At 73.0% G+C, this 110,872-nt stretch carries 108 protein-coding genes, 2 tRNA genes and 1 pseudogene (1 of these 111 cut by a window edge); 45 read left to right on the plus strand and 66 right to left on the minus strand.

Features of this window, described 5'->3' with window-relative positions; all coding sequences use genetic code 11:
- Positions 1-194: 194 nt before the first annotated feature.
- The gene (locus tag EKO23_RS00005; protein ID WP_134712809.1) at positions 195-866 is read right to left on the minus strand and encodes a response regulator; all 672 of its coding nucleotides are present in this window, start codon (positions 864-866) and stop codon (positions 195-197) included.
- Positions 863-2,506 carry a sensor histidine kinase gene (locus EKO23_RS00010; RefSeq protein WP_134712810.1) on the minus strand — a complete coding sequence of 548 codons (1,644 nt, stop codon included), beginning with the start codon at positions 2,504-2,506 and terminating at the stop codon, positions 863-865. The genes EKO23_RS00005 and EKO23_RS00010 overlap by 4 nt, the downstream gene beginning before the upstream one ends.
- 94 nt (positions 2,507-2,600) lie before the next feature.
- Here EKO23_RS00010 and EKO23_RS00015 point away from each other — a divergent pair, with 94 nt between their 5' ends.
- The 5 genes from EKO23_RS00015 to EKO23_RS00035 all read left to right on the plus strand — a co-directional run bounded on the left by EKO23_RS00015 (position 2,601) and on the right by EKO23_RS00035 (position 7,092).
- A complete protein-coding gene (locus EKO23_RS00015; protein WP_134712811.1) occupies positions 2,601-3,620 on the plus strand; it encodes a Bug family tripartite tricarboxylate transporter substrate binding protein in 1,020 nt (339 codons plus the stop codon).
- Complete coding sequence (locus EKO23_RS00020) at positions 3,617-4,141, plus strand: tripartite tricarboxylate transporter TctB family protein (protein WP_134712812.1); 525 nt, start codon at positions 3,617-3,619, stop codon at positions 4,139-4,141. Before EKO23_RS00015 ends, EKO23_RS00020 begins: the two co-directional genes overlap by 4 nt.
- Positions 4,141-5,679 carry a tripartite tricarboxylate transporter permease gene (locus tag EKO23_RS00025; RefSeq protein WP_134712813.1) on the plus strand — a complete coding sequence of 513 codons (1,539 nt, stop codon included), beginning with the start codon at positions 4,141-4,143 and terminating at the stop codon, positions 5,677-5,679. Before EKO23_RS00020 ends, EKO23_RS00025 begins: the two co-directional genes overlap by 1 nt.
- Entirely contained in the window at positions 5,676-6,065 is a 390-nt protein-coding gene (locus EKO23_RS00030; RefSeq protein WP_134712815.1) for a universal stress protein, read from the plus strand. Before EKO23_RS00025 ends, EKO23_RS00030 begins: the two co-directional genes overlap by 4 nt.
- 283 nt (positions 6,066-6,348) lie before the next feature.
- A complete protein-coding gene (locus EKO23_RS00035) occupies positions 6,349-7,092 on the plus strand; it encodes a DUF4386 domain-containing protein (protein ID WP_134712817.1) in 744 nt (247 codons plus the stop codon).
- Positions 7,093-7,270: 178 nt separating this feature from the next.
- On the opposite strand, the gene EKO23_RS00040 is transcribed toward EKO23_RS00035, so the two are convergent.
- The 5 genes from EKO23_RS00040 to EKO23_RS00060 form a co-directional block, all read right to left on the minus strand.
- Positions 7,271-7,346, minus strand: a tRNA-Glu gene (locus EKO23_RS00040).
- Positions 7,347-7,428: 82 nt separating this feature from the next.
- A tRNA-Gln gene (locus EKO23_RS00045) sits at positions 7,429-7,500 on the minus strand.
- Between the two features lie 55 nt (positions 7,501-7,555).
- Positions 7,556-8,680: a CPBP family intramembrane glutamic endopeptidase gene (locus tag EKO23_RS00050; protein ID WP_134712819.1), complete on the minus strand. Its 1,125-nt coding sequence runs from the start codon at positions 8,678-8,680 to the stop codon at positions 7,556-7,558.
- Positions 8,677-10,185 (minus strand): glutamate--tRNA ligase, encoded by a 1,509-nt coding sequence (gene gltX, locus EKO23_RS00055; RefSeq protein ID WP_246050821.1) that lies wholly within the window; start codon positions 10,183-10,185, stop codon positions 8,677-8,679. Before gltX ends, EKO23_RS00050 begins: the two co-directional genes overlap by 4 nt.
- A complete protein-coding gene (locus tag EKO23_RS00060; protein ID WP_134712821.1) occupies positions 10,178-10,990 on the minus strand; it encodes a fumarylacetoacetate hydrolase family protein in 813 nt (270 codons plus the stop codon). The genes gltX and EKO23_RS00060 overlap by 8 nt, the downstream gene beginning before the upstream one ends.
- Before the next feature lie 57 nt (positions 10,991-11,047).
- Here EKO23_RS00060 and EKO23_RS26625 point away from each other — a divergent pair.
- A pseudogene (locus EKO23_RS26625) lies at positions 11,048-11,983 on the plus strand (hypothetical protein); the annotation flags it as partial.
- Between the two features lie 15 nt (positions 11,984-11,998).
- On the opposite strand, the gene EKO23_RS26630 reads toward EKO23_RS26625, so the two are convergent.
- Complete coding sequence (locus EKO23_RS26630) at positions 11,999-12,577, minus strand: TetR/AcrR family transcriptional regulator (protein ID WP_425464378.1); 579 nt, start codon at positions 12,575-12,577, stop codon at positions 11,999-12,001.
- Between the two features lie 76 nt (positions 12,578-12,653).
- Between EKO23_RS26630 and EKO23_RS00075 the strand changes: the two genes are divergently transcribed.
- The 4 genes from EKO23_RS00075 (at position 12,654) to EKO23_RS24965 (ending at position 14,914) form a co-directional block, all read left to right on the plus strand.
- Positions 12,654-13,340 (plus strand): SDR family NAD(P)-dependent oxidoreductase, encoded by a 687-nt coding sequence (locus EKO23_RS00075; RefSeq protein ID WP_134712823.1) that lies wholly within the window; start codon positions 12,654-12,656, stop codon positions 13,338-13,340.
- A gap of 35 nt (positions 13,341-13,375) precedes the next feature.
- Positions 13,376-13,954, plus strand: a complete 579-nt coding sequence (locus EKO23_RS00080; RefSeq protein ID WP_134712825.1) for a pentapeptide repeat-containing protein — start codon at positions 13,376-13,378, stop codon at positions 13,952-13,954.
- A complete protein-coding gene (locus tag EKO23_RS00085; RefSeq protein ID WP_134712828.1) occupies positions 13,951-14,658 on the plus strand; it encodes a M23 family metallopeptidase in 708 nt (235 codons plus the stop codon). Before EKO23_RS00080 ends, EKO23_RS00085 begins: the two co-directional genes overlap by 4 nt.
- Positions 14,659-14,740: 82 nt before the next feature.
- Positions 14,741-14,914: a hypothetical protein gene (locus EKO23_RS24965; RefSeq protein WP_167880256.1), complete on the plus strand. Its 174-nt coding sequence runs from the start codon at positions 14,741-14,743 to the stop codon at positions 14,912-14,914.
- Between the two features lie 5 nt (positions 14,915-14,919).
- Here EKO23_RS24965 and EKO23_RS00090 read toward each other — a convergent pair whose 3' ends face one another.
- Positions 14,920-15,189 (minus strand): DUF2087 domain-containing protein, encoded by a 270-nt coding sequence (locus tag EKO23_RS00090; protein WP_134712830.1) that lies wholly within the window; start codon positions 15,187-15,189, stop codon positions 14,920-14,922.
- 50 nt (positions 15,190-15,239) lie between these two features.
- Here EKO23_RS00090 and EKO23_RS00095 point away from each other — a divergent pair, with 50 nt between their 5' ends.
- Entirely contained in the window at positions 15,240-15,758 is a 519-nt protein-coding gene (locus EKO23_RS00095; protein ID WP_175582639.1) for a 2'-5' RNA ligase family protein, read from the plus strand.
- An 11-nt stretch (positions 15,759-15,769) separates the two neighbouring features.
- On the opposite strand, the gene EKO23_RS00100 is transcribed toward EKO23_RS00095, so the two are convergent.
- Positions 15,770-16,105, minus strand: a complete 336-nt coding sequence (locus EKO23_RS00100) for a hypothetical protein (RefSeq protein ID WP_134712832.1) — start codon at positions 16,103-16,105, stop codon at positions 15,770-15,772.
- A 19-nt stretch (positions 16,106-16,124) separates the two neighbouring features.
- Positions 16,125-16,466 carry a DUF2200 domain-containing protein gene (locus EKO23_RS00105; RefSeq protein ID WP_134712834.1) on the minus strand — a complete coding sequence of 114 codons (342 nt, stop codon included), beginning with the start codon at positions 16,464-16,466 and terminating at the stop codon, positions 16,125-16,127.
- Positions 16,467-16,519: 53 nt separating this feature from the next.
- On the opposite strand from EKO23_RS00105, the gene EKO23_RS00110 reads away from it, so the two are divergent.
- Positions 16,520-17,119 carry a DUF1684 domain-containing protein gene (locus EKO23_RS00110; RefSeq protein ID WP_134712836.1) on the plus strand — a complete coding sequence of 200 codons (600 nt, stop codon included), beginning with the start codon at positions 16,520-16,522 and terminating at the stop codon, positions 17,117-17,119.
- Between the two features lie 5 nt (positions 17,120-17,124).
- On the opposite strand, the gene EKO23_RS00115 is transcribed toward EKO23_RS00110, so the two are convergent.
- Together EKO23_RS00115 and EKO23_RS00120 are read right to left on the minus strand one after the other, a co-directional pair.
- Positions 17,125-17,703: a DinB family protein gene (locus EKO23_RS00115; protein WP_134712838.1), complete on the minus strand. Its 579-nt coding sequence runs from the start codon at positions 17,701-17,703 to the stop codon at positions 17,125-17,127.
- Between the two features lie 13 nt (positions 17,704-17,716).
- Positions 17,717-18,751: a saccharopine dehydrogenase family protein gene (locus EKO23_RS00120; protein ID WP_134712840.1), complete on the minus strand. Its 1,035-nt coding sequence runs from the start codon at positions 18,749-18,751 to the stop codon at positions 17,717-17,719.
- A gap of 71 nt (positions 18,752-18,822) precedes the next feature.
- On the opposite strand from EKO23_RS00120, the gene EKO23_RS00125 reads away from it, so the two are divergent.
- Entirely contained in the window at positions 18,823-19,767 is a 945-nt protein-coding gene (locus EKO23_RS00125; RefSeq protein WP_134712842.1) for a GlxA family transcriptional regulator, read from the plus strand.
- Positions 19,768-19,807: 40 nt separating this feature from the next.
- Positions 19,808-20,422, plus strand: a complete 615-nt coding sequence (locus EKO23_RS00130; RefSeq protein ID WP_134712844.1) for a VOC family protein — start codon at positions 19,808-19,810, stop codon at positions 20,420-20,422.
- A 21-nt stretch (positions 20,423-20,443) separates the two neighbouring features.
- Here the strand turns inward: EKO23_RS00130 and EKO23_RS00135 are convergent, their stop codons facing one another.
- The 4 genes from EKO23_RS00135 to EKO23_RS00150 are packed head-to-tail and all read right to left on the minus strand — an operon-like array spanning position 20,444 to position 23,010.
- Complete coding sequence (locus tag EKO23_RS00135; protein ID WP_134712846.1) at positions 20,444-20,980, minus strand: GNAT family N-acetyltransferase; 537 nt, start codon at positions 20,978-20,980, stop codon at positions 20,444-20,446.
- Positions 20,977-21,171 (minus strand): biotin synthase auxiliary protein BsaP, encoded by a 195-nt coding sequence (gene bsaP, locus EKO23_RS00140; protein WP_134712848.1) that lies wholly within the window; start codon positions 21,169-21,171, stop codon positions 20,977-20,979. The genes EKO23_RS00135 and bsaP overlap by 4 nt, the downstream gene beginning before the upstream one ends.
- 26 nt (positions 21,172-21,197) lie before the next feature.
- Complete coding sequence (gene bioB / locus EKO23_RS00145; protein WP_134712849.1) at positions 21,198-22,193, minus strand: biotin synthase BioB; 996 nt, start codon at positions 22,191-22,193, stop codon at positions 21,198-21,200.
- A complete protein-coding gene (locus EKO23_RS00150) occupies positions 22,186-23,010 on the minus strand; it encodes an arylamine N-acetyltransferase family protein (RefSeq protein ID WP_134712852.1) in 825 nt (274 codons plus the stop codon). Before EKO23_RS00150 ends, bioB begins: the two co-directional genes overlap by 8 nt.
- A gap of 46 nt (positions 23,011-23,056) precedes the next feature.
- Here EKO23_RS00150 and EKO23_RS00155 point away from each other — a divergent pair, with 46 nt between their 5' ends.
- From EKO23_RS00155 to EKO23_RS00170, 4 genes are all read left to right on the plus strand, one after another.
- The gene (locus EKO23_RS00155; protein WP_175582640.1) at positions 23,057-24,391 is read left to right on the plus strand and encodes an adenosylmethionine--8-amino-7-oxononanoate transaminase; all 1,335 of its coding nucleotides are present in this window, start codon (positions 23,057-23,059) and stop codon (positions 24,389-24,391) included.
- Positions 24,388-25,527, plus strand: a complete 1,140-nt coding sequence (locus EKO23_RS00160; RefSeq protein WP_134712854.1) for an 8-amino-7-oxononanoate synthase — start codon at positions 24,388-24,390, stop codon at positions 25,525-25,527. Before EKO23_RS00155 ends, EKO23_RS00160 begins: the two co-directional genes overlap by 4 nt.
- Positions 25,524-26,216 (plus strand): dethiobiotin synthase, encoded by a 693-nt coding sequence (gene bioD / locus EKO23_RS00165; RefSeq protein WP_134712856.1) that lies wholly within the window; start codon positions 25,524-25,526, stop codon positions 26,214-26,216. The genes EKO23_RS00160 and bioD overlap by 4 nt, the downstream gene beginning before the upstream one ends.
- Before the next feature lie 96 nt (positions 26,217-26,312).
- A complete protein-coding gene (locus EKO23_RS00170) occupies positions 26,313-29,411 on the plus strand; it encodes a M14 family metallopeptidase (RefSeq protein WP_134712858.1) in 3,099 nt (1,032 codons plus the stop codon).
- Positions 29,412-29,509: 98 nt separating this feature from the next.
- On the opposite strand, the gene EKO23_RS00175 is transcribed toward EKO23_RS00170, so the two are convergent.
- A complete protein-coding gene (locus EKO23_RS00175; protein WP_134712860.1) occupies positions 29,510-30,058 on the minus strand; it encodes an NADPH-dependent FMN reductase in 549 nt (182 codons plus the stop codon).
- Positions 30,059-30,149: 91 nt separating this feature from the next.
- Between EKO23_RS00175 and EKO23_RS00180 the strand changes: the two genes are divergently transcribed.
- The gene (locus EKO23_RS00180) at positions 30,150-30,767 is read left to right on the plus strand and encodes a TetR/AcrR family transcriptional regulator (RefSeq protein WP_134712862.1); all 618 of its coding nucleotides are present in this window, start codon (positions 30,150-30,152) and stop codon (positions 30,765-30,767) included.
- Positions 30,768-30,782: 15 nt separating this feature from the next.
- On the opposite strand, the gene cimA is transcribed toward EKO23_RS00180, so the two are convergent.
- Positions 30,783-32,363, minus strand: coding sequence for a citramalate synthase (gene cimA / locus EKO23_RS00185; RefSeq protein WP_134712864.1), 1,581 nt, complete (start codon positions 32,361-32,363; stop codon positions 30,783-30,785).
- 261 nt (positions 32,364-32,624) lie between these two features.
- Here cimA and EKO23_RS00190 point away from each other — a divergent pair, with 261 nt between their 5' ends.
- Complete coding sequence (locus EKO23_RS00190; RefSeq protein WP_134712866.1) at positions 32,625-33,269, plus strand: MerR family transcriptional regulator; 645 nt, start codon at positions 32,625-32,627, stop codon at positions 33,267-33,269.
- Positions 33,270-33,376: 107 nt separating this feature from the next.
- On the opposite strand, the gene EKO23_RS00195 is transcribed toward EKO23_RS00190, so the two are convergent.
- From EKO23_RS00195 to EKO23_RS26370, 4 genes are all read right to left on the minus strand, one after another.
- Positions 33,377-35,089 (minus strand): serine/threonine-protein kinase, encoded by a 1,713-nt coding sequence (locus tag EKO23_RS00195; protein WP_134712868.1) that lies wholly within the window; start codon positions 35,087-35,089, stop codon positions 33,377-33,379.
- 117 nt (positions 35,090-35,206) lie between these two features.
- Positions 35,207-36,286 carry a branched-chain amino acid aminotransferase gene (locus tag EKO23_RS00200; protein ID WP_134712870.1) on the minus strand — a complete coding sequence of 360 codons (1,080 nt, stop codon included), beginning with the start codon at positions 36,284-36,286 and terminating at the stop codon, positions 35,207-35,209.
- Between the two features lie 86 nt (positions 36,287-36,372).
- Positions 36,373-37,440: a 3-isopropylmalate dehydrogenase gene (locus EKO23_RS00205; protein ID WP_134712872.1), complete on the minus strand. Its 1,068-nt coding sequence runs from the start codon at positions 37,438-37,440 to the stop codon at positions 36,373-36,375.
- Between the two features lie 9 nt (positions 37,441-37,449).
- A complete protein-coding gene (locus tag EKO23_RS26370; RefSeq protein WP_281280824.1) occupies positions 37,450-37,575 on the minus strand; it encodes a hypothetical protein in 126 nt (41 codons plus the stop codon).
- 418 nt (positions 37,576-37,993) lie between these two features.
- Here EKO23_RS26370 and EKO23_RS00210 point away from each other — a divergent pair, with 418 nt between their 5' ends.
- Positions 37,994-38,563 (plus strand): O-methyltransferase, encoded by a 570-nt coding sequence (locus tag EKO23_RS00210; protein ID WP_134712874.1) that lies wholly within the window; start codon positions 37,994-37,996, stop codon positions 38,561-38,563.
- A 113-nt stretch (positions 38,564-38,676) separates the two neighbouring features.
- Here EKO23_RS00210 and EKO23_RS00215 read toward each other — a convergent pair whose 3' ends face one another.
- Positions 38,677-39,336, minus strand: a complete 660-nt coding sequence (locus EKO23_RS00215; RefSeq protein WP_134712876.1) for a response regulator transcription factor — start codon at positions 39,334-39,336, stop codon at positions 38,677-38,679.
- On the minus strand, positions 39,333-40,226 hold the full coding sequence (locus tag EKO23_RS00220) for a sensor histidine kinase (protein ID WP_167880258.1): 894 nt from the start codon (positions 40,224-40,226) through the stop codon (positions 39,333-39,335). Before EKO23_RS00220 ends, EKO23_RS00215 begins: the two co-directional genes overlap by 4 nt.
- Before the next feature lie 343 nt (positions 40,227-40,569).
- On the opposite strand from EKO23_RS00220, the gene EKO23_RS00225 reads away from it, so the two are divergent.
- Positions 40,570-41,181, plus strand: coding sequence for a CDP-alcohol phosphatidyltransferase family protein (locus tag EKO23_RS00225; RefSeq protein ID WP_134712880.1), 612 nt, complete (start codon positions 40,570-40,572; stop codon positions 41,179-41,181).
- Positions 41,178-41,645 carry an SNARE-associated domain-containing protein gene (locus EKO23_RS00230; protein WP_134712882.1) on the plus strand — a complete coding sequence of 156 codons (468 nt, stop codon included), beginning with the start codon at positions 41,178-41,180 and terminating at the stop codon, positions 41,643-41,645. Before EKO23_RS00225 ends, EKO23_RS00230 begins: the two co-directional genes overlap by 4 nt.
- A 102-nt stretch (positions 41,646-41,747) precedes the next feature.
- Here the strand turns inward: EKO23_RS00230 and yczE are convergent, their stop codons facing one another.
- Positions 41,748-42,434, minus strand: coding sequence for a membrane protein YczE (gene yczE / locus EKO23_RS00235; RefSeq protein WP_167880259.1), 687 nt, complete (start codon positions 42,432-42,434; stop codon positions 41,748-41,750).
- 62 nt (positions 42,435-42,496) lie between these two features.
- On the opposite strand from yczE, the gene yczR reads away from it, so the two are divergent.
- The gene (gene yczR / locus EKO23_RS00240) at positions 42,497-43,921 is read left to right on the plus strand and encodes a MocR-like transcription factor YczR (RefSeq protein WP_134712884.1); all 1,425 of its coding nucleotides are present in this window, start codon (positions 42,497-42,499) and stop codon (positions 43,919-43,921) included.
- Between the two features lie 82 nt (positions 43,922-44,003).
- Here yczR and EKO23_RS00245 read toward each other — a convergent pair whose 3' ends face one another.
- Positions 44,004-44,519 (minus strand): hypothetical protein, encoded by a 516-nt coding sequence (locus EKO23_RS00245; protein WP_134712886.1) that lies wholly within the window; start codon positions 44,517-44,519, stop codon positions 44,004-44,006.
- Positions 44,520-44,559: 40 nt separating this feature from the next.
- On the minus strand, positions 44,560-45,018 hold the full coding sequence (locus EKO23_RS00250) for a hypothetical protein (protein WP_134712889.1): 459 nt from the start codon (positions 45,016-45,018) through the stop codon (positions 44,560-44,562).
- A gap of 160 nt (positions 45,019-45,178) precedes the next feature.
- Between EKO23_RS00250 and EKO23_RS00255 the strand changes: the two genes are divergently transcribed.
- Positions 45,179-47,221, plus strand: coding sequence for a sensor histidine kinase (locus EKO23_RS00255; protein WP_167880260.1), 2,043 nt, complete (start codon positions 45,179-45,181; stop codon positions 47,219-47,221).
- The gene (locus EKO23_RS00260) at positions 47,218-47,871 is read left to right on the plus strand and encodes a response regulator transcription factor (RefSeq protein ID WP_134712893.1); all 654 of its coding nucleotides are present in this window, start codon (positions 47,218-47,220) and stop codon (positions 47,869-47,871) included. Before EKO23_RS00255 ends, EKO23_RS00260 begins: the two co-directional genes overlap by 4 nt.
- 147 nt (positions 47,872-48,018) lie before the next feature.
- Here EKO23_RS00260 and serA read toward each other — a convergent pair whose 3' ends face one another.
- The gene (gene serA / locus EKO23_RS00265; RefSeq protein WP_134712895.1) at positions 48,019-49,605 is read right to left on the minus strand and encodes a phosphoglycerate dehydrogenase; all 1,587 of its coding nucleotides are present in this window, start codon (positions 49,603-49,605) and stop codon (positions 48,019-48,021) included.
- Between the two features lie 244 nt (positions 49,606-49,849).
- Between serA and EKO23_RS00270 the strand changes: the two genes are divergently transcribed.
- Positions 49,850-51,517, plus strand: a complete 1,668-nt coding sequence (locus EKO23_RS00270) for an ABC-F family ATP-binding cassette domain-containing protein (protein ID WP_134712897.1) — start codon at positions 49,850-49,852, stop codon at positions 51,515-51,517.
- Here the strand turns inward: EKO23_RS00270 and EKO23_RS00275 are convergent.
- Positions 51,492-51,878, minus strand: a complete 387-nt coding sequence (locus EKO23_RS00275; protein WP_134712899.1) for a VOC family protein — start codon at positions 51,876-51,878, stop codon at positions 51,492-51,494. The genes EKO23_RS00270 and EKO23_RS00275 overlap by 26 nt on opposite strands.
- Before the next feature lie 218 nt (positions 51,879-52,096).
- Here EKO23_RS00275 and EKO23_RS00280 point away from each other — a divergent pair, with 218 nt between their 5' ends.
- Positions 52,097-52,528: a hypothetical protein gene (locus EKO23_RS00280; protein WP_134712901.1), complete on the plus strand. Its 432-nt coding sequence runs from the start codon at positions 52,097-52,099 to the stop codon at positions 52,526-52,528.
- A gap of 130 nt (positions 52,529-52,658) precedes the next feature.
- A complete protein-coding gene (locus tag EKO23_RS00285; protein ID WP_134712903.1) occupies positions 52,659-52,919 on the plus strand; it encodes a hypothetical protein in 261 nt (86 codons plus the stop codon).
- 33 nt (positions 52,920-52,952) lie between these two features.
- Here EKO23_RS00285 and EKO23_RS00290 read toward each other — a convergent pair whose 3' ends face one another.
- Positions 52,953-53,657 carry a DsbA family oxidoreductase gene (locus EKO23_RS00290; RefSeq protein ID WP_134712905.1) on the minus strand — a complete coding sequence of 235 codons (705 nt, stop codon included), beginning with the start codon at positions 53,655-53,657 and terminating at the stop codon, positions 52,953-52,955.
- Between the two features lie 36 nt (positions 53,658-53,693).
- On the opposite strand from EKO23_RS00290, the gene EKO23_RS00295 reads away from it, so the two are divergent.
- The 3 genes from EKO23_RS00295 to EKO23_RS00305 all read left to right on the plus strand — a co-directional run bounded on the left by EKO23_RS00295 (position 53,694) and on the right by EKO23_RS00305 (position 56,019).
- Positions 53,694-54,224, plus strand: coding sequence for a GNAT family N-acetyltransferase (locus EKO23_RS00295; protein WP_217702387.1), 531 nt, complete (start codon positions 53,694-53,696; stop codon positions 54,222-54,224).
- Positions 54,225-54,313: 89 nt separating this feature from the next.
- Positions 54,314-55,213 carry an ABC transporter ATP-binding protein gene (locus EKO23_RS00300; RefSeq protein ID WP_134712907.1) on the plus strand — a complete coding sequence of 300 codons (900 nt, stop codon included), beginning with the start codon at positions 54,314-54,316 and terminating at the stop codon, positions 55,211-55,213.
- Positions 55,210-56,019, plus strand: a complete 810-nt coding sequence (locus tag EKO23_RS00305) for an ABC-2 transporter permease (protein WP_134712909.1) — start codon at positions 55,210-55,212, stop codon at positions 56,017-56,019. Before EKO23_RS00300 ends, EKO23_RS00305 begins: the two co-directional genes overlap by 4 nt.
- A 120-nt stretch (positions 56,020-56,139) precedes the next feature.
- On the opposite strand, the gene ilvC is transcribed toward EKO23_RS00305, so the two are convergent.
- The 8 genes from ilvC to EKO23_RS00345 all read right to left on the minus strand — a co-directional run bounded on the left by ilvC (position 56,140) and on the right by EKO23_RS00345 (position 64,124).
- Positions 56,140-57,168 (minus strand): ketol-acid reductoisomerase, encoded by a 1,029-nt coding sequence (ilvC, locus tag EKO23_RS00310; RefSeq protein ID WP_281280826.1) that lies wholly within the window; start codon positions 57,166-57,168, stop codon positions 56,140-56,142.
- Positions 57,169-57,302: 134 nt separating this feature from the next.
- Positions 57,303-57,845, minus strand: a complete 543-nt coding sequence (ilvN, locus tag EKO23_RS00315) for an acetolactate synthase small subunit (protein WP_134712911.1) — start codon at positions 57,843-57,845, stop codon at positions 57,303-57,305.
- Positions 57,846-57,923: 78 nt separating this feature from the next.
- Positions 57,924-59,705 carry an acetolactate synthase large subunit gene (locus EKO23_RS00320; RefSeq protein ID WP_134712913.1) on the minus strand — a complete coding sequence of 594 codons (1,782 nt, stop codon included), beginning with the start codon at positions 59,703-59,705 and terminating at the stop codon, positions 57,924-57,926.
- A gap of 254 nt (positions 59,706-59,959) precedes the next feature.
- Positions 59,960-60,613: a 4a-hydroxytetrahydrobiopterin dehydratase gene (locus EKO23_RS00325; RefSeq protein WP_134712915.1), complete on the minus strand. Its 654-nt coding sequence runs from the start codon at positions 60,611-60,613 to the stop codon at positions 59,960-59,962.
- A gap of 73 nt (positions 60,614-60,686) precedes the next feature.
- Positions 60,687-61,400, minus strand: coding sequence for a GNAT family N-acetyltransferase (locus EKO23_RS00330; RefSeq protein ID WP_134712916.1), 714 nt, complete (start codon positions 61,398-61,400; stop codon positions 60,687-60,689).
- The gene (locus tag EKO23_RS00335) at positions 61,397-62,410 is read right to left on the minus strand and encodes a S66 family peptidase (RefSeq protein WP_134712918.1); all 1,014 of its coding nucleotides are present in this window, start codon (positions 62,408-62,410) and stop codon (positions 61,397-61,399) included. Before EKO23_RS00335 ends, EKO23_RS00330 begins: the two co-directional genes overlap by 4 nt.
- Before the next feature lie 54 nt (positions 62,411-62,464).
- On the minus strand, positions 62,465-62,881 hold the full coding sequence (locus tag EKO23_RS00340; RefSeq protein ID WP_134712920.1) for a VOC family protein: 417 nt from the start codon (positions 62,879-62,881) through the stop codon (positions 62,465-62,467).
- A gap of 1 nt (position 62,882) precedes the next feature.
- Positions 62,883-64,124, minus strand: coding sequence for a kynureninase (locus EKO23_RS00345; protein ID WP_246050822.1), 1,242 nt, complete (start codon positions 64,122-64,124; stop codon positions 62,883-62,885).
- A gap of 206 nt (positions 64,125-64,330) precedes the next feature.
- Here EKO23_RS00345 and EKO23_RS00350 point away from each other — a divergent pair, with 206 nt between their 5' ends.
- Complete coding sequence (locus tag EKO23_RS00350; RefSeq protein WP_134712924.1) at positions 64,331-64,948, plus strand: ABC transporter substrate-binding protein; 618 nt, start codon at positions 64,331-64,333, stop codon at positions 64,946-64,948.
- 123 nt (positions 64,949-65,071) lie between these two features.
- On the opposite strand, the gene ilvD is transcribed toward EKO23_RS00350, so the two are convergent.
- From ilvD to EKO23_RS00365, 4 genes are all read right to left on the minus strand, one after another.
- On the minus strand, positions 65,072-66,754 hold the full coding sequence (gene ilvD / locus EKO23_RS00355) for a dihydroxy-acid dehydratase (RefSeq protein WP_134712926.1): 1,683 nt from the start codon (positions 66,752-66,754) through the stop codon (positions 65,072-65,074).
- An 87-nt stretch (positions 66,755-66,841) separates the two neighbouring features.
- Positions 66,842-68,302, minus strand: a complete 1,461-nt coding sequence (locus EKO23_RS00360; RefSeq protein WP_246050823.1) for an alkaline phosphatase D family protein — start codon at positions 68,300-68,302, stop codon at positions 66,842-66,844.
- Entirely contained in the window at positions 68,299-68,475 is a 177-nt protein-coding gene (locus EKO23_RS25995; protein ID WP_246050824.1) for a twin-arginine translocation signal domain-containing protein, read from the minus strand. The genes EKO23_RS00360 and EKO23_RS25995 overlap by 4 nt, the downstream gene beginning before the upstream one ends.
- A 131-nt stretch (positions 68,476-68,606) precedes the next feature.
- Positions 68,607-68,831, minus strand: coding sequence for a hypothetical protein (locus tag EKO23_RS00365; protein ID WP_134712928.1), 225 nt, complete (start codon positions 68,829-68,831; stop codon positions 68,607-68,609).
- A 199-nt stretch (positions 68,832-69,030) separates the two neighbouring features.
- Here EKO23_RS00365 and EKO23_RS00370 point away from each other — a divergent pair, with 199 nt between their 5' ends.
- Positions 69,031-69,411: a hypothetical protein gene (locus EKO23_RS00370; protein WP_134712930.1), complete on the plus strand. Its 381-nt coding sequence runs from the start codon at positions 69,031-69,033 to the stop codon at positions 69,409-69,411.
- Here EKO23_RS00370 and EKO23_RS00375 read toward each other — a convergent pair.
- The 3 genes from EKO23_RS00375 to EKO23_RS00385 all read right to left on the minus strand — a co-directional run bounded on the left by EKO23_RS00375 (position 69,408) and on the right by EKO23_RS00385 (position 75,531).
- Entirely contained in the window at positions 69,408-73,832 is a 4,425-nt protein-coding gene (locus EKO23_RS00375) for an nSTAND1 domain-containing NTPase (RefSeq protein WP_134712932.1), read from the minus strand. The two genes, EKO23_RS00370 and EKO23_RS00375, sit on opposite strands and share 4 nt — an antisense overlap.
- A 52-nt stretch (positions 73,833-73,884) precedes the next feature.
- Positions 73,885-74,346: an SRPBCC family protein gene (locus tag EKO23_RS00380; protein ID WP_134712934.1), complete on the minus strand. Its 462-nt coding sequence runs from the start codon at positions 74,344-74,346 to the stop codon at positions 73,885-73,887.
- 93 nt (positions 74,347-74,439) lie between these two features.
- Positions 74,440-75,531: a WD40/YVTN/BNR-like repeat-containing protein gene (locus tag EKO23_RS00385; RefSeq protein ID WP_134712936.1), complete on the minus strand. Its 1,092-nt coding sequence runs from the start codon at positions 75,529-75,531 to the stop codon at positions 74,440-74,442.
- A 159-nt stretch (positions 75,532-75,690) separates the two neighbouring features.
- Between EKO23_RS00385 and EKO23_RS00390 the strand changes: the two genes are divergently transcribed.
- The 4 genes from EKO23_RS00390 to EKO23_RS00405 all read left to right on the plus strand — a co-directional run bounded on the left by EKO23_RS00390 (position 75,691) and on the right by EKO23_RS00405 (position 79,075).
- Complete coding sequence (locus tag EKO23_RS00390; protein ID WP_246050825.1) at positions 75,691-76,536, plus strand: EamA family transporter; 846 nt, start codon at positions 75,691-75,693, stop codon at positions 76,534-76,536.
- Between the two features lie 105 nt (positions 76,537-76,641).
- Positions 76,642-76,857: a hypothetical protein gene (locus tag EKO23_RS00395; RefSeq protein ID WP_134712940.1), complete on the plus strand. Its 216-nt coding sequence runs from the start codon at positions 76,642-76,644 to the stop codon at positions 76,855-76,857.
- 96 nt (positions 76,858-76,953) lie between these two features.
- Positions 76,954-77,910 (plus strand): alpha/beta fold hydrolase, encoded by a 957-nt coding sequence (locus EKO23_RS00400; protein ID WP_134712942.1) that lies wholly within the window; start codon positions 76,954-76,956, stop codon positions 77,908-77,910.
- A gap of 25 nt (positions 77,911-77,935) precedes the next feature.
- Positions 77,936-79,075, plus strand: coding sequence for a PQQ-dependent sugar dehydrogenase (locus tag EKO23_RS00405; protein ID WP_134712944.1), 1,140 nt, complete (start codon positions 77,936-77,938; stop codon positions 79,073-79,075).
- A 4-nt stretch (positions 79,076-79,079) separates the two neighbouring features.
- On the opposite strand, the gene EKO23_RS00410 is transcribed toward EKO23_RS00405, so the two are convergent.
- From EKO23_RS00410 to EKO23_RS00430, 5 genes are all read right to left on the minus strand, one after another.
- A complete protein-coding gene (locus tag EKO23_RS00410; protein WP_217702388.1) occupies positions 79,080-79,625 on the minus strand; it encodes a hypothetical protein in 546 nt (181 codons plus the stop codon).
- Between the two features lie 263 nt (positions 79,626-79,888).
- On the minus strand, positions 79,889-81,394 hold the full coding sequence (gene gatB, locus EKO23_RS00415) for an Asp-tRNA(Asn)/Glu-tRNA(Gln) amidotransferase subunit GatB (protein ID WP_134712946.1): 1,506 nt from the start codon (positions 81,392-81,394) through the stop codon (positions 79,889-79,891).
- The gene (gene gatA / locus EKO23_RS00420) at positions 81,391-82,959 is read right to left on the minus strand and encodes an Asp-tRNA(Asn)/Glu-tRNA(Gln) amidotransferase subunit GatA (protein ID WP_134712948.1); all 1,569 of its coding nucleotides are present in this window, start codon (positions 82,957-82,959) and stop codon (positions 81,391-81,393) included. Before gatA ends, gatB begins: the two co-directional genes overlap by 4 nt.
- Complete coding sequence (gatC, locus tag EKO23_RS00425; RefSeq protein WP_134712950.1) at positions 82,956-83,267, minus strand: Asp-tRNA(Asn)/Glu-tRNA(Gln) amidotransferase subunit GatC; 312 nt, start codon at positions 83,265-83,267, stop codon at positions 82,956-82,958. Before gatC ends, gatA begins: the two co-directional genes overlap by 4 nt.
- An 86-nt stretch (positions 83,268-83,353) precedes the next feature.
- A complete protein-coding gene (locus EKO23_RS00430) occupies positions 83,354-83,884 on the minus strand; it encodes a hypothetical protein (protein ID WP_134712952.1) in 531 nt (176 codons plus the stop codon).
- A 218-nt stretch (positions 83,885-84,102) separates the two neighbouring features.
- On the opposite strand from EKO23_RS00430, the gene EKO23_RS00435 reads away from it, so the two are divergent.
- Genes EKO23_RS00435 through EKO23_RS00445 form a run of 3 tightly spaced genes read left to right on the plus strand, consistent with a single transcriptional unit; the run spans position 84,103 to position 87,422 of the window.
- Complete coding sequence (locus EKO23_RS00435; protein WP_134712954.1) at positions 84,103-85,440, plus strand: PP2C family protein-serine/threonine phosphatase; 1,338 nt, start codon at positions 84,103-84,105, stop codon at positions 85,438-85,440.
- The gene (locus tag EKO23_RS00440) at positions 85,437-86,459 is read left to right on the plus strand and encodes a cobalamin B12-binding domain-containing protein (RefSeq protein ID WP_134712956.1); all 1,023 of its coding nucleotides are present in this window, start codon (positions 85,437-85,439) and stop codon (positions 86,457-86,459) included. The genes EKO23_RS00435 and EKO23_RS00440 overlap by 4 nt, the downstream gene beginning before the upstream one ends.
- A gap of 39 nt (positions 86,460-86,498) precedes the next feature.
- On the plus strand, positions 86,499-87,422 hold the full coding sequence (locus EKO23_RS00445; RefSeq protein WP_134712958.1) for an SGNH/GDSL hydrolase family protein: 924 nt from the start codon (positions 86,499-86,501) through the stop codon (positions 87,420-87,422).
- 175 nt (positions 87,423-87,597) lie between these two features.
- Here the strand turns inward: EKO23_RS00445 and EKO23_RS00450 are convergent, their stop codons facing one another.
- The 3 genes from EKO23_RS00450 to ligA are packed head-to-tail and all read right to left on the minus strand — an operon-like array spanning position 87,598 to position 92,618.
- A complete protein-coding gene (locus EKO23_RS00450) occupies positions 87,598-89,895 on the minus strand; it encodes a glycosyltransferase family 2 protein (RefSeq protein ID WP_134712960.1) in 2,298 nt (765 codons plus the stop codon).
- 3 nt (positions 89,896-89,898) lie between these two features.
- Positions 89,899-90,453: a hypothetical protein gene (locus EKO23_RS00455; protein ID WP_134712962.1), complete on the minus strand. Its 555-nt coding sequence runs from the start codon at positions 90,451-90,453 to the stop codon at positions 89,899-89,901.
- Between the two features lie 38 nt (positions 90,454-90,491).
- The gene (ligA, locus tag EKO23_RS00460; protein WP_134712963.1) at positions 90,492-92,618 is read right to left on the minus strand and encodes an NAD-dependent DNA ligase LigA; all 2,127 of its coding nucleotides are present in this window, start codon (positions 92,616-92,618) and stop codon (positions 90,492-90,494) included.
- Between the two features lie 133 nt (positions 92,619-92,751).
- Between ligA and EKO23_RS00465 the strand changes: the two genes are divergently transcribed.
- The 3 genes from EKO23_RS00465 (at position 92,752) to EKO23_RS00475 (ending at position 95,784) form a co-directional block, all read left to right on the plus strand.
- Positions 92,752-93,387 carry an alpha/beta hydrolase gene (locus tag EKO23_RS00465; RefSeq protein WP_217702389.1) on the plus strand — a complete coding sequence of 212 codons (636 nt, stop codon included), beginning with the start codon at positions 92,752-92,754 and terminating at the stop codon, positions 93,385-93,387.
- Between the two features lie 138 nt (positions 93,388-93,525).
- Positions 93,526-94,143, plus strand: coding sequence for a TetR/AcrR family transcriptional regulator (locus tag EKO23_RS00470; protein WP_134712965.1), 618 nt, complete (start codon positions 93,526-93,528; stop codon positions 94,141-94,143).
- A 39-nt stretch (positions 94,144-94,182) separates the two neighbouring features.
- Positions 94,183-95,784: an MFS transporter gene (locus tag EKO23_RS00475; RefSeq protein WP_134712967.1), complete on the plus strand. Its 1,602-nt coding sequence runs from the start codon at positions 94,183-94,185 to the stop codon at positions 95,782-95,784.
- A gap of 173 nt (positions 95,785-95,957) precedes the next feature.
- Here the strand turns inward: EKO23_RS00475 and EKO23_RS00480 are convergent, their stop codons facing one another.
- The 9 genes from EKO23_RS00480 to rplU form a co-directional block, all read right to left on the minus strand.
- Positions 95,958-97,121, minus strand: a complete 1,164-nt coding sequence (locus tag EKO23_RS00480) for a hypothetical protein (RefSeq protein ID WP_134712969.1) — start codon at positions 97,119-97,121, stop codon at positions 95,958-95,960.
- An 89-nt stretch (positions 97,122-97,210) separates the two neighbouring features.
- Positions 97,211-98,221 carry a uroporphyrinogen decarboxylase/cobalamine-independent methonine synthase family protein gene (locus tag EKO23_RS00485; protein ID WP_246050826.1) on the minus strand — a complete coding sequence of 337 codons (1,011 nt, stop codon included), beginning with the start codon at positions 98,219-98,221 and terminating at the stop codon, positions 97,211-97,213.
- The gene (mnmA, locus tag EKO23_RS00490; protein ID WP_134712971.1) at positions 98,218-99,324 is read right to left on the minus strand and encodes a tRNA 2-thiouridine(34) synthase MnmA; all 1,107 of its coding nucleotides are present in this window, start codon (positions 99,322-99,324) and stop codon (positions 98,218-98,220) included. Before mnmA ends, EKO23_RS00485 begins: the two co-directional genes overlap by 4 nt.
- Positions 99,324-100,523, minus strand: a complete 1,200-nt coding sequence (locus EKO23_RS00495) for a cysteine desulfurase family protein (protein ID WP_134712973.1) — start codon at positions 100,521-100,523, stop codon at positions 99,324-99,326. Before EKO23_RS00495 ends, mnmA begins: the two co-directional genes overlap by 1 nt.
- A gap of 60 nt (positions 100,524-100,583) precedes the next feature.
- Positions 100,584-101,210: a nucleotidyltransferase domain-containing protein gene (locus EKO23_RS00500; protein WP_134712975.1), complete on the minus strand. Its 627-nt coding sequence runs from the start codon at positions 101,208-101,210 to the stop codon at positions 100,584-100,586.
- Positions 101,211-101,220: 10 nt separating this feature from the next.
- Positions 101,221-102,342 (minus strand): glutamate 5-kinase, encoded by a 1,122-nt coding sequence (proB, locus tag EKO23_RS00505; protein ID WP_134712977.1) that lies wholly within the window; start codon positions 102,340-102,342, stop codon positions 101,221-101,223.
- Positions 102,339-103,910: a GTPase ObgE gene (obgE, locus tag EKO23_RS00510; RefSeq protein ID WP_134712979.1), complete on the minus strand. Its 1,572-nt coding sequence runs from the start codon at positions 103,908-103,910 to the stop codon at positions 102,339-102,341. The genes proB and obgE overlap by 4 nt, the downstream gene beginning before the upstream one ends.
- A 97-nt stretch (positions 103,911-104,007) precedes the next feature.
- Positions 104,008-104,262 (minus strand): 50S ribosomal protein L27, encoded by a 255-nt coding sequence (gene rpmA, locus EKO23_RS00515; RefSeq protein ID WP_134712981.1) that lies wholly within the window; start codon positions 104,260-104,262, stop codon positions 104,008-104,010.
- A 37-nt stretch (positions 104,263-104,299) separates the two neighbouring features.
- On the minus strand, positions 104,300-104,608 hold the full coding sequence (gene rplU, locus EKO23_RS00520) for a 50S ribosomal protein L21 (protein ID WP_134712983.1): 309 nt from the start codon (positions 104,606-104,608) through the stop codon (positions 104,300-104,302).
- 203 nt (positions 104,609-104,811) lie between these two features.
- On the opposite strand from rplU, the gene EKO23_RS00525 reads away from it, so the two are divergent.
- Entirely contained in the window at positions 104,812-105,537 is a 726-nt protein-coding gene (locus EKO23_RS00525) for a tyrosine-protein phosphatase (protein ID WP_134712985.1), read from the plus strand.
- A gap of 318 nt (positions 105,538-105,855) precedes the next feature.
- Here the strand turns inward: EKO23_RS00525 and EKO23_RS00530 are convergent, their stop codons facing one another.
- The 3 genes from EKO23_RS00530 to EKO23_RS00540 form a co-directional block, all read right to left on the minus strand.
- On the minus strand, positions 105,856-109,428 hold the full coding sequence (locus EKO23_RS00530) for an Rne/Rng family ribonuclease (RefSeq protein ID WP_134712987.1): 3,573 nt from the start codon (positions 109,426-109,428) through the stop codon (positions 105,856-105,858).
- Positions 109,429-109,781: 353 nt separating this feature from the next.
- Entirely contained in the window at positions 109,782-110,492 is a 711-nt protein-coding gene (locus EKO23_RS00535; protein ID WP_134712989.1) for a TIGR03936 family radical SAM-associated protein, read from the minus strand.
- A gap of 18 nt (positions 110,493-110,510) precedes the next feature.
- Positions 110,511-110,872, minus strand: the 3' end of a protein-coding gene (locus EKO23_RS00540; RefSeq protein ID WP_134712991.1) for a winged helix DNA-binding domain-containing protein. 838 nt of this gene lie beyond the right edge of the window; 362 of the gene's 1,200 nt are visible here — the last part of the coding sequence; its start codon lies beyond the right edge, outside the window — the gene reads right to left on this strand; its stop codon occupies positions 110,511-110,513.

A 110,872-nucleotide genomic window follows, 5' to 3' on the forward strand; every position in this document is an offset into this window, starting at 1 on the left:
AGGGCTTGACGATCCATAGGAGCGTCCCGCCGAAGTGCCCCCTCTTGATGGCCGAGGTGCCCCTTCTTGATGCCCGAGTGCCGGGCTTGCGGACGGCCCTCAAGTTCAGGCACCTCGAAGCACAGTTCCGGGCACCTCGAAGCGCAATTCCGGGAACCTCGAAGCGCAATTCCGGGCACCTCGGCGGGGCGGGGTCAGCGGAGGCGGTAGCGGCGCTCCGGGCGGCCGGCGCCGCCGTACTTGAGGCGGACCTCGACCTGACCGTGGTTGACGAAGTGCTCGAGGTAGCGGCGGGCGGAGACGCGCGAGATGCCGACCACCTCGCAGCACTCGGCGGCGGAGAGCTCCTCGGCACCGCCGAGGGCGGCCAGCACCGCGTCGGCGGTCTCGGGGCTGAGGCCCTTGGGCAGTACGGCGGGGCGCGTGGTCACCACCGGCGCGAAGACCGCGTCGATGTCGTCCTGTGCGGCGGGTTCGCCCTCGGCCAGCGCCCGGTGGGCGGCGCGGAAGGCCTCGAGGCGGGCGCGGAGGTCGTCGTACTCGAACGGCTTGACCAGGTAATGGGCGGCGCCCCCGGCCGCGGCCGCGCGCACGGTCTCGGCCTCCCGGGCCGCGGTCACCATCACCACGCCGGTGTCGTCGCCGTCGGCACGCAGCTCACGGAGCACCTCGATGCCGGTCCGGTCGGGCAGGTGTACGTCGAGCAGCACCAGGTCGGGACGCAGCCGGCGGATCTCCGCCAGTGCGGCCTCGCCGGTGGCCGCGACCCCGACCACGCGGAAGCCGGGGGTGCGGTCCACGAACTTCGTGTGGATGCCCGCGACCATGAAGTCGTCGTCGACCACGAGGACGGTCAGGTCGGTCATCGGACGGGTCCCCGGTTGGTCGGCTGGTCGGTCGGCTGGGCAGGGGTGCGGTCGGTCGCGGTGCGCGGCAGGCGCGCGGTGAAGACCGCACCGCGGTCATTGTGCACCGACACCGCGCCGCCCCGGCGCTCGCACACCACCTGGACCAGCGCCAGCCCGACCCCGCGCCCGCTCGCGTCGCTCGGCTTGGTGGAGTAGCCGCGGCGGAAGAGGTCCGCCGCGTTCTCCGGGGGTACGCCGGCACCGGAGTCCGCGACCTGCACCAGCACCAGGTCGTCCCCGTCGTCCCGCAGCCGCACCGACACGGTGGCGCCACCGGCCGCGACCGTGGCATCGACCGCGTTGTCGACCAGGTTGCCGAGCACGGTGCCGACGTCGGCGGCGAGGTCCGGGTCCAGCCGGGGCAGGCAGGTGTCCTCGGCGAGCTCGATCCCGATCCCCCGCTCGGCGGCAAGACTCACCTTCGCGATCAGCAGCGCCGCGACCGCCGGGTCGTCGACCCGGGAGGTGACCGCCTCGGTGATCTCGGCCCGCCGGCGGGTGACGGCACCGATCCACGCCGACAGCTCGTCGTACTCCCCGAGCTGGATCAGCCCGGAGATCGTGTGCAGCTGGTTGTTGAACTCGTGGGTCTGGGCGCGCAGCGTCTCGGTCACGCTCTCGCGGGCGCTCAGCTCGGACTGCATCGCGAGCAGGTCGGTGCGGTCGCGCAGCGTGGTCACCGTGCCGACCACGCGACCCGCGTCGCGCACCCGGTTGCGGTTCAGCACCAGCACCCGGCCACCGACCACCAGCACCTCATCGCGTACGTCGTCGCCCGCGGCCAGGGCGTCCGCCACCCGCGGCTCGAGCCCGAGGTCGGAGACCCGCCGCCCGGCACCGTCGACGTCGAGCCCGAGCAGCTCGCGGGCGCTGTCGCTCATCACCGTGACCGTCCCGTCGGGGGCCACCGCGACCACCCCCTCGCGGATCGCGTGCAGCACCGCCTCGCGCTGGTCGGCGAGGGCACTGATCTCCTCCGGCTCGAGGCCGCGGGTACGCCGTTTGATCAGCCGGGCCAGCAGCCACGAGCCGGCCACGCCGAGCGCGAGCCCGAAGCCCAGGAACGTGACGAGATCGGGGAGCACCCCCCGCGCCCGGGCCCCGAGCGTCGGGTAGCTCTCCGCCACCATGGCGATCCCGATCAGCTGCCCCCGGTCGCCGATCACCGGCACCTGCGCGGCGATCGACCGCTCCCCGCGGTCGTCGACGTCCCCGGTCCACGCCCGCAGGTCCTGCACGGTGCTGTCGCCGAGGTCGATGCTCTCGCCGTTCGCGGTCGGGTCGACGGACGCGACGATGGTGCCGTCGGGGCGGGCGAGGTAGACGGCGCTGGCACCGTAGATCGTAAGCGTCCGGGCGGCGTACGACGCGAGCGACTGCGGCGGGGCGGGCTCGGCGAGGCCGGTGCGCACGCCCCCGGTGCCGGCCAGGTTCTCGGCCGCAGCCCGGAGCCGCGCGCCGCGGGTGTCATGGAAGTCGGCGTCGGCCTGCCGCACCGAGACCACGCTCGACACGGCCAGCACCGCCAGCAGCACCGTCACCTGGAGGACCAGGAACTGGCCGGCCAGCGAGATGCCCCGGCGCCGCGGTGACCACAAGTTCCACAACCTCCATTGCTTTCCCAAGCGTGACGGCCGCCACACGGCCGACCAGCATCAGCATGTCGCATCCCCGCACGAAGCAGGAGCAGAGATGACCTCCCGCCCACGCCGCACCAGGAACCGCCGGCCCGGCACGGCCCGCTGGTCCTTGGTGCTGGCCCTCGTCCTCACCGCCTGGCTGTCCGCCGGCTGCGGCGTCACCCGCGGTGACGAGGGCAACGACATGACGATGATGATCCCGAACAGCCCCGGCGGCGGCTACGACCAGACCGGCCGGGCCGCGGTGTCGGTGCTGGAGCGGGACAAGATCCTGGACGGGTCGTTCGAGGTCACCAACGTCATCGGCGCCGGCGGCTCGGTCGCGATGACCCGGCTGATGAACGCCGAGGGCGACAACCACATGATGATGACCGCCGGCCTCGGCGTGGTCGGCTCGCTCTACTCGTTCGGCGTCGACTACAAGCTGCAGGACGCCACCCCGCTCGCCCAGCTGATCGAGGACCAGGAGGGCGTGCTGGTGCCGGCGGACTCGCCCTACAAGACGATCGACGACTTCCTCGCCGCGTGGAAGAAGGACCCGGGCGGCATCGCCGTCGGTGGCGGCTCGTCGCCCGGCGGCCCCGACCACCTCTTCCCGATGCAGCTCGCGAGCGCGGTCGGCATCGACCCGCGGAAGGTCCGCTACGTGTCCTACGACGGCGGCGGCCCGCTCACCAGCGCCCTGCTCGGCCACAAGATCAAGGTCGGCTTCTCCGGCGTCGGCGAGTTCGAGGGTCAGATCGAGGCCGGCGAGCTGCGGCTGCTGGCGGTCTCCGGCGACGAGCGGCTGACCAACGACGGGGTCGAGGACGCGCCCACCCTGCAGGAGTCCGGCGTGGACCTGACCTTCACGAACTGGCGCGGCGTGCTGGCGCCGCCCGGGATCTCCGAGGAGCGCCGGCAGCAGCTGATCGGGCTGCTCGAGGAGATGCACGACAGCCCCGAGTGGCAGCAGGCCCTCGAGGACAACGGCTGGATCGACGCGTTCAAGACCGGTGACGAGTTCACCGCGTTCCTGGAGGAGCAGGACGCCCGCGTCGCGGACACCCTGAAGGAGCTGGAGCTGCTGTGAGCACCATCGACACCACCCCCTCCGTCCCGGACACCGGGCCGCCGCGGCAGGACCGCGCGCAGTACGGCCTGGCCGCGCTGCTCGCGGTGGTCGGCGCGTTCACCGTGTACGACGCGAGCACGCTCGAGGTCGGGTTCGCCGACCCGGTCGGCCCTCGCCTCTTCCCGTACGTCGTCGGCGCGGCGCTGCTGGTCCTCGCCGTGCTGCTGGTGGTCGCGACCGCCCGCGGCGACGTCGCCGAGCCCGAGGGCGGCGAGGACGTCGACCTCAGCGCCAAGCCGGACTGGGTCACCGTCACCAAGCTGGTCGGCGTGATCGTGTTCGTGATCGCGACCGTGAGCTGGCTCGGCTGGGCGATCAGCGGCGCGGCCCTGTTCGCGGCCTCCGCCTGGTGCCTGGGCAGCCGGACGCCGTGGCGCGACGGCCTCGTCGGCCTCGTCCTCGCGGTCGCCAGCTGGTACGCCTTCTACGTCGGCCTCGGCATCCCGCTGACGCCCGGAGTCCTGGACGGGGTGCTCTGATGGACAGCCTCGGTCTGCTCTGGGACGGCTTCCAGGCCGCCTTCACCCCCATGAACCTGATGTACGCCGCGATCGGGGTGCTGCTCGGCACCTTCGTCGGCGTGCTCCCCGGCATCGGCCCGGCAATGGCGATCGCGCTGCTGCTGCCCGTGACCTACGGCCTCGAGCCGGTCCCGGCGTTCATCATGTTCGCCGGCATCTACTACGGCGGCATGTACGGCGGCTCCACGACGTCGATCCTGCTCAACACGCCCGGCGAGTCGGCGTCGGTGATGACCGCGCTCGAGGGCAACAAGATGGCGCGAGCCGGCCGGGCCGCGCAGGCCCTGGCCACCGCCGCGATCGGCTCGTTCGTCGCGGGCACCATCGGCACCATCCTGGTCGCGTTGTTCGCCCCGGCCCTGGCCGACGTGGCCGTCGACATCGGCGCCCCGTCGTACTTCGCGATCATGGTGCTGGCCCTCGTGATGACCGCGGCGGTGCTCGGCTCGTCACGGCTGCGCGGCTTCATCGCGCTGTTCCTCGGCCTCACCATCGGCCTGGTCGGCCTCGACCTCAACACCGGCCAGCCGCGGCTCAGCTTCGGCGTCCCCCAGCTCGCGGACCGACTGGACATCGTGGTCGTCGCGGTCGGCATCTTCGCCCTCGGCGAGGCCCTCTGGGTGGCCGCGCACCTGCGCCGGCGGCCCCTGGACGTGATCCCGGTCGGGCGCCCGTGGATGGGCCGCAGCGACTGGCGGCGCTCGTGGGGCCCGTGGCTGCGCGGCACGGCGTACGGCTTCCCGTTCGGGGCGATCCCCGCCGGCGGTGCCGAGATCCCGACGTTCCTGTCCTACGTGACCGAACGGAAGCTGGCGAGGACCGACGAGTTCGGCAAGGGCGCGATCGAGGGCGTGGCCGGTCCGGAGGCCGCGAACAACGCGTCCGCCGCGGGCATGTTCGTGCCGATGCTGGCGCTCGGGCTCCCGGTCACCGCGACCGCGTCCGTGATGCTGGCCGCCATGCAGGGCTACGGCATCCAGCCCGGTCCGCAGCTGATGACCGACCAGTCCGACCTGGTGTGGACGCTGCTGGCCAGCCTGCTGATCGGCAACGCGCTGCTGCTGGTGCTGAACCTCCCGCTGGCCCCGCTGTGGGCGAAGCTGCTGCGCATCCCGCGCCCGCAGCTGTACGCCGGGATCCTGTTCTTCGCCTGCCTCGGTGCCTACACCAGCAACCTCGACCCGTTCGACATCGCCCTGCTTCTGGTCTTCGGCCTGCTCGGCGTGATGATGCGTCGCTTCGGGCTGCCGGTGCTGCCGCTGATCCTCGGCGTGATCCTCGGCCCGATCATGGAGACCAAGCTGCGCGAGGCGCTGACCATCTCCGGCGGCGACCTCTCCACGCTGTGGAGCGAGCCGCTGGCGGTCGTGGTGTACATCGTGATCGCCTTGCTGCTGGTCGTGCCGCCGCTGCTGCGCCGGACCCGTCCCGGGCTCGACGAGCGGATGCACGAGGTGATCGACGAGCGCGACGACAAGGAGCTGGTGGAGCGATGAGCGGGATCGTGGTGGCCTGGGCCCCCAACGAGTACGGCGCGGCCGCGCTCGAGGCGGGCCTGGTCGAGGCCCGACGGCGCGGGACGTCGGTGGTGCTGGTCAACGGCACCCGCGGCGACCGGCTGGTCGACGACCGGTTCGCCTCCGACGGGCAGATCGGCTCGCTGGAACGGCAGCTGGTCGAGGCAGGCGTCGAGCACGAGGTGCGGCAGACGATGGGCGAGGACATCGCCGACCAAGTGCTGTCCGTGGCCGAGGAGATCGGCGCCGAGCTGGTCGTGATCGGGCTGCGCCGACGCTCGCCGGTCGGGAAGCTGATCATGGGCAGCACCTCGCAGCGGGTGCTGCTCGGCGCCCACTGCCCGGTGCTCGCCGTCAAGCCGTAGCCACCGCCGGTCGAGGGAGGTCGCTCTGCGACCGTCTCGAAGCCGAGGGCCCCGCTGGCTCCTTGGTTTCGAGACGCTCGCTGGCGCTCGCTCCTCAACCAGCGGAGCTGGCGCTCGCTCCTCAACCAGCGGAGCTGGCGCTCGCTCCTCAACCAGCGGAGCTGGCGCTCGCCCCTCGACCGGCGGAGCAAGAGGACGTGTGGCGTCCTCGTGGTGGCCTTTCGCCTCTGACCTCACCTCGGCATCCGTAGCACGATGCGGATCGAGTGGAGGTGCGTGGACCATGTCATCCGTCAAGTCGCATCCACCTCGGGTCCAGGGAGATTCCCCGTCCACCAGCCGCGTCCGTGAGCACCGGGCAGCGGCCACCACGGCAGGGATCCTCTACATCGTCGGGACGGTGGCCGGCGTCCTCAGCAAGGTCGTCCTGGCGTTCCCCGTGCAGAACGCGGACGACCCGCTCGGCTACGCCGCGGACCACTCCGGTGCGGTCGCGACAGGGGCACTGCTCGTGCTGGTCATGGGTCTGTCGCTCGCGTTCGTCCCGGTGGTGCTCTTCCCGGTGCTGCGCCGGGTCGACGAGGTGCTGGCGACGGGCTACCTGATCATCCGGGGAGCGGTCGAGACGACCACCTACGTCGTCGTCGCCATCGCCTGGCTGCTGCTCGTGCCCCTGGCCGAGACCATGGCGGCCGGATCGGGCACGGCCTCACCGGAGGGCGTGCGCCTGGGCACCCTCGTCGTCGACTCCGAGGGCGCCAGCGTCGTCATGTCCCTGGTGTTCTGCCTGGGCAGCGCCCTCTTCTACGTCCTGCTCTTCCGCTCGCGCATCGTCCCCCGCTGGATCACGGTGTGGGGGTTCGCGGGGATCCCGCTGTACGTCGCCGCCTACCTGCTCGCGATGTACGGAACCGTGGGCATCGACTCGGCCGCGGTGAACCTGCTCTGCCTGCCCCTGGCCGTGCAGGAGATGGTGCTCGCGGTCTGGATGATCGCCCGGGGCTTCCGCCCGTCTGCCGTTGGTTGACGTCGCCCGCTGGTTGAGTAGCCGCTCGCCCGCTGGTTGAGGAGGTCGTTCTGCGACCGTCTCGAAACCGAGGCCCCGTCGGCTCCTTGGTTTCGAGACGCTCGCTGGCGCTCGCTCCTCAACCAGCGGAGAGCGAAATGCACGAAGGGCCCGGTCTGACGACCGGGCCCTTCGTGGTTGGTACCCCCGACCGGATTCGAACCGGCGCTACCGCCTTGAGAGGGCGGCGTGCTAGGCCACTACACAACGGGGGCTTCTGCTGCTTGCACAGCGGGCGAAACTCTAGCCAACGCTGGAGATTCGCAGCAAATCGCGGGCGGTGTGACCGCGATCTCGCTGGGATACAAGGACTCGAACCTTGACTAACTGAACCAGAATCAGTCGTGCTGCCAATTACACCATATCCCATTGGATTGGTCCGGAATCCCGCCGTCGAGGCGGCCCGCCGGACCGAGGGGAAACCTTACACGCGCCCCCGGGAGGCCGCCAAAACGACCGGATCCGCGGTCCTGGAGAGCCCCATCATGCGTGCCGTGGCGAGGGTCAGGCCGAGGAAGACGAGGCTCTGCGTGAGGGTCACCGGGATGCTCCACCAGCTCCCGCCGGAGGGCGTCAGCGCCTCCCCCATGTCGCCGAACGCGAGCGCGAGGCCGAAGGCCAGCCAGTTGTTGAGCACGTGCATCGCGATGCCCGCCTCGAGGCCCCCGGTGCGCACGACCAGGATCCCGGCGACCACGCCGAACGCGAACCGGTCGAAGAACACCGGGGCGCTCTGGGCACCGTGGGCGAGCGCGAACAGCAGCGCCGGCCCCAGCACCGCGACGTACGTCGGGAAGAAGCCGCCGAAGGCCTGCGTGAGGTAGCCGCGGAAGGCGTACTCCTCCCCCGCGGCCTGCAGCGGCGTCAGGAACAGCACGACCAGCGCGAACTGCTTCGCGGTGTCGTCGAAGGCGTTCGGCGTCATCGAGACCTCGCCCCCGGCGGCGGTGGTGGTCGGCAGCAACGCGCTGACCAGCATCGTCGCGATCAGCGCCACGAACGACAGCCCGAGGCAGGCGAGGAAGAACCTCCAGCGCATCCGTGGGAACACCGAGGTCACCCAGCGCGGCTTGAGCCCGTGCAGCGTCCGGGTGATGAACCAGACGATCGGGATCAACGCCGCCAGCGCGAGGTTGATGAACGCCAGCCCGGTCGGGGTCGGGTCGCCGAGGTCGAGCAGCCGCATCAGCTCGTCGACCGGGTGCGGCTCGCCGCGAGCCACGAGGACCGCCAGCAGGGCGACCTGCAGCACCGCGGGAACCGCGAGGATCGTGAGCAGGCCGAGGGAGACGATGCCGACCAGCGGCCGCCACCAGCCGGGGTGCCCCGCGCGGTGCAGCTGGTGGTACTCCAGCGGCGGCAGGTCGCCGTCCGGCCCGGTGCCCCCCGGCTGCACGGGGTACGCCGGGTAGGACTGCCCGCGAGGAGGGCCATAGGACTGGCCGTACGACTGCCCGTACGGCGCGGGCTGCCCGTACGGCGCGGGGCCGCCCGTCGGCTGCCCGGGAGGCGGGCTGGCGGGCTGCTGCGGCGCGGGAGGCTCGGTCATGGTCGCAGCGCGCTGATGTGGCGGGCCAGGGAGATGTCACGGCCGAGCAGCTCGAGGGACTCGAACAGCGGCGGCGAGATGCGGCGGCCGGTCACGGCGACCCGGACCGGACCGAACGCGTTGCGCGGCTTGAGGCCGAGCTCCTCGACCAGCTTGGCGCGCAGCGCCTCCTCGATGGTCGCGGTGGTCCAGTGGTCCTCGGACACCGCCGACAGCGCGTCGTACGACGCCTGCACGACCTGGCGGCCGGACTCGTCGAGCACCTTCGCGACGTCCTCGGGGTCGCGCTCGAAGTCGTCCTCGGCGACGAACAGGAACCGCAGCATCTCCACGGACTCGGAGAGCGTGTTGATCCGCTCGGCCACCAGCGGCATCGCCGCGTCGAGACGCGCGCGCTCCCTGTCGGTCGGCGGCTCGTCGGTGAGCCCGGCGCGGAACAGGAACGGGATGACCCGCTCGGTCATCTCCCCGACGGAGAGCCGGCGCATGTGCGCGGCGTTGATCGCCTCGCACTTCTTGAGGTCGAAGCGGGCCGGGTTGGGGTTGACCCGGCGGATGTCGAACGCCTCGGCCATCTCGGTCATGGTGAAGACGTCGCGATCCTCGGCGATGCCCCAGCCGAGCAGGGCGAGGTAGTTGAGGATGCCCTCGGGGAGGAAGCCGCGCTCGACGTACTCGGCGAGGCCGGAGCCCTTGTCCCGCTTGGAGAGTCGCTTGTTGCCGTCGCCCATCACGATCGGCAGGTGGCCGAAGCGCGGCTCGCCGGTGCCGATGCCGAGGTCCTTCAGCGCGCGGTAGAGCGCGATCTGACGGGGCGTCGAGGAGAGCAGGTCCTCGCCCCGCAGGACGTGCGTGATCTCCATGAGGGCGTCGTCGACCGGGTTGACCAGCGTGTAGAGCGGGTCACCGTTCGCGCGCAGCAGCGCGAAGTCGGGGACGTTGTCGGGCTGGAAGGTGATCTCGCCGCGGACCAGGTCGGTGAACGTGATCGGCTCGTCGGGCATGCGCAGCCGCAGCACCGACTCACGGCCGACGAAGTCCTGGAGCTGCTGGTTGGTCAGCTCACGACAGTGGCCGTCGTACCCCTGCACCTTGGAGCCGCTGGCCTTGCGACGGGCCTCGACCTCGTCGGGCGTGCAGTAGCAGTCGTACGCCGAGCCGGCATCGCGCAGCCGCTTGGCGATGTCGGCGTAGATCGGGAACCGGTCGGACTGGCGGTACGGACCGAACTCGCCGCCCGCCTCCGGGCCCTCGTCCCAGTCGATGCCGAGCCAGCGCAGCGACCCGAGGATCGAGTCGTAGCCCTCCTCGGTGTTGCGGGCGAGGTCGGTGTCCTCGATCCGCAGCACGAGGGTGCCGCCGAAGTGGCGCGCGAACGCCCAGTTGAACAGGGCGCTGCGCACGTTGCCGACGTGCAGGAAGCCGGTCGGGCTCGGTGGGAACCGGACCCGCACCTTCTCGGGCGCCAGGTCGCCGAGGACCTCGTCGATTGCTGCGTCAGTCACGCTTGCTCACCTTGTTCGTCAGAGTGCCGAGGCCGTCGATCGAGATCTCCACCTCGTCGCCGACCTCCATCGGGCCGACACCCTCCGGGGTGCCGGTGAGGATGACGTCGCCGGGCAGCAGCGTCATCACGGAGGAGACGTGCGCGACCAGCGTCGGCACGTCGAAGATCATGTCCTTCGTCGACCCGTCCTGGACGAGGTCGCCGTTGAGGTGCGTCTGCACGCGCACCCCGTCGTTGAAGTGCTGCGGGTCGAGGTCGGTCTCGATCCACGGACCGAGCGGGCAGAAGGAGTCGAAGCCCTTGGCCCGGGTGAACTGCACGTCGCTCCTCTGCAGGTCGCGCGCGGTCACGTCGTTCGCGATCGTGTAGCCCTGGATCACGTCGGTCGCCTGCTCCGGCGGCACGTCACGGCAGATCCGTCCGATCACCACCGCCAGCTCGCCCTCGTAGTGGAGGTTCTCCGTCTGGCGGGGGTAGAAGATCGGGTCGCCCGGGCCGACCACGCTGGTGTTCGGCTTGAGGAACATCAGCGGCTCGTCGGGCACGTCGTTGCCCATCTCTGCCGCGTGCTTCGCGTAGTTGCGGCCGATCCCGACCACCTTGCTGCGCGGCAGCACCGGCGCGAGCAGGCGCACGTCCTCGACCCGGTGCTCCTCGTCGAGCAGCTTGATGCCGACGTAGAGCGGGTCCCCGGCCAGGGCCACGACCCGCGCGTCCTCGGTCGGCTGGCCGAACTCGTCGAGCTCGCCGGTCAGGACGCCGTACTGGGGCTCGTCACCGGTGGTGAATCGACAGATACGCACGTGCGCGAGCCTATCCGCCGGGCGGAGGCGCTCCCCAATCCCCCGTACCATGCTGCGGTGACCCCCACCCTGCTCGACGAGGCGACCTGGCGCGCCCGCGCGGCCGCGCACGCGGCGCGGGTCGACGGGATCGTCGCGCCGCACCTCGCCCGGCGCGAGGCCGGGGTCAGGCACCCGGTGCACGACTTCCTGTTCACCTACTACTCCCAGCGGCCGGCGCAGCTGCGGCGCTGGCACCCCGGGTACGGCGTGGCGCTGGCCGGGGCGGCGGAGTACGCCGACCTCAAGGGGTACGGGTCCGACCCCGCCCCGCTGGTTGAGGAGGTCGCGCACAACTCCCCGCTGGTTGAGGAGGTCGCTCTTCGACCGTCTCGAAACCAAGGGGCGATCACCGTCGCCGTCACCGCCGACCACGTCGTCTCCCAGCGCCCGCTGCTCGAGGCACTGCACCGGCTTCTCACCGCGACCGCGTCGCGCGCCCCGACGTACGGCTGCTTCGGGCTGCACGAGTGGGCGATGGTCTACCGCGCGGACGAGACGCGGCACGACTGGCCGCTGCGCCTGGGGCGAGAGGGCACCGACGCGGTCGTCGAGTCGCACCGGATCGGGTGCTCGCACTTCGACGCGTTCCGCTTCTTCACCCCCGAGGCGCGCCCGCTCAACACCCTGGGTCCCGGCCGCGACGACCGCCCGGCGTACGAGCAGCCGGGCTGCCTGCACGCCGGGATGGACCTCTACAAGCACGCGTTCCGGCTCACCCCGATGGTCTCCTCGGACCTGGTCGCCGACTGCTTCGAGCTGGCCCGCGACATCCGGGTGCTCGACATGCGCGCCGCGCCGTACGACCTCGCCGACCTCGGCTTCGACCCGGTGCGGATCGAGACCGCGCAGGGGAAGCAGGAGTACGCCGCGGCGCAGCGGCGGTTCGCCGAGCGCGGGGCACCGCTGCGGGAACGGCTGGTCGAGGAGTGTGGGCGCCTCCTCGCGACGTCCTGCGAAGCCGTCGCCTCAGGCGCGGTACGCCGCCAGCGCGGCGTCCACCGACGCCGCCGCGTCCGCCTCGGTGGTGGGCAGGTGCCCCACGAGCAGGCGGTACCACTGCAGCCCGAGCAGCAGGTCCACGACCAGGTCGGGATCGGTGTCCGCGCAGAGCTCGCCACGCCCGACCCCGCGTCGTACCGCCTCCAGCATCGGACCGCGCCAGTGCTCGTGCAGGGTGCGGTACTGCTCACCGAACGCCGCGGCGACCTGGGCGTGCGCCATGAGCGACCGGTTGGCGAGCGCCAGCCCCCGGCCCCGGTCGGCGTTCATCGCGGCCACGGGCACCACGATCGCGAGCAGGTCGTCGTGCACCGAGCCCGTGTCGGGTGGCGCGATCCGCTCGTCGCTGGCGTCGAGGTAGGCATCGACGACGATCCGGCCGAGGTCGCCGTCGTACCACCGGTAGATGGTCTGCTTGCCGACCCCAGCCCGGGCGGCGATCTTCTCGACGGTCAGCCCGGACCAGCCGGCCTCCTCCAGCAGGGCGACGGTCGCGTCGAGGATCGCGCGCCGGCTGGCGGCACTGCGGGGGCGTCCGGTCGGCATGGCGGCGACGCTACCACTTGCGAGACGTATCGTCTCGTATTAGATTCGAGACACCACGTCTCGTAAAGGAGGTCCCATGACCGACACCGCCCTCGTCACCGGAGCCGGCCGCGGGATCGGCCGCGAGGTCGCCCGCCAGCTCGCCGCCGCCGGCCTGCACATCGTCGCCACCGCGCGCACCGCCGCCGTGGCGGAGGCGGTAGCGCTCGAGGTCCGCGGCACGCCCCTGGTGCTCGACGTGGCCGACCCGGCCTCGATCGTGTCGGCCGCGGAGAGCGTTCGGGAGCTCGACGTCCTCGTCAGCAACGCCGCCGCCTACCCTGACTGGCAGGCCACTGCGCTCACCGTCGACCTCGACGACGTCGAGCTCGCGTGGCGCACCAACGTGCTCGGTCCGTGGCGGCTGGCCCGGGCCTTCGCACCGGCCCTGGCTCGCTCGGCGAACGCGCGGATCGTGAACGTCACCAGCGGGTCGGGGTCGCACGGCGACCCGCAGTTCGGCCTGGGTGCCGGGGCCGGCATGGCGCCGTACGCCGTCACGAAGGCGGCCGCCAACGCCCTGACCCGCAAGCTGGCGGCGGCCCTGCCGGGCGCCCGCGTGAACGCCGTCGACCCGGGCCTGACCGCCACCGCGCCCGGCATGGAGGCGATGGGCGCGCGACCGGTCGCCGAGGGTGCGGCCTCGGTGGTGTGGGCGGCGATGCTCGGTCCGGACGGTCCGACCGGCGGCTTCTTCCGGGACGGCCGCCCGCACCCGTGGTGAGCCGGCACGTCGGTCCCGCGGGCTAGGTTCGTCGGGTGCAGGAGATCCGGGGCGAGGACTGGTACGCCGACGAGCTGGGCGCCGCGCGCTGGTCCGACACGACGTTCGTCGACGTGGACCTGAGCGAGGCCAGCACCGCGGGCGCGGTGTTCGAGCGGTGCTCGTTCCAGCGCTGCCGGTTCAACGCGAGCGTGCACACCTCGAGCGCGTTCGTGGCCTGCGACTTCGCGCTCTGCACCTTCTTCGACGCCACCCTCGACGGCTGCAAGCTCAACGGCAGCGTCTTCGAGCGGTGCACGCTGCGGCCGATGAGGGTCACGGGCGGGCAGTGGCGGGGCGTGACCGTCCGCGGGGCGAACCTCACCAGGCTGGACCTCGCGGGGCTCGACCTGCGCGAGGCCGACCTCTCGCTGAGCGACCTCACCGACGCCGTCCTGGCCGGGGCCCGGCTCGACCTGGCCACCCTGCGCGAGACCGACCTGACCGGTGCCGACCTGCGCGGTGCGTCGCTCGGTGGCGTCGACCTCACCGCCGCGACCCTGCGCGGCACCCGCCTCGACGTCGCCGGCGCGGTGCAGCTCGCCGAGCAGCACGGGGCGGTGGTCGAGCCGTGACCCGGCTCGCGGTGCTCCTGGTCGTCGCCGTCCTCGCGGCCCCCGCGTGCGCCCCCGAGGACGCCCGCCCGGCCGACCCGTCGCCGCAGGTGGCACCGGACCCGGCCGAGGCGTCGTCCGCCGGATCGCCCGCGGCCACGCCGACGCCCACCACGCCGGGGACCCCCTCCGCCACCCCGTCCGCGGTCCCGTCGGCGGCCGCGACCCGCACACCGCGTCCGGGCCGCCCCGCCGACCCGCGCTGGCGGTTCTTCACCGACGACCGCACGCAGTACGCCTCTCCCTGGTTCCCGGGCCGGCACCCAGTGATGATCCCGTTCGGCTGCACCCCCGCGCCGTACTACTCCCCCGACCCGTCGTGCCCCGACGGCCGGGGCTTCCACCACGGCATCGACGTCGCCATCTCGTGCGGCACGCCGCTACGGGCCGGGCGCCCCGCGACCGTGCTCGACCACGGCGCCCTCGGGCCGGCGTACGGCGACAACCCGGTGCTGCTCCGCGCGGCCGGCTTCGACGTGGTCGTCGGCCACACGGAACGCGTCTTCGTGGCACCCGGGGACAGCATCCCGGAGGGCGAGGTGTTCGCCCGGGTCTCCGACCGCGGGGCACCCGACGGCTGCCACCTGCACTTCGAGGTACGCCGCCCCGGCGGCGAGGTCACCGACGCCGTCGACCCCGCGCCGCTGCTGGACCTGAGGCCCTGAACCCCGGACCGGGCCCCAGGTCCCGGGGCGGAGGGTCCACGGACCCGCGCTGGACCAGTGCCGGCGGGCCTACCCTGAGGACATGAACACCATCCACCTCAGCGACGAGGAGCTGGACATCGCCCGGCACGGGATGACCGCCTACCTCCGCAGCTTCGGCCACGACGAGGCCGACACGGTCCACCTCATCCAGGCAGTGCTCGCGCGCCTGGCCGCCGCGCAGGCCGAGCCCGACGAGCCCGCCCCGATCGGCTGAGCCGCTCAGACCTCGACCGTCCCGCCGCTGCGCCAGTAGACGTTGCCCTCCCGGGCGAGGAACTGCTCGTCCACGAGGTAGCGGCGCAGCGCGGCGTAGTCGGGGTGGAAGCGCTGCAGCGCGTCGCTCACCTCGGCCTCGGAGTAGGTCCGGCCGGGTTCGAAGCACTGCGCGAGGTGGTCGAGCACGACCAGCCGCTTGGCCCGTCGCGCCGGGATGGTGTGCAGCCCGTCGTCGCCGAGGAAGTTCGCCAGGATCCGAGACCGGTCGTCCACGGGACCCACCCTAGGCCGACTCGTCACTCGTGCCTGCCACCCTGTCAGCCATGGGTCACAGCGTGCTGCAGGTGCCGGTTCCTCCGCTGGAGCGGTTCGTGCGAGAGCGGACCGCCTTCCACGACGCGTCGTACGTCAGCGACGACCCGGCCTTCGTGCACGCGCACGTCACCGCGCTGGGGCCCTTCCTCGACGAGGTCGGCGCGCAGGACGCGACCCTGGTGGGCGCGATCGCGGCGTCCGTGGCGCCGTTCGACTTCGTGCTCGACCGGATCGACACCTTCCCCAACGGGATCATCCACCTGGTGCCCGACCCGGACGGCCCGTTCCGCGACCTCACCCGCCGGCTGTGGGAGGCCTTCCCGCGGTGCCCGCCGTACGCCGGTCAGTTCGCCGACGTACGCCCGCACCTCACCCTGGATGCGCGCACCGACGAGGTGACCGAGGAGTCCACGCGTACGACGCTCGGCGGCCTGGTGCCGGCCCGGTGCCGCGCCGAGAGGCTGGACCTGACCTGGTGGGAGTCCGACGGGTGCCGGTTGCTGCGGTCCTGGCCGCTGGGCGGCTGACCGCCCCGGGGTCAGCGGAGCGCGCGGTGCACCGCGACGGCGGCCAGCGCCGTCAGCACAGCGGCAGCGACCGCTCCCGGCGGCACCCGTCCGCGGGTACGGCGGCCCCGGACCGCCCGGTTCGCCTGGCTGGACAGCACGGACCCGTCGCTCTGGTGGGAGAGCGCGGACCCCGTGCTCTGGTAGGAGAACAGGGACGCCGCGGACATCGCCGACCCGATCGAGCCGGCCGAGGCGAACGAGCCGACGCTCCCCACCGACGCGAAGGACGCGGCGCTGCCGACCGAGAGCACCGAGTCCTGGGAGCAGATCGAGAGGATCGAGTTCTCCGACCAGAGCGACCACACGCCCAGCAGCGTAGTCCCGCTATCCCCGCAGGACCTTGTCCATCGCCTTGCCCCGGGCCAGCTCGTCGACCAGCTTGTCCAGGTAGCGGATCTTCTGCATCAGCGGGTCCTCGACGTCCTCGACACGGACCCCGCACACCACTCCCGTGATCAGCGACGCGGCGGGGTTGAGGTCGGCCTGGGCGAAGAAGTCCTCGAACGTCGTGCCCTCGTCGAGGTGACGCCGGAGAGCGGGCTCGTCGAAGCCGGTGAGCCACTCGATGACCTCGTCCAGCTCGGTCTGCGTGCGGCCCTTCTTCTCCACCTTGGTGACGTAGTGCGGGTACACCGCGCCGACGGCGGTCGTGAAGATCCTGCTCATGCGGCGAGGGTAGTCCCGTGCGGACCTCACCGGCCGGTGCGTAGGTTCGGCCCATGGACGCCTACGACGTGCTCGACTGGCGACGCCGGGTCTTCGCGCTGTACGCCGCCGTGCGCTGCGAGCCCGAGCCGGCGGCGGCACACGACCTGTGGCGGCGTGGTCGTGACGAGCTGTTCGCCGGGCACCCGGCCAGCCCGCTGCTCCCCGACCAGCGAGTCGGGTTCGACGGGCTGACCGTGGCGCCGTACGACCCGGCCTGGCGGTTCGAGGTGGAGGTACGCCCCGCCGCCGCGACGCCCTGGGAGGTGCAGACGGGCTCGGACGGGGTGGTGCGGTTCGAGCGCCTCGGCGTGGCGTCCCTGCCCGGCGTCGGCGACCTCGACGTGTGGCGCCTGACGTCGTACGGCGGCGGGGTGTTCGTGCCGCTCCGCGACGGTTCCTGCGGGAACCCGGGCGGTGGGTACGGCGGCGGCCGCTACCTGCTCGACACCGTCAAGGGAGCCGACCTCGGCGGCGACCGAGGCCGCCTCGTCCTCGACCTCAACTTCGCCTACGCCCCCTCCTGCGCCTACGACCCGGCGTGGGCCTGCCCGCTGGCGCCGGCCGGCAACACCGTCGGCGTCGAGGTGCCGGTCGGCGAGCTCCAGCCCTGACCCCGTCAGACCCGTACGGCGCGGGCCGCCTGCTCGACCTTCGCGCGATGCGCGGCCCGGTCGGCGTCCTCCTCGGACGACGCCGGGGTCGGGTCCGAGCCGAGCGCGCCGTCGAGCCCCTCGCGGAGGATGTCGGCGTGGCCGAGGTGCCGGTTGGTCTCGGTCACCACGTGGACCATCACGTTGAACAGCTTCACGTGCGGACGGGGCCACCACGGGACGTGGCCCGGTGCGTCGACGGCCAGCGCGGCGATCGTGGCGTCGGCGTGGTCGCACGCCCGCCGGTAGCCGTCGACGACGTCGGCTCGGGACTCGTGCTCGGTGACCCACAGGTGGTCGCGGTTGTCGAAGCACGGGTCGTCGAAGGTCGGGATCGGCTCGGGGTACGGACGGTCGAAGATCGTCCCGAAGTAGCGCGCCTCCGACAGGGTCAGGTGCTTCACCAGGCCGAGCAGGTTGGTCCCGGTCGGGGTGAGCGGGCGCCGGACGTCGTACTCCGACAGGCCGTCGAGCTTGCCCAGCAGGTCGGCGCGGGCCCAGCGCAGGTTGTCGTGGAGGTAGTCCTTCGCGAACTCGTCGATCATGCCGACGACCCTGTCACACCGTCACGCTGCGGAGCCCGTCGACCTCGAGCGCGCCCGCGCGGGCCAGCGAGGTGAGCACGTCGGCGGCGTCGAACGCCTGACCCGGTGCCAGCGCGCCGGGGCCAAAGTGACGCCCGTCGAGGAGCCGGACCACGCCCTCGGCGACGATCGGGGCGGTGACGGCGTAGATGTCGCGGCCGGCAACACTGAGGCGCCGGGCGTCCGGGCCGCGCCGTACGACGACGTCCACGACGAAGCGCTGGGCCGATCGCCCGTGCTCGTCGACCGCGGACGGGGCGGGCGTCGCGGTGTCGCGGAGGTCGTCGAGCGCCGAGGTGTTGAGGAAGGAGCGGAGGTCCCCGACGTCGAGATGGCGGTGGATGGTGACGACCTCGGAGAACGGCAGCTGTACGACGGGCTGGTCGCCGAAGGGCTCCGGGTAGGACCAGGTGCCGGTCGGCGCCGGGGCCGTCAGCGGAGCCAGCGCACCGTCCCGGATCACCTCGCGGACGGCGGTGTTGCGGGCGCCGGTCACCCGGGTGCCCTCGGTCGGCCACCAGCGGTCGAGGCCGATCGCGACCTCGACCTCGTCCGCGCGGGTGTCCCCGGCGAGCGCCGCGGTGACCTGCAGGTCGGCGAGGCCTCCGTAGAACGCCATCGCAGGGACGACCGCGACGCCGGCGGCCCGCGCCGGGGCGTCGAGCGCGCGGTAGAGCTCCTTCACGACCGGCTGCTCGGCGGTCACGTCGAGGTAGTGGGCGCCGGCGTCGACCGCCGCCCGGGCGAGCGGGCCGGCGGTGTCGAGGAAGGGTCCCGCTCCGTTGACCACCGCATCGACGCCGGCCACGGCCCGCCGCAGCATGCCGGGGTCGTCGACGGGAGCCGCATGCCGCTCGAGGCCCGCGTGCCGCGGGGGCACGGCGGCGAGCCGCTCGGCGCTGCGACCGGCCAGCACCGGCGTGAGCCCGCGCCGCAGCAGCTCGTCGACGACGAAGCGCCCGGTGTGACCGGTGGCGCCGTAGACCAGGACCCGTCCGGAGGTGCTCATGACGACCATCCTCGGGTGTCGCGCGACGCACGACGAGTGTCCGAAACGACGTCAGGCGTACAGTTTCGGACATGCCGCGCATCGCCCTCGCCCTGCCCCGCTCGTCGATGCTGTACGAGGCAGCGATCGCCGCGGAGATCTTCGGCGTCGACCGGTCGGACCTCGCCTCGGGCCGCGGGTGGTACGACCTCGTGGTCTGCACGGCCGACGGCTCTCCGCATGCCTGGCTGCCGCACCTGCCGTCCGCGTCGTACGCCGAGATCGCCGAGGTCGACTCCGTGGTCGTCCCGTCCACCGACGACCCCGACGCCGCGCCGGACCCCGAGCTGGTCGAGGCGCTGAGGACGGCGCACGGGCGCGGTGTCCGGATCGCGTCCCTGTGCACCGGCGCCTTCGTGCTCGCGGCCGCCGGCCTGCTCGACGGTCGCGTCGCAACCACGCACTGGATGCACGCCGACGACCTGGCCCGCCGCTACCCGCGGGTCGACGTCCGGTCCGATGTGCTCTACGTCGACGAGGGCGACGTGCTCACGTCGGCGGGCAAGACGGCGGCGCTCGACCTCTGCATCCACCTCGTGCGCCGTGACCTCGGCGCCGCGGCCGCCACCGGCATCGCGCGGCGCCTGGTCGTGCCGGCCCACCGCAGCGGCGGGCAGGCCCAATTCATCGCCGCGCCGGCCGGACCGCGCACCCCCGACGGGCTGGCCCCCACGCTGGCCTGGGCGCGGTCCCGCCTCTACCAGCCGCTGACGGTGCGCGACCTCGCCGGCCACGCCGGCCTCAGCACCCGGCAGCTCGCGCGCCGCATGCGGGCCGAGCTCGGCCTCGCGCCACTCGACTGGCTGCACCAGCAGCGGATCGCCCGGGCCCAGGAGCTGCTCGAGCGCACCGACGCCTCCGTCGAGCAGGTCGCGGCCAGCTGCGGGATGGGGACCGCCGCCACCCTGCGCCGGCACTTCCACCGCGCCGTGGGCGTGACCCCGACGGCGTACCGGACGACCTTCCGGCTCGCGTGAGGGGACCGATCGCGGATCGGGGCGGGCTACCGTCGGGGACATGCTGATCGACCACCTCGTCTACGCGGTCCCGGACCTCGAAGTCGCGGTGGACGATCTGGAGCGACGCTCGGGCGTCCGCCCCGCAGGGGGTGGACGCCACCCCGTGATGGGCACGCGCAACAGACTGCTCGGGCTCGGCCCTCACACCTACCTCGAAGTCATCGCACCCGACCCGGAGCAGCCTGACCCCGAAGGTGCGCGACCGTACGGGCTCGATGACCTCACCTGTCCGGCCCTGGTCGGCTGGGCCCTCGCGTGCGACGACATCCAGCGCGCGCGCAGCATGGCGCTCGCCCGGGGCTACGACCTCGGTGACCTCTACGAAGCTCACCGGGTCACACCGGACGGCACGACGTTGCGGTGGCGCGTCACCTCGAACGAGTCACCCGCTGGCGAGATCCCGTTCCTGATCAGCTGGGGCGACACCCCACACCCGACAGCATCCGCACCGGCGGGCCTGGCCCTGACGTCCTTCCGCGTCGAGCACCCGGACCCCGACAGCCTCGTGACACCTTTCGCAGCGGTGGACGCGGCGGTCGAGGTCCGCCTCGCCCGGCAGCCCGCTCTCGTCGCGCGGATCGACAGTCCCCGCGGCTCGATCGAGCTGCGCTGAGGCGGCAGGCGCCGGCGCCGGTCAGCCGGCGAGCATCTCCGTGGTGATCGCCCACCGCTCGTGGTCCCGCCAGGCGCCGTCGATGAAGAGGAACGCCGGCGAGAAGCCCTCCAGGCGGAAGCCGAGGCTGCGGACCAGCCCGATCGAGCGGGCGTTGTCGGGCTGGATGTTGGCCTCGAGCCGGTGCAGGGCCAAGCCGTCCGGGTCGAAGGCGTGCCGGACCACCAGGTCGAGGCCCTCGCGCATGAGGCCGCGCCCGGCCGACGGAGCGAACGCGTTGTAGCCGAGCGCCGCGCACTGGAAGAGGCCGCGGACGATGTTGCTGACGTTGACGACGCCCGCGATCGCGCCGTCCTCGAGCTCGCAGATCACGAACCCGGCCCACAGCCGGCGGTCGCGGGCGGCGTGCGCGGCCTCCCAGTCCGTCAGGCTGCGCGCCGGCGCCGCCCACGGGTGGTGGAGGTCGACGCTCTCCACGGCGAGCCGGACCAGCTCCGGGCCGTCCGTGTCCGCCACCGGACGGATGCCGACGCGGTCCGCGGTGGCGACGTACGTCACGACGTCAGCACCCCGTGCTCGACGCACTCGGCGGTCCAGCCGCGCGGGGTGACCTGCACCTTCATCCGCCGCGCGCAGCGCGTGCAGAACCGCGGCGGCTCCATCGCCAGCCGGACCGCGCACGCGGCGTGGTCCTCGGCGTCGGCGGGCCGGCCGCAGTGACCGCAGTACGACGGGCTCCCCGTGGTCATCGACCGGCTCCCCTCCCGCGCGGACCTCAGAGGGTCTTCGCGAGCTCCTTGATCGGCATCTTGAGCTCGGTGAGCAGGGCCAGGTCCTCGTCCGCGTCGCGGCCGAGCGTGGTCAGGTAGTTGCCGACGATGACCGCGTTGATCCCGCCGAGCAGGCCGTCGCGGGTGCCGAGGTCGCCCAGGGTGAGCTCGCGGCCGCCGGCGTACCGCAGCACGGTGCGAGGCATCGCCAGCCGGAACGCCGCGATCGTGCGCAGCGCGTCGGCGGAGTCCATGATCGGCAGGTCCCCGAACGGCGTGCCCGGGCGCGGGTTGAGGAAGTTGAGCGGCACCTCGTGCGGGCCGAGCTCGGCGAGCTGCGCGGCCAGCTCGGCCCGCTGCTCCAGCGACTCGCCCATGCCCACCAGTCCGCCGCAGCACAGCTCCATCCCGGACTCGCGGACCATCTCGCAGGTCTCCCAGCGCTCCTCGAACGAGTGCGTGGTGACCACGGTCGGGAAGTAGGACTTCGCGGCCTCGAGATTGTGGTTGTAGCGGTGGACGCCCATCTCCCTGAGGTCGTCGACCTGCTGCTGCGTGAGCATGCCCAGCGAGCAGGCGACGTTGATGTCGACCGCCGCCTGGATCGCCTTGATCCCGTCGCGGACCTGCGACATCAGCCGCTCGTCCGGGCCACGGACGGCGGCGACGATGCAGAACTCCGAGGCGCCGGTGGCGGCGGTCTCCTCGGCGGCCTTGACCAGCTGCGGGATGTCGAGCCAGACCGACCGGACCGGCGAGGTGAACTGGCCGGACTGCGAGCAGAAGTGGCAGTCCTCCGGGCAGCCGCCGGTCTTGAGGCTGATGATGCCCTCGACCTCGACCTCGGGCCCGCAGTGCTTCATGCGGACGTCGTGGGCGAGCTGCAGCAGCTCGGGGATCTGGTCGTCGGGCAGCTGGAGGACCTCGACCAGCTCGTCGTACGACAGGCCTTCCCCGTCGTCGAGGACCTTCGTTCGGGCGCGCTCGAGGATGTCAGTCACCCGGCGAGGCTACCGCCGCCTGCGCGGGCCGGCGTACCTCGGGTCGGGGACCGGACAGGACCGGCACCCGGTCGAGGACGATTCCGAACAGGTCGCGGTAGCAGGCCAGCAGCTCGTCACCCGTGGAGATCTCCCGCTCGTTCCGCCGGCCGTCCTCGGTGGTGATCAGCGTGCGGTCCGTGACGGTCACCCGGCCGGTCGGGGTGGGCAGCGAGCAGGTGACCGCCTGGGTGAAGGGCGAGTCGGGGCTGGTCCGGTGGTACCAGCAGGTGGCCACGAACTCGTCGAGCTCCCGCGGCCGGAGGTCCAGGCGGTACTGCGGCTCCCCCGCCAGCAGCGCGTCCACGTCGCCGTGGCCCGCGTCGACCACCCGGACGGTGCCGGCCGGGTCGGGCTGGTCGTCGCGGACGTCGAGCCGGAACGGGCGGGCGGCGAACCGGCCGAACCCGACGTCGGTGATCCACGGCCCCTCCGGCAGGTCGACCCGCAGCGCCAGGTGGTCGTACGGCGGTCCGAGCGCGCCGCCCCCGTGCACCCGCGCGGCGAGCAGCGAGACGTCGTACCCGAGATGCCGCAGCAGCGCTCCGAACGCCCCGTTGAGCTCGTAGCAGAAGCCGCCCCTCCGCCGCCCGACGACCTTCTCGACCAGCGCGTCCTCCGCCAGGACGATCGGCTCGCCGAGGTGGATCGAGAGGTTCTCGAACGGCACGCTGCGCAGGTGCCGCTCCTGGAGCACGGCCAGCCCGGCGGCATCCGGGGCCGCCGGCGCCGTGGCGCCGATCCGGTCGAGGTAGGCCGTCGCCGTCCCGTTGTCCATGCACCCAGTCTGCCCGGGCGCACGCGCTCAATAGACTGCCGGAGCGATGACCGACCTGCTGGACGCCGACTCCCTGCTCGCCTCCGACCGCGAGCACCTGTGGCACCCCTACACCTCCCTGACCAGCCCGACCCCGACCCGCGTGGTCACCGGGGCCGAGGGCGTCCGGCTGCGGCTGGCCGACGGTCGGGAGGTGGTCGACGGGATGTCGTCGTGGTGGGCGGCGATCCACGGCTACCGGCACCCCGCCCTCGACGCGGCAGCCCGCACCCAGCTCGCGGACTTCGCACACGTGATGTTCGGCGGCCTCACCCACGCGCCCGCGGTCCGGCTCGCCGAGCGGCTGGTCGAGGTCACCCCCGAGGGTCTGGACCACGTGTTCCTCGCGGACAGCGGCTCGGTGAGCGTCGAGGTCGCGATCAAGATGGCCCTGCAGTTCCAGCGCGGCACCGGGCGGCCCGAGCGGACCCGGCTGCTCACGGTCCGGGGCGGTTACCACGGCGACACGTTCGGCTGCATGAGCGTGTGCGACCCGGTCGGCGGCATGCACTCGATGTTCCGGGCGGTGCTGCCGCAGCAGGTCTTCGCCGAGCGACCGCCGGCCGACCCCGACGCGTCCCCGGTGTACGCCGAGCTGGTCTCGCCGAAGCACCGGGCCGCCCGCCTGGAGAAGTGGGAGTCCGACTTCCGCGCAGCCGCGGCCGAGCACGCCCACGAGCTGGCCGGGATCATCGTCGAGCCGCTGCTTCAGGGCGCCGGCGGCATGCACGCCTACCCCGCGGCCTGCCTGCGGGTGATGCGCGAGGTCGCCGACGAGCACGGGCTGCTGCTCGTCCTCGACGAGATCGCCACCGGGTTCGGGCGCACCGGGTCCTTCTTCGCCGCCGACGCCGCAGGAGTCCGGCCCGACGTGCTCTGCGTCGGCAAGGCGCTCACCGGGGGCTACCTCACGCTGGCCGCGGTGCTGTGCACCACCGAGGTGGCCCGCGGGATCGCCGGCAGCGAGTCGGGCGTGCTCATGCACGGGCCGACGTACATGGGCAACCCGCTGGCCTGCGCAGTCGCCCTGGCCAACCTCGACCTGCTCGCCACCGGCGCCTGGCGCGACGACGTGGCACGCGTCCACCGCGGCCTCACCGAGGGGCTGGCCGGGTGCCGGACGCTGCCCGAGGTGTCCGACGTTCGCACGCTCGGTGCGGTCGGCGTGGTCGAGCTGACCCACCCGGTCGACGTGGTCAAGGCGACCGACGCGGCGCTCGAGCACGGCGTGTGGCTGCGGCCGTTCCGCAACCTCGTCTACACGATGCCGCCGTACGTCGCCTCCGACGACGACGTGGCCACGATCAGCCAGGCGATCTTCGCGGCGGCGGTCGCGGGATGAACACCTCCTGGGACGACTGGTTCGCCGAGCGGGCAGACGCGCGGGACGCGGCCGGGCTGACCCGCTCGCTGGTGCCGCACGGACCCGACGAGCCGGTGCTCGACCTGGCCGGCAACGACTACCTCGGCCTGGCCCGGCACCCGCGGGTGCGTGAGGCGGCGGCCGAGGCGGCGCGCACGTGGGGCGCCGGCGCCGGAGCGTCCCGCCTGGTCACCGGCACCCTCGCCGTGCACACCGACCTCGAGCGGGCGCTCACCGACTTCCTCGGCTGGCCGGCCGCGCTGGTCACCTCGACCGGCTACCACGCGAACCTCTCGGTGGTGACCGCGCTCGCCGACCGCTCGGCGCTGGTCGTGTCCGACGCGCACATCCACGCCTCCCTGATCGACGCCGCCCGCCTGTCCCGGGCCGAGATCGTCGTGGTCCCGCACAACGACGTCGACGCGGTCCGCGCGGCACTCACCGGTGCCGACGGACGGCGAGCACTGGTGCTCGCGGAGTCCGTCTACTCCGTGCTCGGCGACGCGGCGCCGCTGGCCGCGCTCGTCGCCGCCTGCGCGGAGCACGACGCGCTCCTGGTTGTCGACGAGGCGCACGGCCTGGGCCTGCGCGGGCCGCACGGCGACGGGCTGGTCCGGGAGCTCGGCCTGGCCGGGCACCCGAACGTCGTCGTCACCGCGACCCTGTCCAAGGCGCTGGGTGCCCAGGGCGGAGCGGTGCTCGGCTCCCCCGCCCTGGTCGACCACCTGGTCAACACCGCCCGGCCGTTCATCTTCGACACCGCACTGGCACCATCGCCGGCGGCGGCCGCGCTCGAGGCGCTCCGGGTGCTGCGCGAGCAGCCGGACCTCGCCACGCTCGTCCATCGTCGCGTCGCCGAGCTCGGCCGGGCCCTCGGGGTCGACGACCTGCCCGCGGGTGCGGTGCTGTCCGTGCCGATGCCGACCCCGCAGGTCGCGGTCGCCGCCCAGGCCGCCTGCCTGGCGCACGGCGTACGCGTCGGCTGCTTCCGCCCGCCGTCGGTGCCGGACGGGGTGAGCCGGCTGCGGATCACGGTGGGCGCCGGGCTCGGCGACGCCGACTGGGCCCAGGCGGTCGACGTGATCACCCGGGTCGTCAAGGAGCACACCGGATGACCCACGGCAGGATCGTGGTGGTCACCGGCACCGACACCGGCGTGGGCAAGACCGTGGCGACGGCCGCGCTCGCCGCCCGGGCCCGTGAGTCCGGCTCGGTGATCGTGGTGAAGCCCGTGCAGACCGGCATCGGCCCCGGGTACGACGACGAGGGCGACGCCGACACCGTCCACCGGCTCACCGGGTGCGCAGTCCAGGAGCTGACCGCCCTCGACGAGCCGCTCGCTCCCGACACCGCCGCCCGGCGGCAGGGCGTCACGATTCCGCCGGTCGCCGAGCACGCGGACCGGATCCGGGTGCTGGCGGAGTTCCACGACACCGTGGTGGTCGAGGGCGCCGGCGGCCTGCTGGTCCGTCTCGACGCCGACGGCGGCACGCTCCTCGACCTCGCCGCGGAGCTCGCGCGGGACCTTGTGGTCGAGGTGGTCGTGGTCTGCCGGGCGGGGCTCGGCACGCTCAACCACACCGAGCTCACGGTCGGTGCGCTGCGTGCCCGGGGGCTCGAGCCGACCGGGCTGGTGATCGGCTCGTGGCCCGCCGAGCCCGACCTGGCCGAGTCCTGCAACCGGGCCGACCTGCCGCGGGTCACCGGGCTTCCGGTACTGGCCGTGCTGCCCGCGGGAGCCGGTCGACTGGAACAGGAAGAGTTTCTTTCCAACTCGCCGGATTGGCTGTTTCCGGACGTCTGAGCCGCCCTCTGTCCGAAGATCGTCCCGTTTCCTTGGGTTGCGGTCGTTCCCAGCCAGTGCCAATGTGACCTAGGTCACGTCACTTGGAGGGCCACCATGCGTCGTTCGCTCATCGCCGTACTCGTCACCTTCGTCGTCGCCGCGCTCTGCGTCGGCCTGACCTCCGCCTCGGGGTCGCCCCCTGCGGCGCCCAAGAAGGACCCGCTCGACGCCTACACGGCGACGGTTGCCGCCGGCCAGGTTGCCGACCTGGCGGCCCAGGGCCTGGATGTCTCCGGGCAGCGCCCGGACGGCGCGAAGGTGAAGGTCGACCTCGTGCTCGACAAGGGCCAGGCAGCGAAGCTGCGTGGCCAGGGTGTCGACCTGGCCCTCACCCGGGTCAAGGGCGGCAAGACGGTCCGCCAGTTCGCGGCCGCCGAGGCCGTGGGCGGCTACACCGTCTGGAAGTCGTACGACGAGCCCGGCGGCATCCGAGACCAGATGTACGCCGTGGCGCGGGACAACCCCAGCATCGCCAAGCTGGTCAAGGTCGGCACCACCCACCAGGGCCGCGAGATCCTCGCGATCAAGCTCACCCAGGGTGCCCGGGGCCAGGCCGACGGGTCCCGTCCGGCAGTCCTCTTCAGCGCCACCCAGCACGCCCGTGAGTGGATCGCCACCGAGGTCAGCCGCCGGCTGATGAACTACTACGTCGACGGCTGGCGGTCCAACGACCGCGACGTCCGCAAGCTACTGCAGTCGACCGAGCTGTGGTTCATGCCGGTGCTCAACCCCGACGGTTACCAGTACACCTTCGACACCGAGCGGCTGTGGCGGAAGAACCTCCGCGACAACAACGGCGACGGCCAGATCACCGTCGGCGACGGCGTCGACCCGAACCGCAACTTCCCCTCGCACTGGGGCTACGACAACGAGGGCTCCTCGCCCATCACCTCCAGCGACACCTACCGAGGGCCCTCGGAAGCCTCCGAGCCCGAGACCCAGGCGATGGTCGACCTGTTCGGCCGGATCAAGTTCGAGTTCATGGTCAACTACCACTCCAACGGCCGCTGGCTGCTCTACAACGACGGGTGGCAGATCGGTACGCCGACCGCGGACGACCCGATCTACTACGCCATGTCCGGCAACCTGGACAAGCCCGCGATCGAGGGCTTCCACCCCGGCCTGAGCTCCGACGTCCTCTACGTCACGAACGGCGAGATCGACGGCTACGCCCAGGAGGCCGACGGCACCCTGGCCTGGACGCCCGAGCTCTCGCCGGGCTGCGACGGCTGCGGGTTCGTCTTCCCGGACGACCCGGCACTGGTGCAGGAGGAGTTCCAGCGCAACCTGCCGTTCGCGAAGTCGGTCGCCGACTCCGCGACCACGCCGGACAACCCCAAGACGGTCACCGGCATCAAGACCAAGCCGTTCTATGTGGAGTCCGAGGACGCCTACAAGAGCGGCCTGCCCGCGGTCCAGCTCAGCTTCGACAAGTCGTACGGCGACCCCCAGACGGTCGCCGTCCTGGCCAAGAGGAGCCTGGGCGCTGTGACCGTGAAGTACCGCATCAACGGCGGGGCGGTGCAGTCCGCCGGGACCTCGGAGTGGGACGGCGGGTCGCGCTACGGCATGACCTCGACGTACTACCACCAGGTACGGGGCACGGTCACCGGCACCGACCCGGGTGACACGGTCGACGTCTGGTTCGAGGGCGGCGGCCAGAGCGGCGGCAACTTCACCTACAAAGCGGTCAGCGAGACCGGCCATCGGGTGCTCGTGGTCGCCGCCGAGGACTACACCGGCGCCTCGCCGGTCCAGACCCCCGGGCCGCACTACGTCGACTACTACACCGACGCGCTGGCCGCCAACGGCCAGGACGCCGACGTGTGGGACGTCGACAAGGAGGGACGCACGGCCCCGGACGCGTTGGGCGTGCTCAGCCACTACGACGCGGTGATCTGGGAGACCGGCGACGACCTCGTCACCCGGACCGCCGGCCGTGGCGCGGGGAACGTCGACCGGCTCGCGCTGGACCTCGCCCTGGAGTCGCGCGCCTACATGAACGAGGGCGGCAAGGTGCTCTTCACCGGCGACGTGGCCGGCGGGCAGTACACCGGAGCCACGGTCGGTACCCAGCGCTACGACCCCAAGGGCGAGGAGCCCTGCCCGCCGGCGGCCGGGCCGTTCCCACCGGGCTGGGACCCGCGCCGCTGCCTGCCGCTGCGCGGCTCCGGCGACAACACCAACGACGTGATCCAGTACTGGTTCGGTGGATACGTCCCCATCCCCGGCGACGGGATCGACGACAACGGCGACGCGTTCGGCCTGACCGGGACCGACGAGCCGTTCGACGGCTTCGACTGGACCCTCAACGGCGGCGACAGCGCCGACAACCAGGACATCACGTCGTCGTTCGTCTCGACCAGCGGCATCCTGCCGCCCGACGAGTTCAAGCAGTTCGAGAGCTGGCCGTCGGCCCGCTGGGACAAGCCCGGAGGACCGTTCGCCCCGCACACCGGCGACCACTACGTCTACTCGCAGATCGCCGACGTGTCCTACAAGCGGCTGACCAAGGAGGTCGCGGTGCCCGCGGGCGGCGGCAACGTGTCGTTCTGGACGTCGTACAACACCGAGGCGGACTGGGACTTCCTGTTCGTCGAGGCGCGGACGGCCGGCGGCACCAACTGGACGACGCTGCCGGACGCCAACGGCCACACCAGCCAGGCGACCGGGGAGAGCTGTGCGTCCGGCTGGCGTGACCTGCACCCGCAGCTCAATCACTACCAGAGTGCGACGTGCGCTCCGACCGGCAGCACCGGGGCGTGGAACGCGGCCAGCGGCAACTCGGCGGGTTGGCAGCAGTGGCGGATCGACCTGTCCGGCTATGCCGGGCAGACCGTGGAGGTCTCGATCGCCTACGCCAGTGACTGGGGCACCCAGGGCGTCGGCGTGTTCCTCGACGACATCACGGAGCCGAACGGCACCACGGCGTCGTTCGAGACCGGGCTCGACGGGTGGGCGGTCACCGGCCCGCCGGAGGGCAGCGGCCCGAACGCGAATAACTTCGTCCGCACCGACGCGTCCGGCTTCCCGGTCGGCGCGACGATCAGCACGCCGCACTCGCTGCTCCTGGGCTTCGGCTTCGAGGGGATCACGACCGCGGCCCAGCGGAACGAGGTGATGGCCCGGGCCCTCGACCACCTGCTCGACTGATGCCCTGAAATCGCGATAGTCCCAAACGATCGAGGGGTCGCCAACGGCGTCGAACCCCCCGAACGTTTGGGACTATCCGTGCGTCGGGTTGGGGAAGGTCAGGCGGCGGCGGTCTCGGGCTGGTACGCCGCCAGGGCCTGCACGGCGGCGACCAGGCGGCCGACCACCTCGGGGTCGGCGAGGATGTCGCCCTCGAGCGCGGACTGGGAGACCACGACGTCCTCGACGACCGCGGCGCCGGCGATCCGCGCGGAGCGGCGGGTGTCCTCGTGCGCCCACTTGCCGCCGTACGGCGTCGGGGTGGCGCCGACCACGGCGAACGGCTTGCCCTTGATCGCGCCCTGGCCGAACGGGCGGGACAGCCAGTCGATGGCGTTGTTGAGGACGGCGGGCATGGTGCCGTTGTACTCGGGGGTGACGGCGAGCACGCGGTCCGCGCCGGCGACCCGGGTGCGCAGCGCGGCGGCCGGGGCGGGCGCGTCGGCGCCGTCGAGGTCCTCGTTGTAGAACGGCAGCTGCTCGAGGCCGTCGACGATCTCGACAGAGACGCCGGCCGGCGCCTGGTCCCGGATCGTCTCGGCGATGCGGCGGTTCAGCGAGTCGGCGCGGAGGCTGCCGACGAGGACGAGAACGCGGGTGTCGGTCATGGGGGTTGGTCTCCTCAGGGGGTTCGTTGGACCATGCACAGACCGTAACCGGACCATGGTCCGCTTTCATTCCCACCGTTACCCTCCTCACATGACCGACCGGATGCTGCCGCTGATCGAGGGCGGCCCGGTGCACGAGCGCAGCGACGCGGCCCGCAACCGGGTGGCCCTGCTCGTCGCCGCCCGCGCCCTCGTCGAACGGTGCGGAGTTGCCGGGGTCACGATGGAGGCGGTCGCGGTCGAGGCGGGGGTCGGCAAGGGCACGGTCTTCCGGCGGTTCGAGAACCGGGCCGGGCTGATGGCGGCACTGCTCAACTTCTCCGAGTCGGCCTGGCAGGACGAGGTCATCTCCGGCCCCCCGCCGCTCGGCCCGGGCGCCGAACCGCTCGACCGGCTGCTCGCCTTCGGCCGGTCCCGGCTGCGGCTCAACGTCACGCACGGCGAGCTGATCGAGGCGGCCAGCCAGTCCTTCGGACGGTCGTACGCCGCCCGCTCGTTCGCGGCGATGCACGTGCGCTACCTGCTCGGCGCGCTCGAGGTCGACGGCGACCTCCCGATGCTCGCCACCGCGCTGCTGGCGCCACTCGAGGCGGTGATCCTCGACCGGCAGGTGCGGATCGAGGGCATGGACCTCGAGCGGGTCGACGCCGCCTGGACCGACCTGGTCCGCCGGGTCGTCCGCCCCACAGGGGTCCCCGGCCCCTCCTGAGGCGGACGACCCGGCTCAGACCTGGTGCCGGCGCAGCCCGAACGTCACGCCGTCGACCAGCGCCCCCCAGGACGCCTCGATGACGTTGTGGCCGACGCCGACGGTCACCCACGAGGAGGCACCGTCGCTGGTCTCGATGAGCACCCGGGTGATCGCGTCGGTGCCGTGGCCCTGGTCGAGGATCCGCACCTTGTAGTCGATCAGCTCGAACTTCGCGACCTCCGGGTACGCCTGCCCGATCGCCTCGCGCAGCGCGTGGTCGAGTGCGTTGACCGGGCCGTTGCCCTCGCCGGTCACCACGATCCGCGCGCCCCCGGCGTGCAGCTTGACCGTGGCCTCGGAGATCGCCTCGTCCCCGGGCTTGGTCTCGGTGATCACCCGCCACGACTCGATCTCGAAGTACGACGGCCGGGCGCCCTCGACCTCCTCGACCAGCAGCAGCTCGAACGAGGCGTCGGCGGCCTCGAACGTGAAGCCCCGCGCTTCCATCTCCTTGACCCGCTGCGTGACCCGGGTGACCAGCTCCTTCTCGTCCGTCAGGTCGAAGCCGAGCTGGCGACCCTTGAGCTCGATCGACGCCCGTCCGGCCATGTCGGAGACCAGCAGCCGCATGTCGTTGCCGACCGCGACCGGGTCGAGGTGCTGGTAGAGGTTCGGGTCCACCTTGATCGCCGAGGCGTGCAGACCGGCCTTGTGCGCGAACGCCGAGGTGCCGACGTACGGCTGGCGGGAGGCGGGCGGCACGTTGGTGACCTCGGCGACCGCGTGCGCGATCCGGGTGGCCTCGCCGAGCAGGCCGGACGGGAGCACCTGGCGGTCCAGCTTGAGCTCGAGGTTCGCGACGACCGCGACCAGGTCGGCGTTGCCGGTCCGCTCGCCGTACCCGTTGATCGTGCCCTGCACGTGCGAGGCGCCGGCGTCGACCGCGGCCAGCGTGTTCGCGACCGCGCAGCCGGTGTCGTTGTGGCAGTGGATGCCGACCCGGACACCGGTGGTGTCGATGACGTCGTGGACCACCTCGGAGACCCAGCCAGGCAGCATCCCGCCGTTGGTGTCGCACAGTGCGACCACCTCGGCGCCGGCCTCGGCCGCGGTCCGCAGCACCTCCAGCGCGTAGGACCGGTTGTCCCGGTAGCCGTCGAAGAAGTGCTCGGCGTCCAGGAAGACCGTCTGGCCCCCGGCCCGCAGGTGCTCGACGGTGTCGCGGACCATCGCGAGGTTCTCCTCGAGCGTGGTCCGCAGCGCCAGCTCGACGTGCCGGTCGTGCGACTTCGCCACCAGCGTCACCACCGAGGCCCCGGAGTCGCGCAGGGCGGCGACCAGCGGGTCGTCGGCCGCCGGCACGCCGGCCCGCCGGGTGGCCCCGAACGCGGCCAGCCGCGCGTGCCGGAGGTCCAGCTCGGTCCCCGCGCGCCGGAAGAACTCCGTGTCGCGCGGGTTCGCGCCGGGCCAGCCACCCTCGATGTAACCCACCCCGAGCTCGTCGAGCTGCCGGGCGATGGCCAGCTTGTCCTGCACGGAGAGGTTGAGCCCCTCCTGCTGGGCCCCGTCGCGCAGGGTGGTGTCGTAGACGTGGAAGGAACCCTGGAGGTCCATCTCGTTCTCGCTTCGTGTGCTGGTCGGGCAACAAAAAAGCCCCTCGTGGGAACGAGAGGCTGCGCGTCGGGACCGGGGGTCGCGACGCGCTACGGAATGATGCTGGGGAACTGCATGACACGAGTGTGCCATGGTGCCGTGACCCTCAGGCGCCCGATCTCAGAAATCGGGCACCGGGCTTGGTCATTCCGGTGACGGGGCACCGGCGTAGCGCTCTATGCTTGCCAAACCAGGGGGAAGCATCACAAAGGGGACACCGCCATGCGCATCAGCAAGCTGAGTGAACTCGCCGGCCTCCCGGTGGGTACCGTCAAGTTCTACCTGCGCACAGGACTGCTGCACCCGGGGCGAGCGACCAGTGCCACCCAGGCGCAGTACAACGACTCCCACGTGGAGCGCCTCAAGCTGATCCGCGCCCTGCTCGAGGTGGGCCGCCTCCCCCTGGCGGACATCCAGCGGGTCTTCGACGCGATGGACCTCCCCACCCAGGACCCGGCCAAGAGCGTGGCGCTCGTCCAGCAGGCGATCAGCCCGGAGGTCGACCACGTCGAGGACGAGGACCTGACCCGCGCCCGCACGCTCGTCGACGACCTCGGCTGGAGCATCGCCCAGGACTCCCCGCACCTGCCTCCCCTGGCGCAGGCGCTGCACGCGCTCGACAACGTCGGCCAGTCCGCCACCCGTGAGCGCCTCAAGGTGTACGCCGAGGCGGCCTCGCACGTGGCCCGCAACGACGTGGACGTGATCTCCGACGCCGACGACGTCGACAAGCCCGTCGTGGCGGCGATCTCCAGCGCGATCTACGAGTCGCTGTTCGCTGCGCTGCACCGGCTCGCCGTGGAGAACCAGACCGCCCGTCGGGGCTCCCGCATCCCTGGGCCGCGGGTGTCGATCCCGCAGGCCTGACCCGCCGCCGCGGGGCCGCGGGCACGCGGTCGACCCCAGAGATCGACCCCAGAGATCGACCCCAGAGTTCTCGGTCGGAGTCCGACGTCAGGCGTCGGCGTTCGACGTCAGAGGTGTCGGCCGAGCCAGCCGTCACCCTGCCAGGGCGCGTCCGGAGCCGGGGTCCAGTCGGTGCCGGCGTCGATCGCGAACGCCAGCCCGGCGCACGTCGCGAGCACCAGCACGAACAGCACGCCCACCCACACCCGGGGGTCCCGCGCGGTCGAGCGACCCAGCCGGCGCAGCGGTGAGCGCACCCGGGAGCCCCCGGGACCCGTCCACACCAGCACGCCGACCAGCACACCCATGGCACCCAGGGCGGTCACGGTGCGCAGGCCTGCTGCCACGGACACCAGGGCCACGCTGCCCGCGATCGAGAGTGCGTAGACGAGCAGCAGCAGCGAGCCGGGGAGCGACGCGACCAGGAACCAGGGAGCCGACAACGAGGTCTGCACGCCGTCGTACCACTTGGTCCCGCGCAGCACCCGCCGGTCCGTCGCCCGGGAGCCGGTCAGCGAGATCGCGCGGAGCCCGACCACGAGGACAGCCACGGCGACGCAGGTGAGGTACGGCGCGTAGGCGGTTCCCGCGGCCACCGCGCCGATCGCGCCGAGCCCGACCAGCCCGCGGCGCAACCGCTCGGTGGCGGAGGTGCGCTGGGGTTCCCAGTCGGCCGGCGGCGGCTGCTGGTACGGCGTGGCGTTGGGCTCGAACGAGCCGGGCGTGGTGGCGGCGGTCTCGTCCGGGTCCCAGGTCGGGTCCTGCCAGCCCTGGTCCCGCCAGATCGGCGGCTCCGGCTCGGGTGGCGCGGCCACGGGCTCGGGGGCGGCCACGGCGGGTGCCTCCGCGGTGGGCGCCGCCGCGGTCAGCGCCTCGCCGGCGCGCCGCGTCGTCTCCGGCCCGAGCGACCAGAGCAGTCCCTCGAGGTCGTGCGGCTGGGTCAGCGGCCCCTCGTCGGGCGGGGCGAGCGGCGCCGTGGGCACGCCACCGAGGGAGCGCAGCACCTCGTGCAGCGAGGGCCGCCGGGACGGCTCGGGGTCCAGGCCGCGGGTGACCAGCGGCAGCAGGCGCGGGTCGAGGCCGGCCAGGTCGTGCTGGCCCCGGCGGACCCGGTCCATGACCGCCATCGACGGGCCGCGCCCGAACGGCGGCCGCCCGGTGCCGGCGTACGCGACGGTGGCCGCCCAGCCGTGCACGTCGGCGGACGGCCCCGGGTCATGACCCTCGAGCACCTCGGGCGCGATGTAGCCGGGCGTGCCGAGCAGCCAGCCGGTCCGGGTGAGCCGCACGTCGTCGGCGACCCGGGCCAGGCCGAAGTCGATGAGGATCGGGGTGCGGCCCTCCATCAGCACGTTGGACGGCTTGATGTCGCGGTGCAGGACGCCGGCGGCGTGCACGGCGTCGAGGGCCTCCCCCAGCGCCCGGGCGAACCACGCGAGGTCGGGGCCGCTGATCGCCCCCTCCTCCGTGACGTGGTCGGTCAGCGAGGGGCCCGGGACGTAGCGGGTGGCGACGTACGGGATGGGGCCGTAGGGGTCGGCGTCGATGATCTCGGCCACCCGGGGGCTGCGGACCCGGCTCAGCGAGCTCACCTCGCGCGCCAGCCGGGCACGGGCCTCGTCGTCGCCCACCACGTGGGGGCGCAGCACCTTCACCGCGAGCCGGCGACCGTCCGCCGCCTGGCCGAGGTGGACGACGCCCATGCCACCCTCACCCAGGCGGGTGAGGAGGCGGTAGGGCCCGACCCGGATCGGGCCGGGAGCCTGCGGGGACGTCGTCACGCTGTGAGGCTACCTGCGACTCCGCCCGGGGCCATCTCGGCGCGCAGACGTCGCGGTCGGGGACCACACCGCACGGATCTGGGACAGGAAGCTGCGGTTCGTGACCGATCGGTGGGGTCAGACGACGCGATGCATCCACCCGAAGGCGTCGTCGGCGCGGCCGTACTGGATGTCGACGAGGGCCTGGCGGATCTGCAGGGTCAGCTCGGTCGACGCCGGGGCCGGGGCCTCGCCGCCGTCCCACTTGAGCGACCCGACCGGGGTCACGACCGCGGCGGTGCCGCAGGCGAAGATCTCGGTGATCGCGCCGCTGGTCACGCCCTCACGCCACTCGTCGATGCCGAGCTTCCGCTCCTCGACCTGGCGGCCGAGCTTGCCGGCGAGCTCGATGATCGAGGACCGGGTGATCCCCTCGAGGATGGTGCCGGTCTCGGGGGTCACGATGTGGCCGTCGTCGAAGACGAAGTACATGTTCATCCCGCCGAGCTCCTCGACGTACCTCCCCTCCTGGGCGTCGAGGAAGACGACTTGGTCGCAGCCCTGGTCGATGGCCTCCTGCTGGGCCACCAGCGAGCTGGCGTAGTTGCCGCCGGTCTTGGCCGCACCCATGCCGCCGCGGCCGGCCCGGGTGTACTCCTCGGTGAGCCACAGGGTCACGGGCTTCACGCCGCCCTTGAAGTAGGCGCCGGCCGGGGAGGCGATCACCATGAACGTCACGTGCTGCGCGGGCCGCACCCCGAGGAACGTCTCGGAGGCGAACATGAACGGCCGGAGGTAGAGGCTCTTCTCGCCCTCGCCCTCGCCGTCGGGCACCCAGCGCTGGTCGACGCGGACCAGCTCGTCGACCGCCTGCACGAAGTCGTCGGGCTCCAGCACCGGGAACGCCAGCCGGTGGCTCGAGCGCACCATGCGCTGCGCGTTCTGCTCCGGCCGGAAGGTCCAGATCGACCCGTCGTCGTGCCGGTAGGCCTTCATCCCCTCGAAGGTCTCCTGCGCGTAGTGCAGCACCGCGGTGGCCGGGTCCAGCGTGAGCGGGCCGTACGGCGTGATGCGGGCCTCGTGCCAGCCCCGGCCGGGCGTCCACTCGACGGTGAACATGTGGTCGGTGAAGTGGGTGCCGAAACCGGGTGCCGCCAGGATCTCGGCCAGCCGCGCGTCGTCGACCGGACTGGGGTTGGCGGTGGTGCTGATCTGCATGGGCTCACGCTATCCAATCGTTCGGGAAATGAGTGACGCCGGGCACACTCGAGTGTGCCCGGCGTCGGAAGGTCTGGCGAGGGCTGTCAGCCGCCTACTCGGGCCGCGATGGCGTCGCCGACCTCGGCGGTGCGGCGCGTGGCCCCCGGGTGGCGCGCGGCGAGGTCGGCGATGGCCGCCGCCTCGACCGCCGCGGCGGCGTCGGGGTACCCGAGGTGGTCGAGCAGCAGCGCCCCGGACAGGATCGCCGCGGTCGGGTCGGCCTTCTGCTGGCCGGCGATGTCGGGTGCGGAGCCGTGCACGGGCTCGAACATCGAGGGCGCGGTCCGGTCGGGGTTGATGTTCCCGGACGCGGCCAGGCCGATGCCGCCGGTGATCGCGGCGGCGAGGTCGGTGATGATGTCGCCGAAGAGGTTGTCGGTGACGATCACGTCGAAGCGCGACGGGTCGGTGGTGAGGAAGATCGTCGCCGCGTCGACGTGCAGGTAGTCCACGGTGACCTCCGGGAACTCCGGGGCGACCTCCGCCACGATCCGTGACCACACCCTGCCGGCATGGACGAGGACGTTGGTCTTGTGGACGAGGGTGAGCTTCCTGCGCCGCTTCTGCGCCCGCGCGAACGCGTCGCGGACGACCCGCTCGACGCCGTACGCCGTGTTGACGCTGACCTCGGTGGCCACCTCGGCCGGCGTACCGACGCGGAGCGCGCCGCCGTTGCCGGTGTAGGGCCCCTCGGTGCCCTCGCGCACCACCACGAAGTCGACCTCCCCCGGGTTCGCGAGGGGCGACTCCGCGCCCGGGTAGATCCGGGAGGGTCGGAGGTTCACGTAGTGGTCGAGCTCGAACCGCAGCCGCAGCAGCAGGCCGCGCTCGAGGATGCCGGGCGGCAGGTCGGGGTCTCCGGGCTTGCCGCCGACCGCACCGAGCAGGATCGCGTCGTGCTCGCGGATCTCCGCGAGGACGCTGTCGGGGAGCACCTCGCCGGTGGCGAGGTACCGCTCGGCGCCGAGGTCGTAGCGCGTCGGCTCGAACTTCACGCCGTCCGGGGCTGCCGCCTCGAGGACCTTGAGGGCCTCGGCGGTCACCTCGGGACCGATGCCGTCACCGGGGATGACGGCGAGGGTGTGGGTGGCGTTCGAGTCGGGGGAGGTCATGCGCCGAGGCTAGTTGTCGTCGGGACGCGGACCGCCGTTGTCTCGCAGGTCAAGCGCCGCCTGGACCGCCTCGTAGCTGTTGGGGTTCTCCGGGTCGTGGCTGGCCGGGCCCCACTCGGGGTACATGTCGTACATCGTTCTCTCTCCTTGCGTGTGCGTGGTTGCTCCTGCTGTCGAGGAGCGCCGGCGGGCCGCCGACGTACCTCGGGTCGAAGAGGCCCCGCGGCGGGAGGGAGAGAACCAGCCCACGGGTCACGTGGAGTCGGGTTCGGTCACCAGAGGACCGGAAGGGAGCGGATCGCGCTGTGTTGCCGGCGTACCCGCCGCGGAGGCATCTTCGGATGTGCTGTGAGACCTTCGCCAACGCCGAACACCGCGGCGAGGTGGCCTCACTGGCAGCTATCGCTGCTGGGCCTCGCCGCGGCACTCGATAAGTACGAAGACGCTCCGCATGATGAGGTAGAGGGTACGGCGTGGTCGCGGGTCGTGCGACCGGTTTCCGACCTTCGTCCACGATGCGAGATCGTCAGACCAGAATGAGAGACTCCGAGACATGAGTGCCCCACCCGACCTGCCCCCGATCGTCAACCGGGCGTTCGACGTGTGCCGCAAGGCCGGCTACGTGTCGTTCTGCCGCAACGAGACCGGGCGGCTGCTGGCCACCCTGGCCGCCACCCGGGAGGGCACGGTCGCCGAGTTCGGCACCGGCTGCGGCGTCGGCACCGCCTGGCTGCGGTCGGGGGTGCGCGACGACAAGACCCGGATCCTGACCGCCGAGCTGAACCCCACCCTGGCCGAGGCGGCGCAGGAGATCTTCGCCGACGACGACCAGGTCGACGTGCTCGCCGCCGACTGGTCGACCCTGCTCGACAAGGGTCCGTTCTCTCTGCTCTTCCTCGACTCGGGCGAGCCCTCCGCGGTCGGCGTCGACTCGATCGTCGACCTGATCGAGCCCGGTGGGATCGTGGTCCTCGACGACTTCACGCCCTGCGAGACCTGGCCCCCGATCTTCCAGGGCCGGGTGGACACCCTCCGCGAGTCCTGGCTGACCGACGAGCGGTTCACCGCCGTCGAGGTGATGATCGCGCCCGACGCGTCGGCGTTGATCGCGACGAAGCGGTAGCCGGCGGGATTCCCCGGTCGACCGGGGAATCCTGCACATGACAGGCAGAATTCCGGCCGACAACTGCAGGAACTGCCCGTCAAGCTGCGGTGTCAGGTCGCCCGACGTACCGATCAGGGACTCAGCCCGGCGCGGAGCGCGAGGATCGCCGCCTGCACGCGGTCGCGACTCCCGGTCTTCGCGAGCACGTTGGTGACGTGCGACTTCACGGTGCTGATCGAGAGGTGCAGCCGGGCCGCGATCTCGGCGTTGTTGAGGCCGGCGCCGACCAGGGCGAGCACGTCGAGCTCCCGCGCCGTCAGTGCGTACGGCGTCAGGTCGGCCTGGAGCGCCGGACCGGCCGCCCGGACCCGGGCCAGGACCGCCTCGGTCACGTCGGCCGACAGGATCGAGGAGCCGGCTGCCACCGCCCGTACCGCGTCGACGAGCTGCTTGCCGCTGCACCGCTTCAGGAGGAAGCCACGGGCGCCGCTGGCGATCGCGTCGAGCACGTAGGCGTCGTCGTCGAACGTGGTCACCACGATCACCGCCGGCGCATGGGGCACCGCAGCGAGCGCCCGGGTGGCCGCCAGGCCGTCCAGCACCGGCATCCGGATGTCCACCAGCGCCACGTCCACGCGCGGATCAGCGCGTACCGCGTCGAGGAACTGGCGCCCGTCCTCGGCCTGCACGGCCACCTCGATGTCGGGCTGGGAGCCGAGGATGAGCGCGAAGCCGTCCCGCACCAGCTGCTGGTCGTCGACGACAGCCACGCGGATCGTGCCACCGGTCATGACGACACCGGCAGGGTGACGTCGAGGACGGTGCCGCCGCCTGGGCGCTCGGTGAGCTCCCAGGTGCCGCCGCGGGCGGTGACCCGCTCGTCGATCCCGACCAGCCCCGAGTCGGGTCCGGGCACGTGCGCGGGTCCGACGCCGTCGTCGCTGACGCGGAGCCGGACCTCGTCACCGGCCCGCTCCAGGTCCACCCACGCATGGTGGGCGCGAGCGTGGCGGGCCACGTTGGTGAGGGCCTCCTGCGCGATCCGGTAGACCGTCAGCACTCCACCTTCGTCCAGGCCGGGATCCGACGCGACCTGCACGCTGACGGTGACGCCCTGCCGTCGCAGCGGCTCGGCGAGCAGCTCGTCGATGTCGAGCAGCCGTGGTGGCGCGGACAGTGACAACGCGCTGCTGGGGTCCCGCAGGTGGACCACCAGGGAGTCCAGCTCCGAGAGCGCCGTCCGGCCCAGGTCACCGATGGAGCGCAGGGCCTGGGCCGGGTCGCTCACCTGACCCGCCTCGGCCTGGACCACGATCGCCGTGACGAGGTGCCCGACGACGTCGTGGAGCTCACGGGCCACGGTGGTCCGCTGCTCCAGCCACGCGGTCTGGTCGCGCAGCTTCTCGGCCTCCCGGGCCAGCTCGATGGTGCCCAGCCGCGAGCGCAGCAGCATCCCCGCCCCGCCGCCCACCAGCGTGCCCACGAACGGCGCGACGCTCGGCTCGTCCAGCAACACGAGGGACAGGGTCGCCCCGACGAGTCCGCCCACCCAGCCGACCCAGGGGATCTCGTGCTCGTCCTCGGCCACGGACCCGAAGACCAGGGCCGCGACGGCGAGCCACAGCGACTCGGACTTGTTCCCGTTGAACGTCGCGACAACCAGCGCGCCCGCCGCGAGCACCGTCGCCGCCAGTGGCGGCTGGGCAGCGACAGCACGACGACGACCGGCACCACCGCCGACACGGCGTACGACGTGGTCCCCCGGGCGACCGCGGCCAGGAGCGAGACGACGACCGCGCCCCCGAAGACGCCGTAGGTCACCCGCCGTACCAGGTACGGGTCCCCCACCCAGGTCCGCAGCACGCTCACCCTGCCAGTCTGGCGACGTCCCGCGATCCTGTCGCCCTCGGTGGACCGAATCGGTACCGGGGTACCGGGTGCCCCCGGACGACGGTGCCGGACCACCCCGAAGACCGGACCCGGGGCGGTTCCCGCGAACGCGCCCGCACATCACCGTGAACCGCATGGTCACGCTCAGTCCCGCAACCCCCGTGCTCGCGTCGGCACCCACCCTCCGGGTCGGGCCGTTCGCCACCCTGCCGAACCTGGTCACGCTGGTCCGCACCGTCACCGCCGTCACGCTCGGGGTCCTGGCCGAAGCCACGAGCAGCCTCACCCTGGCCGTGGTCGCCTACGCGATCTTCTGGATGGGAGACCTGCTCGACGGCTGGTCGGCGCGCCGGCTGCGGCAGGAGACCCGCGCCGGCGCGGTCTTCGACATCGTGAGCGACCGCGCCTGCGTCGCCGTCCTGTGCGCCGGGCTCGTCTCGATGGTGCCGGGGGTCACGCCCGTCGCCCTGGTGTTCCTCCTCTCGTTCATGGTCCTCGACGCCATGCTGTCGTTGTCGTTCCTGTGCTGGCCCGTGGTCAGCCCGAACTACTTCCACGTCGTCGACCGTCGCGTCTGGCAGCTGAACTGGTCGCCGGCCGGCAAGGCGGCCAACAGCGCCGGCGTCATCGGCGCGGTGGCCCTCGGACTCAACGGTGTTGCCCTCGTCGTCGCACTCCTGGTGGTCGCCGTCAAGCTCTGGTCCTCCGTGCGCGTGGTCCACCTGATCGAGGCGCACGGCCTGTGAACGGCGCGATCGAGAGCGGGGCCGCCCTGCTCTTCGGGACGGTCTCGGCACTGGTCCCGGCGGTGAACGCCGAGGCGTACGCGATCGTCGTCGCCGCGCGGATGCAGCCCGCGGTCGCGCCCGCGGTGGTGGTGGCCCTGGCCGCCGGCCAGACGATCGGGAAGCTCACCCTGTTCGAGGCCGCCCGACAGGGCTCGGGCCCCCTGGCCAGGCGGTTCGCGCAGCGCAGCGCGGGGCGGGCGTCCGCGTGGCGCGAACGAATCGGCACGTGCCTCCGCTCGCGCCGGACCGGGCTGCCCGTGGTGCTGGCCTCGGCCACGGTCGGGATGCCACCACTCGCCGCGGTGAGCCTCGCGGCCGGCGCCTCGGGCCAGCGCCGGTGGGAGTTCGCCGCGGCCTGCCTGCTCGGACGTGTCGTGCGGTTCGCGGTCCTGGTGCTGCCGGCCGCCTGGGCGCTGTCGTGACCCTGGGGTGGGGCTGCGGGTTTCCCCGGCTACCCGGGGAAGCCCGCACTGACCGGGGCAAGCAACACCCGACAAGCGCAGGTTTGCCCCGGGAAGTCGACGTCAGGGGCGGCGGTCGAGGTCGACGGTGAACGCGGGCAGCATGGCCTGGGTGAGCGGGCCGATCGCGAGCGCGTAGAGCACGGTGCCGAGACCGAGGACGCCTCCGAGGAGCAGGCCGAGCAGGACGACCGTGACCTCGAGGCCGGTGCGGACCAGCCGCAGCGACCAGCCGGTACGGCGCGCGAGCCCGGTCATCAGCCCGTCCCGCGGCCCGCGGCCGAACTGCGAGCCGATGTAGAGCGCGGTGGCCAGGCCGTTGCCGACCACGCCCAGCACCAGCAGCGTGCTCCGCAGCCAGAGGGAGTCCGGGGTGGTCAGCACCGCCAGCGTGGCGTCCGCGGAGAAGCCGACCACCAGCGCGTTGGAGATCGTCCCGATCCCGGGCTTCTCCCGCAGCGGGATCCAGAGCAGCAGCACCACGAAGCTGAGCACCACGATGACCTGGCCGAGCGTCAGCGGGACCAGCCCGGCGATGCCCGAGTGCAGCACGTCCCAAGGCGCCAGGCCGAGGCCGGCGCGGACCATCATCGCCAGGGACACGCCGTACAGCACCAGGCCGACGTAGAGCTGCGGCAGCCGGCGGCCGAGTCGGCCGGCCCGCAGCTGCGCGACCGGGCCGAGGTCGGCCAGGGCGGCGCGCGGCCGGGGCGTACGGCGGGTGCGAACGAGGGCGGTGGTCGAGGCCATGGCCACCATGGTGAGGTGGATTGGCCTTGGATGAAATGGCCAATCGTGGGATAGTGGCCTGCATGACCCGGTCCATCAGCGCCGCCCGCGTGGCCACCCTGGTCGGCGACTTCGACCGCTCCCCCGCCTACGCCGGCCTCGCCGACGAGCTCCGGTTGCTGATCGGTGACGGCCGGATCGCGCTGGACACCCGGCTGCCCAGCGAGCGCGAGCTCACCGAGTCGCTGGGCGTCTCCCGGACCACGGTGACCCGGGCGTACGCCGAGCTCCGCGACCACGGGTACGCCGAGGCCCGCCGCGGCTCCGGCACCTTCACCCGGGTCCCGGCCGGGCGACACCGGGTCCAGGACAACGCGCTGCTGCCCTACTCCGGCGACGAGGACGCGATCGACCTCAACTGCGCGGCCGCCTCCGCGCCCCCGGGCATCGCGGCCGCCTACCAGCACGCGGCCGGCGAGCTCCCGGCGTACCTCGGCGGCCACGGGTACTTCCCCGCCGGGCTCCCCCAGCTCCAGGCCGCGATCGCGGCGACGTACGACGCCCGCGGGCTGCCCACGCGACCCGAGCAGGTCATGGTCACGCCGGGTGCGCTGACCGCCACCGCGATCGTGGCCCAGGCGTTCACCGGTCCCGGCGACCGGGTGCTGGTCGAGGACCCGGTCTACCCCAACGCCACCCTGGCGATCCGGCACAGCGGCGCGCGGGTGATCCCGTCCGAGGTCGACCCGGGCGGCTGGGACCTCGAGGCGGTCGGCGCCGCCCTCCGCGGCACTCACCCGAAGCTGGCCTACCTCATCCCCGACTTCCAGAACCCCACCGGCCACGTCATGACCGACGACCAGCGGGCGACGTACGCCGGGTTCCTGCGGCGCACGCGCACGGTCGCGGTGGTCGACGAGGCGCACCAGTCGCTCGCGCTCGACGGCCAGCAGATGCCGCTCCCCTTCGCCGTCCACTCCCCCGGCGCGATCACCATCGGCAGTGCCAGCAAGGCGTTCTGGGGCGGGCTGCGCCTCGGCTGGATCCGCGCGGAGGACGAGCAGATGCTCCGGCTGACCCGGGCCCGGATCGGCCTCGACCTCGGCGCCCCCGTGCTCGAGCAGCTGGTGCTGACCCATCTGCTGTCGGACCCCGACGCCGTGGTCGACGAGCACCGCGCCCGGCTGCGCGAGCAGCGTGACGCCCTGGTGGCGGCGGTGGCCGCGCGGCTGCCGGACTGGCGCTTCCACCGCCCGCGCGGTGGCCTGGCGCTGTGGTGCCAGCTGCCGCGTCCCGGCGCCACCGCGGTGGCCGCCGAGGCCGAGCGGCGCGGCGTGATCCTCGCTCCCGGCCCGGTGTTCGCGGCCGAGGGCGGCCTCGACCGGTTCCTGCGCATCCCGTGGACCGCGTCCGCCGATCGGCTCGAGGAGGCGGTCACCCGCCTGGCCGCGGCCTGGGCGGCCGTCGGCCGGGGCGACCGTCCCCGGCCCCGGATCCTGGTCGCCTGACCCGGCAGTCCGCGACGTCCTGGCTCGTCCTCTGCCCGAAGATCGGCCAGCACGTCGCGGACTACCGAACCGTGCCTTCGGGTCAGGAACAGGTGAGGTCGTCACGCTCGACGACCACGCGTCCGTTGGCGTTCAGCGTGGTCTTGCCGGCCAGGGTCAGCAGGATGGTGGAGCCGTCGCTCCCGCGGAGCGTGGTGCGCAGGCGGTACTGCCCGACCCGCAGGATGTCGTCCCCGTCCTCGGTGAACCCGGTGGCCACGGCGTTCACCTTCTCCCGGTACGTCCCGCGGTAGGTCGGCAGGGACGGGTCGTCGGGCGTCAGCTCGACCAGGCCGTCGATCGCCCCGTTGACGTGCACCTCGCCGGGCACCTGGCCGCCCGGCCCGGCGACGAGCCGGTAGCCGCCCTCACGGACCTCGTGGAAGCTGCCGGCCCAGGGCACGCACGGGCCGTCGCCCGCGTCGAAGTGCTCCGTGGCGTCGTACTGCTCGGGGTAGAGCTCGTGCTGGGCGCCGGCCGCGGCCGCGATGCCCGGGGCCGCGAGCAGCAGGGCGGTGGCGCCGGCCAGGGCCCACGTGGTGGTGGCGATCGTCTTCATCTCGGTCTCCTTGCTCGGTGGTGGGTGTCGGACGGGTGGGTCAGCCGGTGACGCAGAGGTAGCCGGCGCCGACCAGGGCGAGCGCGCCCAGCACCAGCGCGGTCGTCGTGGTCGCCGAGAAGGAGCCGACCCGCCGGCGGTGCTCGAGGGCCAGCACGACGGCGACGGCACCGAACACCTGCGGCCAGCCGGACCAGAACCCGATGAAGGTCACGGCAGCGGCGATGCCGAGGCCGAGCGCGGTCCGGGCCAGCCGTTGCGGCGGACCGGCCCAGGCTCGGGCGCCGAGCCAGGTGGCGACCGAGACGGCGACCAGCACGAAGGCGACGTACAGCAGCAGCTCGGTGAAGGCGAGGCCTGTGTCCTGGGTGTCGGACTGCAGGTCGAGGACGTCGCCGAGCGTCATCGTCGTGGCGAACACGAGCGCGCCGAAGAGCGCGGCCAGGGCGGGTCGGGTGGCGTCGGCCCGGAGCGGCCGGGCTGTCGTGGTGGTGCTCATGGGAACCTCCGGGGTGGGTGTCGGAACGGAGTCCGACTGCACCACCGGAGGCGGCCGGGACGGATCGGCCGGTGGATGCGATCGAGCCGGGAGACCCTCCCGCGTCACCCGGGACGGCAGTCCCGGGACAGGGGCGACCATCCGGGAGCACACTGCTGCCATGGGTCGGCAGACGGCACGGGTGGGCGCGGAGGCGTCCACCCCCGGGCAGCCGGCCGGGGACCGGGTACGCCGGGTCGTCGGCTGGTCCCTCGCCCTCATCACCCTGGCCCTGTTCGCGACCGTGCCGCTGTCGCTCGCCGGGGACGTGATGTCCCGTCCGCGGGTCCAGGGCGCCGGGCCGGACTGGTGGTACGTCGTGTTCGTCGCGGCGTTCGCCCTGCCCGGCGCCGCCCTGATCCACCTCCGGCCGCGGAACTGGATCGGCTGGATCCTGGTCGGCTCGGGACTGCTCCAGGTCACGAACCTCGCCGCCGACGCCTACTCCGCGCGAGCCCTGACCGAGCCCGACCAGTCCCTGCCGCTCGGCCTGGCTGCGGCCTGGCTGGCGTCGTGGACGTGGCTGCCCTCGCTGCTGCTGCCCGTGCTGGTCCTCCCCCCGCTCTACCCCACCGGCCACCCGACCAGCCGCTACTGGGTGTGGCACCTGCGGGTGGCGCTCGCCGGCATCGGCGTCGCCGTGGTGGCGATCGCGTTCGGCCCCGGCGGGGTCGACGACACGGTGCGTGGGACCGAGCTGCCGTTCGCGCCGCCGGCGTGGACGGCGTACATCGTGGTGCCGCTGATGATCGCCCTGCTCGGCGCGGCCACCGCCAGCACCGTGGTCGGGACCCTGGTGCGCGTCGTCCGTGCGACGTACCCCGAGCGGCAGCAGCTGCTGTGGCTGCTCTGCGTGGTCACCGCGATGATCAGCACGGTGTTCACCGAGTATCGCTACGTCTTCGTCACGGCGTACTGCATGGTTCCGGTGGCCGTCGTGGTCGGGGTGTTGCGCTACCACCTGCTCGGGATCGAGGTGGCCCTGCGCCGGACCCTGCTGTACGTCCCGATGACGCTGCTGGTGGCCTTGGTCGTCGGTGGCCTGACCACCCTGCTGGCGCGGCTCGCGCCCGAGGGGCCGCTGCCGCTGCTGGCCGCGTCCGCGGTGGTCGCGGTGCTGGTGATCCCGGTCGCCGCCCGGTTGCGGGTCTGGGTCGACCGGTTCGTGCTCGGTGAACGGGCGGATCCGCTGGCGGTGGTCGACCGGCTCGGGGCCGGGCTCGAGGTGGAGCAGGACGACCCCGTGAGCGCGATGCTCGAGGCCGTTGCCTCCGCGGTGGGCGCCTCCGGAGCCTCGGTCCGCGACCCGGCCGGCGACGTGGTCGCGCGGGTCGGCGCGCCTGCGGACCTCGCGCCGCCGGCGCTGGTGCTGCCGCTGCGGCACGGTGGGGGCGTGCTCGGCAGCCTCGCCGTGGCGCCCCGGCCGGGCGCCTCCCAGGTGTCGGCCTCGGACGCGCGGCTGCTCGCGGCGCTCGCCCCGCACCTCGCGGTGGTGGTCGGCTCGGCCCGGCTGACCGGGGAGCTGGCCCTGGAGCGCAACCGGGTGATGGCGGCGACGCTGCAGGAGCGCGACCGGCTGCGGCGGGACCTGCACGACGGGCTCGGGCCGTCCCTGTCCGGGATCGCGCTCGGCATCGAGGCCGCGCGACGCGCGCACGACGTCGATCCGGACGCCGTACCGACGCTCCTGGACCGCACCCGCGAGGAGGCGGCCGGCGCGGTGCGCGAGATCCGGCGGGTGCTCGACGGGCTCCGACCGACCGCCCTGGACGTGCGCGGTCTCGAGGGCGCCGTGCGCGACACGGCGAGGTCGCTCGGGATGGGTGGGCCCGGGGGCCCCGCATTCGAGCTCCGCACCGACCCGCTGCCGCCGCTGCCGCCTCCGCTGGAGGAGGCGGCGTTCCGGATCATCGCGGAGTCCATGACGAACGTGTCCCGGCACGCCGGGGCCGCTCACTGCGCGGTCGAGCTGGCCCGCAGCAACGGGGACCTGCGGGTCGGGGTCACCGACGACGGGTCCGGGCTCGACCCCGCAGCCACGGCGGGACACGGCCTCGAGTCGATGCGCCGCCGCGCGCTCGACCTCGGCGGCTCGCTCACGGTGGGCCCGGCCTGGCCGCACGGCACCGCGATCACCGCCCTGCTGCCGATGGAGCCGGCATGACCACGGTCGGGTCGGTGCGTGTGGTGGTCGCCGACGACCACCCGATGTACCTCTACGGCCTGACCGCGATCCTTCAGCAGGCCGACGGCGTGGACGTGGTGGCCAGCGTCGGGGACGGGGCGGCCCTGGTGCGGGCGGTCACCGAGCACGCGCCGGACGTCGTGGTCACGGACCTGTCCATGCCCGACCTCGACGGTGTGGCCGCCACCCGGCGGCTGCTCGAGTCGCGGCCGGACCTCGGGGTGCTGGTGCTGACCATGCACGAGGACGACGAGCACGTCTTCGCCGCGCTCCGGGCGGGCGCACGGGGCTACCTCGTGAAGGGCGCCGACGGCGACGAGATCGCGCGTGCGGTGCACGCCGTGGCCGGCGGGGACGCGGTGTACGGCGGGTCCGTGGCCCGTCGGATCGTCGCCTTCTACTCCGGCGCCACCGAGTCACCGGCCGCACGGGCGTTCCCCGACCTCACCCCGCGGGAGCGCGAGGTGCTGGAGCTGCTCGCGGTCGGGTGCCGCAACCACGAGATCGCCCGCCGGCTCGGCATGTCCGAGAAGACCGTGCGCAACCACGTCTCCCAGGTGCTGGCCAAGCTCCAGGTCCCCGACCGGACCGCCGCCGCCCTCCGCGCCCGCGAGGCCGGCCTCGCCTGACCGCTCGACCGGCCCTGGCGACCGGTCCTGATGAGCCGACTCGGTAGTCCGCGACGTACTGGCTTGTCCTCCGCCCGGACCTCGACCTGAACGGCGCGGACCATCCCCACCTCCGGAGTAGTCCCCGGGGGTGGGAGGGGTACGTCGTCAGGCGAGGTCGGCGGCGCGCACCTCGGCGGCGTCGATGGCGGCCTCGATCTCGGCCAGGGTCTCGTGCGGGATCGCGGTGTCGACCGAGAGCGCGACGAGCGCCTGCCCGCCCTTGGCGTTGCGCGAGACCTGCATGCCGGCGATGTTCACGCCCGCGTCACCGAGGATCCCGCCGACGGTGCCGACCATGCCCGGGCGGTCCTCGTAGCGGAAGAACGCCAGGTGGTCGGTCGGCTCGAGGTCGACGTCGAAGCCGTTGATCTCGACCAGCCGCTCCTTCTGGCTGATCCCGATCAGGGTGCCGCTCACCGAGACCTGGTCGCCGCCGGCGAGGGTGCCGCGGATCGTGATCAGGTTGCGGTGGTCGGGGCTCTCCGGCTCGGTGACGAGGCGTACGGCGGTGCCGCGCTCGGCCGCGAGCAGCGGCGCGTTCACGTAGGAGACGGCGTCCTCGACGATGTCGGCGAACACGCCCTTGAGCGCGGCCAGCTCGAGCACCTTGACGTCGAACTCGGTGATCTCGCCGCGGACCTCGACGTCGACCTGCTGGGCGACCTCGCCGGCCAGCGCGGTGAAGATCCGGCCCAGCTTCTCGGTCAGCGGGATTCCCGGCCGGACGTCCTCGGCGATCACGCCGCCCTGCACGTTGACCGCGTCCGGCACCAGCTCGCCCGACAGCGCGAGGCGGACGGACCTGGCGACCGCGATGCCGGCCTTCTCCTGGGCCTCGTCGGTGGAGGCGCCGAGGTGCGGCGTGGCGACGACGTTCTCGAGCTCGAACAGCGGACTGTCGGTGCACGGCTCCTGCGCGAACACGTCGAGGCCGGCACCGGCGATCCGTCCGGTCTTCAGCGCGTCGTACAGCGCGCCCTCGTCGACGATCCCCCCGCGGGCGGCGTTGACCAGCACCAGCGACGGCTTGGCCTTGGCGAGCTGGTCGGCGCCGATCAGGCCCACGGTCTCAGGGGTCTTCGGCAGGTGCACGGACATGAAGTCGGCCTCGGCGAGCAGGGTCTCGAGGTCGACGAGGCGCACGCCCATCTGGGCGGCGCGGCCGGCCTGAACGTAGGGGTCGTAGGCGATGACCTTCATGCCGAACGCCGAGAGCCGCTGGGCGACGAGCACGCCGATGCGGCCGAGGCCGACGATGCCGACGGTCTTCTCGTAGAGCTCGATGCCGGTGTACTTCGACCGCTTCCACTCGCCGTTCTTGAGCGCGGCGTGCGCGGGGCTGACGTGGCGGGCGGCGGCCAGCATGAGCGCGACCGCGAGCTCGGCGGCCGAGACGATGTTGGAGGTCGGCGCGTTCACGACCATCACGCCCGACTGGGTGGCGGCCTTGACGTCGACGTTGTCGAGGCCGACGCCGGCACGGGCGACGACCTTGAGCCGGCGCGCGGTGGCCAGCGCCTCGGCGTCCACCTTGGTGGCGGAGCGGACCAGGATCGCATCGACCTCGGCGATCGCCGGCAGCAGCTCGGCGCGGTCGGCACCGTTGCAGTGGCGGATCTCGAAGTCGGATCCGAGCGCCTGGACGGTGGCAGGGCTCAGCTCTTCGGCGATGAGTACGACGGGCTTGCTCACAGCGTTGTCCTCATTGGTAGTCCGTGGATGTGGGACCCCGTGCGCGCCGGCGGCCGGATCCGGCCTGACGCGGGGGTCGTGCACGACGCTGTGCCCGAGCGAACACCCTACCCGACGGTCGTGACCGTAATTCGGTTGTGTCCACGCCCCGGTGATCGGTTAGGGTCTCGCCCGTGGACCTCCGCTGACGACCTCGCGCCCTGCCACCCCTGGTGGCCCGTCTCGTCATCTTGCAGGAGCCCTCGTGTCTACCACCCTCACCCTCTCCGGCGTCGACATCGCGTTCGGCGCCCGCACCCTCGTCACCGGCCTCGGCCTGGTGCTCGCCCCCGGCGACGTGACCGCGCTGGTCGGCCCGAACGGGCCCGGCAAGTCCACCCTCATGCGCACCGTGGTCGGCGAGCTCCCCCTCGAGGCCGGGAGCATCCGGCTCGCGCCCTCCGACGCCACGATCGGCTGGCTGCCCCAGACCGCGCCGGACCCGGAGGAGTCGCTGCTCGCCTACGCCCGCCGCCGTACCGGGGTGGCCGCGGCGGACCGCGACCTGCACGTCGCCTCCGAGGCGCTGGCCGGGCACGCGCCCGGCGCGGACGAGCAGTACGCCGTCGCCCTGGAACACTGGCTCCACCTCGGCGCGGCCGACCTCGAGGACCGGCTGCCCGCGGTCGCCGGGCAGATCGGGCTCGAGGTCGACCCGGACCGCCCGCTCGGCACCCTGTCGGGCGGTCAGGCGGCCCGGGCGGCGCTGGCCTCGGTCCTGCTCAGCCGGTACGACGTGCTCCTGCTCGACGAGCCGACCAACGACCTCGACGCCCGCGGGCTCGAGCTGATGGCCGAGTTCGTGACCGGGCACTCGGGTCCGGTGCTGGTGGCCAGCCACGACCGGGCATTCCTCGACCGGGTGGCGACCGGGGTCGTCGAGCTCGACCTCCACCAGCGGCAGGTGGCCCACTACTCCGGGAACTGGTCGGACTACGCCGAGGCCCGTGCGTTGTCCCGGCAGCGGGCGCGCCAGGCCTACGAGGAGTACGCCGACACCCGCGACCGCCTGGTCGCGCAGTCCCGACAGCGCGCGGACTGGGCCGACAAGGGACGGCGCAATGTCGCGGACGGTGACGAGCCGGACAAGCACATCCGGGAGAAGCACAAGGCCCGTGCGGACCGGCAGGCCGGCAAGGCGGGCCGGATCCGGAAGGCCGTCGGACGGCTCGAGGAGGCCGCGCAGCCGCGCAAGGAGTGGGAGCTGCGCTACACCATCGCGGCGGGGCCGGCGCCCGCCGACGTGGTGTGGACGCTGGACCGCGTCCAGGTCGACCGAGGTCGCTTCCACCTCGGCCCGGTCGACCTGAGCGTGGCGGCAGGTGACCGGCTGGTGCTGGCCGGCGACAACGGCAGCGGCAAGTCGACCCTGCTCGGCGCGATGCTGGGCACCCTTCCGGTGACCGCCGGGAGGGTCACCACCGGCACCCGCGTCCGGGTCGGGGTCATCGACCAGTCGCGCAGCCTGCTCGACACCGACGAGACCGTGGTCGACGTCGTACGCCGCGAGCTGGCGTCTCCCACCGGCGACCCGGCCGAGCGGGGCGAGGTGCGCACCCTGTTGGCCAAGTTCGGGCTCGGCGCCGAGCACGTCGACCGTCCGGCGCGGTCGCTGTCGCTGGGCGAGCGGACCCGGGCGATGCTGGCCCTGTTCCAGGGCAGGTCGGTCAACGTGCTGGTGCTCGACGAGCCGACCAACCACCTCGACGTGCCCGCCATCGAGCAGCTCGAGGCGGCGCTCGCGGACTTCACCGGCACCCTGGTGGTGGTCAGCCACGACCGGGCGTTCCTCGACCGGGTGGGCGTGGACCGGGTGCTCGACCTGGGCGCCCGCGGCCGGCCCTCCGCTATCCCGGGCTCGGCGCCTCGATGACCGAGAGGACGTTGCCCGCGGGGTCGGTGAACCACGCGATCAGCGGGCCACCACCGCGGAAGACGCCCTTGGCGTCGGTCTCGACCTCGGTGCCCTCGTAGTGCTCGAACACGACACCGCGGGCGGACAGCCCGTCGACGGCCGCCTCGACGTCGGACACCGGGAAGTTGAGGATCGTGAAGGTCGCAGGCTGATGGTCCGGCTTGGAGTAGACGAGCACCGGGCGGTCGCCGGCGAGGTGAAGGGTGAGCATGCCGTTCTCCTCGGTCACGTCGAGGCCGAGGGTATCGGCATAGAACGCGCGGGCGGCCGCGAGGTCGTCCACGGAGAAGCCGCTGAACGCGGCGGACTGGGCGAGCATGAGGGGACTCCTTCCGTTTGCTGCCTCACGTACCGACCAGCCTCCCGCCCGGGAGTCATCGTCGGCCGCCCTCGGGTCCGACCCTCGGGTTGCCCCCAGTGGTCGTATGACCCCGAGTGAGGACGGGCCGGCTCCCCCGGAGCCACCCCCGATGCGCAGCTGGGGCGATCTTGGCCCGATGTCGTTGCCGCGCGCCGCAGGCTGCGGACACTGGCTGCATGAACGAGACCGAGATCGCCACCTCCGCCGACTCGGGCACGGAGGTCGGCAGCGCGAGCGGCGTGGCCGTGGCCACCGACCCTGACGCCGTCGACACCCTGGTCGTCGACCACGAGGCCGCCGAGGCCGCGACCGGCGACGTCGGTGCCGGCACCGGGTCCGAGACCACGGCCGGCCCGGGCACCTGCCCACGCTGCGACGCCGAGCGCCTCGAGGGGGTCCCGTTCTGCACGAACTGCTCACTGCGGTTCCTGCCCGCCGAGGCGTGGATCGTGCGGCAGGCCGAGGCACCGTCGATCGAGTCGATCCCGGCCCGGCGGCGGCGGTGGCCGTGGGTGCTGCTCCTCCTGCTGGTGCTGGTCGCCGGCGCGGCCGCTGCGGCGTACCTGCTGCTGGGCTGGCCGCCCGACCTCGACCAGGTCAGCCGTTGACCGATCGTCGGCGCCCGGATGACACGGAATGACGAGGTCGGGTCATCCAAGGGACTAGCCGGGGCGCGCTCCTCGGTCCGATGTCCGGCGTAGTGCCGGCGGGAAGCCGCCCGCTGCTGACACTGGGGGCATGAGCGAGATCACCGACGTCGACACCCGCGCGGCCGCGGAGATCGACCACGTCACCCAGGCCACCTGTCCCCGCTGCGAGGCCGAGCGCCTCGACGGCGTCCCGTTCTGCACGACCTGCCACCTGCGGTTCGTCGCGGACTTCCCGCCGGTCCCGCCGTCGCCCGGTCCACGACGCCGGCGGCTCACCTGGAAGCTGCTGCTGCCGCTCGTGGCCCTGGTCGCCGCGGCGACCGTCGTCGCGTTCGTGCTGGTCGGCTGACCCCGCCTGCCGGACCTGCTGGTCGATCGAGCCTCAGACCTCGCAGCCGTCGGGACCACAGGCGTCGCCGCCCGGGACCATCTCGAGCACCGGGTGCGTGTCGGCCCAGGCCCGCTCGAGCACCTGCGTGAACACCTCGACCGGCTGCGCCCCGGAGACGCCGTACTTCCGGTCGACGACGAAGAACGGGACCCCGCCGGCACCGAACGCCTGCGCCTGCTCGATGTCGGCCCAGACCTCGTCGCGGTACTCCTCGCCCGCCAGCACCGCGTCCACGCGGTCGGCGGCCAGGCCGGCGCTCGTTGCGACCGCGCGGAGCACCGCGTGGTCAGCGACGTTGCGGGCCTCGGTGAAGTACGCCGCGAGCAGCGCCTCCTTCAGTGCGCCCTGACGGACCGGACCTCCCTCGGCGAGCGCGAGGTGCAGCAGCCGGTGGGCGTCGACGGTGTTCGCGCGCTGGGCCTGGTGCAGCCGGTAGACCAGGCCCTCCTCGGCGGCGACCGCCTCGACGTTGTCGATCATCCGTCGCCCGGCCGCCTCGCCACCGCCGTACTTGCGGCCGAGGCTCTCGGCCACCGTCTCGGTGGGCGTCACCGGCGCACCGGCGTCCAGCTGGTAGGAGCGCCAGACCACCTCCACGTCGTCCGCGTGCGGGAACGCGGCGAGGGCCTTCTCGAGGCGGCGCTTGCCGATGTAGCACCAGGGGCAGACGACGTCGGACCAGACTTCGATAATCACGTGCTGCCGAACAGTTGCGGATGCCAATCTGTTCCCGTGCTGCACACCGACCGGCTGACCATCCGGCCCTGGCGCGACGACGACGCGCCCCGCCTGCTCGACATCCTCGGACGGCCCGAGGTGATGCGCTGGCTCGGCGACGGCGAGCCGAAGCCGCTGCAGGACCTCGACGAGGCGCTCGCGAAGATTGCGCGGTTCCGCGAGCGCAGCGCGACGCCACCGCTGGGCGGCTGGGCGGTCGAGGTCACCGGCACCGGCGTGGTCGCCGGGTCGGTGCTGCTGCTGACGCTCCCGAACGCCGAGGCCGGCGAGGTCGAGATCGGCTGGTGGCTGCACCCCGACTCGCAGGGCCGCGGCTACGCCAGGGAGGCCGCGGACGCGGTCCTGGCTGACGGCTTCGCCCACGGACTGACCGAGATCCACGCGCTCACCCACACCGACAACCACCCGTCGATGGGGGTGTGCCGCCGGCTCGGGATGCGCGACCTCGGCGTCGTCGAGAAGTGGTACTCCGGCCCGTCGCAGCTGTTCCGGATCACCGCCGCCGAGCACGCGGCCCGGGGATAACCCCGAGACCGCTCCGGGGCCCGGGTCAGGGACGGCTTCAGCGGGTTCCCCGATGTGGAGGGTGGCCGGCTGCGGCGAGGCTTCTCGCCATGATCACGGTCGACGCCCTCACCAAGACGTACGGCGGTTTCACCGCCGTCGACGACATCTCCTTCACGGCCCGCTCGGGGCGGGTCACCGGCTTCCTCGGCCCGAACGGCGCCGGGAAGTCCACCACCATGCGGATCATGGTCGGCCTGACCCCGGCCACCTCCGGCTCCGCCTCGATCTCCGGCCGCGCGTTCGCGGACCTGCCCAACCCCGGCCTCGAGGTCGGCGTCCTCCTCGACGCCTCGGCCCAGCACGCCGGCCGCACCGGTCGCGAGATCCTCACCATCGCCCAGCGCACGATGGGGCTGCCCCGGCGCCGGGTCGACGAGATGCTCGAGCGGGTCAGCCTGACCCCGAGCGAGGCGGACCGTCGCGTCCGCAACTACTCGCTCGGCATGCGGCAGCGGCTCGGCATCGCGGCCGCGCTGATCGGCGACCCCGAGGTGCTGATCCTCGACGAGCCGGCCAACGGCCTCGACCCGGCCGGCATCCGCTGGATGCGCGACCTGCTCCGCGACTTCGCCCGCGACGGCGGCACCGTCCTCCTCTCCTCGCACCTGCTGCACGAGATCGAGGTCATCGCCGACGACATCGTGGTGATCGGCAACGGCCGGATCGTCGCGCACGGCACCAAGAGCGAGCTGCTCGCCGCGAGCGGCGCCCTCGTCCGCGCCGCCGACCCGGCCGCGCTCGCCCGCGCGCTCGAGGTCGCGGGCGCCACCAGCACGCCGTACGACGGCGGGGCGCTGCGCACCGACGCCGAGCCCGCCCTGGTCGGCCGGGTCGCCCTCAACGCCGGCGTCCCCCTCCTCGAGCTCCGCGCCGCCGACGGCGCCGGCCTGGAGGAGATGTTCCTCGAGCTCACCGCAGACACCCAACGAGAAGGAGCAGCGGCATGACCGCCACGCTTGCCGTCGAGCAGCAGCGGGTCCGGCGCACCCGGACCACCACCCCGAAGCGGATCCCGACGACGCGGATCGTCGCCGTGGAGATGCGCAAGATGTTCGACACCCGGTCGGGCTTCTGGCTGATGGCCGGGATCGGCATCCTCGCCACCCTGGCCACCGGTGCCGTCATCCTGTTCGCCCCGGACAGCGAGCTGACCTACGAGACCTTCGCGACCGCGATCGGCTTCCCGATGGCGGTGATCCTGCCGATGGTCGGCATCTTGTCGGTCACCAGCGAGTGGACCCAGCGGACCGGTCTCTCGACGTTCACGATGGTCCCGCACCGCGGCCGCGTCATCGGCGCGAAGGCGATCGTCGCCCTGGTCGTCGCGGTCACCTCGATGCTGCTGGCCGCCGGGATCGGCGCGATCGGCAACGTCGTGGGCACCGCGATCACCGGCACCGACCTGGTGTGGAACGTGAGCGTGGCAGAGCTGGCAGGCATCATCCTGGGCAACACGCTCGGCATGGCGGTGGGCTTCATGCTCGGCGTGCTGATCCGCAACTCCCCCGGCGCGATCGTGGCGTACTTCGTCTACAGCCTGCTGCTGCCGACGATCACCACCCTGCTCGCGCAGAGCCAGGACTGGTTCGCCGACCGGCAGGCCTGGCTGGACTTCAACTACGCCCAGGGGCCGCTGTTCGAGGGCTCGGTGAACGGCGAGCAGTGGGCCCAGCTCGGGGTCACCGCCTTCTTCTGGCTGGTGCTCCCGCTGGCCTTCGGGCTGGTGGCTATCCGGCGGTCGGAGGTGAAGTGAGGCCGGTCGGGCTCACTTGTTGACCACTGAAACCGGCGCTTCTCACGCGAAGTCTCGCGAGGGAAGCGCCGGTTTCGTGTGGTCGGCCGGACCCGCTCGTACGGCGGGCCCTCGGGTCCGTCAGCGGGTCGCGGTGCCCTCGACGTAGTCGGAGTCGTGGCTCTTCACCCACGACATCAGCTTGCGCAGCTCCCGGCCGGTGGCCTCGATCGGGTGCTGCTCCTCCTGCTCCCGGAACTTCTTGAACTCGGGGGCACCGGCGTCCTGGTCGTCGATGAAGCGCTGCGCGAAGGAGCCGTTCTTGATGTCCTCGAGCACCGCCTTCATGTTCTCCTTCACGTGCGCGTCGATGACCCGCTGGCCGGAGACGTAGTCGCCGTACTCCGCTGTGTCGGAGACCGACCAGCGCTGCTTGGCGATGCCTCCCTCGTACATCAGGTCGACGATCAGCTTGAGCTCGTGCAGGCACTCGAAGTAGGCGACCTCCGGCTGGTAGCCGGCCTCGGTGAGCACCTCGAAGCCGTACTGCACCAGCTTGGAGGCACCACCGCAGAGCACGGCCTGCTCGCCGAACAGGTCGGTCTCGGTCTCCTCGGTGAAGGTGGTCTTGATGCCGCCGGCGCGCAGGCCGCCGATCGCCTTGCCGTAGGAGAGCGCCAGGTCCCACGCCTTGCCGGACTCGTCCTTCTCCACCGCGACCAGGACCGGGACGCCGCGCCCGTCGACGTACTCGCGGCGCACGAGGTGGCCGGGGCCCTTCGGCGCGACCATGAACACGTCGACGCCGGCCGGCGGGGTGATGTAGCCGAAGCGGATGTTGAACCCGTGCCCGAAGACCAGCGTGTCGCCCTCGGTGATGTTGGGCTCGACCGACTCGGCGTACAGCTTCCTCTGCACGTGGTCGGGGGCGAGGATCACGATCACGTCGGCCTCCTCCACCGCCTCGGCGGGGGTGAGGACCCGCAGGCCCTCGGCCTCGGCCTTGGCCCGGCTCTTCGAGCCCTCGGGCAGGCCGATCCGCACGTCGACGCCGGAGTCGCGCAGGGACAGCGAGTGGGCGTGGCCCTGGCTGCCGTAGCCGAGCACGGCCACGTTCTTGCCCTGGATCAGGGCCAGGTCGGCGTCGTCGTCGTAGAACATCTCAGCCACGGGGGCTTCTCCTTCTTCTCGGTGCTTCGTTTGTCAGTCTGGCCCGACCTGTCAGGGAAATCGCTGTCCTGTCAGGGAATGCTTTCCCCGACGGGACAGGGATTCCCCGGACGTCCGGGGAATTCATGCGGCCCCTAGACCGCGGTCGGTGGCGGCGTCGGCACGGCCACCGGTCGCAGCGTCCGCTCGGTGATCGAGCGGGAGCCTCGGCCGATCGCGACCATGCCGGACTGCACGAGCTCGCGGATGCCGAACGGCTCGAGCACGCGCAGGAAGTCGCCGAGCTTGTCGGTGTTGCCGACCACCTCGATCGTCACCGCGTCGGGTGCGACGTCGACCACCTTGGCCTTGAACAGCTGGACGGCGTCGAGGACCTGGCCGCGGGTGCCGGTGTCGGCCTTGACCTTGACCAGCAGCAGCTCGTGGGTGATCGAGGCGGTGCCGTCGAGCTCGACGATCTTGATCACCTCGACCAGCTTGTTGAGCTGCTTGGTGACCTGCTCGAGCGGGCTGTCCTCGACGTTCACCACGATCGTCATCCGCGAGATCTCGGGATGCTCGGTCGGGCCCACGGCGAGGCTGTCGATGTTGAAGCCGCGCCGGCTGAACAGGCCCGCGATCCGGGCCAGCACGCCGGGCTTGTTCTCGACCAGCACGGACAGGGTGTGTTTACTCATCGACGTCCTCGCTTCGCTCCGGGCGCCGATGAGGCACCCGGCCCTGTGTGAGATCGGTGTGCTCGCTCCGCTCGCGCACTAGAGCTCGTCCTCGTCGAAGTCGGGCGCCAGGTCGCGGGCGTACTTGATGTCGTCGTTGCTGGTGCCGGCGGCCACCATCGGCCACACCATCGCGTCGCGGTGCACCCGGAAGTCGACGACGATGGGGACGTCGTTGATCTCCATCGCCTTCGCGATGGTGGCGTCGACGTCGTCCGGGGAGTCGCAGGCCAGGCCCACGCAGCCGTAGGCGTCGGCCAGCTTCACGAAGTCGGGGATCCGCTTCGAGTGCAGGTCGGTGTTGGAGTAGCGCTCGTTGTAGAAGAGCGTCTGCCACTGCCGGACCATGCCCAGCGACTCGTTGTTGATCACCGCGACCTTGATCGGGATGCCCTCGATCGCGCAGGTGGCCAGCTCCTGGTTGGTCATCTGGAAGCAGCCATCGCCGTCGATCGACCAGACGGTCGCGTCCGGACGCCCGACCTTGGCGCCCATCGCGGCCGGCACCGAGAAGCCCATCGTGCCGAGACCGCCGGAGTTGATCCACGTGTTCGGGTGCTCGTAGCCGATGTAGTGCGCGGCCCACATCTGGTGCTGGCCGACCCCGGAGGTGAAGACCGTGTCCGGCCCCGAGATCTTGCCGAGGCGCTCGATCACCAGCTGCGGGGACAGCGAGCCGTCCGCGGGCGCGTCGTACCCGAGCGGGTACTTCTTCCGCACGCCGACCAGCCAGTCCACCCATGCCTCGTAGTCGCCCTCGTGGCCGGCCGCGCGCTCGGTGGTGAGCAGCGCCAACAGGTCGTTGATGACCTCACGGCAGTCCCCCACGATCGGCACGTCGGCATGGCGGTTCTTGCCGATCTCGGCCGGGTCGATGTCGGCATGGATGACCTGCGCGCCGGGCGCGAACGAGTCGAGGTTGCCGGTGACCCGGTCGTCGAAGCGGGCGCCGAGGCTGATGATGAGGTCGGAGCGCTGGAGTGCAGCCACCGCGGCGACCGTGCCGTGCATGCCTGGCATGCCGAGGTGCTGGACGTGCGAGTCGGGGAACGCGCCGCGGGCCATCAGCGTGGTGACCACCGGGATGCCGGTGTACTCCGCCAGCGCCCGCAGCTCGCGGGAGGCGCGGGCCCGGATCACGCCGCCGCCGACGTACAGCACGGGACGCTTGCTCTCGAGGATCATCCGCGCGGCCTCGCGGATCTGCTTGCTGTGCGGGCGGACCACGGGCCGGTAACCGGGCAGGTTCAGCGAGGCCGGCCAAGAGTACGTCGTGGTGGCCTGCAACGCAGACTTGGCCACGTCCACGAGCACCGGGCCGGGGCGACCGGTCGAGGCGATGTGGAACGCCTCGGCGACGATGCGCGGGATGTCGGCCGCGTCGGTGACCAGGAAGTTGTGCTTGGTGATCGGCATCGTGATGCCGCGGATGTCCGCCTCCTGGAAGGCATCGGTGCCGATCATCGCCGCGCCGACCTGGCCGGTGACCGCGACCATCGGCACCGAGTCCATGTGCGCGTCGGCGATCGGGGTGACCAGGTTGGTCGCGCCCGGGCCGGAGGTGGCCATGCAGACGCCCACCCGGCCGGTGGCCACGGCGTACCCCTGCGCGGCGTGGCCGGCGCCCTGCTCGTGGCGCACCAGGACGTGCCGGATCCGGCTGTCGAAGAGCGGGTCGTACGCCGGGAGGATGGCGCCGCCCGGGATGCCGAAGATGACCTCGGTGCCGGCCGCCTCGAGGGAGGTGACCAGGCTCTGCGCCCCGGTGACCTGGGCGCCGTCGTGGGCTCCATGGCCCGGGGCGCTGCCCTGCTCGCTCATCGGTGTTCCTGTTCGTCGCTGGCGGTGGTTCGGTCCCAACAAAAAACCCCTCGGCCTGACGGCAACGAGGGGAGGACGCGGGGGCTGGCCCGTGGGGGTCTCAGCTCACGCGTCGCGTGCGTACAAGAAGGTCCGTGCGCATGCGCCTACGTTAGCCGCCGGGTCGATCCGGCGTCAGGCCACCCCATCACGGATCCCAGATGCTGGGACAGCGGTCCCACATGATGACCCCCTCCCGAGGTCCTCCCGCTCCGTCAGCCAGAGCGGTCCTGCCACGTGCAGATGCACGCCTTGTTGCCGTCGGCGTCGGCGAGCACCCAGAACGACGGCGCCGCGGCGTCGCTGACCAGGGTGCCGCCGGCCGCCAGGGCCGCGGCGATCCGGCCCTCGGCCACGTCGTGCGGCACCCAGACGTCGAGGTGCCAGCGCTGCCGCGGCTCGGCGTGCTCGTCGGTGCCCTGGAACCACAGGGTCGGCAGACCGCCGCCCGGATCCGAGAGCTCGTCGTCCGAGGACGACCCGTAGCCCAGCAGGGCGGCCCAGAACGGCTTGACGCGCTCGTGGTCGGCGGAGTCGAGCGCCAGCTCCAGCGCGGTGACCGCACCCGGGTCGGCGGCGACCCCGAGGTCGGCGGCCGCCTCGCTCGCCCGGCGCGCCAGCTCGAGGTCGCGACCGGTGACCCCGCCGGTGTCGTGGCTGGTCAGGCGGACGTCGACGTGCGCGTAGCGCAGGTCGATGTCCGGATGGTGGTTCATCTCCTCGGCCACCGCCGCGATGCGCTGCACGAGCGCGAGCCCGGTCGCGAAGTCGCGCGTGGCGAAGCGGGTCTGCAGCGCATGGACCATAAGTCGCCAGTCGGCGAGCCCGGCGTCGAGGACCTGCTGCCCGGTCAGCGTGGTGTCGCCCATGCCCGCCATCCTGCCCCCTGGCGCGGCGCGGCACCACCGGCTGGTCCCGACCGTCGGCTCCGGGCTCCGACGGTCAGTCACCGCCCGCCGGCTGCTCCGCCTGCACCGCCCGGCAGTCCTCGAGCCGTAGCCGCTGCCCGGCCGGGCCGTGGTTCGACGGGTCCAGCCACGCCTCGAACGCGGTGCGCAGTGCCGGCCACTCGCCGTCGGTGATCGAGAACCAGTCGGTGTCGCGATTGCGGCCCTTGTAGACCAGCGCCTGCCGGAACCGCCCCTCGTACGCGAACCCCAGCCGCGCCGCAGCGGCCCGCGACGGCTCGTTGAGGCTGTCGCACTTCCACTCGTAGCGGCGGTACCCGAGGTCGTCGAAGACGTGCCTGGCCAGGAGGTACGCCGCCTCCGTCGAGGCCGTGGTCCGCTGCAGGGACGGCGCCAGCACGATGCCCCCGACCTCGACCACGCCCTGGACCTCGTCGATCCGCATCAGGCACTCCACACCGAGGGCCCGACCGTCGACCAGCACCGCGAGCGGCACGTGGTCCGGGTCGGCCACGTGGCGGGCCACGAAGCCCGCGACGCCGGTCCGGTCGTCGTACGGTCCGGACGGGCTGTAGGTCCAGATCTCCGGGTGTCCGAGGAACGCGTCGGCCAGGTCGTCGGTGTGCCGCTCGGCCAACGGCTCCAGGGTGACGGTGCGGCCGGTCAGCGTCACCGGCGCGACGCGGGGGCGCGGCGACCAGTCGACGGCCGCCCCGATCGGCTGCCCGTGCTCGTTGGTCCGGGTCACACCAGCTCCTGGGTGATCTCGTGCCGGTCGCCGTCGACGACCAGGCGGGCGAGGGCGCCGTTGACCATGGGCATCCGCGGCGACACGTGGCCGCACTCGACGTCGAGCACCACCGGCACGCCGAGCATGCCGAGCGCGTCCCGGACCGCCTCGTGCTGGGTCAGGGTGGCGGTGTCCGGCGCCGGGGTGCGCCCGATCACGATCGCCCGCGCGTTGTCGAACCAGCCGGCCAGGCGCAGCCCGTGCAGGCCGCGGCAGATCGTGAACGCGTCGTCACCGCAGGCCTCGAGGTAGACGATCGTGCCCTCCGGCTGCGCGGCCGCCCACGCCGGCAGGTCGCCGTACGGCGTGCCCGCGAGGTTGACCACGGTCTCGATGCAGCCGCCGACCAGCCGACCGGTGACGTCGACCGGGCCCGGCTCGAGGGTCAGCCAGGAACCGGTGCCGTCGTACGCTCGCGTGGTCTGGCCGGGGTCCCCCTCCCAGTCCGCCCAGCCACCGACGTGGTGACGTCCGGTGCCCCGCTGCGTGACCGGTCCGTCGCCGGCGGCGAGGTCGGCCCAGCGCGCCAGTCCGTCGGGCTGCGGGTAGGTCTCGTCCATCAGCATCGCGCCGTGCAGGGTCGCCCAGTCCAGGCGGAGCGTGAGCGGCAGCATCCAGGTGGTGGTGTCGCTGAACCCGATCACCCAGGTCGGGTCGGCCTGCGCGAGCGCGTCCCAGTCGAGGACGTCGAGCAGGTCGATCGCGGTCTCGCCGCCCCACGGCGGGAACACGGCGCGGACCTCGGGATCGGTGAGCATCGACATCAGCTCGGTCGCGCGCTCCTCCTTCGAGGCGCTGACGTGCGACGCGCCGTCGAGGACGCGTCCGGTGACCACGTCGAAGCCCTGGGCGCGCAGCGCGTCGAGGCACGCCTCGAACCGCGGCAGCAGGTGCGTCTCCACGCCACTGGACGGGGCCGTGACGCCGATGCGGTCGCCGGGACGGAGGGCGGACGGGTACCGAGGCATGCCGTCATCCTCCCGAGCCGCGAGCGCGGCGGGCAAACCCGTTTCGCCCGGATCTCAGGGCAGCACGAGACGCCCGACCGGCCCGGGGTTCCACGCGATCTCCCAGCGGTAGCCGTCGGGGTCACCGAAGTAGCCGGTGTAGCCGCCCCAGTCGCGCTCCTCCGCCTCCCGCACCGGGTGCGCCCCGGCGGCCCGGGCGGCCTCCAGCACCGCGTCGACCTCCTCCCGGGTGGCCACGTTGTGCGCGAGGGAGATGGGAGCCAGCCCCGGGCCGCGGCGGATCGGGCCGATCTCGCCCTCGAACGCCGGCTCGACCCAGAGCGAGAGCAGCAGCCGGTCCCCGACCTTGATCATGAGGACCTCGCCCGGGACGTCCATCTCGGGTTGCCAGCCGAGGCCGTCGACGTAGAACCGCCGGGTGGCGTCGAGGTCGGCGACCGCCAGGGTGATGAACGAGACGCGCGGGTCCACCTCAGGCGCCGACCTTCACGAGGGTGTCGCGGACGGCCTCCAGCCCGCGGCGTACCTCCTCGAACGAGGTGGACAGCGGCGAGAGGCCGACCCGGAGCCCGTCGGGGTCGCGGTAGTCCGGGATCACGTCCTGGTCCCACAGCGCAGCGGTCACCGCACGCATCGCCGGATGGTGCAAGGTGATGTGGCCGCCGCGCTGGAACGGGTCCCGGGGCGAGCCGAGGGTGACGCCGAGCTCCTGCAGCCAGGCATCGAAGAGCTCGACGGCGTACGTCGTGAGGGCACGCGCCTTGTCACGGACCGCCGCCATCCCGGCCTCCTCGACCAGCGCGAGCATGTCCCGCATCGCCAGCATCCCCACCACGGCGGGGGTGCCGCTGACGTAGCGGCGCATGCCCGGGGCTGGTCGGTAGCCGGGTCCCATGGCGAACGGGTCGGCGTGCCCCATCCAGCCCTGGATCGGTTGGGTGAGCCGGTCCTGGTGGCGCGCGGCGACGTAGCAGTACGCCGGGGAGCCGGGACCGCCGTTGAGGTACTTGTAGGTGCAGCCCACGGCGAGGTCGGCGCCCCACGCGTCGAGCGCCACGTCGACGGCGCCGGCGGAGTGGCAGAGGTCCCACAGCACCAGGCCGCCCGCGTCGTGCACGATCTCGGTGATCGTGGCGGCATCGGCGACGTGGCTGGAGCGGTAGGCGACCTGGCTGAGCACGGCCAGCCCGGTGGCCGGGCCGACCGCCGCCCGGACCAGGTCGGGAGTCACGCCGCCGGCGAGCTCGACGTCGACCCAGCGCACGGTCAGCCCGCGCTCGGCCGCGACCCCCTCGACGACGTAGCGGTCGGTCGGGAAGTTGTCGCGGTCGATCACGATCTCAGTGCGGCCCGGGTCCGCCGCCAGCTGCGCGTCGACACCGGCCCGGATCAGCTTGTAGAGCAGCACCGTGGTGGAGTCGCCGATCACGGTCTGCCCGGGCGCGGCCCCCAGCAGCACCCGGGCCAGGTCGTCGCCGAGGGTCAGCGGCAGGTCGAACCAGCCCTCGTCCCAGCCACGGATGAGGCGTCCGCCCCACTCGTCGCGGACGAACGCGTCGAGCCGGTCGAGGGTGGCCCGCAGCGGGCGGCCGAGCGAGTTGCCGTCGAAGTAGACCAGCGACGTCTCGGACCCGACGAAGCGATCGCGCAGACCGGCGAGCGGGTCGGCGGCGTCGCGCCCCGCGGCGTACTCGGGGGTGGTCGGGTCGCTCACCTGTGGTCCTCTCGGCATGGTGTCGGCGCCCACTCTGTCAGACGGTGCGACACGCCCGGGCGATGGATTCCCGCGGAAATGGCGTGTGTCCCTTTCCGGAGTGGGCACGGGGTCCGGGTGCCCGCGCCATCTCGGGCTCGGGCCCTGGCTCCGGCCAGGCAGACCAAGGGAGGGAAACACCCATGGTGAACTTCAGGAACAAAGCGGTGGGAGGGCCTGTCGCCCTGCTGGTCGCGCTGGTCGTGACCGCCGCCGTCGCGCTCGTCTCAGGGGGCGCGGCGACCGGCAGCTCCGGAGCGGCCGCACCCGCGGCCGCCGCGGGACGCACGGTGGCGCACACCCCGCAGGGTGAGCTCACCTCGCGGATCGTCGGCGAGACCGGGAACGGTCGGCGCGTGACCGGCAGCTTCGTGCCGATCGGGTTCTCGCACCGCGACGGCAAGGTGTTCGTCCGCGGGCTCCTGCAGGGCGTCGTCCACAACAACGACGGCACCACGCGGACGTTCGGGGTCATGCGCACGATGCGCGTGAAGACGATCAACGGTGAGCCGGCGCGGACCGGTGTCGCCGCGCGCTCGCTGGCCGCGGCCCCGTGCGACGTGCTGAACCTCGTGCTCGGCCCGCTGGACCTCGACCTGCTCGGGCTCCAGGTGCACCTCGACCGGGTGGTGCTCGACATCGTCGCCCAGTCGGGGACCGGCAACCTGCTGGGCAACCTGCTCTGTGCAGTGACCGGCCTGCTCGACGGTGGGCTCGACGGGCTGCTCGGTCGACTGACCAACCTGCTCAACCAGATCCTGGGACGGCTCGGCCTCGGCCTCTGACCCACCCTCGGTGACCCGGCACATCCTGTGCCGGGTCACTGCGTCCGTCGGGCGGTGAGTCGGCACATCCTGTGCCGGGTCACCGTCGCGGTCGCGTGCTGAGTCGGCACATCTTGTGCCGGGTCAGCCGGTGACGGCGCCGTGCGCGGCGGACTGCACGAGGCGGGCGTACTTGCCGAGCACGCCGGAGGTGTACTTCGGCGGGTTCGGCGTCCAGCCGTCCTTGCGGGCGGCCAGCTCGTCGTCGTCGATGGTGACCGCGAGGGTCCGGTTGGCCACGTCGAGCGTGATCGGGTCGCCGTCACGGACGAACGCGATCGGCCCGCCGTCCACCGCCTCGGGCGCGATGTGTCCCACGCAGAGCCCGGTCGTGCCTCCGGAGAAGCGGCCGTCGGTGATCAGCAGGACGTCCTTGCCGAGCCCGGCGCCCTTGATCGCGCCGGTGATGGCGAGCATCTCCCGCATGCCGGGGCCACCCTTCGGGCCCTCGTAGCGGATCACCACGACGTCGCCGGCGAGGATCCGGCCCTGCTCCAGGGCGTCCATCGCGGCCCGCTCGCCGTCGAACACCCGGGCCGTGCCGGTGAACACCGACTCGTCGAAGCCGGCCGACTTCACGACGGCACCCTCGGGAGCCAGTGAGCCCTTGAGGATGGTCAGGCCACCAGTCGCGTGGATCGGCCGGTCGAGGGGGCGGAGCACCTCGCCGTCGAGGCTGGCCGGGGCGAGCGCCTCGAGGTTCTCGCGCATCGTCCTCCCCGTCACGGTGAGGGTGTCGCCGTGCATGAGGCCCGCGTCGAGCAGGGCCTTCATCACGACCGGGATGCCGCCGATCTTGTCGACGTCGTTCATGACGAACCGGCCGAACGGCTTGAGGTCGCCGAGGTGCGGCACCGTGTCGCCGATGGCGTTGAAGTCGTCGATGGTCAGCGGCACCTCGGCCTCGCGAGCGATCGCGAGCAGGTGCAGCACCGCGTTGGTGGACCCGCCCAGGGCCATCACGACGGCGATCGCGTTCTCGAACGCCTCGCGGGTCAGCACCTGCCGGGCGGTGATGCCCTGGCGCAGCATCTCGACCACGGCCTGCCCGGACCGGTGGGCGAACCCGTCGCGGCGGCGGTCCACCGCGGGCGGCGCGGCCGAGCCGGGCAGGCTCATGCCGAGCGCCTCGGCGACGGCGGCCATGGTGTTCGCGGTGTACATGCCGCCACAGGCGCCCTCGCCCGGACAGATCGCGCGCTCGATCTCGTCGACGCGGTCCCGCGAGATCTTGCCGGCCAGGCAGGCGCCGACGGCCTCGAACGCGTCGATGATCGTGACGTCGTTGCCGTCCACCTGGCCGGGCATGATCGAGCCGGCGTACAGGAAGACCGAGGCCAGGTCGAGGCGGGCGGCGGCCATCAGCATGCCCGGCAGCGACTTGTCGCAGCCGGCCAGCAGCACCGAGCCGTCGAGGCGCTCGGCCATCATCACCGTCTCCACCGAGTCCGCGATCACCTCGCGCGAGACCAGCGAGAAGTGCATGCCCTCGTGGCCCATGGAGATGCCGTCGGAGACCGAGATGGTGCCGAACTCCAGCGGGTAGCCCCCGGCCGCGTGCACGCCGTTCTTCACCGCTTGCGCCAGTCGCTGCAGCGAGAGGTTGCACGGGGTGATCTCGTTCCAGCTCGACGCGACGCCGATCTGGGGCTTCTCCCAGTCGTCGTCCCCCATGCCCACCGCCCGGAGCATGCCCCGGGCTGCGGTCTTCTCGAGACCGTCGGTGACGTCGCGGGAACGGGGCTTGATGTCGGGCGTCGGGGTCATGGCCCGAGACTAGTTTCTCCGACCCCGCCGCGCCCGGGTCGTCCGCATGACGAGGGCGCATGGACCCTCGTGGGGCGGACGACCCGATCAGCTCTCGGCCTTGATGGTGTCGGCGATGATCTGCTCGTCGCTCGGCGGCGCGCTGCGGGTCCGGCGCGGGTTCGCGGCCACCTCCTGGAGGCCCGGCACCTCGTCCTCGACGACGTACGTCGCGCGGGTGAAGGCGGCGGCGTCGGGCGTGGTGACGACGGGGACGCACCGGTAGTCGGTGGTCATCGCCGCCGGCGTGACGGTGGTGAGCAGGTAGCCGCGCAGGTTGGTCCAGAACCGCAGGTCCGGGTTCCAGGCCGCCCACGGGTGCAGGCCGTCCGGCTTGTCGTAGCCGTTGCCGCCCGAGGTGATCGAGGAGGTGATGAACTCCGAACCCACCACCGGCGACTCGAGGTTGCCGGGCTCCAGGCGCAGGTCGGCACCCCAGTGCGCGTGTACGTCGCCGGTCAGGACGACCGGGTTGCGGACGCCCGCGTCGACCCAGCCCCGGGTGATCCGCTGCCGCGAGGCCGGGTAGCCGTCCCACGCGTCCATCGAGACCGTGGTCGCCGCACCGGGGTCGTTGTCGCGGCGGCCGAAGAACACCTGCTGCCCGAGCACGTCCCAGCGCGCCTCCGAGCGGCGGAACCCGTCGAGCAGCCACTCCTCCTGCGCACTCCCGGGCAGCGAGCGGGCGGGGTCGGCAGCGTCGACGCAGTCCTTGTAACCGTCGCCGCACGCCTGGTCGGAGCGGTACTGCCGGGTGTCGAGCATGTGGAACGTCGCCAGCCCGCCCCAGGCCACGCGCCGGTAGAGGGCGAGGTCGGGGCCACGGGGCACCGACGTACGCCGCAGCGGCATGTTCTCGTAGTACGCCCGGTACGCCGCGGCGCGCCGGGCGAGGAACCCGGGCTGCTCGGTGACCCGCTCCGGGACGTCACCGGCGTAGTTGTTGTCGACCTCGTGGTCGTCCCACACGGCGAGCCACGGCGCGACCGCGTGCGCCTCCTGGAGGTCGCGGTCGGACTTGTACTGCCCGTGCCGCTGCCGGTAGCCGGCCAGGGTCGTGGTCTCCGGGCCGATGTGCTGCCGGCCGGTGCCGTTGCCGCCACCCTCGTACTGGTAGTCGCCGAGGTGCAGCACCAGGTCCGGCCGGTCCTCGGCCAGGCGGCGGTACGCCGTGAAGTAGCCGGCCGGGAAGTTCGAGCAGGACACCACGCCCATCGTCAGCGCGGCCACGTCGGCGCCGTGCGCCGGCGTGGTGAGCGCCCGCCCGGCCCGGGACAGGTGCTGGCCGGTGCGGAACCGGTAGAAGTACTCCCGCCCCGGCCGCAGCCCGCCGACCTCGACGTGGACGGAGTGGGCGGCCGACGGGTCGGCGGTGAAGGCGCCGGCCCGCACCACGTCGGCGAAGCGCTCGTTGGTCGCGACCTGCCAGCTCACCTGGTAGGAGGTCGCGGGCATCCCGCCGAGCCCGTCGGCGGCGACCGGGTCGAGGGCCAGGCGGGTCCAGATCACGAAACCGTCCGGGAGGGGTCGCCGCTGGCGACGCCGAGCCGGAAGGGGTTGGAGGGCAGGGGCTGTGCGGCCGCGGAGGGGCGGACGTCGCGGAGCACGGCAGCGGTGGGCAGGAGGGCGGCGGCGCTGGTGAGCGCGCCGGCCCGCAGGACGGTTCTCCGAGATGGGTGCATGCCCGAAACCCCACCGGGACCCGGTGACGCCCGGCGTACGACGGGGTGAACGGGTCCGGGCCAGTCGCGGTCCGCCGCGTCGCATCGACCAATCGAGGCGCGACACCGCCCGGGTCGGTCGTCCGCCCCGGTCAGTTCCGGCCGGCGACGCTGGTGCTGGCCAGGACCGCGATGCCGACGGCCAGCCCGACGCCGCCCCACATCAGCACCCACAGGAGCGCGGTCCCCAGCCGCCACCCCGGCAGGAGCGCCCAGGTCAGGCCGCCCCCGACCAGCCCGAGTGCGCAGCACCACATCAGAGGACGCCGGAGCAGCCGCCCCCGCACCCCCGTCCCGACCCGCTCCCTCTTGTGCACAGCACATGGTCACCCACGGAGAGCGGCGCTGACAGCGGCCCGTCGTGGGGATCGCGGCATGGCCCGTTTGGGCCCTCGGAGTGCGGCGTCGGCCGCGCCACAACCGGACCACAACCGCGCCCGGGTCGTCCCGCAACCGCCGCGATGTGTGCTCCTGGCATCGCCGGGACCCGCCCGGCACCGAACCGAGGAGCACCTCATGTCACGCACCACCAGCACCCTCAGCCTGGCCGCCGCCGCCACCACCCTCGCCACCCTGGTGACGGCGTGCGGCACCGGGACGGCCGACTCCGAGCCGGTCACCCGCTCGGAGAGCGTCGCAGACGCGGCCAAGCGCTACGCCGGCGACCCGTGGGAGCAGCGCTTCCTGCACATCTACTTCAGCGACCGCGCCATGTCGGACGTGTGGCAACGGCACCCGGAGCTGCTCCAGCAGCAGTCCGACCCGACGGTCCGGGGGCGCCCCCTTGCTCGTCCCGAGGTCGGGCTCCACGCCACCAACCCCTACCGTCAGGACCCGCGCACCTCCGCAGAGGCGTGGACCCGTCGCCTGGAGGCAGTCCAGGGCAGCGGGGACTAGCGTCGCTGCCCGGCCTCGACCCCGAGGATCTCCGCGCACGTCCGCCGGTACGGCCGGTCGGGAAGGTAGGTCCGCCACTCGGCCCGGGTCAGGTCGCGGCCGGCGATCCGACAGGCGGCGACCAGCCAGATCGCGGGGTCGAGGGGGTAGCGGTGCCCCGGCTGGTCGCCACCCGAGAGCACCAGCTCGTCGTCGGCACCCGGCACGATGTACGCGTACCCCCGGCCGTCCGGCGGCCGGTCGGAGGCCGGGAACGGCCCGGCTCGGACCAGGTCGCGCGACGAGTCGTAGAGCGAGGCCCGCTCGTCCATACCGCTCGCCACGACTGTCTTCCCGTCGGCGAGCCAAGCCACGTCCACGACCGCCGAGCTGTGCACGAGCCCCGGCTCGTGCAGGAGCTCCCAGGTCGAGGTGTCGACCACGGACACGTTTCCCAGCGCGCCGCCGACCGCCAGCCGGCTCCCGTCGGCCGAGAACGCCAGGTCGAACGGGTAGTCCGAGGCCGCGAGCCGCACTACCCGAAGCCGCCGCAGGTTCGCGTCGAGGAGGGTCACCCGTGCATACGCCTCGGAGCCGACGGCCAGGACCTTGCCGTCCGGCGACCACTCCATCACCTGGGCGCCTCCCGGGACCCGCACGCGGCGGTCCACCCGCCCCGTCGACGGATCCACGACCACGATGTCCCCCTCGTCGCCCTCACGACGCCCCACGGCGCCGAGCAGCAGCCGCGAGCCGTCCCGGGACCACACGGACGACCAGGCCGCCTCTCCCGGCTGGTCGGCTGCCCACGCTGGGGCGGGCAGCCGGATCCGGGCCACCACGTCGCGGGTCCGGGCGTCGATCACGGTGGTCCACCAGATGCCGGTGACCGCCACCCTCCGGGCGTCGGGACTCACCGCCAGCGACGAGCCGAAGAAGGCGTCCGCCCCGGTCTTTCCCACCGGGACGCGTGCCACCTGCTCACCCGTGCCCGGGTCCACGAAGGCGACGTGGAGACGCTGAGTCGGCACGGGCGTGAGGGATCTGGCGAACGAACGCAACGGCGCGACCACCAGGTGACCGGGGTCGACGACGAGAACCCGGTTGGATATCCAGCCGTCGCCCAGCGCCGGGTAGGCCGCGCCGAAACCCGCGGCGCCACCGAGGTCCCACCCGATCATCGTGCCGTCGGTCGACAAGGTCATGATCCTTCGCCCGTCGTTCGCTGCCTCGACGTAGCGCACCTCCCCGGTGTGGCCGGCAAGCACCTCGGCCGGCGTCCAATCACCAGTCCGGGAGATCGCCCACAGCCGCACCTCCCCCTCCCCACCGACCGTCACCCCACGACGCCCGTTCGGGAGCACGAGCAGGTTCGAGATGGGAAAATCGTGCCCGCCGAGGGTCTGGGCGAGCCTCCCGCGGTCGTCATAGCGCGTGAGGACGCCGTCGGACCAGACCTGCATGGTGCCGTTCGGCAGCGCCGCGAAGAACACGCTCCGCGCGTCCCTGTGGACGAGGTGCACCCGCGTTCGCCGTCCCGTCGCGACGTCGTGCAGCACGACCCGGCTCTGGTCATCGTCCCTCCAGGTGACGATGCGCGACCTGTCCGAAGTGGACCAGCTGCCGGGCCAGAACTTCTCGGACCACGGGCCGAGCAGGCGCCGGATCGTCCGCACGCGTCCCGTGTCGACGTCGGCCTCGCGGAGCGTCGCGAAGCGGCGGGACCGCTCGTCCGAGTCGATGGTTACCATGCGCAGACGCCCCGAGGGTGCGAAGGCGATGCCCGACGGGTAGCCGCCGAGCACGTCGACCCCGACCCACTCGCGCAGGAGGTCTCCGTCTTCTGAGTAGACGGCGAGGCGAGGTTCGAAGTCGTCGGTCTCGCCGGCTCCGGCGACCGATCGACCGTCCGGCGCGGCGTCGATCGACCAAGCCCGCCAACGCGCCAGCACGCGAGGTCTCTCCGAGCCGTCGATGCGCCAGGACAGCAGCTGGGGCGAGGGACCGCCGAGGGACGCGTACCCGACTCGGTGATCGATGCTGAACGACACGTCCTCCGTGCCCGTCGGCGCCGGGTGCACCTCGGTGGCCCGTCGATGTGCCACCAGCGCGTCCAGCAGGCCGTCCTCGGTGGCCGGCGTGTCTGCGGTCCGCAGGGCGTTGGCCGCGAGCAGCAACGACAGGTCGAGCGAGCGGGCCCCGGTGGACTGGGCGGCGAGACGGTTGGCGTCGGCGATCTTCTGGGCGGTCTCCGCCTCCGCCGCCCGTCTGTCCGCGGACCGCTGGAAGACGACCGCCACCGCCGTGGCCGCCAGGGCGAGCACGAGGACCGCGGTCAGACCGGTCGCGAGGCGGCGGGTACGGCGCCGGGCCGCGGCCTCGGTCTCCACCCGGGCCCGGGCCTCGCGCAGCTCCTGCTCGGCCTGGTCCCGAGCGGCCGCGACGAACGCGTGCTCGACCACCGTGGCGCCGGAGCCGGGGGCGTCGATCCAGTCCGCCACGGCCTGGAGCCGGGCCCCCCGGTAGAGCTGCTCGCGGGGGCGGCCGTCGTGCTCCCACTCCAGGGCATCGGGCGCGAGGCGGCGTCGTACGGCGCGCCCGACGCTGTCGTCCTCCAGCCAGCGGACCAGCCGGGGCCAGGCGACCAGCAGGGCCTCGTGGGCGACCTCGACATCGTCGCCATCCAGGGTGAGCAGCCGGTGGCCGGCCAGCGCCTCGACCACCCGGCGGTGCGTCGAACCCGGGTCGTCCGTCGGCGCGATCTCGGCCATCGACATCCGGCGCCGCCGGAGCCCGCCTCCGTCGTCCTGCTCGGCGAGCCGCACGAGCACCTGACGGGCCGCCTCCTGCTCCTCCGCGTCGAAGCCCGCGTACGCCGCCTCCGCACTGGCGGCGACGGCGCCGGCCACCCCTCCGGCCTCGAGGTACCCGGCCAGGGTGAGCAGGCGCCCCCGGCGCCGCTCCCAGGTCCCCACCAGCGCCGCCGAGAGCAGCGGCAGCGCCCCCGGTCGTCCCACGACGTCACGGAGGACGGCCTCGACCAGGTCGGGCTCGACCGCCAGGCCCGCCGCCGCTGCCGGGCCCTCGACGACCTCCCGCAGCTCCGCGTCGTCCGGCGGCGCGGCCAGGGTGAGCGCGCCCACCATCCGCTCGGCCATCGAGGCGTGCTCGGCGAGCCGGCCGACGTGGTCGCCACGCACCACGAGGACGCAGCGCGCCACGCCGCCGTCGTCCACGAGGCCCAGCACCGTGTCGAGGAAGGCGATCCGCTCGGCCGCGTCGACCACCGGTGACCACAGCTCCTCCAGCTGGTCGCAGACGAGCACCCGCGGTGGCTGCGGGTCGTCGACGAGGAGGGCGGCAAGCGCGTCGACGGGGTGAGGACCCGGCGTGGTGACGAGCGCAGACCACCCACGGGAGCCCGGCAGGGCTCCGTCGGCCAGGGCCGGGAGCAGGCCTGCGCGCACGAGCGACGACTTGCCGACCCCGCTGGACCCGGCGACCACGAGCAGCCGGCTGTCGACCAGCGCCCCGACCAGGCGGGACACCAGCCGGTCCCGCCCACGGAACAGGTCCCGGTCCTCGAACTGGTAGGCGGCCAGCCCCTTGTACGGACATCCGACGAGGACAGCGGACTCCGCAGCACCCGCTTGCTGCGTCGAGGTCTCCTGCTCCAGGTCGAGGGCGGGGTCCTGGCGGAGGATCCCCTCCTCGATCCGGGTGAGCTCGGGTCCCGGATCGACACCGAGCTCGTCGGCGAGCGTCGCCCGGGCGTCGCGGACCGCGGCCAGGGCGTCCCCCTGCCGGCCGGCGCGGTAGAGGGCCAGCGCCAGCAGCGACCACCACCGCTCGTCCGTGGGGTGCTCCGCGGTGAGCCGCTGCAGCTCCGGCACGACGTCGAGGTGCTGGCCGAGGGCGAGTCGCGCCTCGAGCCACCAGCCCAGGGTGTTGCTCCGGACCCCCTCGAGCCGGTTGCGCTCCCCCACGGCGAACTCGGCGTCCGGCCAGTCGGCGTACGGCGCGCCCCGCCACAGCCCGAGGGCCGCGGACAGCGCCTCGGCTGCCAGCGCGTGGTCACCCGAGGAGAGCAGCGCGCGTCCTCGGGCGCTCAGCTCGGTGAACCGGCGCACGTCGAGGCCACCGTCCTCCACCGCGAGCGCGTAGCCCGACTGGCGGCGTACGACGTACCGTCCGGGTGAGCCCGCCGGGCGGTCCGGCTCGAGCGCGCTCCGCAGGCGCACGACGTGGGCCTGCAGCGACTTGACCGCGGTGCGCGGGGGGTCGCCGTTCCACAGGTCGTCGACCAGCCGGTCGACGCCGACCACGTGCGGCGACTCGGCGGCGAGGACCGCCAGCAGCAGGCGCTCCTTCGCACCTGGCACCGAGATCCGTGCGCCGTCGTCGTCAAGGACCTCCAGCGGCCCGAGGACGCCGCACCGCATGATCGATGCTAGCCCCGGGACCGCGGCGCCCGGCAGGCACGACCGAACTAGGTCAGGCGGGTCGCTCCGCGGCAGCCTTGAGCCGGGTGAGCCCCTTCTCGAAGTCCTTGCCGACCAGCTTGTCCATCGGGACCAGCTTGCCGAACAGTGACATCAGTCCGGACTGCTGGCCGGTCATCAGCCAGGTGACCTGGGTGCCGTCGACAGCGGGGGTCAGCGTGAAGGTGACCGCGTTGCTGGCCTTGAACGGCTTGAGGAAGTCGAGCTGGATCCCGATCTCCTGCGGCTCGGACGAGGTGATCTCCATCGACCCCTCGCCGGCCTTGCGGTTCCCGCTCCACTCGTAGCGCGCCCCCACACCCTCGTCGGGGCCGGTGTAGTCGCGCTGGAGGTCGGGATCGATGTCCTCCCACGGGGACCACGCGGTCCACTCGCGGAAGTCGTTGATGAGCCCGTGCACCCGTGCCGGGTCGGCGATCACGGTGGTGCTCCGGGAGACGGCGTAGGCGCCCATGGTGTGAAACCTCCTGCCAGGTATCGCTCCGCATCCTGCCTCACGAGCCACCGGGCCGGTAGGGATTCGGGCGCGCCCCCGCCCCCGGGGGGGTCACACGGCCGCGGCGCGCACCACCATCACGTCGGGCAGGTTGGAGACGACCTCGCGCCAGGACTCGCCCTCGTCGGCGCTGGCGAACACCGCGCCGTTGCGGCCGCCGAAGTAGAGCCCGGCCGGGTCGTGCTGGTCGGCGCTCATCGCGTCGCGCATCACGCCCACGAAGAACGTGTCGGGCAGACCCTTGCCGCACGCCTCCCAGGTCTCCCCCGCGTCCCGCGAGCGCCACACCACCGCCTTGGCCTCGACGGGGTAGCGCCGGTCGCCGCCCTGGAGCGGGAAGGTGAAGATCGTGTCTGGCTGGTGCGGGTGCACGACCATCGGGAACCCGAAGTCGACCGGCAGCCCGTCGCCGATGTAGTCCCACTGGCCGCCCTCGTCGTCGGAGCGGTAGACCCCGCCGTGGTTCTGGAGGAAGAGCCGCTCCGGGTGCGCGGGGTGACGGGCGACCTTGTGGACGCACTGGCCGAACTCGGGGTACTGCTGGCCCTCGGGGAGGAACTCCGCCCGGATGCCGGTGTTGCGGGGCTCCCAGGACGCGCCCCCGTCGGTGGTGCGGTAGACGCCACCGGTGGAGAGCGCCGCGGTGACCGACCGCGGGTCGGTCGGGTGCGGCAGCACGGTGTGGAAGGCCTGGCCGCCGAAGCCGGCATTCCACTGGGGGCGGTGCGGGTGGTCCCACAGCGCCTGCTCGAGCGCGAACCGCTCGCCGCCGTCGGTGGACCTGAACACCGCAGCGGGCTCGGTGCCGGCGTACACCACGCCGTCCTCGGCCCCCGGAACCAGCTGCCAGACCCGCTCCACCGTCGCGTCGGCCCCCTCGGGGAACCGGACCGCACCGTTCGGGGTCTCCTGCCAGGTCTGGCCGAGGTCGTCGGACCGCCAGACCTGCGGGCCGGTCCAGCTCGAGGAGGCACCGACCAGCAACCGGGGCCGGTCGCCGCGGGTGTCGACCATGCAGGAGTAGATCTCCTCCATGTCGAAGTGCGGGCCGGTCCAGGACCAGTCGGCCCGGGCGCCGTCGGACCTGCCGATCCACAGTCCCTTGCGGGTGCCCACCATCAGAACCGTCGTGCCGTCCGCCATCGTCGTCTCCCTCGGTGCCTGCCGGTCTCTGGTCTGACCGGCGCCGGCGCGCGGATTCATCGGCCGACGCCGTGCGTCCCTGGACCGCTGCCTCCGTGGCATCGCTGCGGTGCGATGCTCTTGCAGACTAGGACGTCGGACCGACATCGTGGAGGGGCATTGAGGCGGGCGATCGGGTACGTCCTCGTCGGCATCCTCTCGGTGCAGTTCGGCGCGGCGGTGGCCAAGCACCTCTTCGACCGGGTCGACCCGACCGCGATGGTGTTCCTGCGGCTGCTGACCAGTGCCGTGGTGCTGATCGCGATCGCACGGCCCGCGCTCCGGGCGCGCACCCGCCAGGACTGGGTGGTGGTCGCCGGCTTCGGTCTCGCGCTGGGGCTGATGAACTGGTCGATCTACCAGGCCTTCGCCCGGATCCCGCTCGGGATCGCCGTCACGATCGAGTTCGTCGGCCCGCTCGCGATCGCCGTGGTCGGATCCCGGCGGGCGCGCGACCTCCTCTGGGTGGCACTGGCCGGGGTCGGCGTCGTGCTGCTCGGGTTCGAGCCCGAGGGCGTCACGTGGTCCGGCGCGCTCTTCGCGCTGCTCGCCGGCGCCTGCTGGGCGGCGTACATCCTGCTGAGCGCGAGCACCGGACGCCGCTGGCCGGGACTCGACGGGCTGGCGGTCGCCAGCGTCGTCGCGACAGCCCTGCTGACGCTGCCGGCGCTCGAGGCGGGAGGCGGAGACCTGCTGGACCCCGAGGTTCTGGCGCTCGGCGCGATGGTGGGCCTGCTGAGCTCGGTCATCCCCTACAGCTTCGAGCTCGCGGCGCTGCGTACCCTGCGCCCCGCGGTGTTCGGGATCCTGATGAGCCTGGAGCCGGCGGCGGCCGCGCTGGCCGCGGTGATCGTGCTCCAGGAGTACCTCGCGCCGCTGCAGTGGGTGGCGATGGCGTGCGTGATCGCGGCCTCCGTCGGCGCCACCCGGACCGGCGCGACGTACGCCGAGCCGGCACCCGACTAGGCCCCGGCCCGGAGTTCACACAGATGTCACACGTCGTTGACGGTCGCGACTCGACCGGCTCCTAGGTTCGTGGCTGCAGTCATTCCCCCCATCGGAGGCGGACCGATGAACCCCATGCACCTGATCCCCGGGCGACCGAGGATCACGCTCCACTGGATCGACGGCTGGAGCGTGGCCTCGCAGCAGCAGGCCCGCCGCAACGCCATGATCGCCTCGACGGCTCTGGCCCAGCGCCGTGCCGAGCTCGACGACGTCGAGGAGTTCCTGGCGGACCTGGACGCACCCTCCCTCATCGCCGAACAGGTCGCGGCACACGGCTGAGCCCGCCCGGCGGCCACCGTTCTGCGCGGTGCGCCGCCGGGTGGTCTCGGCCACACCTCCCCCACTTGGGAAGCGCGACTTGGCAGAATCCGCGGCATGTCCGCCACTGCGCCGTCGACGACCGCCGACCTCGACCACGTCCCGTCCCCGTTCTTCTACGACGTGGTGTCCGGCGACGGCACCCGGCTGCGGGCGTGGACCAACGACCCCGACTGCCTGATCGACGGCCCGACCGTCGTGCTCTGCAACGGGCTCGGCACCAGCGCGTGGACCATGCCGGCCCTGCTCGACCCAGCGTGCGGGGTGCGGGTGGTCTCGTGGAACCACCGCGGCACCGGCGGCTCCGAGCGTCCCGCGGACCGCCGTCACGTCGGCATCGACGCGTTCGTCGAGGACGCGCTCGCCGTGATGGACCACGCCGGGCTCGATCGGGCGGTGCTCATGGGCTGGTCCATGGGCGTGAACACGATGTTCGAGCTGGCCCTGCACCACCCCGAGCGGGTCGCCGGCCTGTTCGCGGTCGCCGGGGTCCCCGGCGACACGTTCGGCACCATGCTCGCCCCGCTGCACCTCCCCCGGCAGCTGAACCGAGCCGCGACCGTGAACCTCAGCCGGTTCCTGAAGTACGCCGGCCACGCACTCACCCCGATCGCCCGCCGACTGCCGATCGGCGACCGGGCCGTCAGCCTGGTCTCCCACACCGGCTTCATGCTGCCCGTCGCCGACGCGGCCGTCGCGGCTCGGGCGATCCGCGAGTTCCTCACCACGCCGGTCGACTGGTACTTCCACCTCGCGCTCCGCACCTCCCAGCACCAGCGGGTCTCGCTGAGCCGGGTGGCGGTGCCCACCACGTTCCTCGCCGCCACCTGGGACGTCCTGGCCGGGGCCCGCGACATGGCCTCGGCCGCCGCCCGCATCGAGGGCGCGGCGTACGTCGAGCTGGCGGGGTCGCACTTCATCGCCCTGGAGAAGCCGCGCGAGGTGCACCGCCACCTGCTCGAGCTGCTGGCTCGCGTCGGGGCCGCGGACGCCGGCGACACCGCTGAGGCGTAGGCGTCGCTGGCTACAGTCTCAGGGCATGAGGCTCGCCGCCGCCCTGTCGTTCCTTACGCTGACGACGGTGCTGACCGCGTGCACGTCCGACGACCAGTCCTCTGGCCGCGACCCGGCCCCGCCGGCCGGCCCGCAGAGCCCGGCCGAGACGGCTTCCCCGTCCACCTCGTCCTCCGGAACGACGACCCCGACCTCGCCCAACCGGCCGCCCCGCGTCGTACGCACGATCGCGAGCGGACTGGCCGCGCCCTGGGGCCTGGACTTCCTGCCCGACGGCACCGCTGTGGTCACCGAGCGCGACACCCGGCGGGTGCTCACCCTCCGCGACGGCGACGTGACCGAGGTCGGCACCATCGAGGCGGCCGCCCCGCAGGGTGAGGCGGGCCTGCTCGGCGTCGCGGCCTCCCCCGACTTCGACACCGACCGGACGCTCTTCTTCTACGTCTCGACGGCGGAGGACAACCGGATCGTCAGGGCCCGGCTCGCGGGCGGAGGGCTGCGGCCGGCCACGCCGATCCTCACCGGCATCCCCAACGGCTTCATCCACGACGGCGGCCGGCTGGAGTTCGGCCCAGACGGCTACCTCTATGCCTCCACCGGCGAGACCGGCACCCCCGAGATGGCGCAGGACCGGGACGCGCTCGGCGGCAAGATCCTGCGGATCACCGCCGACGGCAAGCCCGCCCCGGGCAACCCCGACCCCGACTCCCCCGTGTGGTCGTGGGGGCACCGCAACGTGCAGGGGCTGGCCTTCGACGACACCGGGCAGCTGTGGGCCAGCGAGTTCGGCCGGAACACCTTCGACGAGCTCAACCGGATCACGAAGGACGCCAACTACGGGTGGCCGATGTTCGAGGGCGACGGTGGCGCCCCCGACTACACCGACCCGCAGGTCGTGTGGCGCACCTCCGAGGCCTCGCCGTCCGGCCTCGCCTACGCCCGCGGCAACCTCTGGATGGCCTCGCTCCGCGGCGAACGCCTGTGGCGGGTGACCGTCGACGGCAAGCGGGCCACGAAGCCGACCGACTTCTTCGTCGGCGACTACGGCCGGCTGCGCACCGTCGAGGTGGCGCCCGACGGGAACCTCTGGGTCACCACCTCCAACCGTGACGGCCGCGGCGACCCGGCCGCGACCGACGACCGGATCCTCGAGGTGCGGCCCTAGCCCCTCAACGCCTGCGCCCCCAGCGGGTCCGCGACCACGGTTTGTAGACCGACAGCACCAGCGCGAACGCGAGCGCTGCGAACGACACGAACGGCGGGAACATCAGGTCCTCCCCGGCCCGACCGACGGCGTCGCGGACCTGGTCGGCGGTGCCGGTGAGGCCTTCGGGGATGCTCAGCGCGCCGGGCACCAGCGCCACGAGCACCAGCGCGGTGAGCACGATCCCGACGAGCAGCTTCACGAACACCCACCACCACTGGACCAAGCCCCACTTCGTGCCCAGACCGAGCAGCACGCCGGTCACCAGCATGCCGCCGACCAGCACCGGCACGGCCAGCGGGACGACCAGCCGGACCGCGGTGTACGCCGCCGCGACGGTCGCGCCGTCGCCGGACGTGCGCCCGGCGACGACGAGGATCGCGAGCAGCACGTCGGCGCCCATCCAGCCGACACCGCAGAGGATGTGCAGGGCGAGCACCGCCCGACGCACCCGCCGGGACAGCCGGAATCCCGAGGTCGGCGCCGTCCGGGGCGCCACGTCTGTCGTCATGCCCGCCACGCTGGGCAGGATCGTCCGACCCGGGATCCGGCATCACCCCGGGGAGGACCCTGAGATCGGGCTGCGGTCATCCGGCTGCAATTGCAGCCGTACGACACGAGATCGCCGTCCGGAACTGTCGCGCGGCCGCAATTGCAGCCGTACGCCGGGTCGGCGGGTGGGCCGCGCTGTCACAAGCCTGCAATTGCAGCCCCATGACAGGGAATCGGTCCGGAAACCTGCAATGCGGCTGCAATTGCGGGGTTACGGCACCCTCAGGTCAGCTTCTCGAGGATCAGCTCGCGCACCCGGGCCGCGTCCGCCTGGCCACGCATCTCCTTCATCACCGCACCGATCAGCGCGCCGGCGGCGGCGACCTTTCCGTCGCGGATCTTGTCGGCGACGTCGGGGTTCTCCACGATCGCCTTGTCCACGGCGGCGCCGAGGGCGGAGTCGTCGGAGACGATCGCCAGCCCGCGGGCGGCGACGATCTCCTCGGGCGTGCCCTCGCCGGCGTACAGGCCCTCGAAGACCTGACGGGCCAGCTTGTCGTTGATGGTGCCAGCGTCGACCAGCTGCTGCACCGCGGCGACGTCGGCCGGGCCCACGCCCAGCGCGCCGATCTCGGTGTCGGTGTCGTTGGCGCGGCGGGCCAGCTCGCCCAGCCACCACTTGCGGGCGGCCTGCGGCGCGGCGCCGGCGGCGATGGTCTCCTCGACCAGGCCGAGCGCTCCGGCACCGACGGTGTCGCGCATCTCGAGGTCGGAGAAGCCCCACTCGGTCTGCAGCCGGGCCCGCCGTGCGGTCGGGTTCTCCGGCAGCGTGCCGCGCAGCTCCTCGACCCACTCCCGCGACGGCGCGACCGGCACGAGGTCGGGCTCGGGGAAGTAGCGGTAGTCCTCGGCGTCGGACTTCTCCCGGCCGGAGGTGGTGATGCCGGTGTCCTCGTGCCAGTGCCGGGTCTCCTGGAGGATCGAGCCGCCGCCGTCGAGGATCGCGGCGTGGCGCTGCATCTCGAATCGCACCGCCCGCTCGACGGAGCGGAACGAGTTGACGTTCTTGGTCTCGGTGCGGGTGCCGAGCGTGCCGGAGCCCTTCGGCGAGAGCGACAGGTTGACGTCGGCGCGCAGGTTGCCCTGGTCCATCCTGGCCTCGGAGACGCCCAGCGCCACGATCAGGTCGCGCAGCTGCTGGACGTACGCCCGCGCGACCTCGGGTGCCTTCGCGCCGGCCCCCCGGATCGGCTTGGTGACGATCTCGATCAGGGGGATGCCGGCCCGGTTGTAGTCGACCAGCGAGTAGTCGGCGCCGTGGATCCGGCCGGTGGTGCCGACGTGGGTCGACTTCCCGGTGTCCTCCTCCATGTGCGCGCGCTCGATCTCCACGCGGAACGTCTCGTCGTCGCCCCCGTCGATCGGCACCGTGACGTCCATCCACCCGTCGTACGCGATCGGCTCGTCGTACTGCGAGGTCTGGAAGTTCTTCGGCATGTCCGGGTAGAAGTAGTTCTTCCGCGCGAACCGGCACCACTCGGCGATGCTGCAGTTGAGCGCCAGCCCGATCCGGATCGCCGACTCCACCGCGGTCCGGTTGACCACGGGCATCGCGCCGGGCAGGCCCAGGCAGGTCGGGCAGACCTGGGTGTTCGGCTCGGCGCCGAAGACGGTCGCGCAGCCGCAGAACATCTTCGACGCGGTGTTGAGCTCGACGTGGACCTCGAGGCCGAGGGCCGGGTCGTAGCGCTCGAGGACGTCGTCGAAGGACAGCAGGGTCTCGGTCATGCCTGATCTCCGGTTCCTGAGGAGGCGAGGGACGAGCCGTCTCGAAGGGCGTCCAGGGTCGGGGCCTTCGCCAGCAGCGGGCCACCCCACTGCTGCTCCAGCAGCGTCTCCAGGGCCGCGCCCACGCGGTAGACGCGGTCGTCGGCCTGCACCGGGGCGAGGATCTGTACGCCGGTCGGCAGGCCGTCCTCCTCGGCGAGACCGCTCGGCACCGAGATGCCGGGGACGCCGGAGAGGTTCGCGGGGATGGTGGCGAGGTCGTTGAGGTACATCGCCAGCGGGTCGTCGACCTTCTCGCCCAGCCTGAACGCGGTGGTCGGCGCGGTCGGGCTGACCAGCACGTCGGCCTGCGCGAACGCCGCCTCGAAGTCACGGGTCACCAGGGTGCGCACCTTCTGCGCCTGGCCGTAGTAGGCGTCGTAGTAGCCGCTGGAGAGGGCGTAGGTGCCGAGGATGATCCGGCGCTTCACCTCGTCGCCGAAGCCGGCGTCACGGGTTGCCCGCATGACCTCCTCGGCGCTGGCGTTCTCGATGCCCTCGGGCCAGACCCGCAGGCCGTAGCGCATCGCGTCGAACTTCGCGAGGTTGCTGGAGGCCTCGGCGGGGAGGATCAGGTAGTACGTCGCGAGCGCGTGCACGAAGCTCGGGCAGGACACCTCGACCACCTCGGCGCCGGCCTTGACCATCAGGTCGACCGACTCCTGGAAGCGCGCCAGCACGCCGGTCTGGTAGCCCTCGCCGCCGAGCTCGGTCACCACACCGATCCGGACGCCGCTCAGGTCGCCGGTGGCACCCTGCCGGGCCGCCTCGACCAGCGCCGGGAGGGGCTGGTCGATCGAGGTGGAGTCGAGCGGGTCGTGGCCGCCGATCAGCTCGTGCAGCAGCGCGCTGTCGAGCACGGTGCGGGTGACGGGACCGGCCTGGTCGAGGCTGTTGGCCAGGGCGACGAGGCCGTAGCGCGACACCCCGCCGTACGTCGGCTTCACACCGACCGTGCCGGTGACCGCGCCGGGCTGGCGGATCGAGCCGCCGGTGTCGGTGCCGATCGCGAGCGGGGCCTCGAACGCGGCGACCGCGGCCGCGGAGCCACCGCCGGAGCCGCCGGGGATCCGGTCGAGGTCCCACGGGTTGTGGGTCGGGCCGTACGCCGAGTGCTCGGTCGAGGAGCCCATGGCGAACTCGTCCATGTTGGTCTTGCCGAGGATCGGCAGGCCGGCCGCACGGAGGCGGGCGACCACCGTGGCGTCGTACGGCGGGACCCAGCCCTCGAGGATCCGCGAGCCGCAGGTGGTGGGCAGCCCCTTGGTGGCGAGCACGTCCTTGACCGCGATCGGGACGCCGTCGAGGGCGGAGGCCGGGGACCCGGCAGCACGGCGCTCGTCGGCCGCGGACGCCTGCGCCAGTGCGCCGTCGGTGTCGACCTGCAGGAACGCGTGCACCGCGCCGTCGACGGCGGCGATCCGGTCCAGGTGCGCCTGGGTGAGCTCGACGCTCGTGGTCTCCCCGGCGGCGAGCGCGTCGACGAGCTCGGCGGCAGTGCGGCGGGTCCAGTCGGTCGCGGTCACTGCTCGTCCCCCAGGATGCGCGGGACCGAGAACCGCTGCTGCTCCGCCTCGGGCGCCCCGGAGAGCGCCTCCTCGGCGGTCAGGGACGGCACCACCTCGTCGGCCCGGAACACGTTGCTCAGCGGCAACGGGTGGGACGTCGGCGGGATGTCGTCGCCGGCGACGCCCTGGATGGCGGCGACGGACTCCAGGATCACGCTCAGCTGGGGTGCGAGGTGGTCGAGCTCGGCGTCGGACAGGTCGATCCGCGCGAGGTCCGCCAGGTGGGCGACCTCGTCCCGCGTGATCGAGCGGGGGCTTTCAGGCATGGGGCATCCCTCGTGGACGACAGGGGTCGCCGCAATCTTAGTGGGACTGGCGCGGGCTCCCTCCAGCGGCAGCCGCCCGGTGGGCGTCAGCCGCCCCAGCCACCGCCGTCGCTCGTCCAGCCCTCGCCGGAGTGGTCACGCCACCAGTCCTTGGCGCCGCCCCAGTCGTGGTCACTTCCTCCGTCGTGGTCCCGGTGCGGGCGGCACCACCGGTCCGGCCAGCCGTCGCCGTCCCTGTCACGGCAGCGACTCCGGTCGCCGTCGTCGTCCCTCGGGGCGGGCGCCGCCGTGCGGGTCTGCGGTGGGTGCGCCTTCGGCTGCGGGGCCGCCGGCGGAGGGACCGTCGGCACCACGACCTTGCCCACGCCCTGCGCCGAGTTGTCGGGCTGCTCCCGGCTGACCGGGACCTGCCGGCCGGTGTCGGCCTTGGCCTCGGCCTCCGCGGTTGGTGACGACGACGAGGACGGGGTGGTGCTGGCCGTGGGCTGCCCGCCGGTCGGCAGGAACAGCATCACGGCCCCGGCGATCGCCGTCACCAGCATGCCGACGCCGATGCCGGCGACGATCGCCGGACCGCGCGGGGCGCGGAAGCCGGACGATTGCGGCCTTTCGGACATGGTCCGACACCCTAGGCGAGTTGCCGGTGGCGGACCACCCCCGAGGCGCCGTCGCAGGCCGTGCCGTCGGCGGTCGTCCTGATCACGTCCCGTTCCGGTCCGGGGTTCCCGCATTCCGGGCACCGCGCTCGGGGTCCGCCGCCTACACTCGCCGTACGCATCCGCTTCGCCCCGGTTCAGACCAGAGCCCGTGGCACGAATCCGAGGGGGAGGTGCCGATGACGCTTCCCGTGCGGGAGCGCCAGGTCCGGCTCCTGGCCGACTCTCGGGCGTCCGAGCCACGGGCCCGGCTGGCCCAGGCGTCGAGCAGGGCCGAGTTCATGCTCCGCCTGTCGCGCACCGTCTCCGCGGTCCAGCACCCGACCCGGGCGATGGAGGCCCTGGTCACGCTGCTCGTCGAGGAGATGGTGACCTTCGCGCAGGTGACCGTGTTCTCGGGGATCCGCCAGGCCACCGTCGGAGTCGTCCACGACGGGTCGGTCCGGACCGTCGCCGGACTGGCTGTCGACGCGCCGACCCCGCTCGTGGACGAGGTCGTGCGGCACGGCGTGGTGGAGCACCTCATGCTCGCCGCCGGAGACGAGCGCCGCGCACTCGTCGACCAGCTGGTGCCCGACCCCGGGCTGGCCGAGGCGCTGGACGCACTGGGGCCGGAGTCGCTGGTGGTGCTGCCGCTGGCGTCGCGCGGCCGCTCGTTCGGCGCGCTCGCGCTGGCCCGGCCGCCGGGGTACGGGTTCGACGCCGGGTCGCTGGCCTTCCTCGAGGACCTGGCACAGCGGATCTCGGTCGCGCTCGACGCCAACCTGGTGGTGGCCGAGAGCCGGCACGTCGCCGCGGTGCTGCGCCGGGCGATGACCCCGGCCAGGACCCGCACCGTCCCCGACCTCGACACCGCGGCGTTCCTGCGCGTCGCTCACGAGCACGAGGAGCTCGGCGGCGACTTCTACGACGTCCACGGTGCCGACGACGACCTGACGCTGCTGCTCGGCGACGTCGCCGGCAAGGGTGTCGAGGCGGCTGTGCACGCCAAGCGGATCCGCAACGCGGTCCGCACCGCCTCCCACGTCGACCGCGACCCGGCCTGGATCCTCGCGCTGGTCAACCGGGTGCTCTGCGACGAGGCCGAGCCGGACTCCGAGGTCATCGCCACCGCGGTCTGCGGCCGGCTGCGCCGGGTGCCCGACGGGCTGTCGGTCGAGCTGGCCAACGCCGGCCACCCGTCGCCGCTGGTGCTGCGGTCCGACGGCGCGGTGGAGCGGGTCGAGGCCGGCGGCGTGGCGCTCGCGCTGCTCGACGGCACGACGTACGCCGCGACGTCGGTGGTGCTGCGCCCCGACGACACCCTGCTGCTCTACACCGACGGTGTCACCGAGGCCCGCGGCCACCGCGACCTCTTCGGCGAGGAGCGCCTGGTCTCGACGCTGCGCCAGGCCGGCGGCATGAAGGCCAGCGCGGTGGTCGACCAGGTCGCGATCGCGGTGACCACCCACCTCGCCGACCGGCAGCGCGACGACATCGCGCTGGTCGCCCTCCGCTTCCACCCCGAGCAGCCGTGAACGTCACGATCGACGCCATCGGCGCCGAGGACGTCGAGGCGTACTGGTCCGCGGTCGGCGCCGGCGACGAGCGGGCCGCCCGGGCGGTGGTCGCCGACGTACGCCGACGCGGGGCGAGCCCCACGGACGTCTTCGACGGCCTGGTGATCCCGGCCCAGCAGCGGGTCGGCCAGCGGTGGGCGGCCAACGACTGGACGGTGGCGCACGAGCACGCCGCGACCGCGATCAGCGAGGCGGTCGTGCTCCGCCTGGCGGCCGACATCCCCGACCCGGACCGCGCCGGGCGCCCGCTGCTGGTGGCCTGCGTCGAACGCGAGTGGCACGCCCTGCCCGCACTGGTCGTGGCGCACACGCTCCGGGCCGGCGGGCACGCCGTCGACTACCTGGGCGCGAACGTGTCGCCGGAGACCGTGGTCGGCCGGATCATCGACGCCGGGCCGCGGGCGGTGCTGGTCAGCGCCTCGCTGTCGTCGTCGCTCCCCCGGGTCCGGCGGCTGGTCGAGGCGGTCACCGGCACCGGTACGCCGGTGGTGGTCGGGGGCCACGCGTTCGACGCCGCGGGCGTCCGGGCCGCGCGGCTCGGCGCGACGGCCTACGCCGGCGACGTGGCGACCCTCGACAGCCTCCTGCTCGACCTCCCCGGCCACGTCGCACCGGCCGCGCCACTGCGGCACCCGGGTGCGGTCGAGGCGCTGGAGATCCTGGCCGAGGTCGACGAGATCGGACGGGACGTGATCCGCGGCTCGGAGGTGGACCTCGGCGAGGCCGGGGTCCCCGACGCCATGGCCCCGGACGACTGGCGGGTGGTGCTGAGCACCTACGTCCCGCACGTGATCGGCTGCGTCGCGGGCGGGCTGCTGACCGAGGACCCGTCGGTGCCCGGCCAGGCCCGCACCTGGCTCACCGACGTGCTGGCGCTGCGCGGCGGCGACCCCCGCGCCGTGGACGCGCTCTGGCAGGCGCTCGCCACGCGACTGCGGGAGTACCCCGAGGCGGTCCGGCTGATCGACCTCGCCTGATCCCTCCTCCGCTGGGGCTCCCGACGTACCGTTCTCCGCGTGAGGAACCTGCCGGTCCGCGCCGCCCTCGGGCTCGCCGCCGCCTGCCTGCTCGCCGCGTGCACGTCGGCCGCCGAGCAGGCCGGGTCACCGGACCCCGAGGAGCCGACCGCGGCGCCGTGGTCGGCGTCGGTCCAGCGGTACGTCGCGCTCGGCGACTCCTACACCGCGGCGCCGATGATCGCCGGCAAGATGTCGGACGACGGGTGCTTCCGCTCCAGCAACAACTACCCGGCGCTGCTCGCCCGCGACCTCCCCGGCGCGACGGTCGTCGACCGCAGCTGCTCGGCGGCGACCACCCGCGACCTCACCCACCGCCAGCGCACCGTCTTCGGCGCCGCGCGACCGCCCCAGCTCGCGGCCCTGACCCGCGACACCGACCTGGTCACGGTCGGCATCGGCGGCAACGACCTCGACGTGTTCCAGCGGCTGGTCGGCACCTGCACGGCGCTCCGGCGCTCGGACCCGACCGGAGACCCGTGCCACCGGTCCTTCACGCGCGGCGGCACCGACACGATGCTCCGCGACGCCGCCCGCGTCGAGGGGCGCGTGACCGCCGTCCTGGACGCCGTCCAGCGCAGGGCTCCCGACGCACGGATCGTGGTGGTCGACTACCCCGTGATCGTTCCCGAGGCCGGCACCTGCCCGCGCCGGCTCCCGATGGCCACCGGCGACTACCCCTGGGCGCACCGGGTCAACGAGCGCCTCAGCCGCTCGCTGCGCGACGCGGCCGGGCGGGCCGGCGTCGAGCACCTCGACGTCGCCGCGGCCAGCACCGGCCACGACGTGTGCGCCGGCGCGGACGCCTGGGTCAACGGGCAGCGGACCGAGCCGGGCACAGCGCTCGCCTACCACCCGCTCGCGGCCGGCCAGCAGGCCGTCGCCGGGCTTCTCCGGGACCTGCTCGCCGCGCCGCCGGCCTAGGGTGCGTCTCTCGAGTCGGCGCCGTCGCGAGCGGGATTTCGCGCCGTGGCTGGCCAGGCGGAGGTGCGAAGTCGGGAGGGAGTCCCGACGAGTCGCCGACAACGCCGCCAGATCGGAGGCGAAAGTCCCCGCAGCAGGCGCACCGACTCGAGAGACGTGCCCTGGCCACCGCCGGTCACGGCTTGCGGGTCGGTGAGGCCGCGGCGTCGGGACGCGTCGGCGTGCTGCGGGGCGTGCCTCGGGGCGACGGACGGGTCGTCGGCCCTCCCGTCGTGCCGGAGGGTGACGGGGCGGCCGACGTCGGCGGCGTCGTGCCGGGTCGCGTCGTCGCCGGCGCCGGGCTGCTGGTCCTCGGTGCTGCAGCCGAGGAGGTCGGCCCGGGACCGGTGGTCCGGGCGACCGACGGCGGGACCGGCGTGGTCGCGCCATCGGTCGTCCGGGTGGACGTCCCGCCCGGCTCACCATCGCTGGTGGGGTCGGCGCCGTGGCCCGGGCCCGCGAAGTCGCGCGGCGGGTCGGGCAGCGGACCACCCGAGGGAGCGGCGAGGACGACGAAGGCGCCGGTCGCCAGCATCGTCGCAGCGACGAGGACACCCCCGCGGCGTACGGGCTGGGCCCTCCGCGACCAGCCCTGGAGGCCCTCGCGGCGACGCCGCCGGAGATCCTGCGGCAGCCAGGAGCGGAGCGCGGCCAGGCTGTTGAGCGGCGCGGCGGCGTAACCCGCCGCCTGGAAGACGAGGAGCGAGGCCACGGACACGGCCGCCCAGGACGGGCGGGCGAGGACCCAGGCGGCGACCCCGACGCACCCGAGCGCGAGGGCGGTCTCCACCCGGTTGGCCCACACCACGTCGCGGAGCCCGTGGTCCTCGCGCACCTTGGGGGTCCGCAGGAAGGCGCCCTCGCGTGCCGTGAGTCCACGCAGCGCACCGAGGGCGACGCTCCAGCCCAGGGCCAGCCAGATGCCGAAGGCACCGAGGGCGTCGCGCCGGGTGGTGTGACCGACCCGGTGCAGCAGCGCGACCGACCTGACCGCCCCGAGGCCGACCAGCGTGATGGTGCAGAGCAGCAGGAGCGGCCCCAGACGTCGTACGACGAGTCCGTCGCCGGCGGCCAGGTCGACGGCGCCGACGGCCAGGAAGAGCGTGAACGCGAGGGCGGCGACGTCGCCGAACCACTGGAGGCCACCCACCAGGAAGGCCCACCGCTGGGACGTCGCCATGCGATTGCGGTCGGACACGCGACCCGGCAGCAGGGAGCGCCAGTGCATCCGGAGGATCTGGACGCCCCCGAAGCACCAGCGGAAGCGTTGCCGCTTCAGGGCCTCGAAGCTGAGCGGCATGATGCCGTGACCGAAGCTCTCGTCGACGTGCCGGCCGGTCCACCCGTCCCGCAGCAGCCTCAGGGACAGCTCGGCGTCCTCGGTGATGCACCACTCGTCCCAGCCGCCGGAGGCGACCAGGGCCCGCCGCCGGATCAGGCCCATCGTCCCGCCGAAGATCGGCGCACCTCGCTCGTTGCGGGAGACCTGCGAGACGTCGAAGAAGTACTTGTAGGAGTGGTAGAGCCGCCGGAAGTACCCCGAGAACTCCCATGACCGGTAGTCCTGCGGGGTCTGCAGGAAGCCCAGGGTGGCGTCCTCGAAGAGCGGGGCGCAGCGCTCGAGGAAGTCCGGCTCGGCCTGGTAGTCGGCATCGACGACGCCGACCAGCTCTGCTCGAGCGTCGGTCCTCTCCAGTCCGAAGTTCAGCGCTCCCGACTTGTAGCCGGGCCAGTCCTCGAGGTGGAAGAACCGCAGCCGCTCGTGCCCCCGGCAGAACTCCTCGACCGGCCGCCACAGGCGCTCGTCGGTCGTGTTGTTGTCGAGGACGAGCACCTCGTAGTCGTCGTACCTCAGGGCGAGCAGGGACTCGAGGGTCTCGATGACCAGGTCAGGCGGCTCGTTGTGGGTGGGCACGTGCAGGCTCACGAACGGCCGGTACGGCGCGTCACCCGTCGGCGCCACCCGACGGGTCCAGCGTCGCCGGGCCAGCACGTCGACCAGCTCCCAGACGTGCCCCAGGGCGAGCACGAAGACGAACGCCTCCAGCAGCCACAGCAGCACCGACCCGGTGCGTTCCACCGGCGTCAGCGAGGAGCCGACCGTCCAGGCACCCACCCACAGGAGGTAGGTCGCGCCGGCCCCGACGGTGGTCGCCCAGGCGACGAGACCGCGAGCGGTCCAGTCGCGGGCCACGTGGGCCCAGACGAGGATCGAGGCGGTGAGCCAGCCGGCCACACCCGCGCCGGCGGTCGGACCCAGCCCCCAGGCGGCGGCGACACCGAGTCCGACCAGGCCGACGGCGCATGCGGCGACCGTTCCGCGCACCATCGGCGGCAACCAGAGGGCCCGACCGCTGCCGACGAACAGGGTGGCCGTCGCGAGAAGGGCCAGCGTCGCGCTGGTGACCAGCACGACGCCGAGGAAGTCGGCCATGCGCTAGGGCTCCTGGAGGTCGAGCAGGCCGTCGAGCAGTGACGACGAGTCGCTGGTCGCCGTGCGGTCTCCGTCGTTGCCGCCGCCGTTCCCGTTCCCGTTGCCGTTCCCGTTGCCATTGCCGTTGCCCGGGTGGGACGGCGAGGGTGGCGACGGGGTGGTCGGCGTCGGCTCGGGGCTGCTGGGCGTCGGGTCCGGCTCCTCGCTGGTCGGCGTGTGGGCGGTCGGCGTGGGCGCCCGGCGCGCCGAGGGGGACACCGTCTCCACGGGGCTGCTCGACCGCTGGGCGCTCCGGCTGACCTCCCCCGACGGGTCCTCGGCAGTCGGGTCCTCCGCCGAGACCTCCGGTCGCTCGGAGTCGACCGCCGGGTCGTCGGCGGGGTCGTTCGACTGGTCGACGGAGGTGTCGACCGAGGTCGGACCGGGCTCGACGCCTCGCGGCACGAACAGCATCCAGGCCCCCAGCACGGCGAGGAGCACGAGGCTCCCGCCCATCACGGATACGTACAGCGCGCCGCGCGACGCCCAGACCGAGGGCAGCGCGCGCTTTCCGGACATGGGCGTCGACTCTAGGTGTTACTGGTCAGTAATGCCCATCAGTGGACGTTCCGGACGGCCTCAGGGCCCTTCTCGAGCAGCACCTCGAACCCGCTCTCGTCGAGGATCGGCACGCCGAGCTGCTCGGCCTTCTCGGCCTTGGTCCCGGCATTCTCCCCCACCACCACGAAGTCGGTCTTCTTCGACACCGAGCCCGCCGCCTTGCCGCCACGGGCGATGATCGCCTCCTTGACCGAGTCGCGGGAGTAGCCCTCGAGAGACCCGGTCACCACGACCGTCAGGCCCTCGAGCGTGCGCGGCACGGACTCGTCACGCTCGTCGGCCATCGAGACCCCGGCCTTCGTCCACTTGTCGACGATGGCGACGTGCCAGTCGACCGCGAACCACTCCACCACCGCCTCGGCGATGGTCGGGCCGACGCCCTCGGCCGCGGCGATCTGCTCCTCCGACGCCGCACGCAGCGCCTCCATCGACCCGAACTCGGTGGCCAGTGCGCGAGCGGCCGTCGGGCCGACGTGGCGGATGGAGAGCGCGACCAGCACCCGCCAGAGCGGGACCTCCTTGCGGGAGTGCAGGTTGGCGAGCAGCCGCTGGCCGTTGGCCGAGAGCACGGGGGCGTCGCCCTCGTCCTTCCTGGGGGCGCGGGTGAACAACGGGGCGCTGCGGAGCTTGTCCTCGTCGAGGAAGAACACGTCCCCCTCGTCGGTGATCGCACCCGCCTCGATCAGCGCCACCGCGGCCTCGTAGCCGAGCCCCTCGATGTCGAAGGCTCCGCGGCCGGCGACGTGGTAGACGCGCTCGCGCACCTGCGCCGGGCACTGCTGGTGGTTGGGGCAGCGCAGGTCCTTGTCGCCCTCCTTCTGCTGCACCAGCGCGGTGCCGCACGAGGGGCACTCGGTGGGCATCACCCACTCCGCCAGCCCCTCGGGCCGGAGTGGCAGCACCGGCCCGACGATCTCGGGGATCACGTCGCCGGCCTTGCGCAGGACCACGGTGTCACCGGGCCGGACGTCCTTGCGCTTGACCTCGTGGGCGTTGTGCAGCGTGGCCATCTCCACGGTCGAGCCCGCAACGCGCGTGGGCTCCATCCGGCCGAACGGCGTCACCCGGCCGGTGCGGCCGGTGTTCACCTCGATCGCGAGGAGCTTCGCGTTGACCTCCTCGGGTGGGTACTTGAACGCGATCGCCCAGCGCGGTGCCCGCGACGTCGACCCGAGCCGGCGCTGCAGCGCGACGTCGTCGACCTTCACCACCACCCCGTCGATCTCGTAGGGGACGATCGTGTGCCGGTGCTCGCCGGCGTTCTCGACGTAGGCCTCGACCTCGGCCAGCGACGGGAGCACCCGGACCTGCTCGGAGACCGGCAGCCCCCATGCGGCGAGCGCGTCGTAGGCGTGCGACTGCGCCTTCGGCTCGAACCCATCACGGGCGCCGATGCCGTGGCAGACCATGCCGAGCGCCCGGGTGGCGGTGACCCGCGGGTCCTTCTGGCGCAGCGAGCCGGCCGCGGCGTTGCGGGGGTTGGCGAAGGCCGGCTTGCCGGCGTCGCGCATCGACTCGTTGAGCCGCTCGAACGCCTCGCCCGGCAGGAACACCTCGCCACGCACCTCGAGCAGCGCCGGCACCGGGAACTCCTCGGTCCCGGTCAGCCGGTGCGGCACCGAGTCGATGGTCCTGACGTTGGGCGTCACGTCCTCGCCGGTGCGACCGTCACCCCGGGTGAGCGCCCGGACCAGGCGCCCCTGCTCGTAGAGGATGTTGATCGCGAGGCCGTCGACCTTGAGCTCGCACAGCAGCGCCGGGTCGTCGACACCGTCGCGGCCGAGCCGCGCGTGCCACGCGGCGAGCTCCTCGTAGGAGAAGGCGTTGTCGAGGCTCTCCATCCGCTGCAGGTGGTCGACGGCGGTGAACTCCGTGGAGACCGCCCCGCCGACCTTCTGGGTGGGCGAGTCGGGGGTGCGCAGCTCGGGCACCTGCGCCTCGAGCTCCTCGAGACGGCGCAGCTTGCGGTCGAAGTCGGCGTCGGAGAGCGTCGGGTCGTCGAGGACGTAGTAGCGCCAGCGGGCCTCCTCGATCTCCTCGACCAGCACCCGGTGCTCACCCTTCGCGTCCGCCCAGGCGTTGCTGCCGGCCGCGGGGCCCCCGATCTCCACCTCGTCGCTCATGGGGCACATCTTGCCGTGTCCCGCCGACAGCCGGGTGCCACCCATCCGCCGGGTCCGGCGGCTCCGAACGTGTCAGGACGGGTGCGACGTCCGCGCCCGGTCGCCGTTGGCCCGCACTGAGAGGATCGGCACCGTGAGCGAACCGTCCCTGACCCGCCGCGACGTCGCCGGGCGTCCGCGTGGGCTCGTACTGATGCTGCACGGCGGCACGCCGCGGTCGGACGAGCCGGTCGGCGAGCGCAGCGCGTCCTGGCTGCGCGCGGCGACGATGCAGCGCTCGATCACACCGCGCCTGCACGAGGCCGGGGTGGCGACCTGGCTGCTGCGCCACCGGGTGCGGGGCTGGAACGACCCGTCGACCCCCTCGCCCGTACCGGACGCGCGCTGGGCCCTGGCCGCCGTACGCCGCGAGCTCGGCGCCCTGCCCGTCGTACTGCTGGGGCACTCGATGGGCGCCCGTACCGCGGTCCACGTGGCCGACGACGACCTGGTCGCCGGCGTGGTCGCACTTGCCCCCTGGCTGCCGCCCGGCGAGCCGGTCGACACGCTCCGGGGGCGGCGGCTGGTGATCGCGCACGGCCACCGCGACCGGATCACCTCGTTCCGGGCGGGCGCGGACTACGCCCGACGCGCGGCCGCCGTCGCCACCGAGGTCGAGCACCTCGACATGGGACCGGTCGGCCACTACATGTTCCGCCGGTCGGGCCGGTGGAACGACGTCGCACTGACCCGCTCGCTCGCGATCCTGGCGCCCACGCTCGCGCGCTGACCCCGTGCAACCGCGGACGTGGGCGGGTTCACACGGTGTTGACCAGACCGTCACGGAAAAAGAGTTGCCGCCGATGAAACGGATCCGTACCATCTGATGAAACGAAACTGTTTCGTTTCATCAATCGGAAGGATCCCGATGACCCCGCACGCTCCCGACAGCACGGCCGTCCGGCCCCGCGTCGAGGGCGACCGCGAGCTCGAGATCCTGGCGGCCACCCTCGAGGTCCTGGCCGACGTCGGCTACGACCGCCTGACCATGGACGCCGTGGCCACCCGCGCCAAGGCGTCCAAGGCCACCCTCTACCGGCGCTGGAACGACAAGGCCAGCCTCGTCGTGGACGCGCTCGTGGTCGTCAAGCACTCCCCCGAGGAGCCGGCCGACACCGGCACCCTGCGCGGTGACCTGATCGCCTCGTTCTGCGGCATGGGCGGCCTCACCGACCAGCAGGGTGTGGCGACGTTCGCCAGCGTCCTCACCGCGATCAGCAAGGACCAGGAGTTCGCCACCGCGTTCCGGCGCGACGTGCTCGGACCCAAGATCGCCGCCACGTCGGCGATCTACGAGCGCGCACGTGCTCGCGGGGAGATCCGCGACGACGTGGACCTCGACCTCCTGGCCCCGGCGCTGGCGGGCGTCATCCTGCACCGCTTCTTCCTGCTGGGCGAGCAGCCCACGGAGGACGTGATCGTCCGCGTCATCGACCAGATCATCCTGCCCGCCGCGACGAATTGCGGCCGCCCCGGCGGTCAGTAGTCCGGGCACCCGAGCTTCGAACACACGAGAAGGAAGACCATGGCTGAGCCAACGACCACGGAGACCCGTGCCTCCGGGCAGCATCTCCACCTGGGATGGGCGCTGGTGCTCATCTCGATCGCACAGCTGATGGTGGTGCTCGACGCCACCATCGCCAACATCGCCCTGCCCTACATCCAGGACACCCTGCACATCTCGGACGCCAACCTGACCTGGGTGGTCACCGGCTACGCGCTGGCCTTCGGTGGCCTGCTGCTGCTCGGCGGCCGGCTGGGCGACCTCTACGGCCGCCGCCGGATCTTCATGATCGGCCTGGTGATCTTCGCGGTCGCCTCGCTGCTCGGCGGCCTCGCCAACAACGAGGGCACGCTGCTCGCCGCCCGTGGCCTGCAGGGCCTCGGTGCAGCTCTCGCCTCCCCCGCCGCGCTGGCGCTGATCACCACCACGTTCCCGGCCGGCCCGCCGCGCAACCGCGCGTTCGCCGTGTACGCCGCGATGTCCGGCGCCGGCGCCGCCGTCGGCCTGATCCTCGGCGGCTGGCTCACCGGGTCGGGCTTCGACCTGTTCGGCATGCACGTCCACGGCTGGCGGCTGACCTTCCTGATCAACGTCCCGATCGGCCTGGTCGCGGCGGGCTTCGCGCCCAAGGTGCTCTCGGAGTCCGAGTCGCACCCGGGTGAGCTCGACATCCCCGGCGCGGTCACCGGCACCCTCGGCCTGCTGGCGATCGTGTTCGGCCTCAACCACGCCGGCACCGACGGCTGGAGCGACCCGTGGACGATCACCTCGCTGGTCGCAGGCGGCGTACTGCTGATCGTCTTCGGCATCGTCGAGAGCCGCGTCGAGCACCCACTGCTGCCGTTCCGGGTGTTCCTGAACCGCACCCGCGCATCGAGCTTCGTCGCCTTCTTCCTGGCCCCGGCCGCGATGTTCGCGATGTTCTTCTACCTGTCGCTCTACATCCAGAACGTCATGGGCTACAGCCCGCTGCACGCCGGCTTCGCGTTCCTGCCGTTCTCGGCCGGCATCGTGGTGGCCGCTGGCCTGGCGTCCAACCTGGTCGCGAAGATCGATCCCCGCTACCTCGCGGGCACCGGCACCCTGATGGCGGCCGGCGCGCTCTACGGCTTCTCCCGCCTGCCGCACGACGCGACGTTCCCGCCGCCGACCTCGGACATCACCGGCAACTACGTGACCGACATCCTGCCGTTCATCCTGCTGATGTCCTTCGGCATGGGCCTGACCTTCGTGCCGCTGACCCTCACCGCGGTGCACCACCTCCGCGCCGAGGACTCCGGCGTCGGCTCCGGCGTGCTGAACACCATGCAGCAGGTCGGCGGCGCGCTCGGCCTGGCCGTCCTGGCCACGGTCGCGACGCAGGTCATGACCACCAAGGGCGACGAGTTCCAGGCGGCCGGGCAGGCAGCCCAGGCCGCCGGTGGCCCGCAGCCCTCGCCCGAGCAGATGGCCTCGCTCCAGGAGATCGCGGGACACCAGATCTTCACCGAGGGCGCGACCACCGCGTTCCTGGTGGGGGCGGTGATGATGTTCGCCGCGTCGCTGGTGGTGTGGATCTTCCTCAACGTGAAGCACACCGAGCTGGCCACCGACGGCCCGGAGGCCGCCGTCCACGTCGGCTGACCTCTGCGTGATCCGCGGGTACTCCCCAACGAGATGGCTGCTCCTCCCCGCGAAGGGCAGCCATTTCGTTTGGGACCATCTCGCCTGTCGCTCCGGATAGTCCCAAACGTTTGAGGGGCGATTCGGGCCGATCGACCCCTCGAACGTTTGGGACTATCCCGACAGGTGCGGGATCAGCCCTCCCAGTCGTCGACCCGGTCGCCCTCGATCAGCACCCGGTTGGGGGTGATCGGGGCCAGGACCGGGTCCTGGACGAGGTTGCGCATGGCGTCGAACCGTACGTCGCCGGGCGAGGTCCGCGGGTCGCCGGTGCGCGAGTCCCCGAGCACCTGGAGCACCCGGGTCGCGACGTCGGTGACGTGGACCAGGGTCCAGTCGCCCGTCCGGTTCCAGCCGAGGGTGAGGACGCCCCCGTCGTCCGGCTCGAGGATCACGCAGGTCATCCGTTCCGGGCAGTCGAGGGTGAGCGGATCGGGCTGCTCCACGACGAGCAGGGTCACCGCTGTCCCCGTCTCGAGCTCGGTCTGGGCACCGATCACGCGCTCGCCGTACCCGCTGTGGCCCTCGGCCTCGCGTGAGGCGACCTCGCCGACCGTGGCCGACTCGACGACCCCCGCGATCGCTCGCGGCGTGATCTGCTGGGAGTTCGCCTCCGCCCCGCTCTCGTCCTCGCCCGGCACCTGCGCGGGCAGCTCCCCGGCCTCGCGGAGGACCGACTCGGTGGTCCGCAGCCCGAGCCGCGGGTCGGTGACGACCGCCACCATCTCGTGGACCGAGGTGTCGAGGTCGAGCGTCCGCGGGTCGGCCGTGATCGGGTCGCCACTCTGGTAGGCGAGGGTGTACTCGTCCGCCCGCTGCTGCACGACGAGCAGGATCCCCGGATCCTCCTCCGGCGCCTCCAGCTGCCAGGCCAGGATCACCTCGCCCCCGTCGGCCTGCCACGTGTCGAACTCGTAGAAGTCGCCGCAGTGTTCGAGCACCTGGTTCGTCCCGGGCACGGCGGCCACCCGCAGCAGGTCGCCGTCCTCCCCCTCGCCGGCGCGGAACCGGATGTCGACGGCCACCGCACCCGGGAGCCGGAAGGTCTCCGGGTGGGTACGCGTGACGCTGGCGGGGGTGCCGTCCACGTGGTCGAGCGCTACCGAGGCCAGGGCCTTCGGAGTCGCCGGCTGGTTCACCGGCTCGTTCGCGGGCTCGGCGTGCTTCCTCGTCGACGGGGCGGCCAGCGCCGCCATCGCCACCACCAGCGCAGCGACTGCGGCAGCGGCCCCGGCGGTCGCGAGCCGGCGCCCGGTGCGCGCCCGGTGCCCGCCCTCGCCCGTCTCGTCGTACGTCATCGTCGTCCCGAGCCCCCGCTCCGCCCGATAGTCCCCTACGTTCGAGGGGTCATCCGGGCCGAATGGGCCCTCGAACGTAGGGGACTATCTCAGGAGTCGACGTCCCGGGCGGCTTGACGCGCCAGGTCGAGTGCGGATCGGGCCCAGGCGGCGGAGGCGCCGGCCAGACCGCAGGCGGGGGTGACCACGAGCCCTGGAGTGGGTTCCAGGCCGAGCATCTCGAGCAGGCGGTGCACCCGCTCGGTGACCGACTTCGCGGTGGGCGCGGTCGCCGGGTCGACGGAGGGTACGGCGCCCAGCAGCACCCGCTCCCCGGCCTCGACGGCCTCCGCGAGCGGGTCGTACGACGCCGCGTCGAGCACGGCGAGATCGACGGAGATCCCCCGGGCACCCGCTCCCCGGACCAGCCCGATCGGGAAGCCGGGCGCGCACGAGTGCACCAGGGGCACGCCACCGGCCTCCTCGACCGCCGCGAACACGGTCGCCAGCGCCTCGGACGCCTCGGGCGGCTGCACGACCCGGTGCCGGCCGTAGCCGGACGCCGTCGGCACCTGCCCGCCGAGCACCGCCGGCAGCGCCGGCTCGTCGACCTGCACCAGCAGCTCGCTCGCGCCGGGCACCCGTCGGCGTACGTCGGCGACGTGGGCGAGCATCCCCTCGGCCAGCCCCTGCGCGAGGTCGCGACGGGCGCCGTGGTCCGCGAGCACCTTGTCGCCGCGCGGCTTCTCGACCGTGGCGGCCAGCGTCCACGGTCCGGTGACCTGCAGCTTGAACGGGCCGGCGTACCCCTGCGCCTGCTCCTCGACCCGGTCGAGGTCCTGGGCGAGCAGCGAGCGAGCCCGGCGCTGGTCGATCCCGGTGGCGTCGGTGAGCCGCCAGCCGGCCGGCTGGACGTCGGCGGGGAGCCCGTCGACCACGGCCAGCGCCCGGCCGGTCATGGACGCGATCGCGCCCCGGCCGGGCAGCTCGGGCACGTGCCGGAGGTCGGGCAGCTCGCCGAAGACCGTGCGGACCGCCTCGGCGTACGCCCGCGCGTTGTCGGCCTCGGGCGACAGCGGGTCGCCGCCGGGCATCGACCCGACGCCGGTGGCGAGCGTCACCGGAGCGCCTCGGTGCGGTCGGTCGCGGCGATGGTGGCCGAGCCGACCACCCGGGTGCCGTCGTAGATCACCGCGGCCTGCCCCGGGGCGATGCCCGAGGCCGGCTCGAGCAGCACCACCTCGACGGTGGAGGGGGCGGTGACCCGGACCCTGGCCCGGTGCTCGTTGCCGTGCGCGCGGAGCTGCACGGTGCCCTCGAGCGACTCGGGCACGGTGCCGCACCAACGCGCCTTGATCCCGCTGATCCGGTCGACGCGCAGCTCTTCGCGGGGGCCGACGGTGACGGTGCCGGAGACCGGCTCGATGTCGAGCACGAACCGCGGCCGGCCGTCCGGCGCCGGGCGGCCGATCCGCAGGCCCTTGCGCTGGCCGATGGTGAAGGCGTACGTGCCGTCGTGGCGTCCCAGCACCTCGCCGCTGACATGGTCGACGATCTCGCCGCCGTGGTTGGGGGCCTGGCCGCCGAGCTTCTCCCGCAGCCAGCCGGCGTTGTCGCCGTCGGCGACGAAGCAGATGTCGTGGGAGTCCGGCTTGTCGGCGACCAGCAGGCCTCGCCGCTCGGCCTCGGCGCGTACGTCGGGCTTCCGGGAGTCGCCGAGCGGGAACAGCGAGTGCGCGAGCTGCTCCTGGGTCAGCACGCCGAGCACGTAGGACTGGTCCTTGGCCATGTCCACGGCCCGGTGCATCTCGATCAGCCCGTCGTCGCCGGCGCGCAGCTGGGCGTAGTGACCGGTGGCGACCGCGTCGAACCCGAGGTCCAGCGCCCGGTCGAGGACGGCGGCGAACTTGATCTTCTCGTTGCAGCGCAGGCAGGGGTTGGGCGTCCGGCCGGCGGCGTACTCGGCCATGAAGTCCTCGACCACGTCCTCGTGGAACCGCTCACTGAGGTCCCAGACGTAGAACGGGATCCCGATCACGTCCGCGGCCCGGCGGGCGTCGTTGCTGTCCTCGATGGTGCAGCAGCCGCGGGCGCCGGAGCGGTAGGACTTCGGGTTGCGCGAGAGCGCGAGGTGGATGCCCGTGACGTCGTGGCCGGACTCGGCGGCCCGCGCGGCGGCCACCGCGGAGTCCACGCCTCCCGACATGGCGGCGAGGACCCGCATCAGAGCCTCCGCTGCCCCGCGTTGCGGGCGCGTTCGACGACCGGACCGATCGCCTCGACCAGGGCGTCCACGTCGGCACGGGTGCTGGTGTGGCCGAGCGAGAACCGCAGCGACCCGCGGGCCTGGGCGTCGGTGTGGCCCATGGCCAGGAGGACGTGGGAGGCCTGGGGTACGCCGGCCGAGCAGGCCGAGCCGGTCGAGCACTCGATGCCCCGGGCGTCGAGCAGCATCAGCAGCGAGTCGCCCTCGCAGCCGGGGAAGGTCAGGTGGGCGTTGCCGGGCAGCCGGTCGACCGGATCGCCGTTGAGCGCGGCCTCCGGCACCACCGCGCGCACCCGGCGCACCAGGTCGTCGCGGAGCGAGACGACCCGGGTGGCGTGCTCGGCCTGCTGCTTCACCGACAGCTCCACGGCCGCGGCCAGGCCGGCGATCGCCGGGGGGTCGATGGTGCCGCTGCGGATGTCGCGCTCCTGGCCGCCGCCGTGTACCAGCGGGGTGACCTCGAGCTCGCGACGTACGACGAGGGCGCCGACGCCGTAGGGGCCGCCGACCTTGTGCCCGGTCAGCGTGAGCGCGTCGACGCCGGAGCTCGCGAAGTCGACCGGCACCGCGCCGACCGCCTGGACGGCGTCGGTGTGCACGGGGATGCCGTGCTCGGCGGCGATCGCCACCACCTCGGAGATCGGCTGGAGCGTGCCGACCTCGTTGTTCGCCCACATGACGGAGACCAGCGCCACCGTCTCGGGGTCGCGGGCGATGGAGGCGCGCAGGGCGTCGAGGGCGAGCCGTCCGAACCGGTCCACCGGCAGCAGCTCCACCTCGGCGTGCTCCTCCGCGTCCAGCCAGTGCAGGGGGTCCAGGACGGCGTGGTGCTCGACGGCCGTGGAGAGGATGCGGGTGCGCCGGGGGTCGGCCGCGTGCCGCGACCAGAAGATGCCCTTGACGGCGAGGTTGTCGGCCTCGGTGCCACCGGAGGTGAACACGACCTCGCCGGGGCGGCAGTCGAGCGCCTGGGCGATGGTCTCGCGGGACTCCTCGACGACGCGGCGGGCCCGGCGGCCGGACGCGTGGAGGGAGCTGGGGTTGCCGGTCTCCGCCAGGTGGAGGGTCATCGCCTCGACCGCGGCCGGCAGCATCGGCGTGGTCGCGGCGTGGTCGAGGTAGACGCTGCGCTCGGGAGCGTCGGTGGAGGCGTTCATTGCATCGTCCAGCGTACGGCGGGGTGGTCGGGACCGGCCAAATGTTTCACGTCGCGTGCGTCACGTGCTCCGCTGGTCCATCCAGGCCAGCCACGGGTGCCCGGCGCCGTACACCCTCTCCACGGCCTCCCGCAGCCACCCGCGCTGCCGGTTGTCGAGGAGCGGCCAGGCGGCGTCCCGGTCGGCCCGGTCACGCTCCTCGTTGCCCAGGGCCTTGTGGTGCAGGACGACCTCGGGGTTCTGGTAGCGGATGCCGTCGTCCGCGATCCACGTGACCTCGTCCAGCGGCGCGGACCACTCCTCGCGGCGGGACACCCACCGGCCGTCCCGGTCCTCGTTGATGAGGATGTCCGCCACCCAGGGGGCCTGGGCATGTTCGCGCAGCCACACCTGGCCCGCGTCCGGGTGTGGCTCGGGCCAGGTCTCGTTGATCGGGCGCAGCGACCCGCTGCAGACGCTCCAGACGTCGTACCGGTCGCCCACCAGATCGAGCAACGCAGGCAGGTCGTACGTGAAGATCGCGACATCGACGTCGTGGTGCCTGCGGCGGACACCGCTGAAGGCCTCGACCGCCCAGCCCCCCACGACCCACCACGGTCCCGGGAAGTCCGCGAGGAACTCCTGCGCCCCGGCCGGGTCGAGCGGGTCCCAGGGTCCGTAGAGCCGCTCGAACTCCGCCTCGTCCATCACACGTGCATTAGAGCAGGACGAGGTCGTCGCGGTGCACCACTTCACGCTGGTACGCCGCCCCCAGCTCGCGCTTGAGGTCGTGCGAGGTGCGCCCGAACAGGTCGGGGATCTCCTCGGCGTCGAAGTTCACCAGCCCCCGGGCCACCGGTACCCCGTTGGGGTCGACGAGGTCGACCGGGTCGCCGGCGACGAACGAGCCGGTGACCCCGGTGACGCCGGCCGCCAGCAGCGACGCCCGGCGCTCGGTGACCGCGCGTACGGCGCCGGCGTCGAGCACCAGCGTGCCCAGCGGCTCGGTGGCGTGCGCCAGCCACAGCAGCCGGGTCGGGCGGCGCTTGCCCGTCGGGTGGAACAGGGTGCCGACCGGGTCCCCGGCGAGCGCGCTGGAGGCCTGGTCGGCGGCGGTGAGCACCACCGGGATGCCGGCACCGGTCGCGATCCGGGCCGCGTCGACCTTGGTCCGCATGCCGCCGGTGCCCAGCGCGCCGCCGGCACCCACCTCGATGTGGGCCAGGTCCTCGGAGCTCACGACGGCCGGGATGATCCGGGCGCCCTCCCGCGCCGGGTGCCCGTCGTACAGGCCGTCGACGTCGGAGAGCAGCACCAGCAGGTCGGCGTGGACGAGGTGCGCGACCAGCGCGGCCAGCCGGTCGTTGTCGCCGAACCGGATCTCGGAGGTGGCAACGGTGTCGTTCTCGTTGACGATCGGGAGCACGCCGAGCTCGAGCAGCTTGGCGAAGGTCTGGTAGGCGTTGCGGTAGTGCGAGCGCCGGGTGACGTCGTCGACGGTGAGCAGCACCTGGCCGGCGGTCACCCCGTGCCGCGCGAGCTCCTCGGTGTAGCGGTGCACGAGCAGCCCCTGGCCGACCGACGCGGCCGCCTGCTGGGCCGCGAGCGCGCGCGGACGACGGGCCAGGCCCAGCGGCGCGAGGCCGGCGGCGATGGCACCGGAGGAGACCAGCACGACCTCGGCGCCGCGGGCGCGGACGGCGGCGAGCACCTCGACCAGCCGGCGGACCCGGGCCGGGTCGATGCCGCCCTCCGCGGTCGTCAGCGACGACGAGCCCACCTTCACCACGATCCGGCGCGCGCCGGTCACCTCGGCGCGCAGGCCCGCCTCCGTGCTCATGCCCGGCCGTCGCCAGGCTCGTCGCCCGTCCCGACCTGGCCGGGGTCGTCCTCGCGCCAGTCGGGGTCGTCCTCGCCGCCGATCTCGTACGACGTGGGGCCGTAGGTCTCCGGCCGGTCCAGCCGTCGCGCCACGTCGGCACGCGTCTCGGTCTCGCTCCGCTCGTCCATCGCCTCGTCGATCCTGCGTCGGCGCTGGGCGGCAGGACGGGACTCGTCGAAGCGCTGGTCCTCGCCGCGGCGGCCGAGCATCTCCGCGCCGGCGTCGATGCCGGGACGGAAGTCGAAGACGACCGCGTTGTCGGGGTGCCCGATCAGGACGGTGTCGCCCTCGACCGCGCCGAGCGCCAGCAGCTTCTCCTCGACGCCGAGCCGGTTGAGCCGGTCGGCCAGGAAGCCCACCGCCTCGTCGTTGCTGAAGTCGGTCTGCCGGACCCAGCGCTCGGGCTTCTCGCCGCGCACGCGCCAGCCCTCGCCGGTCTCCTTGACGGTGAACTCGGCGCCGCCGGTGGCGGCCGGCGGGCGGATCACGATGCGCTGCGCCTCGGCCACCGGACGCGCGGCCCGGGCTGCGGTGACGATCTCGGCCATCGCGAAGGTCAGCTCGCGCAGGCCCTCGCCGGACGCCGCGGAGACCTCGAACACCCGCATCCCGCGCTCGCGGAGCTCGTCGACGACGAACGACGCGATGTCGCGACCGTCGGGCACGTCCACCTTGTTCAGCGCGACCAGCCGCGGCCGGTCCTCCAGGCCGCCGTACCGGGCGAGCTCGGACTCGATGATGTCGAGGTCTTCGACCGGGTTGCGGCCCGGCTCGATGGTGGCGGTGTCGACGACGTGCACGATCGCGGCACAGCGCTCGATGTGGCGCAGGAAGTCGTGGCCGAGACCGCGGCCCTCGGCCGCGCCCTCGATCAGGCCGGGCACGTCGGCGACCGTGAAGGTCACGTCGCCGGCGCGGACCACGCCGAGGTTCGGGACCAGGGTGGTGAACGGGTAGTCGGCGATCTTGGGCCGGGCCCGGGAGATCGCGGCGATCAGCGAGGACTTGCCGGCGCTGGGGAAGCCGACCAGGCCGATGTCGGCGACCACCTTGAGCTCGAGCACCACGTCGAGCTCGTCGCCGGGCTCCCCCAGCAGCGCGAAGCCGGGGGCCTTGCGCTTGGCCGAGGCCAGTGCGGCGTTGCCGAGGCCGCCCCGGCCGCCCTGGGCGACGACCAGCTCGGTGCCGGGGCCGACCAGGTCGGCGAGGACGGTGCCGCGACCGTCGGCGACCACGGTGCCGTCGGGGACCGGCAGCACCAGGTCGGAGCCGTGCGAGCCGTTGCGGTGGCCGCCGGCGCCGTGGCCGCCGTGCTCGGCGCGGCGCTTCGGGCTGTGGTGGTAGTCGACCAGCGTCGTCACGTCGGGGTCGACCCGCAGGATCACCGAGCCGCCGGGGCCGCCGTTCCCACCGTCGGGTCCGCCGAGGGGCTTGAACTTCTCACGGTGCACCGAGGCCACGCCGTTGCCACCGCGGCCCGCTGCGACGTGCAGCGTGACCCGGTCGACGAAGGTGGGGACGGCCATGGGTGCTCTCTTCCGGTGCAGGGGTCTCAATGACACGAAGGGCGTCCCGGCTTCTCGGGACGCCCTTCGATGAGGTTCTGGTGTCAGACGCGCCGGGTCACTCGCCCGGGACGATGTTGACGACACGACGGCCGCGCTTGCGACCGAACTCGACCGCGCCGCCGACCAGGGCGAACAGGGTGTCGTCACCGCCGCGGCCGACGCCGCTGCCCGGGTGGAAGTGGGTGCCCCGCTGGCGCACGATGATCTCGCCGGCGTTGACGGTCTGGCCGCCGAAACGCTTCACGCCGAGCCGCTGCGCGTTGGAGTCGCGACCGTTCTTGGTGGACGCGGCGCCCTTCTTGTGTGCCATGAGTTCAGTCCTTCGGGGTGGATCCTGTGAGCAGGGCTCAGAGGGAGATGTCGGTGACCTTGACCTGGGTGTACTTCTGGCGGTGACCCTGGCGCTTCTTGTAGCCGGTCTTGTTCTTGTACTTCTGGATGACGATCTTCGGGCCCTTCGTGGCACCGAGGACCTCAACCGTCACGGACGCCTTGCCGAGCTTCTTGGCGTCGGAGGTGACCTTCTCGCCGTCGACGACGAGCACCACCGGAAGGGTCACCGACTCGCCGACCCCGGTCTCGACCTTGTCGATCTCGATGACGTCGCCCACGGCAACCTTCTGCTGGGTGGCGCCAGCGCGCACGATCGCGTACACCGCGGTCTCCTTCGTCGAATCTCTACTGCGTCACAAGCCTCTGCCCTGCAGCTCTCGCTCGCACGCTCGCGGCGCCGGGGAACCGGCGTACGGCGGGTGGAGGGCCAGCAGGATGGGTGCGCGGATGCACACCGAGGGTCAATAGTACGGATCCGCCGCCCGCACCGCAAAACGGGTGACCGCCGCCCGCTACGGTCTCCGGCATGGACCGGACCCTCCGCGCCGACGGCCTCCACAACGCCCGCGACCTCGGCGGCCTCCCCCGCCTGGGCGGTGGCGAGACCCCCGCGGGCGTGTTCTTCCGCTCCGAGAACGTCGACCACCTCACCAGGCAGGGTTGGGAGCAGGTCCACGACGCCGGGATCCGCACCGTCGTCGACCTCCGGCAGCAGGTCGAGCGCGACCGCGATGCCACGCCCCGGCCGGACTGGGTGCACGCGGTGCACGTCGACCACGACGGGCTCGAGAACGCGGGGTTCTGGGCCGACTTCTGGGAGAACGGACTGGTCGGGACCGCGATGTACTACCTCCCCCACCTCGCCGCCATGCCCGAACGGACCGTCGCCGCGGTCTCGGCGGTCGTCTCCGCGCCGCCCGGTGGCGTGCTGATGCACTGCATGGGCGGCCGGGACCGCACCGGCCTGATGTCGCTGGTCCTGCTCACCGCGGCCGGTGTCGAGCCCGACGCGATCGTCGACGACTACCTCGAGACGGTCCGGGTCGGCGACCCGCGCGCCGCCACCGCCAACCGCAACGAGGCCGAGGACCAGATCGCGGAGCTGTGCGCGCAGTTCGGCACCTCCACCGAGCAGGCGTTCCGCGACGCCCAGACCGGCCTCGACCTCGACCGGGTCCTCGACGACGGTGGGATCACCTCCGCCGACCGGGAGGCGCTGCAGACCTGGCGTGGGACGCTCGACCGCGCCTGAGACGGTGCGGCCCCCGCGCCGTCGTACGGCTGCAATTGCAGGGTTGTGACAGGTCGGCCGGCCCGCGCACTGTCACACGGCCGCAATTGCGCGGTTGTGGCACGTCCGTCGTCCCCGCGCAACGTCATACGGCTGCAATTGCAGGGTTGTGACACGTCCACCTGAGCTCGACGTGTCATACGGCTGCTATCGCGCGGTTGTGACAGGTCGGCCGGCCCGCGCCGTGTCATACGGCCGCGATTGCGGCCGCGTGACGGCGGCGCCGGCGGTCCGGGCGGCCCGGACCGCCGTACGGCGGCACGGGCGGCCGTACGCCGGTCAGCGCTTGCGTGAGCCCTTCTTCTTGATCGGCACGTGCAGCTCGGGGTGGTGCTCGGGCGCCACCGCGGGCTCGACGTCGACGGTGCCGGGCTCGACCAGGCCGTCCGCCGGGGGCTGCCCGGAGCCGGCCGGGGGCGCGGCCTCGGCGAGGGACGGGATGGGTACGTCGCCGGTCGCCTCCGGAGCGCTGGCCGAGCTCGGCGGGCCCGCTGGGCGGCTGGCGCTGCGGCGGCGGGTACGGGTGATCACCTTGGGCGGCTCCGGAGGAGCGGCCGGGGCCATCGGCTCGGCAGGAGCCTCCTCCGCTGCCTCGGGCGCGGTCGCCGCCTCGGGCCCGGCCAGGGACTCCGTCGACGTCTCGGAAGCAGCCTCGGACCGCGTCTCGGCCGGCGTCTCGGCTCGCGTCTCGGCCGGCGTCTCGGCTCGCGTCTCGGCCGGCGTCTCGGCCGGGGTCTCGGTCACCTGCTCGGCCTCGGCGGCCGGAGCGACGTCGGCGGGCTCGGAGGAATCCGCGGACCCCGGCTCCTGGTCGGTCTCCCGACCGGACCGGTCCGCCTGGTCCGACTGGTCCGACCGGTCCGCCTGGTCCGCCTGGTCCTGCTCGGCCGGGCGCGCGGCGCCACCCCGACGGGAGGCCGAACGCCGCGACCGCGAGCGGGACGGGCGGCGCTCGCCGTCATCCGGAGCACCAGCGGTGTCGTCGGCCGCAGCCGTCCCGCCAGTCGTGTCGGCGCTCGTCTCGGCGCTGGTCTCGGTAGAGGTCGCGGTGGCCGGCTCGGGCGTCGCCACGTCGGCGGTCTCGCCGGTCGGCTCCTCGCCGGCGGCCGCCTTGTCGGCGTTCTCCGCCTTGGCCACCGCAGCGACGTCCTTCGGCGACGGCGACTTGGTCGCAGTGCCGCCGGTGCCGCCGGTGCCGCCGTTCGACGACGACTCGTCGGAGCCACGACCGCGGCCGCCGCGGCTGCGGCGCGCACCGCCCCGGCGCCCGTCGTCGTCGGTCTTCTTCGGTTCGACGGGCATGTCGTGCACGATCAGGCCGCGGCCCTGGCAGTGCTCGCAGTTCTCGCTGAACGCCTCGAGCAGACCGGTACCGATCCGCTTCCGGGTCATCTGCACGAGGCCGAGCGAGGTGACCTCGGCGACCTGGTGCCGGGTCCGGTCGCGGCCGAGGCACTCGACGAGGCGGCGCAGCACGAGGTCGCGGTTCGACTCGAGCACCATGTCGATGAAGTCGACGACGATGATGCCGCCGATGTCGCGCAGCCGGAGCTGGCGGACGATCTCCTCCGCGGCCTCGAGGTTGTTCTTGGTGACCGTCTCCTCGAGGTTGCCGCCGGAGCCGGTGAACTTGCCGGTGTTGACGTCGACGACGGTCATCGCCTCGGTGCGGTCGATGATCAGCGAACCGCCCGACGGCAGCCACACCTTGCGGTCGAGGCCCTTGGCGATCTGCTCGTCGATGCGGTACGTCGCGAACACGTCGCCGCCGTTCTCGGTGCGCTCGAAGCGCTCGAGGCGGTCCTCGAGGTCCGGCGCGACGTGGGAGACGTAGCCCTGCACGGTGTCCCAGGCGTCGGCGCCCTCGATGACCAGCTTGCTGAAGTCCTCGGTGAAGAGGTCGCGGACGACCTTGAGGGTGAGGTCGGGCTCGCCGTACAGCAGCTTCGGTGCCCCGCCGGACTTCGCCTTGGCCTCGATGTCCTCCCAGCGCGCCTTGAGTCGCTCGACGTCGCGGGTGAGCTCGTCCTCCGAGGCGCCCTCGGCCGCGGTGCGCACGATCACGCCGGCGGTGTCGGGGACGATCTCCTTGAGCAACGTCTTCAGGCGGGTGCGCTCGGTGTCGGGCAGCTTGCGGGAGATACCGCTGGTGGTGCCGTCCGGGACGTACACCAGGAAGCGACCGGCCAGGCTGATCTGGCTGGTCAGGCGGGCGCCCTTGTGCCCGACCGGGTCCTTGGTGACCTGGACCAGCACGGACTGGCCGCTGGACAGCACCGACTCGATCTTGCGCGGGGAGCCGTCCTTGTGGCCCAGCGCCGACCAGTTGACCTCGCCGGCGTACAGCACCGCGTTGCGGCCCTTGCCGATGTCGATGAACGCCGCCTCCATCGAGGGGAGGACGTTCTGGACGCGGCCTACGTACACGTTGCCGATGAGCGAGGTCTGCGACTCCCGGCTGACGTAGTGCTCGACGAGCACCTTGTCCTCGAGCACGCCGATCTGGATCAGGTCCTCGCGCTGGCGGATGACCATGACCCGGTCCACCGCCTCGCGGCGGGCGAGGAACTCGGCCTCGCTGACGATCGGGGCCCGACGGCGGCCGGCCTCGCGGCCCTCGCGGCGGCGCTGCTTCTTCGCCTCGAGGCGCGTGGAGCCGCTGACCGCGGTGATCTCGTCCTCGGCGTTGCGGACCTTGCGGACCCGGGTGACGGTGTTGGCCGGGTCGTCCCCGGCGTCGCCGCCGTCCTCGCCCGCCCGGCGGCGGCGCCGGCGGCGCCGGCTGCTGGTGGACTCGCCGGACTGGTCGTCGCCCTGGTCGCCCTGGTCCGCGACCTCGCCGGAGTCGTCGGCGGCCTCGGCGTCGTCGCCCTCGGAGGCGTCGCCGTTGTCGTTGTCGCCGGACCGGCGGCGGCGACGACCTCCGCGACGGCGGCGGCGGCGCGGACCGCCACCCTCGCCGTCGGTGTCGCCCTCGCCCTCTTCGGCGTCGGCCGACTCGTCCGCGCTGTCGTCCGCGGCGTCGTCGGCGGTCCCGGCCCGGTCGTCCTGGTCGCGACGCTGGCCGCGACCGCCCCTCTGGCCCGACCGCTGGTCGCGTCCGGACTCGTCGACGGTCTCGGTGTCGGTGTCCGTCGCCTCGTCCGCGGCGGCCTTCGGGGACCCCTTCCCGGGCCCCTTGCCGGAGCCCTTGCCGGAGCCCTTGCCGGTCTTCGCCGAGGATCGGCCCGTCGCGTCACCGGCGGTGTCACCGGCCGCGTCACCGGCAGCCTCGTCGGAGGTCTCCGCAGCCGCGGCCTTGCGGGTACGGCGGGCGGGTGCGGCGGCCACGTCGGGCGCCTGGAAGAGCAGGGCCGCCGCCGGGGCTGCGGACGGGGTCTCCGCGGCCGGCTCCGCGGCGGCAGGGGCCTCCACGGCCTCGGCCACGGTGTCGCTCGCGGCATCGGCGGGCGTCTTCGCGGTCTTCTTCGCGGCCGCCTTCTTGGCCGGGGCCTTCCTGGCGGTCTTGTTCTTCGGCGCCGCCTCGCCCTCGGTGGCGTCCGCGACGGCCGCAGCTGCCGGGGTCTCCGCCGAAGCCTCGCCGGCTTCGGCGGCGAGGCCGGCCGGGGTCTCGGCCGGGGCGGCGGCCTTCTTGGCGGTGGTCTTCTTCGCGGCCGCCTTCTTGCCCGGGGCCTTCTTCGCGGCCGCCTTCTTCGCCGCCTTCTTCGCCGCCCTCTTCGCCGGCGGGGCGTCCGCACTGCCCTCGGCGGGCGTCTCGCCGCCGGCCGGCGTGTCGGCCGGCTGCGAGGCTGGTTCGGCCGGGGTGTCGGTGGTGACGTCCTGCGACGTCGTGGTGGTGTCGTCGTCGAGCATGGTGCTCTCCTACGCGCCGGCCGCCTTCGGGGACCTGCGCTGTCCGACGCCGTCCGCCCATGGGCGGCGACGCTAAGCCTTCGTGTGGCGACGAGCCCTCCGCATGGCGTCAGTGCACCCCGGGTTCGTCACCTACCGCGGTCGCCGGGCCGGATCTGTGTCGCTGTCACCGACACAGGGGCCGCGTCGCGGTCTGGTGCGAGACCCTGGGCCTCACCGTGCCGGACCGTCATGGTCTCGGCGAGAACGTCGTCGGGTCGGTGTGGCGCGGACGAGCCTGTCAGGGACGGCCGCAGCACGGTGACCTGTCGGCGAGTATCGCACACGGTGCCCGAAATCACGCCACTCCCAGGTCAGGCCAGCGGGTCCGACACCGTTCCCTCGGGGGTCAGCCGGCCCTGTGCGAGCCGGGTCAGCAGGACCCCGTCGCCGGGTTCCAGACCCGCCACCTCGGCCATGCCCGAGAGCACGTCGTCGGGCCGGACCGCGGGTACGCCGTGGCGCACGACCACGTCCACCCGGGCCCCGCGCTCGTGCGGCTCGGCGGTCATCGAGACCACGGCGGCCCGGCAGTCGAAGCTGCGCAGCCCCTTCTTGGTCATCCGCTGCACCTCGATCCCGGGCGCGTCGAGGAAGGCGCCGACGGCGGCCGCGACGTCGTCGTACGGCGCGGGTACCTCGATCTGCCAGCGGCTCGCCTCGAGCAGGTCGGCCAGCGACCCGCCGGGCGACTCGACCACCTCGAGCACGTCGAGCCCGTCGGGGAGCGCCTCGGCGAGGCTGGCGTGGATGTCCGCCGGGTCGACCACCTCGGCGAGCGCGATCTCGAGGTACTCCGCCTCGCTGGCCGACCCGGTCGGCGCCGCGCCGGCGTAGGAGATGCGGGGGTGCGGGTTGAAGCCGGAGGAGTACGCCATCGGCACCCGGGCCCGGAACACGGCCCGTTCGAACGCCCGGCTGAAGTCGCGGTGGCTGGTGAAGCGGAGCCTGCCGCGCTTGGCGTAGCGGATCCGCAGCCGCTGGACCGGGGGCGCCTGCTGCTCGGGCTGTTCACGGGGAGACACGCCGGAACGATAACGGCGTCAGGGCAGCAGCGCCGATTTCATCTGATGGGAGGAGTAGACGGTGGAGATCCGCACCCCGTCGAGCCAGGCCGTGAGCCGCTCCGCCTCCACGTCGAGCGCGGCCCGGCCGTCAGCGCCGACGTCCTCGCGGAGCACCACCTGCACGACCGCGTCGTCGTCCTGGACCCAGCAGCCCACCACCCGGCCGTCCCACCAGGCGGTGGTGCCGCCGTTGCCGTTGCTGTCGAAGAGGTAGGGCGTGTGGCGGGGCTCGAGGTAGAAGTCGCGCTCCTTCCACCCCATTGTGGTCGGGTCGAGCACCGGCAGCAGCGCCGCCCACGGCTCGACCGCGGGGGTGCCGTCGAGGTCGTCGGGCAGCA

This window comes from Nocardioides guangzhouensis, from assembly GCF_004519545.1.
Classification (GTDB): Bacteria; Actinomycetota; Actinomycetes; order Propionibacteriales; family Nocardioidaceae; genus Nocardioides; species Nocardioides guangzhouensis.

What these genes read in the sequence shown, in the direction of transcription:
- EKO23_RS00005 (WP_134712809.1), bottom strand. Translation starts at nt 866, where the DNA reads ATGACCGACCTGACCGTCCTCGTGGTCGACGACGACTTCATGGTCGCG.
- EKO23_RS00015 (WP_134712811.1), top strand. Translation starts at nt 2,601, where the DNA reads ATGACCTCCCGCCCACGCCGCACCAGGAACCGCCGGCCCGGCACGGCC.
- EKO23_RS00025 (WP_134712813.1), top strand. Translation starts at nt 4,141, where the DNA reads ATGGACAGCCTCGGTCTGCTCTGGGACGGCTTCCAGGCCGCCTTCACC.
- EKO23_RS00030 (WP_134712815.1), top strand. Translation starts at nt 5,676, where the DNA reads ATGAGCGGGATCGTGGTGGCCTGGGCCCCCAACGAGTACGGCGCGGCC.
- EKO23_RS00035 (WP_134712817.1), top strand. Translation starts at nt 6,349, where the DNA reads ATGTCATCCGTCAAGTCGCATCCACCTCGGGTCCAGGGAGATTCCCCG.
- EKO23_RS00050 (WP_134712819.1), bottom strand. Translation starts at nt 8,680, where the DNA reads ATGACCGAGCCTCCCGCGCCGCAGCAGCCCGCCAGCCCGCCTCCCGGG.
- EKO23_RS26630 (WP_425464378.1), bottom strand. Translation starts at nt 12,577, where the DNA reads ATGCCGACCGGACGCCCCCGCAGTGCCGCCAGCCGGCGCGCGATCCTC.
- EKO23_RS00075 (WP_134712823.1), top strand. Translation starts at nt 12,654, where the DNA reads ATGACCGACACCGCCCTCGTCACCGGAGCCGGCCGCGGGATCGGCCGC.
- EKO23_RS24965 (WP_167880256.1), top strand. Translation starts at nt 14,741, where the DNA reads ATGAACACCATCCACCTCAGCGACGAGGAGCTGGACATCGCCCGGCAC.
- EKO23_RS00095 (WP_175582639.1), top strand. Translation starts at nt 15,240, where the DNA reads ATGGGTCACAGCGTGCTGCAGGTGCCGGTTCCTCCGCTGGAGCGGTTC.
- EKO23_RS00105 (WP_134712834.1), bottom strand. Translation starts at nt 16,466, where the DNA reads ATGAGCAGGATCTTCACGACCGCCGTCGGCGCGGTGTACCCGCACTAC.
- EKO23_RS00110 (WP_134712836.1), top strand. Translation starts at nt 16,520, where the DNA reads ATGGACGCCTACGACGTGCTCGACTGGCGACGCCGGGTCTTCGCGCTG.
- EKO23_RS00115 (WP_134712838.1), bottom strand. Translation starts at nt 17,703, where the DNA reads ATGATCGACGAGTTCGCGAAGGACTACCTCCACGACAACCTGCGCTGG.
- EKO23_RS00120 (WP_134712840.1), bottom strand. Translation starts at nt 18,751, where the DNA reads ATGAGCACCTCCGGACGGGTCCTGGTCTACGGCGCCACCGGTCACACC.
- EKO23_RS00125 (WP_134712842.1), top strand. Translation starts at nt 18,823, where the DNA reads ATGCCGCGCATCGCCCTCGCCCTGCCCCGCTCGTCGATGCTGTACGAG.
- EKO23_RS00130 (WP_134712844.1), top strand. Translation starts at nt 19,808, where the DNA reads ATGCTGATCGACCACCTCGTCTACGCGGTCCCGGACCTCGAAGTCGCG.
- bsaP (WP_134712848.1), bottom strand. Translation starts at nt 21,171, where the DNA reads ATGACCACGGGGAGCCCGTCGTACTGCGGTCACTGCGGCCGGCCCGCC.
- EKO23_RS00150 (WP_134712852.1), bottom strand. Translation starts at nt 23,010, where the DNA reads ATGGACAACGGGACGGCGACGGCCTACCTCGACCGGATCGGCGCCACG.
- EKO23_RS00155 (WP_175582640.1), top strand. Translation starts at nt 23,057, where the DNA reads ATGACCGACCTGCTGGACGCCGACTCCCTGCTCGCCTCCGACCGCGAG.
- EKO23_RS00160 (WP_134712854.1), top strand. Translation starts at nt 24,388, where the DNA reads ATGAACACCTCCTGGGACGACTGGTTCGCCGAGCGGGCAGACGCGCGG.
- bioD (WP_134712856.1), top strand. Translation starts at nt 25,524, where the DNA reads ATGACCCACGGCAGGATCGTGGTGGTCACCGGCACCGACACCGGCGTG.
- EKO23_RS00170 (WP_134712858.1), top strand. Translation starts at nt 26,313, where the DNA reads ATGCGTCGTTCGCTCATCGCCGTACTCGTCACCTTCGTCGTCGCCGCG.
- EKO23_RS00175 (WP_134712860.1), bottom strand. Translation starts at nt 30,058, where the DNA reads ATGACCGACACCCGCGTTCTCGTCCTCGTCGGCAGCCTCCGCGCCGAC.
- EKO23_RS00180 (WP_134712862.1), top strand. Translation starts at nt 30,150, where the DNA reads ATGACCGACCGGATGCTGCCGCTGATCGAGGGCGGCCCGGTGCACGAG.
- cimA (WP_134712864.1), bottom strand. Translation starts at nt 32,363, where the DNA reads ATGGACCTCCAGGGTTCCTTCCACGTCTACGACACCACCCTGCGCGAC.
- EKO23_RS00190 (WP_134712866.1), top strand. Translation starts at nt 32,625, where the DNA reads ATGCGCATCAGCAAGCTGAGTGAACTCGCCGGCCTCCCGGTGGGTACC.
- EKO23_RS00200 (WP_134712870.1), bottom strand. Translation starts at nt 36,286, where the DNA reads ATGCAGATCAGCACCACCGCCAACCCCAGTCCGGTCGACGACGCGCGG.
- EKO23_RS00205 (WP_134712872.1), bottom strand. Translation starts at nt 37,440, where the DNA reads ATGACCTCCCCCGACTCGAACGCCACCCACACCCTCGCCGTCATCCCC.
- EKO23_RS26370 (WP_281280824.1), bottom strand. Translation starts at nt 37,575, where the DNA reads ATGTACGACATGTACCCCGAGTGGGGCCCGGCCAGCCACGACCCGGAG.
- EKO23_RS00210 (WP_134712874.1), top strand. Translation starts at nt 37,994, where the DNA reads ATGAGTGCCCCACCCGACCTGCCCCCGATCGTCAACCGGGCGTTCGAC.
- EKO23_RS00215 (WP_134712876.1), bottom strand. Translation starts at nt 39,336, where the DNA reads ATGACCGGTGGCACGATCCGCGTGGCTGTCGTCGACGACCAGCAGCTG.
- EKO23_RS00225 (WP_134712880.1), top strand. Translation starts at nt 40,570, where the DNA reads ATGGTCACGCTCAGTCCCGCAACCCCCGTGCTCGCGTCGGCACCCACC.
- yczE (WP_167880259.1), bottom strand. Translation starts at nt 42,434, where the DNA reads ATGGCCTCGACCACCGCCCTCGTTCGCACCCGCCGTACGCCCCGGCCG.
- yczR (WP_134712884.1), top strand. Translation starts at nt 42,497, where the DNA reads ATGACCCGGTCCATCAGCGCCGCCCGCGTGGCCACCCTGGTCGGCGAC.
- EKO23_RS00245 (WP_134712886.1), bottom strand. Translation starts at nt 44,519, where the DNA reads ATGAAGACGATCGCCACCACCACGTGGGCCCTGGCCGGCGCCACCGCC.
- EKO23_RS00250 (WP_134712889.1), bottom strand. Translation starts at nt 45,018, where the DNA reads ATGAGCACCACCACGACAGCCCGGCCGCTCCGGGCCGACGCCACCCGA.
- EKO23_RS00255 (WP_167880260.1), top strand. Translation starts at nt 45,179, where the DNA reads ATGGGTCGGCAGACGGCACGGGTGGGCGCGGAGGCGTCCACCCCCGGG.
- EKO23_RS00260 (WP_134712893.1), top strand. Translation starts at nt 47,218, where the DNA reads ATGACCACGGTCGGGTCGGTGCGTGTGGTGGTCGCCGACGACCACCCG.
- EKO23_RS00275 (WP_134712899.1), bottom strand. Translation starts at nt 51,878, where the DNA reads ATGCTCGCCCAGTCCGCCGCGTTCAGCGGCTTCTCCGTGGACGACCTC.
- EKO23_RS00280 (WP_134712901.1), top strand. Translation starts at nt 52,097, where the DNA reads ATGAACGAGACCGAGATCGCCACCTCCGCCGACTCGGGCACGGAGGTC.
- EKO23_RS00285 (WP_134712903.1), top strand. Translation starts at nt 52,659, where the DNA reads ATGAGCGAGATCACCGACGTCGACACCCGCGCGGCCGCGGAGATCGAC.
- EKO23_RS00300 (WP_134712907.1), top strand. Translation starts at nt 54,314, where the DNA reads ATGATCACGGTCGACGCCCTCACCAAGACGTACGGCGGTTTCACCGCC.
- EKO23_RS00305 (WP_134712909.1), top strand. Translation starts at nt 55,210, where the DNA reads ATGACCGCCACGCTTGCCGTCGAGCAGCAGCGGGTCCGGCGCACCCGG.
- ilvN (WP_134712911.1), bottom strand. Translation starts at nt 57,845, where the DNA reads ATGAGTAAACACACCCTGTCCGTGCTGGTCGAGAACAAGCCCGGCGTG.
- EKO23_RS00320 (WP_134712913.1), bottom strand. Translation starts at nt 59,705, where the DNA reads ATGAGCGAGCAGGGCAGCGCCCCGGGCCATGGAGCCCACGACGGCGCC.
- EKO23_RS00325 (WP_134712915.1), bottom strand. Translation starts at nt 60,613, where the DNA reads ATGGGCGACACCACGCTGACCGGGCAGCAGGTCCTCGACGCCGGGCTC.
- EKO23_RS00335 (WP_134712918.1), bottom strand. Translation starts at nt 62,410, where the DNA reads ATGCCTCGGTACCCGTCCGCCCTCCGTCCCGGCGACCGCATCGGCGTC.
- ilvD (WP_134712926.1), bottom strand. Translation starts at nt 66,754, where the DNA reads ATGACCCCGACGCCCGACATCAAGCCCCGTTCCCGCGACGTCACCGAC.
- EKO23_RS25995 (WP_246050824.1), bottom strand. Translation starts at nt 68,475, where the DNA reads ATGCACCCATCTCGGAGAACCGTCCTGCGGGCCGGCGCGCTCACCAGC.
- EKO23_RS00370 (WP_134712930.1), top strand. Translation starts at nt 69,031, where the DNA reads ATGTCACGCACCACCAGCACCCTCAGCCTGGCCGCCGCCGCCACCACC.
- EKO23_RS00375 (WP_134712932.1), bottom strand. Translation starts at nt 73,832, where the DNA reads ATGCGGTGCGGCGTCCTCGGGCCGCTGGAGGTCCTTGACGACGACGGC.
- EKO23_RS00380 (WP_134712934.1), bottom strand. Translation starts at nt 74,346, where the DNA reads ATGGGCGCCTACGCCGTCTCCCGGAGCACCACCGTGATCGCCGACCCG.
- EKO23_RS00385 (WP_134712936.1), bottom strand. Translation starts at nt 75,531, where the DNA reads ATGGCGGACGGCACGACGGTTCTGATGGTGGGCACCCGCAAGGGACTG.
- EKO23_RS00395 (WP_134712940.1), top strand. Translation starts at nt 76,642, where the DNA reads ATGAACCCCATGCACCTGATCCCCGGGCGACCGAGGATCACGCTCCAC.
- EKO23_RS00400 (WP_134712942.1), top strand. Translation starts at nt 76,954, where the DNA reads ATGTCCGCCACTGCGCCGTCGACGACCGCCGACCTCGACCACGTCCCG.
- EKO23_RS00405 (WP_134712944.1), top strand. Translation starts at nt 77,936, where the DNA reads ATGAGGCTCGCCGCCGCCCTGTCGTTCCTTACGCTGACGACGGTGCTG.
- EKO23_RS00410 (WP_217702388.1), bottom strand. Translation starts at nt 79,625, where the DNA reads ATGACGACAGACGTGGCGCCCCGGACGGCGCCGACCTCGGGATTCCGG.
- gatB (WP_134712946.1), bottom strand. Translation starts at nt 81,394, where the DNA reads ATGACCGAGACCCTGCTGTCCTTCGACGACGTCCTCGAGCGCTACGAC.
- gatC (WP_134712950.1), bottom strand. Translation starts at nt 83,267, where the DNA reads ATGCCTGAAAGCCCCCGCTCGATCACGCGGGACGAGGTCGCCCACCTG.
- EKO23_RS00430 (WP_134712952.1), bottom strand. Translation starts at nt 83,884, where the DNA reads ATGTCCGAAAGGCCGCAATCGTCCGGCTTCCGCGCCCCGCGCGGTCCG.
- EKO23_RS00435 (WP_134712954.1), top strand. Translation starts at nt 84,103, where the DNA reads ATGACGCTTCCCGTGCGGGAGCGCCAGGTCCGGCTCCTGGCCGACTCT.
- EKO23_RS00450 (WP_134712960.1), bottom strand. Translation starts at nt 89,895, where the DNA reads ATGGCCGACTTCCTCGGCGTCGTGCTGGTCACCAGCGCGACGCTGGCC.
- EKO23_RS00455 (WP_134712962.1), bottom strand. Translation starts at nt 90,453, where the DNA reads ATGTCCGGAAAGCGCGCGCTGCCCTCGGTCTGGGCGTCGCGCGGCGCG.
- ligA (WP_134712963.1), bottom strand. Translation starts at nt 92,618, where the DNA reads ATGAGCGACGAGGTGGAGATCGGGGGCCCCGCGGCCGGCAGCAACGCC.
- EKO23_RS00470 (WP_134712965.1), top strand. Translation starts at nt 93,526, where the DNA reads ATGACCCCGCACGCTCCCGACAGCACGGCCGTCCGGCCCCGCGTCGAG.
- EKO23_RS00475 (WP_134712967.1), top strand. Translation starts at nt 94,183, where the DNA reads ATGGCTGAGCCAACGACCACGGAGACCCGTGCCTCCGGGCAGCATCTC.
- EKO23_RS00480 (WP_134712969.1), bottom strand. Translation starts at nt 97,121, where the DNA reads ATGACGTACGACGAGACGGGCGAGGGCGGGCACCGGGCGCGCACCGGG.
- mnmA (WP_134712971.1), bottom strand. Translation starts at nt 99,324, where the DNA reads ATGCGGGTCCTCGCCGCCATGTCGGGAGGCGTGGACTCCGCGGTGGCC.
- EKO23_RS00495 (WP_134712973.1), bottom strand. Translation starts at nt 100,523, where the DNA reads ATGAACGCCTCCACCGACGCTCCCGAGCGCAGCGTCTACCTCGACCAC.
- EKO23_RS00500 (WP_134712975.1), bottom strand. Translation starts at nt 101,210, where the DNA reads ATGGACGAGGCGGAGTTCGAGCGGCTCTACGGACCCTGGGACCCGCTC.
- proB (WP_134712977.1), bottom strand. Translation starts at nt 102,342, where the DNA reads ATGAGCACGGAGGCGGGCCTGCGCGCCGAGGTGACCGGCGCGCGCCGG.
- obgE (WP_134712979.1), bottom strand. Translation starts at nt 103,910, where the DNA reads ATGGCCGTCCCCACCTTCGTCGACCGGGTCACGCTGCACGTCGCAGCG.
- rpmA (WP_134712981.1), bottom strand. Translation starts at nt 104,262, where the DNA reads ATGGCACACAAGAAGGGCGCCGCGTCCACCAAGAACGGTCGCGACTCC.
- EKO23_RS00525 (WP_134712985.1), top strand. Translation starts at nt 104,812, where the DNA reads ATGGACCGGACCCTCCGCGCCGACGGCCTCCACAACGCCCGCGACCTC.
- EKO23_RS00530 (WP_134712987.1), bottom strand. Translation starts at nt 109,428, where the DNA reads ATGCTCGACGACGACACCACCACGACGTCGCAGGACGTCACCACCGAC.